This is a genomic window from Trinickia sp. LjRoot230 (assembly GCF_964253315.1).
In the GTDB taxonomy this organism is placed as follows: Bacteria; Pseudomonadota; Gammaproteobacteria; order Burkholderiales; family Burkholderiaceae; genus Trinickia.
Genome location: NZ_CAXUQX020000001.1, coordinates 2107859 through 2221317, shown reverse-complemented (window position 1 = coordinate 2221317; position 113459 = coordinate 2107859). Strand labels below are relative to the sequence as shown.

Annotated in this window: 108 protein-coding genes, 1 tRNA gene, 1 other RNA gene and 2 pseudogenes (2 of these 112 running past the window's edge); 71 read left to right on the top strand and 41 right to left on the bottom strand. The window is 61.9% G+C overall.

What is annotated here, in order from left to right:
* On the top strand, positions 1–680 hold the 3' portion of the coding sequence (dusA, locus tag ACSQ20_RS10390; RefSeq protein ID WP_436019582.1) for a tRNA dihydrouridine(20/20a) synthase DusA. Its footprint begins 322 nt before the window's first position; 680 of the gene's 1002 nt are visible here — the last part of the coding sequence; the start codon falls outside the window, past its left edge; the stop codon is at positions 678–680.
* Between the two features lie 89 nt (positions 681–769).
* Positions 770–845: transfer RNA gene (locus tag ACSQ20_RS10385), tRNA-His, on the top strand.
* A gap of 213 nt (positions 846–1058) precedes the next feature.
* On the opposite strand, the gene ACSQ20_RS10380 is transcribed toward ACSQ20_RS10385, so the two are convergent.
* Positions 1059–1490: a helix-turn-helix domain-containing protein gene (locus tag ACSQ20_RS10380; RefSeq protein ID WP_436019580.1), complete on the bottom strand. Its 432-nt coding sequence runs from the start codon at positions 1488–1490 to the stop codon at positions 1059–1061.
* On the bottom strand, positions 1478–1759 hold the full coding sequence (locus ACSQ20_RS10375; RefSeq protein ID WP_436019578.1) for a type II toxin-antitoxin system HigB family toxin: 282 nt from the start codon (positions 1757–1759) through the stop codon (positions 1478–1480). The genes ACSQ20_RS10380 and ACSQ20_RS10375 overlap by 13 nt, the downstream gene beginning before the upstream one ends.
* Positions 1760–1894: 135 nt before the next feature.
* Between ACSQ20_RS10375 and ACSQ20_RS10370 the strand changes: the two are divergent.
* From ACSQ20_RS10370 to ACSQ20_RS10360, 3 genes and pseudogenes are all read left to right on the top strand, one after another.
* A pseudogene (locus ACSQ20_RS10370) lies at positions 1895–2464 on the top strand (DDE-type integrase/transposase/recombinase); the annotation flags it as partial.
* A gap of 237 nt (positions 2465–2701) precedes the next feature.
* The gene (locus ACSQ20_RS10365; RefSeq protein WP_436019576.1) at positions 2702–3637 is read left to right on the top strand and encodes a hypothetical protein; all 936 of its coding nucleotides are present in this window, start codon (positions 2702–2704) and stop codon (positions 3635–3637) included.
* The gene (locus tag ACSQ20_RS10360) at positions 3634–5889 is read left to right on the top strand and encodes a hypothetical protein (RefSeq protein WP_436019574.1); all 2256 of its coding nucleotides are present in this window, start codon (positions 3634–3636) and stop codon (positions 5887–5889) included. Before ACSQ20_RS10365 ends, ACSQ20_RS10360 begins: the two co-directional genes overlap by 4 nt.
* Positions 5890–6087: 198 nt before the next feature.
* Here ACSQ20_RS10360 and ACSQ20_RS10355 read toward each other — a convergent pair whose 3' ends face one another.
* Positions 6088–6771, bottom strand: a complete 684-nt coding sequence (locus ACSQ20_RS10355) for an HAD family hydrolase (RefSeq protein ID WP_436019572.1) — start codon at positions 6769–6771, stop codon at positions 6088–6090.
* A 222-nt stretch (positions 6772–6993) separates the two neighbouring features.
* Between ACSQ20_RS10355 and ACSQ20_RS10350 the strand changes: the two genes are divergently transcribed.
* Positions 6994–8661, top strand: coding sequence for a Na/Pi cotransporter family protein (locus tag ACSQ20_RS10350; protein ID WP_436019570.1), 1668 nt, complete (start codon positions 6994–6996; stop codon positions 8659–8661).
* A 55-nt stretch (positions 8662–8716) separates the two neighbouring features.
* Here the strand turns inward: ACSQ20_RS10350 and ACSQ20_RS10345 are convergent, their stop codons facing one another.
* A complete protein-coding gene (locus tag ACSQ20_RS10345) occupies positions 8717–9487 on the bottom strand; it encodes a DeoR/GlpR family DNA-binding transcription regulator (protein WP_436019568.1) in 771 nt (256 codons plus the stop codon).
* A gap of 353 nt (positions 9488–9840) precedes the next feature.
* Here ACSQ20_RS10345 and ACSQ20_RS10340 point away from each other — a divergent pair, with 353 nt between their 5' ends.
* From ACSQ20_RS10340 to ACSQ20_RS10325, 4 genes are read left to right on the top strand one after another with little or no spacing between them, the layout of a single operon-like run.
* Positions 9841–10953, top strand: coding sequence for an ABC transporter substrate-binding protein (locus ACSQ20_RS10340; protein WP_436019566.1), 1113 nt, complete (start codon positions 9841–9843; stop codon positions 10951–10953).
* A 24-nt stretch (positions 10954–10977) separates the two neighbouring features.
* Positions 10978–11937, top strand: a complete 960-nt coding sequence (locus ACSQ20_RS10335; protein ID WP_436019564.1) for an ABC transporter permease — start codon at positions 10978–10980, stop codon at positions 11935–11937.
* Entirely contained in the window at positions 11934–12725 is a 792-nt protein-coding gene (locus tag ACSQ20_RS10330) for an ABC transporter permease (RefSeq protein ID WP_436019562.1), read from the top strand. Before ACSQ20_RS10335 ends, ACSQ20_RS10330 begins: the two co-directional genes overlap by 4 nt.
* A 23-nt stretch (positions 12726–12748) precedes the next feature.
* Positions 12749–13822, top strand: coding sequence for an ABC transporter ATP-binding protein (locus ACSQ20_RS10325; protein ID WP_436019560.1), 1074 nt, complete (start codon positions 12749–12751; stop codon positions 13820–13822).
* Between the two features lie 43 nt (positions 13823–13865).
* Here ACSQ20_RS10325 and ACSQ20_RS10320 read toward each other — a convergent pair whose 3' ends face one another.
* Complete coding sequence (locus ACSQ20_RS10320; RefSeq protein WP_436019558.1) at positions 13866–14576, bottom strand: thioesterase family protein; 711 nt, start codon at positions 14574–14576, stop codon at positions 13866–13868.
* A 471-nt stretch (positions 14577–15047) separates the two neighbouring features.
* Here ACSQ20_RS10320 and ACSQ20_RS10315 point away from each other — a divergent pair, with 471 nt between their 5' ends.
* A complete protein-coding gene (locus ACSQ20_RS10315) occupies positions 15048–15470 on the top strand; it encodes a hypothetical protein (protein ID WP_436019556.1) in 423 nt (140 codons plus the stop codon).
* Positions 15471–15530: 60 nt separating this feature from the next.
* On the opposite strand, the gene ACSQ20_RS10310 is transcribed toward ACSQ20_RS10315, so the two are convergent.
* Both ACSQ20_RS10310 and nodI read right to left on the bottom strand, forming a co-directional pair.
* Positions 15531–16382, bottom strand: a complete 852-nt coding sequence (locus ACSQ20_RS10310; protein WP_436023034.1) for an ABC transporter permease — start codon at positions 16380–16382, stop codon at positions 15531–15533.
* A gap of 31 nt (positions 16383–16413) precedes the next feature.
* Positions 16414–17331 (bottom strand): nodulation factor ABC transporter ATP-binding protein NodI, encoded by a 918-nt coding sequence (gene nodI / locus ACSQ20_RS10305; RefSeq protein WP_436019554.1) that lies wholly within the window; start codon positions 17329–17331, stop codon positions 16414–16416.
* A 217-nt stretch (positions 17332–17548) separates the two neighbouring features.
* On the opposite strand from nodI, the gene ACSQ20_RS10300 reads away from it, so the two are divergent.
* Entirely contained in the window at positions 17549–18052 is a 504-nt protein-coding gene (locus ACSQ20_RS10300) for a universal stress protein (RefSeq protein WP_436019552.1), read from the top strand.
* Between the two features lie 34 nt (positions 18053–18086).
* Here the strand turns inward: ACSQ20_RS10300 and ACSQ20_RS10295 are convergent, their stop codons facing one another.
* The 3 genes from ACSQ20_RS10295 to lexA are packed head-to-tail and all read right to left on the bottom strand — an operon-like array spanning position 18087 to position 19754.
* Positions 18087–18731: a DUF2939 domain-containing protein gene (locus tag ACSQ20_RS10295; protein ID WP_436019550.1), complete on the bottom strand. Its 645-nt coding sequence runs from the start codon at positions 18729–18731 to the stop codon at positions 18087–18089.
* A 40-nt stretch (positions 18732–18771) separates the two neighbouring features.
* On the bottom strand, positions 18772–19089 hold the full coding sequence (locus ACSQ20_RS10290; protein ID WP_436019548.1) for a hypothetical protein: 318 nt from the start codon (positions 19087–19089) through the stop codon (positions 18772–18774).
* 17 nt (positions 19090–19106) lie between these two features.
* Positions 19107–19754, bottom strand: a complete 648-nt coding sequence (gene lexA / locus ACSQ20_RS10285; RefSeq protein ID WP_436019546.1) for a transcriptional repressor LexA — start codon at positions 19752–19754, stop codon at positions 19107–19109.
* A gap of 263 nt (positions 19755–20017) precedes the next feature.
* On the opposite strand from lexA, the gene ACSQ20_RS10280 reads away from it, so the two are divergent.
* The 6 genes from ACSQ20_RS10280 (at position 20018) to ACSQ20_RS10255 (ending at position 26088) form a co-directional block, all read left to right on the top strand.
* Positions 20018–21007, top strand: a complete 990-nt coding sequence (locus ACSQ20_RS10280) for a sulfate ABC transporter substrate-binding protein (protein WP_436023032.1) — start codon at positions 20018–20020, stop codon at positions 21005–21007.
* Positions 21008–21057: 50 nt separating this feature from the next.
* On the top strand, positions 21058–21963 hold the full coding sequence (cysT, locus tag ACSQ20_RS10275; protein ID WP_436019544.1) for a sulfate ABC transporter permease subunit CysT: 906 nt from the start codon (positions 21058–21060) through the stop codon (positions 21961–21963).
* Positions 21960–22901, top strand: coding sequence for a sulfate ABC transporter permease subunit CysW (gene cysW / locus ACSQ20_RS10270; RefSeq protein ID WP_436019542.1), 942 nt, complete (start codon positions 21960–21962; stop codon positions 22899–22901). Before cysT ends, cysW begins: the two co-directional genes overlap by 4 nt.
* Positions 22902–22913: 12 nt before the next feature.
* Positions 22914–24002: a sulfate/molybdate ABC transporter ATP-binding protein gene (locus ACSQ20_RS10265; protein ID WP_436019540.1), complete on the top strand. Its 1089-nt coding sequence runs from the start codon at positions 22914–22916 to the stop codon at positions 24000–24002.
* A 44-nt stretch (positions 24003–24046) separates the two neighbouring features.
* Positions 24047–24973: a CysB family HTH-type transcriptional regulator gene (locus ACSQ20_RS10260; protein WP_436019538.1), complete on the top strand. Its 927-nt coding sequence runs from the start codon at positions 24047–24049 to the stop codon at positions 24971–24973.
* Between the two features lie 80 nt (positions 24974–25053).
* Positions 25054–26088, top strand: a complete 1035-nt coding sequence (locus tag ACSQ20_RS10255; protein ID WP_436019536.1) for an asparaginase — start codon at positions 25054–25056, stop codon at positions 26086–26088.
* A 181-nt stretch (positions 26089–26269) separates the two neighbouring features.
* On the opposite strand, the gene ACSQ20_RS10250 is transcribed toward ACSQ20_RS10255, so the two are convergent.
* The 3 genes from ACSQ20_RS10250 to gcl all read right to left on the bottom strand — a co-directional run bounded on the left by ACSQ20_RS10250 (position 26270) and on the right by gcl (position 29885).
* Positions 26270–27178 carry a 2-hydroxy-3-oxopropionate reductase gene (locus tag ACSQ20_RS10250; protein WP_436019534.1) on the bottom strand — a complete coding sequence of 303 codons (909 nt, stop codon included), beginning with the start codon at positions 27176–27178 and terminating at the stop codon, positions 26270–26272.
* Positions 27179–27251: 73 nt separating this feature from the next.
* The gene (hyi, locus tag ACSQ20_RS10245; protein ID WP_436019532.1) at positions 27252–28043 is read right to left on the bottom strand and encodes a hydroxypyruvate isomerase; all 792 of its coding nucleotides are present in this window, start codon (positions 28041–28043) and stop codon (positions 27252–27254) included.
* Positions 28044–28109: 66 nt separating this feature from the next.
* On the bottom strand, positions 28110–29885 hold the full coding sequence (gene gcl / locus ACSQ20_RS10240) for a glyoxylate carboligase (protein WP_436019530.1): 1776 nt from the start codon (positions 29883–29885) through the stop codon (positions 28110–28112).
* A 148-nt stretch (positions 29886–30033) separates the two neighbouring features.
* Between gcl and ACSQ20_RS10235 the strand changes: the two genes are divergently transcribed.
* The 8 genes from ACSQ20_RS10235 to ACSQ20_RS10200 all read left to right on the top strand — a co-directional run bounded on the left by ACSQ20_RS10235 (position 30034) and on the right by ACSQ20_RS10200 (position 36889).
* A complete protein-coding gene (locus ACSQ20_RS10235; protein ID WP_436019528.1) occupies positions 30034–30945 on the top strand; it encodes a LysR substrate-binding domain-containing protein in 912 nt (303 codons plus the stop codon).
* Between the two features lie 150 nt (positions 30946–31095).
* Positions 31096–31473: a 30S ribosomal protein S6 gene (rpsF, locus tag ACSQ20_RS10230; RefSeq protein ID WP_436019526.1), complete on the top strand. Its 378-nt coding sequence runs from the start codon at positions 31096–31098 to the stop codon at positions 31471–31473.
* Between the two features lie 50 nt (positions 31474–31523).
* On the top strand, positions 31524–31823 hold the full coding sequence (gene priB / locus ACSQ20_RS10225; protein WP_436019524.1) for a primosomal replication protein N: 300 nt from the start codon (positions 31524–31526) through the stop codon (positions 31821–31823).
* 2 nt (positions 31824–31825) lie between these two features.
* Positions 31826–32101 (top strand): 30S ribosomal protein S18, encoded by a 276-nt coding sequence (rpsR, locus tag ACSQ20_RS10220; protein ID WP_436019522.1) that lies wholly within the window; start codon positions 31826–31828, stop codon positions 32099–32101.
* Positions 32102–32128: 27 nt separating this feature from the next.
* Positions 32129–32581, top strand: a complete 453-nt coding sequence (gene rplI / locus ACSQ20_RS10215; RefSeq protein WP_436019520.1) for a 50S ribosomal protein L9 — start codon at positions 32129–32131, stop codon at positions 32579–32581.
* A 159-nt stretch (positions 32582–32740) separates the two neighbouring features.
* Complete coding sequence (gene dnaB, locus ACSQ20_RS10210) at positions 32741–35092, top strand: replicative DNA helicase (protein WP_436019518.1); 2352 nt, start codon at positions 32741–32743, stop codon at positions 35090–35092.
* 138 nt (positions 35093–35230) lie between these two features.
* Positions 35231–35857 carry a DUF47 domain-containing protein gene (locus ACSQ20_RS10205; protein WP_436019516.1) on the top strand — a complete coding sequence of 209 codons (627 nt, stop codon included), beginning with the start codon at positions 35231–35233 and terminating at the stop codon, positions 35855–35857.
* A 21-nt stretch (positions 35858–35878) separates the two neighbouring features.
* Positions 35879–36889 (top strand): anion permease, encoded by a 1011-nt coding sequence (locus ACSQ20_RS10200; RefSeq protein ID WP_436019514.1) that lies wholly within the window; start codon positions 35879–35881, stop codon positions 36887–36889.
* Between the two features lie 85 nt (positions 36890–36974).
* Here ACSQ20_RS10200 and ACSQ20_RS10195 read toward each other — a convergent pair.
* From ACSQ20_RS10195 to ACSQ20_RS10145, 11 genes and pseudogenes are all read right to left on the bottom strand, one after another.
* A pseudogene (locus tag ACSQ20_RS10195) lies at positions 36975–37736 on the bottom strand (C40 family peptidase); the annotation flags it as partial.
* A gap of 285 nt (positions 37737–38021) precedes the next feature.
* Positions 38022–39845: a PhoH family protein gene (locus ACSQ20_RS10190; RefSeq protein WP_436019512.1), complete on the bottom strand. Its 1824-nt coding sequence runs from the start codon at positions 39843–39845 to the stop codon at positions 38022–38024.
* Between the two features lie 320 nt (positions 39846–40165).
* Positions 40166–40627 carry a peroxiredoxin gene (locus ACSQ20_RS10185; protein ID WP_436019510.1) on the bottom strand — a complete coding sequence of 154 codons (462 nt, stop codon included), beginning with the start codon at positions 40625–40627 and terminating at the stop codon, positions 40166–40168.
* A gap of 77 nt (positions 40628–40704) precedes the next feature.
* The gene (locus ACSQ20_RS10180; RefSeq protein ID WP_436019505.1) at positions 40705–41601 is read right to left on the bottom strand and encodes a polysaccharide deacetylase family protein; all 897 of its coding nucleotides are present in this window, start codon (positions 41599–41601) and stop codon (positions 40705–40707) included.
* A 16-nt stretch (positions 41602–41617) separates the two neighbouring features.
* A complete protein-coding gene (locus ACSQ20_RS10175) occupies positions 41618–42688 on the bottom strand; it encodes a bifunctional UDP-4-keto-pentose/UDP-xylose synthase (RefSeq protein ID WP_436019503.1) in 1071 nt (356 codons plus the stop codon).
* A complete protein-coding gene (locus tag ACSQ20_RS10170) occupies positions 42685–43632 on the bottom strand; it encodes a formyltransferase (protein ID WP_436019501.1) in 948 nt (315 codons plus the stop codon). Before ACSQ20_RS10170 ends, ACSQ20_RS10175 begins: the two co-directional genes overlap by 4 nt.
* Complete coding sequence (locus ACSQ20_RS10165; RefSeq protein WP_436019499.1) at positions 43629–44669, bottom strand: glycosyltransferase; 1041 nt, start codon at positions 44667–44669, stop codon at positions 43629–43631. Before ACSQ20_RS10165 ends, ACSQ20_RS10170 begins: the two co-directional genes overlap by 4 nt.
* A gap of 6 nt (positions 44670–44675) precedes the next feature.
* Positions 44676–45830: a DegT/DnrJ/EryC1/StrS family aminotransferase gene (locus tag ACSQ20_RS10160; RefSeq protein ID WP_436019497.1), complete on the bottom strand. Its 1155-nt coding sequence runs from the start codon at positions 45828–45830 to the stop codon at positions 44676–44678.
* Between the two features lie 48 nt (positions 45831–45878).
* Complete coding sequence (locus tag ACSQ20_RS10155; protein ID WP_436019495.1) at positions 45879–46250, bottom strand: DMT family transporter; 372 nt, start codon at positions 46248–46250, stop codon at positions 45879–45881.
* A gap of 71 nt (positions 46251–46321) precedes the next feature.
* Complete coding sequence (locus tag ACSQ20_RS10150; RefSeq protein WP_436019493.1) at positions 46322–48058, bottom strand: glycosyltransferase family 39 protein; 1737 nt, start codon at positions 48056–48058, stop codon at positions 46322–46324.
* Between the two features lie 88 nt (positions 48059–48146).
* Positions 48147–48521: an Mth938-like domain-containing protein gene (locus tag ACSQ20_RS10145; protein WP_436019491.1), complete on the bottom strand. Its 375-nt coding sequence runs from the start codon at positions 48519–48521 to the stop codon at positions 48147–48149.
* A 344-nt stretch (positions 48522–48865) separates the two neighbouring features.
* On the opposite strand from ACSQ20_RS10145, the gene ACSQ20_RS10140 reads away from it, so the two are divergent.
* The 6 genes from ACSQ20_RS10140 (at position 48866) to ACSQ20_RS10115 (ending at position 55207) form a co-directional block, all read left to right on the top strand.
* The gene (locus ACSQ20_RS10140) at positions 48866–50113 is read left to right on the top strand and encodes a pyridoxal phosphate-dependent aminotransferase (RefSeq protein ID WP_436019489.1); all 1248 of its coding nucleotides are present in this window, start codon (positions 48866–48868) and stop codon (positions 50111–50113) included.
* Between the two features lie 76 nt (positions 50114–50189).
* Positions 50190–51515, top strand: coding sequence for a homoserine dehydrogenase (locus ACSQ20_RS10135; protein WP_436019487.1), 1326 nt, complete (start codon positions 50190–50192; stop codon positions 51513–51515).
* A 10-nt stretch (positions 51516–51525) separates the two neighbouring features.
* Complete coding sequence (gene thrC / locus ACSQ20_RS10130) at positions 51526–52977, top strand: threonine synthase (RefSeq protein WP_436019485.1); 1452 nt, start codon at positions 51526–51528, stop codon at positions 52975–52977.
* A 179-nt stretch (positions 52978–53156) separates the two neighbouring features.
* Complete coding sequence (locus ACSQ20_RS10125; RefSeq protein ID WP_436023030.1) at positions 53157–54395, top strand: molybdopterin molybdotransferase MoeA; 1239 nt, start codon at positions 53157–53159, stop codon at positions 54393–54395.
* 31 nt (positions 54396–54426) lie between these two features.
* Positions 54427–54684: a molybdopterin converting factor subunit 1 gene (moaD, locus tag ACSQ20_RS10120; RefSeq protein WP_436019483.1), complete on the top strand. Its 258-nt coding sequence runs from the start codon at positions 54427–54429 to the stop codon at positions 54682–54684.
* A 34-nt stretch (positions 54685–54718) separates the two neighbouring features.
* Positions 54719–55207: a molybdenum cofactor biosynthesis protein MoaE gene (locus ACSQ20_RS10115; RefSeq protein WP_436019481.1), complete on the top strand. Its 489-nt coding sequence runs from the start codon at positions 54719–54721 to the stop codon at positions 55205–55207.
* Positions 55208–55231: 24 nt separating this feature from the next.
* Here ACSQ20_RS10115 and ACSQ20_RS10110 read toward each other — a convergent pair whose 3' ends face one another.
* The 6 genes from ACSQ20_RS10110 to ACSQ20_RS10085 form a co-directional block, all read right to left on the bottom strand.
* Positions 55232–55729 carry a group III truncated hemoglobin gene (locus tag ACSQ20_RS10110; protein ID WP_436019479.1) on the bottom strand — a complete coding sequence of 166 codons (498 nt, stop codon included), beginning with the start codon at positions 55727–55729 and terminating at the stop codon, positions 55232–55234.
* Between the two features lie 174 nt (positions 55730–55903).
* Positions 55904–56353, bottom strand: a complete 450-nt coding sequence (locus tag ACSQ20_RS10105) for an SRPBCC domain-containing protein (RefSeq protein WP_436019477.1) — start codon at positions 56351–56353, stop codon at positions 55904–55906.
* A gap of 128 nt (positions 56354–56481) precedes the next feature.
* Entirely contained in the window at positions 56482–56946 is a 465-nt protein-coding gene (locus ACSQ20_RS10100; protein WP_436019475.1) for a TetR/AcrR family transcriptional regulator C-terminal domain-containing protein, read from the bottom strand.
* On the bottom strand, positions 56922–57695 hold the full coding sequence (locus ACSQ20_RS10095; protein ID WP_436019473.1) for a TetR/AcrR family transcriptional regulator: 774 nt from the start codon (positions 57693–57695) through the stop codon (positions 56922–56924). The genes ACSQ20_RS10100 and ACSQ20_RS10095 overlap by 25 nt, the downstream gene beginning before the upstream one ends.
* A gap of 91 nt (positions 57696–57786) precedes the next feature.
* On the bottom strand, positions 57787–58017 hold the full coding sequence (locus ACSQ20_RS10090; protein WP_436019471.1) for a hypothetical protein: 231 nt from the start codon (positions 58015–58017) through the stop codon (positions 57787–57789).
* 47 nt (positions 58018–58064) lie between these two features.
* Entirely contained in the window at positions 58065–58652 is a 588-nt protein-coding gene (locus ACSQ20_RS10085; RefSeq protein WP_436019469.1) for a dihydrofolate reductase family protein, read from the bottom strand.
* A gap of 98 nt (positions 58653–58750) precedes the next feature.
* On the opposite strand from ACSQ20_RS10085, the gene ACSQ20_RS10080 reads away from it, so the two are divergent.
* The 5 genes from ACSQ20_RS10080 (at position 58751) to ACSQ20_RS10060 (ending at position 63735) form a co-directional block, all read left to right on the top strand.
* Positions 58751–59353 (top strand): hypothetical protein, encoded by a 603-nt coding sequence (locus tag ACSQ20_RS10080; protein WP_436019467.1) that lies wholly within the window; start codon positions 58751–58753, stop codon positions 59351–59353.
* 231 nt (positions 59354–59584) lie between these two features.
* Positions 59585–60103 (top strand): RrF2 family transcriptional regulator, encoded by a 519-nt coding sequence (locus tag ACSQ20_RS10075; RefSeq protein WP_436019465.1) that lies wholly within the window; start codon positions 59585–59587, stop codon positions 60101–60103.
* A 66-nt stretch (positions 60104–60169) separates the two neighbouring features.
* Positions 60170–62767, top strand: coding sequence for an ATP-dependent chaperone ClpB (clpB, locus tag ACSQ20_RS10070; protein WP_436019463.1), 2598 nt, complete (start codon positions 60170–60172; stop codon positions 62765–62767).
* Positions 62768–62872: 105 nt separating this feature from the next.
* Positions 62873–63358 (top strand): MerR family transcriptional regulator, encoded by a 486-nt coding sequence (locus ACSQ20_RS10065; protein ID WP_436019461.1) that lies wholly within the window; start codon positions 62873–62875, stop codon positions 63356–63358.
* On the top strand, positions 63295–63735 hold the full coding sequence (locus tag ACSQ20_RS10060; RefSeq protein WP_436019459.1) for a carboxymuconolactone decarboxylase family protein: 441 nt from the start codon (positions 63295–63297) through the stop codon (positions 63733–63735). The genes ACSQ20_RS10065 and ACSQ20_RS10060 overlap by 64 nt, the downstream gene beginning before the upstream one ends.
* Here ACSQ20_RS10060 and ACSQ20_RS10055 read toward each other — a convergent pair.
* From ACSQ20_RS10055 to trxA, 6 genes are all read right to left on the bottom strand, one after another.
* A complete protein-coding gene (locus ACSQ20_RS10055) occupies positions 63699–65084 on the bottom strand; it encodes an MATE family efflux transporter (protein WP_436019457.1) in 1386 nt (461 codons plus the stop codon). The two genes, ACSQ20_RS10060 and ACSQ20_RS10055, sit on opposite strands and share 37 nt — an antisense overlap.
* 6 nt (positions 65085–65090) lie before the next feature.
* Positions 65091–66848, bottom strand: a complete 1758-nt coding sequence (locus ACSQ20_RS10050; RefSeq protein ID WP_436019455.1) for an ArnT family glycosyltransferase — start codon at positions 66846–66848, stop codon at positions 65091–65093.
* Between the two features lie 203 nt (positions 66849–67051).
* Positions 67052–67321, bottom strand: coding sequence for a type B 50S ribosomal protein L31 (locus tag ACSQ20_RS10045; RefSeq protein ID WP_436019453.1), 270 nt, complete (start codon positions 67319–67321; stop codon positions 67052–67054).
* Positions 67322–67415: 94 nt separating this feature from the next.
* The gene (locus ACSQ20_RS10040; RefSeq protein ID WP_436019451.1) at positions 67416–68270 is read right to left on the bottom strand and encodes a zinc-dependent peptidase; all 855 of its coding nucleotides are present in this window, start codon (positions 68268–68270) and stop codon (positions 67416–67418) included.
* Between the two features lie 61 nt (positions 68271–68331).
* Positions 68332–69594: a transcription termination factor Rho gene (gene rho / locus ACSQ20_RS10035; protein WP_436019449.1), complete on the bottom strand. Its 1263-nt coding sequence runs from the start codon at positions 69592–69594 to the stop codon at positions 68332–68334.
* 189 nt (positions 69595–69783) lie between these two features.
* Entirely contained in the window at positions 69784–70110 is a 327-nt protein-coding gene (gene trxA / locus ACSQ20_RS10030; RefSeq protein WP_436019447.1) for a thioredoxin TrxA, read from the bottom strand.
* A 345-nt stretch (positions 70111–70455) separates the two neighbouring features.
* Between trxA and ffs the strand changes: the two genes are divergently transcribed.
* The 5 genes from ffs to ACSQ20_RS10005 all read left to right on the top strand — a co-directional run bounded on the left by ffs (position 70456) and on the right by ACSQ20_RS10005 (position 75423).
* An RNA gene (gene ffs / locus ACSQ20_RS10025) (signal recognition particle sRNA small type) lies at positions 70456–70554 on the top strand.
* A 137-nt stretch (positions 70555–70691) separates the two neighbouring features.
* A complete protein-coding gene (gene dnaX / locus ACSQ20_RS10020) occupies positions 70692–73076 on the top strand; it encodes a DNA polymerase III subunit gamma/tau (protein WP_436019445.1) in 2385 nt (794 codons plus the stop codon).
* A gap of 106 nt (positions 73077–73182) precedes the next feature.
* A complete protein-coding gene (locus ACSQ20_RS10015) occupies positions 73183–73509 on the top strand; it encodes a YbaB/EbfC family nucleoid-associated protein (protein WP_436019443.1) in 327 nt (108 codons plus the stop codon).
* A 73-nt stretch (positions 73510–73582) separates the two neighbouring features.
* Positions 73583–74179, top strand: coding sequence for a recombination mediator RecR (gene recR / locus ACSQ20_RS10010; RefSeq protein WP_436019441.1), 597 nt, complete (start codon positions 73583–73585; stop codon positions 74177–74179).
* 38 nt (positions 74180–74217) lie between these two features.
* Positions 74218–75423 (top strand): CaiB/BaiF CoA transferase family protein, encoded by a 1206-nt coding sequence (locus ACSQ20_RS10005; RefSeq protein WP_436019439.1) that lies wholly within the window; start codon positions 74218–74220, stop codon positions 75421–75423.
* A 46-nt stretch (positions 75424–75469) separates the two neighbouring features.
* Here ACSQ20_RS10005 and ACSQ20_RS10000 read toward each other — a convergent pair whose 3' ends face one another.
* On the bottom strand, positions 75470–76444 hold the full coding sequence (locus ACSQ20_RS10000; RefSeq protein ID WP_436019437.1) for an NADPH:quinone oxidoreductase family protein: 975 nt from the start codon (positions 76442–76444) through the stop codon (positions 75470–75472).
* 160 nt (positions 76445–76604) lie between these two features.
* Here ACSQ20_RS10000 and surE point away from each other — a divergent pair, with 160 nt between their 5' ends.
* From surE to ACSQ20_RS09975, 5 genes are read left to right on the top strand one after another with little or no spacing between them, the layout of a single operon-like run.
* A complete protein-coding gene (gene surE / locus ACSQ20_RS09995; RefSeq protein ID WP_436019435.1) occupies positions 76605–77363 on the top strand; it encodes a 5'/3'-nucleotidase SurE in 759 nt (252 codons plus the stop codon).
* The gene (locus tag ACSQ20_RS09990) at positions 77360–78190 is read left to right on the top strand and encodes a protein-L-isoaspartate(D-aspartate) O-methyltransferase (RefSeq protein ID WP_436023028.1); all 831 of its coding nucleotides are present in this window, start codon (positions 77360–77362) and stop codon (positions 78188–78190) included. The genes surE and ACSQ20_RS09990 overlap by 4 nt, the downstream gene beginning before the upstream one ends.
* A 5-nt stretch (positions 78191–78195) precedes the next feature.
* Positions 78196–79164: a peptidoglycan DD-metalloendopeptidase family protein gene (locus tag ACSQ20_RS09985; protein WP_436019433.1), complete on the top strand. Its 969-nt coding sequence runs from the start codon at positions 78196–78198 to the stop codon at positions 79162–79164.
* A gap of 11 nt (positions 79165–79175) precedes the next feature.
* A complete protein-coding gene (gene rpoS / locus ACSQ20_RS09980) occupies positions 79176–80273 on the top strand; it encodes an RNA polymerase sigma factor RpoS (RefSeq protein ID WP_436019431.1) in 1098 nt (365 codons plus the stop codon).
* 38 nt (positions 80274–80311) lie between these two features.
* Positions 80312–81088, top strand: coding sequence for a 3'-5' exonuclease (locus ACSQ20_RS09975; protein ID WP_436019429.1), 777 nt, complete (start codon positions 80312–80314; stop codon positions 81086–81088).
* A gap of 28 nt (positions 81089–81116) precedes the next feature.
* On the opposite strand, the gene ACSQ20_RS09970 is transcribed toward ACSQ20_RS09975, so the two are convergent.
* Complete coding sequence (locus ACSQ20_RS09970; RefSeq protein WP_436019427.1) at positions 81117–81971, bottom strand: endonuclease/exonuclease/phosphatase family protein; 855 nt, start codon at positions 81969–81971, stop codon at positions 81117–81119.
* A 107-nt stretch (positions 81972–82078) separates the two neighbouring features.
* On the opposite strand from ACSQ20_RS09970, the gene rlmD reads away from it, so the two are divergent.
* Complete coding sequence (gene rlmD, locus ACSQ20_RS09965) at positions 82079–83470, top strand: 23S rRNA (uracil(1939)-C(5))-methyltransferase RlmD (RefSeq protein ID WP_436023026.1); 1392 nt, start codon at positions 82079–82081, stop codon at positions 83468–83470.
* Positions 83471–83563: 93 nt separating this feature from the next.
* On the opposite strand, the gene ACSQ20_RS09960 is transcribed toward rlmD, so the two are convergent.
* Positions 83564–84262, bottom strand: a complete 699-nt coding sequence (locus ACSQ20_RS09960; RefSeq protein ID WP_436019425.1) for a Bax inhibitor-1/YccA family protein — start codon at positions 84260–84262, stop codon at positions 83564–83566.
* A gap of 257 nt (positions 84263–84519) precedes the next feature.
* Between ACSQ20_RS09960 and ndk the strand changes: the two genes are divergently transcribed.
* The 17 genes from ndk (at position 84520) to ACSQ20_RS09875 (ending at position 103374) form a co-directional block, all read left to right on the top strand.
* Positions 84520–84945, top strand: a complete 426-nt coding sequence (gene ndk / locus ACSQ20_RS09955) for a nucleoside-diphosphate kinase (RefSeq protein WP_436019423.1) — start codon at positions 84520–84522, stop codon at positions 84943–84945.
* 114 nt (positions 84946–85059) lie between these two features.
* On the top strand, positions 85060–86211 hold the full coding sequence (gene rlmN, locus ACSQ20_RS09950; protein WP_436019421.1) for a 23S rRNA (adenine(2503)-C(2))-methyltransferase RlmN: 1152 nt from the start codon (positions 85060–85062) through the stop codon (positions 86209–86211).
* A gap of 147 nt (positions 86212–86358) precedes the next feature.
* Positions 86359–87483 (top strand): helix-turn-helix domain-containing protein, encoded by a 1125-nt coding sequence (locus ACSQ20_RS09945; RefSeq protein WP_436019419.1) that lies wholly within the window; start codon positions 86359–86361, stop codon positions 87481–87483.
* An 85-nt stretch (positions 87484–87568) separates the two neighbouring features.
* Positions 87569–88861, top strand: coding sequence for a flavodoxin-dependent (E)-4-hydroxy-3-methylbut-2-enyl-diphosphate synthase (gene ispG, locus ACSQ20_RS09940; RefSeq protein WP_436019417.1), 1293 nt, complete (start codon positions 87569–87571; stop codon positions 88859–88861).
* A gap of 31 nt (positions 88862–88892) precedes the next feature.
* Positions 88893–90251, top strand: a complete 1359-nt coding sequence (gene hisS, locus ACSQ20_RS09935; protein WP_436019415.1) for a histidine--tRNA ligase — start codon at positions 88893–88895, stop codon at positions 90249–90251.
* A 91-nt stretch (positions 90252–90342) separates the two neighbouring features.
* Positions 90343–90972: a tetratricopeptide repeat protein gene (locus ACSQ20_RS09930; RefSeq protein WP_436019413.1), complete on the top strand. Its 630-nt coding sequence runs from the start codon at positions 90343–90345 to the stop codon at positions 90970–90972.
* A 66-nt stretch (positions 90973–91038) separates the two neighbouring features.
* The gene (gene bamB, locus ACSQ20_RS09925; RefSeq protein WP_436019411.1) at positions 91039–92184 is read left to right on the top strand and encodes an outer membrane protein assembly factor BamB; all 1146 of its coding nucleotides are present in this window, start codon (positions 91039–91041) and stop codon (positions 92182–92184) included.
* A gap of 216 nt (positions 92185–92400) precedes the next feature.
* Positions 92401–93738 carry a ribosome biogenesis GTPase Der gene (gene der, locus ACSQ20_RS09920; protein WP_436019409.1) on the top strand — a complete coding sequence of 446 codons (1338 nt, stop codon included), beginning with the start codon at positions 92401–92403 and terminating at the stop codon, positions 93736–93738.
* A gap of 142 nt (positions 93739–93880) precedes the next feature.
* Positions 93881–94117: an RNA chaperone Hfq gene (hfq, locus tag ACSQ20_RS09915; RefSeq protein WP_035930711.1), complete on the top strand. Its 237-nt coding sequence runs from the start codon at positions 93881–93883 to the stop codon at positions 94115–94117.
* 73 nt (positions 94118–94190) lie between these two features.
* Positions 94191–95402: a GTPase HflX gene (gene hflX, locus ACSQ20_RS09910; protein ID WP_436023024.1), complete on the top strand. Its 1212-nt coding sequence runs from the start codon at positions 94191–94193 to the stop codon at positions 95400–95402.
* Between the two features lie 32 nt (positions 95403–95434).
* Positions 95435–96844 (top strand): FtsH protease activity modulator HflK, encoded by a 1410-nt coding sequence (gene hflK / locus ACSQ20_RS09905; RefSeq protein ID WP_436019406.1) that lies wholly within the window; start codon positions 95435–95437, stop codon positions 96842–96844.
* Between the two features lie 13 nt (positions 96845–96857).
* On the top strand, positions 96858–97766 hold the full coding sequence (hflC, locus tag ACSQ20_RS09900) for a protease modulator HflC (protein ID WP_436019404.1): 909 nt from the start codon (positions 96858–96860) through the stop codon (positions 97764–97766).
* 42 nt (positions 97767–97808) lie between these two features.
* Positions 97809–98000, top strand: a complete 192-nt coding sequence (locus ACSQ20_RS09895; protein WP_436019402.1) for a DUF2065 domain-containing protein — start codon at positions 97809–97811, stop codon at positions 97998–98000.
* A gap of 87 nt (positions 98001–98087) precedes the next feature.
* Positions 98088–99248, top strand: coding sequence for an ATP phosphoribosyltransferase regulatory subunit (locus tag ACSQ20_RS09890; protein ID WP_436019400.1), 1161 nt, complete (start codon positions 98088–98090; stop codon positions 99246–99248).
* Between the two features lie 132 nt (positions 99249–99380).
* On the top strand, positions 99381–100727 hold the full coding sequence (locus tag ACSQ20_RS09885; protein ID WP_436019398.1) for an adenylosuccinate synthase: 1347 nt from the start codon (positions 99381–99383) through the stop codon (positions 100725–100727).
* 38 nt (positions 100728–100765) lie between these two features.
* Positions 100766–101335 carry a phosphoribosyltransferase gene (locus tag ACSQ20_RS09880; protein ID WP_436023022.1) on the top strand — a complete coding sequence of 190 codons (570 nt, stop codon included), beginning with the start codon at positions 100766–100768 and terminating at the stop codon, positions 101333–101335.
* A gap of 146 nt (positions 101336–101481) precedes the next feature.
* Entirely contained in the window at positions 101482–103374 is a 1893-nt protein-coding gene (locus tag ACSQ20_RS09875; protein ID WP_436019396.1) for a potassium transporter Kup, read from the top strand.
* Positions 103375–103484: 110 nt separating this feature from the next.
* Here the strand turns inward: ACSQ20_RS09875 and ACSQ20_RS09870 are convergent, their stop codons facing one another.
* Positions 103485–105833, bottom strand: coding sequence for a Tex family protein (locus ACSQ20_RS09870; RefSeq protein ID WP_436019394.1), 2349 nt, complete (start codon positions 105831–105833; stop codon positions 103485–103487).
* Between the two features lie 157 nt (positions 105834–105990).
* Here ACSQ20_RS09870 and ACSQ20_RS09865 point away from each other — a divergent pair, with 157 nt between their 5' ends.
* The 3 genes from ACSQ20_RS09865 to ACSQ20_RS09855 all read left to right on the top strand — a co-directional run bounded on the left by ACSQ20_RS09865 (position 105991) and on the right by ACSQ20_RS09855 (position 109439).
* Positions 105991–106812, top strand: coding sequence for a colicin transporter (locus ACSQ20_RS09865; protein ID WP_436019392.1), 822 nt, complete (start codon positions 105991–105993; stop codon positions 106810–106812).
* Positions 106813–106894: 82 nt separating this feature from the next.
* Entirely contained in the window at positions 106895–107110 is a 216-nt protein-coding gene (locus tag ACSQ20_RS09860; protein WP_436019390.1) for a DUF465 domain-containing protein, read from the top strand.
* Between the two features lie 64 nt (positions 107111–107174).
* On the top strand, positions 107175–109439 hold the full coding sequence (locus ACSQ20_RS09855; protein ID WP_436019388.1) for an ATP-dependent DNA helicase: 2265 nt from the start codon (positions 107175–107177) through the stop codon (positions 109437–109439).
* Between the two features lie 109 nt (positions 109440–109548).
* Here ACSQ20_RS09855 and ACSQ20_RS09850 read toward each other — a convergent pair whose 3' ends face one another.
* Positions 109549–110406 (bottom strand): outer membrane protein assembly factor BamD, encoded by an 858-nt coding sequence (locus tag ACSQ20_RS09850; RefSeq protein WP_436023020.1) that lies wholly within the window; start codon positions 110404–110406, stop codon positions 109549–109551.
* Between the two features lie 71 nt (positions 110407–110477).
* On the opposite strand from ACSQ20_RS09850, the gene ACSQ20_RS09845 reads away from it, so the two are divergent.
* The 3 genes from ACSQ20_RS09845 to phaC form a co-directional block, all read left to right on the top strand.
* The gene (locus ACSQ20_RS09845; RefSeq protein WP_436019386.1) at positions 110478–111707 is read left to right on the top strand and encodes an RluA family pseudouridine synthase; all 1230 of its coding nucleotides are present in this window, start codon (positions 110478–110480) and stop codon (positions 111705–111707) included.
* A gap of 63 nt (positions 111708–111770) precedes the next feature.
* A complete protein-coding gene (gene pgeF / locus ACSQ20_RS09840; RefSeq protein ID WP_436019384.1) occupies positions 111771–112595 on the top strand; it encodes a peptidoglycan editing factor PgeF in 825 nt (274 codons plus the stop codon).
* Positions 112596–113068: 473 nt separating this feature from the next.
* Positions 113069–113459, top strand: the 5' end (the start) of a protein-coding gene (phaC, locus tag ACSQ20_RS09835; RefSeq protein WP_436023018.1) for a class I poly(R)-hydroxyalkanoic acid synthase. The gene runs 1361 nt beyond the window's last position; the window shows 391 of its 1752 coding nt (coding positions 1–391); its start codon is at positions 113069–113071; its stop codon lies off the right edge, out of view.

The window sequence follows — 113459 nt, the reverse complement described above, 5'->3', positions numbered from 1 at the left end:
CTTTCGGGGCGTGCCTGATGAACGAACCGGCGCTCGTCGCCGATTGCGTGAAGGCCATGCGCGACGCGGTGACGGTGCCCGTGACAGTCAAGCATCGGATCGGCGTCGATGCGGTGGAAGACTACGCGTTCGTACGCGATTTTGTCGGTACGGTGGCGGACGCGGGCTGCAGCGTGTTCATCGTTCATGCGCGCAATGCGATTCTGAAAGGGCTCTCGCCGAAGGAAAATCGCGAGATTCCGCCGCTTAAATACGAGTATGCGTATCGATTGAAGCGCGAATTTCCGGCGCTCGAGTTCATCATCAACGGCGGGATCAAGACGCTTGACGAAGTTCAAACGCACCTTGCACATGTCGATGGCGTGATGCTCGGGCGGGAGGCTTATCACAACCCGTATGTCCTGGCCGACGTCGATGCGCGCTTTTACGGCGCGACCGCCGCGGCGCCTTCGCGCGAAGAAATCGAAGCCGCGCTTGTCGGCTATTGCGCGACGGAACTGGCGCGCGGCACGTTCCTCGGTGCGATCACGCGCCATTTGCTCGGGCTTTATCGCGGTGTGGCGGGCGCGCGGGGCTGGCGGCGCGTGCTGTCGGACAATAAACGGCTGGCGGCCGCCGACCTCTCGATTTTCGACGAGGCACGCACGCATTTACGCGAGCCGGTCGAATTTATCGGATGAGGGGCTAGGCAAGCTGCTTCCAGGTTTGTATAATCTCGCTTCTTCGTCGGTGGGCCAGTTCTTGGCGCACCAGGCAGCAAGTCTCAGTGGTGGCTGTAGCTCAGTTGGTAGAGTCCAGGATTGTGATTCCTGTCGTCGTGGGTTCGAGTCCCATCAGCCACCCCAATCAAGTCAAGCAGCTACAGCAGTAAGATCCCATTTTTTGGAAGATCATCAACGCGTCGCGCGGCTTCGTTCACAGTAGTCTCAATCGGGCCCTGATCGTATTCCAGCCGCTGTGCGTCTTGGCCAGCCGTATTGCCAAAAACATATACACTCTCGCTCCAAAGAAAAAGCCGCCGAGCTTTCGCTGGGCGGCTTAGACAATGGCGTGGGACTTTAGGCTGGAAAGAACACCGCCGGACTCACATTGAAGCGCTTCGACAATGCGGCGATTTGACGTGTGTTCAGTTCGCGCTTGCCATTGAGGATTTCCGACACGACACCTTGGCTTCCGATCTCGGGAAGATCGGATTGCTTTACGTCGTTCTCCATCATGAGGTACTTGAGAACATCCGCCGGGGCCGCGTCCGGTAGGCGATAGTGCGCTTCGTCGTAGTCACCAACGAACTCGCCAAGCGCATCAGCGAGAGGGGCGAGCTTATGCCCTTCGTCTGCGGCGCCCGCATCAAGCAAGGCGTTCAGCGCTCGCACTGCGAAGTCGTAATCGCGATTCGTCATGATCGGATGCAGCGGAACCTTCTGGGAGATGGCCTCGAAGTGCCCGGCCAACTCATCGATGTCATTCCGCGAAAATTTCAGGGCTTCCATTTGTCGTACTCCCTGTGCGTGAGCACATGACGCACATATAGCTTCTGCACATTGAAGTGCACAGCGGCGATCACGCGAAACTTGTTGCCACCGATATCAAACACACAAAACGCTCCAACTTTGTCTACCGCATTGAAGGCCCGCTTCAGCTCCGAGAAGTTCGCGAAAAAGCCGGCCTCGATTGTCTTGCGCCAATTCAGTAGAGGGATACCCGCATCCTGATGCTTGGCGGTGAACTCTACTAGGGCTCTATTGGAGATGACTCGCATGGAAGCAAACGTTATCTCAGGTTGAGATATACAACAACCGTTGTTACAAATTTGCAAACTGGCCGCGAAGGGGCCTTTGATTTCCCGGAGATTGAATGGACTACGCCGCCGCCGTCAAGGTTGCGTGTGCGGGATTGGCTACTGTCCCCCCTGTACTTGCGCTATCGCGAGCTGGAATTGAATCTGCGCATCAGGCCGCGCAAACGGCTAGTACGTGAGCAACCGGAACCGCTAGCCGTGCCGCTGGCGCTGAACAAATGCTGGTCAATGGACTTCATGCATGATCAGCTCGCCGACGGCCGTAGCATCAGGCTGTTTAACGTCATCGACGACACTAACCGCGAGGGCCTGTGCATCGAAGTGGATTTCGCGTTGCCGGCGCTACGCGTTATTCGGTCACTGGAACAGGTAATCGAATGGCGCGGCAAGCCGCTGAAGATCCCCTGTGACAACGGGCCCGAATATGTCAGCGATGCGCTCAGGGACTGGGCGATCCGACGCGGCATCGTTCTGCAGTTTATCCAGCTTGGCAAGCCGCAACAGAATGCCTACATCGAGCGCTACAACAAATCCGTTCGGTACGACTGGTTCGCCCATTACTCCTTCGAGACGGTATCTGAAGTTCAGGCGTATGCGACCAAGTGGCTCTGGTCATACAATCACGAACGGCCCAACACAGCCATCGGCGGTGTGCCACCAAAATAGAAGTTGCCCATCGCGGCCTGACCTCTACTTCTGACCGCCGTTAAAAGCGGGGGATTACCGTGCGCCAATGAGCCAAATCAACGCAGTTCAAGCCCCCGTCATCAACTCGCCTAACGACGAGCCGGCGCACCAGGGGTATTCCCTTGTGTCACGCGGAGATGCGGATGTGTTTGGCAAGCGTCGATTGAAGCCGCGCCCCCGAACCGGTGCCGCAGTTGACCCAAACAGGGGCGAGCGATGAGTGAGGCTCAGCTTTACATGCCTGACCAGCTAATCAAAGATGCGGCGAAGCACGGTGAACTTGTCGTTTTCGTCGGCGCGGGTGCGTCCATGCTTTGCGGCAGTCCTGACTGGCGAGAGTTCGCAAACCAAGTCGTGAGCGCCCTCGAGAAGAGTGGCGCACTCGGCTTCTTGGAGGCCGAACAACTGCGTGGTCTCGGCGACTCCCGACGCACTCTCTCAATCGCGATGGCTCTTGCCAAGGAGAAGGACGTCGCAATCGACTTCGACAGAATCCTTCACCCTACCAAGCCTGCGGCGATTGGTGCAGAGCTATACCAGCTGCTTTCGAGCTTGCGACCCGTATTCGTGACGACAAACTACGACAAGTGGCTCGACAATGCTGGCCAGGAAGGACTTTCGGCGGAGGTGAAGGCTGGTGGCGAATCGGAGCCCGTCAAGGGGCCCAGCAAAAGGCCGAAGCACTACCTGCGAAAGCACTTTGACCGCGCCGGCTTCTTCAACGTGGAACACAGCCCCAAGGTGAAGGTCGTCGAGAGTGAACGTGGCACCATGTACCAAGCTGAGGGGTGGCCCGCCCTGCGCTACCTTGAGCAAATCGCCGCGTCTGCGCGGGGCGACCAGGCTACTCGAATTGCCGGCATTGTTAGGGCGATTAGTTCGGATGCTCAGCAGCGCGGTTTGGACAATTGGAGGACTTGGTGGTCCCTTGCCACAATCCTGTCGCAGTTGCCACTCGACGTAGTGACGGACCAGGACGTTGACATGATTCGCTCTTGGCTGGCGGGCCGGTTCGAGTCAAACATGGTCGGTCAAGAGTTAGGCGAGAAGTTGCTGCCGCGACTCCTCGACAGCTCAGAGCCGGAGAATTGGCATAGGGCAATGATGCTGGTCGATGCACTGTCGATGGCGCGTCGCACTGGGGAGTCATGATGAGCGACAAAGTTGGCGTGTTGGACAGCTACCATCTGGGTGAAGTGCTGAAGACGTCAGCTAGGAAGCTCGGCGAACGCTGTGACGCCGCTGCTGTTGACATGTTGGCTCGCCGCTTGGCCGAGTATATTGGCTCTGCCGAAGACGACAAGTATTCGTACATCTGGCGCTCGGCGATTGAAGACCACGAACAGGACGCTCACAAAGAGGACACGCGCGCTGTACTCGTTGATGCCGTCCGTGATGCTGCCCTAGGTGCTACGAGCACCAGTTCTCGTGCAGCGCTGGCAGTTGTGAAGTTGCTTCTACAATCTCCCTATCCGACGCTTGCTCGCGTGGGAATCTATGTATGTGGCGAGCACTACGGCACCGTCGGAGCAGTCTTTTGGGAATGTGCCAAGGAGAGCTGGTTTCTCGACGTTCTCTACTGGCATGAACTCTATTGGCTCATCAACAAGGCCTTCCCCAGATTCTCCGCGGCCCAAAGAGCTCAGTTTCTGCGCCTCGTGGAGCAACTCAAGGGGGATTGGGCAGATGAGTCGCAGCAGGAGGAGTGGGACGAAACCCACAAGCGCGACCTCTTGCATCCGGCATTCGGGCTGGGCGACGTAGAGGTAGATGAGAAGTATCAAGCCCTGGTGCGGCGTTGGGGACCAGCGCGAGATCACCCCGATTTCCATACGTATTCAACCAGCGGGTGGGTCGGGGACCGAAGCCCCGTCGCACCCGATGCGCTAGTTGGCATGTCTGACGCCGAGCTGGTGGCTTATCTCAAGAGCTTTGTGCCAGATGCCAGAAATTGGGATGGCCCGACATACCGTGGACTTGCCTCCTCAATCTCTGAAGCAGTGCGGGCCAGCGAGGATGGCTTTGCGCAACGAATCAGCTTCTTCGCTGACTTGGCGCGCCCATACCAACATGGCCTGCTTCGGGGTCTCAAGGAACGGTGGTCTGACGACAAGCGAGACATCAGTTGGCCAGCGACGTTGTCGCTTGTACAGACAATCGTTTCTTCACGGGCCTTCAGAGCCGATTTGGCTGCAGACCCGCCAGAAGGGTGGGAGCCATCCGTGCATTGGGTTGTAAGGGATATTGCCGACCTCTTCAAGGAGGCATCAGGAATGGCGCGCCACATGCCGTCGGAGCTCTATAAGCCGTGCCTTCAAGTTCTGCGTCTTGTTCTCGACGCGACACCTACGGAGGCCGGGCAGACGAACGATGCCGTTTCGCATGCAATCAATTCCCCAAGGGGCCGGGCTCTAGAATCTTTCATTAACCTTGCGCTAGCAATGCGGCGCGAGGAGGCTGCAGCAAAGTTGCGTTCAGGTGAGACCTGGGCCGCCGTCGGGCCGGTGTTCGATGCTGAACTGGCGACTAGCGAGTCCGGGCTAAATGCTGACTTCTCGGCGATGGTTGGGATGTACTGCGCGAACTTTCACTATCTAAACGCGGAGTGGACGGAAGCCAACTTTGACAGGCTCTTCTCGTCCACCAGCGAAGCAGCTTGGAAGTGTGCGGCACAGGGTTTCGCGTATCAACGCCACCTATACGACTGGCTATTCGAGCGCCTTGTCACAGGCGGGCACCTGAGGAGGATGGTTTACTCGGAAGGGCTCCCTGGCCAGGTGGCGGAAAGAGCTCTGCAGTTCCTGGGGCTTGCCTATCTTGAAGACATGGAGAGCCTCGATGGAAGTGGGCTGCTCAGCGAACTCGTTGCGGAGCTGCGGGTCAAGGAGCTATCGCAGTTGTGCTGGTTTTTTTGGACGCTTCGAGGGAAGGACGAACTTTCCGCCCGCCCGTCCAAAATACTCACGTTCTGGATGAGGGTGGCAGAGCATGTTCGGACAAACCGAGCCGACGTGCCTGAACTGCAGTCGGCCCTCAGCCAGCTAGCGGTCTTCGTTCACGACCTTACGCCGGCCGCCGTCGAGGCATTGGTCGAGGCGGCGCCTCACGCGCAGGTTAGGCATCATGGCTACATGCTGGTCGAGAACCTTGCACGTCTTGCGAATCAATATCCAAAAGAGGTGGCCGCTATCTTCCGCGCGGCGATTTCAGGCTTCTTGCCTGACTACCGCAAGGAGGACGTGATTGGATGCGTCAATCGGTTGGCGGAGGCGGGTGAGGTCGAAGAAGCCGAGCTGATATGCAACGCCTACGCGGAACGAGGTTCGACGTTGCTGAAGGAGACCTATGAGACTCTGCGCGCTAAACAGCGGTCGTCGTCCGAGGCCGGAAAGGGCGGTGGCTAATGGGGCGGCTCGCGAGCTCTGCACGACCCGGCGGCCGTTGGCATGCGCGCGTCTCGGGCGTTGCAGACGCCTGCGGTCTGCTACACAATCTGCGACACAGAATCGTGTCGGATCGGCTGTAATGCATTGAAAACGCTGGGGTTTCAGGTAACCAATGGTCTTTCATCAGCCACCCCAAATTCCTTCCGTTTCAAAACCTCATCTAAACAAATCGACAATCGGCCACGCGCGTTCGCGAGCAAGCTCGCGTAACCGCTCATCGGGATTCGTCGCGACCGGATGCGTGACATATTCCAGCAACGGCACATCATTAATCGAATCGCTGTAGAAATAGCGCTTGTCGAAGTCCTGCCAACGCATGCCGAGTGACGCGAGCCATTCCTCGGTCCGCACGATCTTGCCTTCGCGAAAGGTCGGCGTGCCAACCGCCGTTCCGGTATAGCGGGCCAGTGGGTCGCCCCCCTCGGTGCCCAGTTCGATGCCAAGCAGATGATCGAATCCGAGCGCCTTTCCGATCGGTGCAGTGACGAAAACGTTGGTTGCGGTGACAATGCAGCATAGATCGCCCGCTTCGCGATGCTGCCGCACCAGCGCCTGCGCCGCCGGAAGGATTGCCGGAACAATCACTTCCTTCATGAACAGCTGATGCCACGCGTCGAGTTGCTCACGCGAATGCTGTGCAAGCGGGGCGAGCGTGTGGCGCAGATACTCGGTCATGTCGAGCGTGCCCGCCACGTACTGCCGGTAATAAAGGTCGATGTTCCGTGCATGCGTTAGCGCACCCTGCACGCCAAGCTTGGCAATGAAATGCGCCCACGCCTGATCGCTATCGAGCGGCAGCAGCGTATGGTCCAAATCGAATAACGCGAGGTTGATACTCATCAGCGGTTTCCCCAGCACTCGCCCATCGCTCTGAGTCCGGCCGACGTGGCTTCGACCCATGGTGACGTGTGTTGGCCGATCGTATATTTAAATCCACAAAATTACAATAATGCAAATTTGTGCAACACTAACGGACAGATGTACCGAACGCCCAGCGAAAAGGCCGGCCGTTCGAGCGCAAACGAATCACTGAACTGAACTCGACTGGAAGGAGCGTGCCGCATGCTCGTTTTGCTCAATCTCCTGTCAGGGGTCGCGCTCCTCGTCTGGGGCTCTCACATTGTGCGTACCGGTATCCTGCGGGTGCTGGGCGCTGATTTACGCAATATCCTGAGCCGCAGCACGGGCAGCCGGCTCAAGGCGTTCGCCGCCGGAATCGGCGTGACGAGCCTCGTTCAAAGCAGCAATGCGACAGCGGTCATCGTCACGTCCTTCGCCGCGCAAGGATTGCTGCTGCTCACGAGCGGGCTCGCGATGATGCTCGGCGCGGACGTCGGCACGGCGCTGATGGCGCGCATTCTGACGCTCGATCTGTCCTGGGTTTCGCCGATTCTGATTGCAACCGGCGTGCCGCTTTTCCTGTCGCGCAAGCAGACCCGTGGCGGGCAGATCGGGCGCACCATCATCGGTCTCGGGTTGATTCTGCTTGCGTTGCATTTGATCGTCGAGGCCGCGCAGCCGATGATGCGGGCCGCGGGTGTACGCGTGATGTTCGGCGCGCTGACCGGCGACACGGTGCTCGATGCGTTGGTCGGCGCAGCCTTCGCGATCATTTCCTATTCGAGCCTGGCGTCCGTATTGCTGACCGCGACGCTCGCGTCCTCCGGTGTGATTTCGCTGAAAGTGGCGTTGTGCCTGGTGATCGGCGCGAATCTCGGTAGCGGAACACTGGCGTTTTTTGGGACGCTGGCGCAAAACGCGGCCGCTCGGCGGCTGGCGCTCGGTAGCCTTGCGTTCAAGCTGGCCGGCGCGTTGCTGATCCTGCCATTCGCGCCGCTGCTCGCGCAGTGGCTGCCGGCGTTGATTGCCAACCCTCGCGAGGCGGTGGTGACGTTTCATGTGCTCTACAACACGCTGCGCTGCTGCGCATGTCTTGCGCTGATCGACCCGATGGCGCGCATTTGCACCCGCCTGTTGCGCGAGCGTCCGGTGTCGACCGAAGAACTGCGGCCGCTGCATTTGGATGAGGCCGCGTTGGCCACGCCGACGCTTGCGCTCGCGAACGCGGCGCGCGAAGTACTGCGTATTGGCGATATCATTCGCCGCATGCTCGACAACATCGGTGGACTAATCCACCACAACGATGTGGCAAAGGCGCGCGAAACGATCCGTATGGACGACGACGTCGATCAGCTCTACACCGCACTCAAGACCTACCTGGCGCATATCTCGCGCGAGCAGCTCGACGATGTGGACAGCCGGCGCTGGACCGACATCATCGCGCTCACGATTAATCTCGAACACGCGGGCGACATCATCGAGCGCATTGCCAGCGATATCGAAGAAAAAAAGATCGTTCACCGTCTGGAATTTTCCGCAGAGGGATTGGGCGAACTCGATGACCTCCAAGCGCGCCTGGCCGCCAACCTGCAACTGGGGCTCTCGGTGTTTCTCAACAACGACCTGCATTGCGCGGAACAGCTACTGGCCGAGAAGGAACGTTTCCGCGATCTCGAGCGCGCCTACTCGTACGCTCATTTAGACCGTCTGGCCGGACAAACCCTGCGCAGCATCGAAACGAGCGCGCTGCATCTGGATATGTTGAGCGATATGAAGCGGCTCAATTCGCTCTTTTGCTCGACCGCGTACCCGGTGCTCGATGCGGCCGGCGCACTGCACGACACGCGATTGCGCAAGCGCACACTCGATGCGCTTCACGCTCAGCAGTAGCACGGCAGGTAACAACGCGGGTACCGAAGCAGGTACCGCGGGCGGCGCATTCCTTTCACGCGAGGATGATCTTCGGCAGCTTCTTTTTCAGCGCCGCGAACTCGGCAGACTCCGTTGCTTTTCGATTGGTGATCAGCACGTCGATGCGCTCGGGCGGGCAATACGACATCCGGCTGCGTTGGCCAAGCTTGCTGTGATCGGCCAGAATGACGACGCGGCTCGCATTCTCGACCATCGCACGGGCCACATCCGTCTCGTCGCGATCGAAATTGGTCGCCCCGTGACGATGATCGACGCCGACAGGCGAGAGCAGCGCGACGTCGGCGCGATATCGCTGGATCTCGAGCACCGTCGCGCCGCCCGCCGTGGCCATCGCCCGGTCGCTGATCGAGCCGCCGAGCAAGATCACTTCGTTGGCTGCCTCGGCAGGCCGTTCCGCACCGCGCATCTTGAGCGCGACATCGATCGAATTCGTCACCACGGTGAGGTTGGCCAACTTGGCGAGTTCTTCCGCGAGTGCCGCGGTAGTCGTGCCGGCGTCGATAAAGAGCGTCTGTCCGCTCGCGATGACGCCGGTGGCCGCTTTTGCAATCGCTACCTTGGCCTTCACGCGGGTCTGCGCGCGCTCGGCGATCGGTGCTTCGTCGTCCGGCTTGATCGCGCCCCCGTGCACGCGCCGCAACGCGCCGAGCGCTTCGAGGTCGAGCAGGTCGCGCCGTACGGTTTCGCGCGACACGCCGAGATCAGCCATGATCCGTTCGGTCGACACGCGGTTCAGCGTCGATAGCAGGGCGCGAATCCTCTGATGACGATCTTTCTGCCACATAGGGGCGTTTCCTCTCAATCTCTCGATGTTGATGGGCTCGGCGCTCGGGCCATCTGACGCCGGCAGTCACATGTTTGCGTCGGCAGTATGTCCGTCGGCTTATTTTAGTCCAGCGCTGTTGTATTTTTGAGGCGACTTGCAAATTTGTGTATTTGATCTTAGCCTTCGCAGATCAGACGCGCTGTCCTTTTCGAACATCGAATTTTCACAAACGAATTCTAATGTCCGATTTCGCACATTCCATGTCGCTTTTGTCATTTTGACGTCCAGGCACCGCCAGCATACTCGGCGGTGCGTTGTAGGCGGATGCCGTTTTTCTCAACGCAGCGTTTTTCGAAGAACGAGGAAGCACTATGAACCGCACCGGGTTGAGCCGTTTTGTGTCGACGTTCGCAATGGCAGGCGCAAGTGCAGTGGGCGTGGGCAGCGTGCATGCCGCCGCGCCGGACGCGCTCGTGGCAGCCGCCAAGCAGGAAGGGCAGTTGAGCGTGATTGCGCTGCCACACGATTGGTGCGGCTATGGCGCACAGATCAGCGCCTTCCAAAAGAAATATGGCATCAAGATCAATGAACTCAATCCGGATGCCGGCTCGGGCGACGAGGTCGAGGCGATCAAGGCGAACAAGGGCAACAAAGGGCCACAGGCGCCCGATGTGATCGACGTCGGCCTGTCGTTTGGTCCTACCGCGAAGGCGCAGGGCCTGCTGCAGCCGTACAAGGTGTCGACCTGGGCAGATATTCCCGATGCATCGAAGGACCCCGACGGGTATTGGTACGGCGATTACTACGGCGTGTTGGCCTTCGAAGTCAACGAGGACATGATCGACAAGGCGCCTGCCGACTGGAGCGATTTGCTCAAGCCGCAATACAAGAATGCGGTGTCGCTGGCAGGAGATCCGCGCTCGGCGAATCAGGCCATCCAAGGCGTGTTCGCCGCGGGCCTGTCGACGAACCACGGCGACGTGGCAACGGCCGACAAAGCCGGCCTCAAGTTCTTTGCCGAGCTGAACAAGAGCGGCAACTTCGTGCCTGTGATCGGCAAGGCCGCGTCGCTGGCACAGGGCACCACACCGATTATCGTCCGCTGGGATTACAACGCGCTGGCTGATCGCGACACGCTCAAGGGCAACCCGAAGCTGAAGGTCGTCGTGCCGAAGACGGGCGTCGTGGCGGGCGTCTATGCCCAAGCGATCAGCGCCTACGCACCCCATCCGAACGCGGCCAAGCTCTGGATGGAATTCCTCTATTCCGATGAAGGACAGCTCGGCTGGCTGGCCGGCTATTGCCACCCGATTCGCTATCACGCGCTGAGCGCGGCGAACAAAGTGCCGCCCGCGCTGCTCGCCAAGTTGCCGCCGAGCGATGCCTACAAGGGCGTCGTGTTCCCCACGCTGTCTCAGCAAGACGCGTACAAGAACACGATTACGAAGCAATGGGATCAGTCGGTTGGTGCAAACGTGAAGTAGTGGCGCAGTTCAAATGGGTGGCCTATGAGCGCTTCATCGGAAATCAGTCAGGCCGAGCCGGATGTTCAGGCTCCGCCGGTTTTGGGGCCGACTCACCATGGTTTGGCCGGCGCGCCTGGCCTGCCTCGCGCGCGCCGCGCCACGTCGTTTCTCACGTGGCTAGGCGTTGCGCCGTTTCTGATCTTTGCCCTGCTGTTTCTGTTTCTCCCGACCGCCTTTCTGATTATCGGTGCGTTCCAAGACGCTCAAGGTCATTTCACGCTAGCGAACTTTCATCAGTTGCTCGAGCCGAGCGTGCTCGAAGCCTATTGGATCAGCTTCAAAGTCAGCGCGGCGTCGGCGATTGGCGGCGCGGCGATTGGCTCGTTGCTGGCCTGGGCGGCCGTCAAGGGGCATCTGCCAAGCTGGATTCGCCCGACGCTGATGACGTTCTCCGGCGTGGCTTCGAATTTCGCCGGCGTGCCGCTGGCATTCGCGTTCATCTGTACGTTGGGACGCGTTGGCCTCGTCACCGTGCTGCTCAAGAAGTATTTCGACGTCAATCTCTATTCGACGGGCTTTAGCGTTCTGAGCTTCACGGGGCTGACGCTGACCTACCTCTACTTCCAGGTGCCGCTGATGGTGCTGATCGTCACGCCCGCGCTCGACGGATTGAAGCGCGAATGGCGCGAAGCCTGCGAGTGCCTCGGCGGCACACCCTCGCAGTACTGGCGCTACGTGGCGCTGCCGGTGCTTTGGCCGAGCGTGCTTGGGGCGGCCTTGCTGCTGTTTGCCAATTCGTTCGGCGCTGTCGCGACGGCATACGCGCTGACGGGCAGCTCGCTCAACATGGTGACGATCCTGCTTTATGCGCAGATTCGCGGCGATGTTTTGCATAACCAGAATCTGGGCTACGCGTTGGCTCTCGGCATGATCGTGGTGACGGGGCTTTCGAATGGCGGCTACATTTGGCTGCGCGCACGTGCTGAAAGAGGGCGTCGATGAAAAAACAAAGCCGCGCGGGCGCATGGACCGCGATGATCGTCGGCTCGCTGTACTTCCTGATTCCGCTGCTTGCGACATTCGAATTCAGCTTGCGGATGAGGCGCGGTGAGTACAGCTTCGATGCCTACAAGGTGGTGCTCGTCGACTCGCATTTTCAGGCATCGTTCAGCTATTCGATTTTGATGGCGGTGCTGACGATCGTGGTCGGCATTTTGTTGGTTGTGCCGACCGCTTATTGGGTCCAACTGCGCTTGCCGAAGCTGCGCCCGGTCATCGAATTCGTGACGCTGCTGCCGCTTGTCATTCCGGCCATCGTCATTGTGTTCGGTTATCTGCGCATCTATAACAGCAGCAGCATTCTCCCGTTTACGGCCAACGAACGCACGACCGATTTGCTGCTCGTATTCGGCTATGTGACGCTTGCGCTTCCCTACATGTATCGCGCGGTAGACACAGGGCTGCGCGCGGTCGACATCCGCTCGCTGACCGAGGCCGCCGAGTGCCTCGGCGCGCGCTGGCCAACCATTCTGTTCAAAGTGATTTTCCCGAACATCCGCTCGGCCATCCTATCGGGCGCGTTCCTGACTTTTGCTGTGGTGATCGGCGAATTCACGTTGGCGAGTTTGCTCGACAGGCCCGCGTTCGGTCCTTATTTGCAACTGATTGGAGCGAACCGCGCGTATGAGCCGTCGGCGCTCGCGATCATCGCATTCGTCATCACGTGGGCGTCGATGGGGCTGATTCAAGTATTCGGCTCGGCTCGCACGCTTGCTGCCCCCAACCCTTGAGGACCGAAGCGAGGCGTCACATCATGGCATTCCTTGAGATCGAGAATCTGCATAAGTCGTTCGGGGCAAACATTGCTTTGCATCAGTTCGACATGCAAATCGAGCGCGGCGAGTTCATCACGTTCCTCGGGCCATCGGGCTGCGGCAAGACGACATTGCTGCGCATGATTGCAGGCTTCGAAACGCCGACGCGCGGCACCATTCGCATCGATGGCCGCGACGTCACGCATCTGCAGGTGCGCCAGCGTAAAGTCGGCATGGTGTTCCAATCGTACGCGTTGTTTCCCAATATGACCGTGGCCGAGAACATCGGCTTCGGCCTGCGCGTGGCCAACCAGCCGCAAGCGGACATCCGACGACGTGTCGGCGAAATGCTGGAACTGATCAAGCTGCCGCAGCTCAGCGGGCGCTACCCGTGGCAACTGTCGGGCGGGCAGCAGCAGCGTGTCGCGCTTGCGCGGGCACTGGCCGGCAAGCCAGAAGTATTGTTGCTGGACGAACCGTTGTCGGCACTCGATGCGAAAACCCGAGTATCACTGCGCGACGAAATTCGCGCGTTGCAGCGCGAACTGCGGATCACGTCGATTTTTGTGACGCACGATCAAGAAGAAGCGCTATCCATTTCGGATCGCATTGTGGTCATGAACGAAGGTCGGGTCGAGCAAATCGGCGGCGCGGCGCAGATTTACAACTATCCGCGCACGCGCTTTGTCGCATCGTTTGTGGGCACGCTGAACTTGTTGTCGGGGCACGTCGTCGATCCGGCGAGCGGCACGATGGCCGTCGACGGGCAACAGATCGTCACATCGCAGCCGTTGGCAGCGGAAGACGCCGGTAAAAAACGTCTGCTGGCGCTGCGCCCCGAGGCCATCGTGCTGGAGCCGCCGGCACCCGGGCGCAACACGCTATCGGCGATAGTCGAAGAGGTCAGCTTTCTTGGCGCGGTGGTGCGGATCAAGACAAGGGTGAAGGATGCGGTGATTTCGCTTGATGTCTTCAACGATCCGAACCGCGACATGCCGGCGCGTGGGCAACCCGTCGTGTTGGGCTTTTCGCACGAGAACTTGCTGGTGCTCGACGAAGGCGCAGCTTCGTAGTCGCGCCTTCGCGCCTTCGTAATGGCAGCGAGCTGAACAAGTGCTACGTCGACGCCGTTCCTTCGAGCGGGCTCAATGGCGTTTGCAACTCGTCGATCGCGCCGTGCGGCCCGGCTGCCTCCTCGGGTAGCGGCATGCGTTCGTTCGACCGTGGATGCAAACCCCACCTGCGCCAATCGAGATCGCCCGTATCCGCTGCCGCGCGGGCATAACGTTCGTTCGCTTCCGATTCCTTGCGCATTTGGCTGTCGGACTCATTCCAACTCCGCACAAAAAACGGCAGCGGCGGAGACTTCGCATAACCATGATCGGCCGCCACATGGTCAGCGGAGACAATCGCCCGGCGCGCTTTATCCGCGATCGCAGCCCGCACGACGCCAAGCGCAACGAGCTTCTCCTTGCTGTTTTCGAAACGATGTTCGAGGTAGAAAAACCGTCGATCCCACCCGAGGATGCGCGTGCGCAGTGTATATCGCTCGAACGGCCGTAATTCGTGAACGTACCGGATCATCACGCCGCTCAAAAGCAATCGCCAACCCTTCGAAAGCGCATTTTGCAACACGCCATTGCGAAGCAGAAGGTCGATTCGGCCCAGATCCATGATCTGGAGAAACCGACCGTTATTCATATGCAATTGAACGTCGAGATCGGTCGGCAGAACTCGGAAATGACATTCCGAAACATCGAGCGCCGGCAGATTGGGACGAAGCATTGCGCGAACCGAAACGAATGCGAGGCGGGCGAGCAGTTTCAATTTAATCCCTCGGTGTCAGAGGCTTTCCCGTTTCTGGCCGATGTTCAAATATTGTTGTTATCCGCGATTAACGCTTTGAATCAGTTGTTACTTGCTGTAACTCCAGTATAGAAGCGCCGTTTTCCAGCTGGCTCGCCGAAACCTGTAGATGCGGTATCGAACAAAACCGCAAACTTACGGGATTGTCCCTAGCCGCGTCATTCGGTGCATCCCGGTGCGATACCGTTCTGTTTTTCAAACGCTTGTCATGTATTTGCGAATGAAAAGCGCACAGGGAATGTGCATTGCTGATTCTTATAAGAGTCGATGGGGCGCCGCGCTGCGCCGGATAACGCGTGATCGGTGTACGCTGCGCGCGGCGCGGGGCCGGATGACCGGGCGCCGGTGGTACGATGGCGATGCGTCGGACTGCCGGGCGCGCGGGCCGATGGCACCGCCGGCTGTCGTGGACAAATCTATTGGAAAAATGAAATGAGCAAGCAAAAGACCAATCCGAAACTCGAACAGGCGTTGACCCGTGGCGACCTCGCCATCCGGCAGGCAAACTCCGCGCGTGCCACCGCGCTGCTTCGCGCACTGTCGAAAATGGTCGTCGAAGCGTGTGCGACGATCGGCGTCGAAGCCTCGACGTCCATTCCTGACGGCGACCGCGTCTATGACCCGCACAACGGCGTCTGGCCACAAGTGTTGCTCGTCTCGCTCGACGGACCCGTCGAAACCTCCGACCCCGACGAACTGCGCAAAGTCTGGCTGCTCGCCGACCGGCCCGAAGTGGTATTTCGCGTCGAATGGCAACGCGCCGACGGCAGGGTCGGTCGGCATGAAGCGCGTCCGCTTGCGACGGTTGCCTTTCTCAGCGACGTCGAAATTCCATGGGGCGACGACGAGCAATAACGCGTACGCCGGGAGCCGGACGTCGCACCTTGCACTTGCTCCGATGCACAACGCCGGTGCTTAACGCATCATCCTGCGGCGAAAGAGCGCGGCACAGAGCAGAAACGGCGCAATGGCGTAGACCGCCAGCACGGCAAGATGAAGCACGATATTCGAAGGCGGCTGCCCCAGCATCACGGGGCGGATGAGTTCGACGGCATGGGCCAGCGGCAGCGCGAGCGCCGCATGGCGGACCGGGGCCGGCAGTTGCGTGAGCGGAAAAAAGACGCCCGAGAGCAGCAGCATCGGCGTAATAACAAGCGTTTGATAGAACATAAAGAAGTCGTACGACGGTGCGAGCGCTGTCACCACCATCGCGAGGCTCGCGAACGCAACGCCCGCCAGCGCGATGACGGGCAGCGCCCACAACATCGATGGAAACCTTGCGTAACCAAGCACGCCCGCCACAAGCATGATGGCGGCGCCGGACAGCACGGCCTTGCTGCCCGCCCATGCGACTTCACCGACGACGATGTCGCCAAGCGTCAACGGCGTGTGCATGATGGCCTCCCAAGTACGCTGAACATGCATGCGCGAGAAGCTCGAATACATGGCTTCGAAGCTGGCCGACATCATCACGCTCGAGGCCACGGTGCCCGCTGCCAGAAAAGCGATATAAGGCACACCACCGACTTCTCCGACCATCAGGCCGAGCCCAAAGCCAAGGCCGAACAGGTAGATCATCGGGTCGGCGAGATTGCCGAACATCGATGCCAGCGCCAGTTTGCGCCAGACAAGATAATTGCGGCGCCACACGGCCATCCAATTCGTTGCGTTCGCCGGCAATGCAACGCGCAAGCGGCGGCCCGTGCGCTGCGGCGGGTTTGCCTGGGCTGCCGTGGCGGTGGTGCGGCCGGTGGAAGCACTGCTCATCGTCAGGCTGTCTCTTCGCTGCGCGTGCTTTTCAGTCATCTTGCATCTCGCGGCCGGTTAAACGGAGGAACACGTCTTCAAGGTTGGCGGGGCGGTGCAAATAGCGCAACCCGGGCCGCCCAGCGATGCGCGTGTTGACTGCGCCTGGCTCGCGCACGTAGCAAAAGAGCGTTTCACCGCTGATTTCGGTACGTTCCGCGAAAGGCGCAAGTTCCTCGCGCAGCGCCTCGGGGGACGGCCCGTATATCTCGATCACGTCGCAGCCGATCTCGGCTGAAATGAGCGCATCCGGCGCACCTTCCGCAATCTTGCGCCCTTCTTCGATAATGCACAGGCGATCGCAAAGACGTTCGGCCTCTTCCATGAAGTGGGTCGTCAGCAAAATGGTTTTGCCGCGCGACAGCAGTGAACGTAGCCGTTCCCAGATCAAATGCCGCGCCTGCGGGTCGAGGCCAGTGGTCGGCTCATCCATGATCAATACATCGGGATCGTTGATCAGCGCACGCGCGAGTGTCAGACGCCGCTTCATGCCGCCCGACAACTCCGCAACGCGTGCGTCAGCCTTGCTCTCGAGTCGGGCGAATTCGAGCAGATCGGGAACAATGGCCCGCGTCTTGCTGGTCGATAAGCCGAAGTAGCGGCCAAACACGAGCAGATTCTCGCGCACGGTGAAATCGGGATCGAGATTATCGAACTGCGGGACCACGCCCACCCGCAATCGGGCAAAGCGAGCGCGGGCCGGTATTGCTTCGCCGCACAGCACGATAGCGCCCGTGTCCGGCTCGGTGATGCCGAGCAGCATCTTGAGCGTCGTGGTTTTACCTGCGCCATTTGGCCCGAGCAAGCCGTAGCATTCGCCGGTGCGCACGTGAAACGTCAAGCCATCGACCACGGTTTTGTCACCGTAATGCTTTTTGACTTCGGAAAATTCGATAGCGTTATTCGACATGGGAGCGACAACGATGGACAAGCGATGGACGAAAGGGCCATGCCAAACGCGCGGCACCTCATTCTATGGTATCGAAGCGGTGCATCTCGTTCCGCCATGCCATTTGTGAGTGCGTTCGCGCGACCGCACTAGGCGTTTTCCATCTCTTGCAAGTCGAATCGCGGCGCACCATGATTCAAACGAATGTCTGCGGTTGACGCGGAAAAGGGAGGCCACCATGGCAAGTTACAACAAGATTCTGCTCTGTTATGACGGCACGCGCGAAGGCCGCAAGGCACTGCGCTGCGGTGCCGATCTCGCCCTCGATCTCAAGGCCGAGACGCATTTACTGTCAGTCGTCGATATGCGAACGAGCATTGCGCAAAGCGCCGGGCTGCTGACCGACGTGGCCTGCGGCCGCTTTGAAGATGCGGCGCGTGAAATACTGCAAGAAGGCGTGGATTGGCTCGCCGAACGCGGTGTGAGTGCCCACGGGCATTTCGCGTTCGGACATCCGATCGATGAGATCGCTCGGCTGGCAGCCGACTTGAAAGTCGATCTTGTCGTGGTGGGGCACCGTACGCGTAGCGGCTTGTCGCGGTGGTGGATGGGGTCAGGCAATACGCTGTTGCTCGACCGTGTGTCATGCAGCATTTTGGTCGCTGTATCGGCGGCGCACGAGCAGGAACCGGTAGCGGCAGTGCCCGCTCAAGCTGGGGCAGGGGCCGGCACAGAGAGCTGACCGCGCGTTTTGCCGACGATGCCTTGCTTTCGGCTCACTGGTTCAAATTGACGCCAACGAGCTTCCATGAGAACCAGCCGTCGCGGTGCAGGATCACGCTATACGGGCGGCTTGCAGCGTCACGGCGGTAGGTCACGACAAACTCGTCGATTGCGCGATAACCCGCGGCAGCGCGCGGAGGCTGTGCCGGTGCTTGGGATTCGGCTTGCGCAGGCGGGGCGCCTTCCGAGCTAGACTGTGCTGTATCAGCCGGCGCCTGCTGTGCAGATGGCGGCGCCGGGGGTGTCTCGCCAGGTTCTCCGCGAGGCGGCATGCCGTCGAGCAGTGCCGCTACGCCGTCGGGTGTCGCATATGCGTCGACGAGCGGCCCGATCAGCGCCATGCCGACGAGCGCACCTAATGCAGCGAACGGATGGTCCCGCTTTTGGGCATCGATGCGCCGGGCCAACAGTTCGGTCACTTGTTGTTTTAAGCTGATCTGCAACGCAGGGTAATCGACATATCGATTGACCGTATCGGCATCGCGCGCATCGGCCGCACGCTTGAGCCGATCGAGCACAAGATAGGGCGACGCATAGGCGTACGCCACGATGGCAAAAATGACGACGGCCACCAACACCCCTGCCACGAGGGCGAAGGGATGGCGGCGTCCGGCACGTGGGTTGTCGTTTTTTATCATGGACCAGAGGCTTATTCCGATAGGGGCTAGCACCCCGGCTTTAGCCAAGGGTGGCGGGCCGCAAACCCGCTTTTTCCTCGTCGATACAGCGATCTATCATCCTGCATACCGCATCGATGGTTCCGACCAAAATGACGCGCGAAGCGCCATGGTACACGCGTACCGGTGCACGGCGTGCCGCCTCGGCATGCAAGGCGCTGTTGAGTGATACGCGCGCAAACGCGGGCATCGTCGCCGGTTGTGCAGGCAGCGCGGGTTCCGACGGGAATGCATCGATTGGCGGGCAAGCGATGAGGCTGCGCAGATGCCGCAGCCGGCCGAAGCGACGAAAAGGCATGAGGCGGGCAAGGCGATCCATGACGACTCCCGTGATATTCAAAATTCGGTTGGGCGAATGAGGCCGACGGCAATGCCTTCGAGCGCGAAATCCGCAGTGCCGGCCTTCACAAAGATGTTCTCGTAATCAGGGTTTTCGGCGATCAACTCGATGCCGTCGGACCGACGCTTCAGACGCTTGACGGTGACGTCGTCCCCGATGCGCGCGACGATGATTTGCCCGTCCTTCGCCTCGCTACGCTTTTGCACCGCGAGCAGATCGCCATCGAAGATGCCTGCGTCACGCATCGACAGCCCGCGCACCTTCAGCAGGTAGTCCGGTTTGCTCGAAAAAAGCGCCGGGTCGCACGCGTAGTGCTGCGAGATATGCTCCTGAGCCAGGATCGGGCTACCCGCTGCGACGCGCCCGACCAGCGGCAGCGACAACTGCATCAGCGCCGCGTGCGGCAATGTCAATTGTCGTGGCGCGTCCTCACCCGCCAGAAGCCGAATGCCGCGCGATGCGCCGGCCGCAAGCTCAATCGCCCCTTTACGCGCCAGCGCGCGCAGGTGTTCCTCCGCTGAATTGGCCGAGCTGAAGCCAAGCGCGGCCGCGATCTCCGCGCGGGTAGGCGGAAAGCCGCTGTGCTCGATCGATTGCCGGATCAAGTCGAAAACCTGCTGCTGTCGTGCTGTCAGTTTGATCATGGGCTCACTGTATGAATGAACAGGTGGCTGTATTTTTATACAGTATCGCCGCGATTTCAAGTAAACGTTGCGACCCTAGCCGTCTAGTTGCTCTTAGCAGTTTTTCGTATAAAAAAATGAATAATCATTCGTTTCAGATATAAGGCCTATTGGCTAGACTCGCCCGATCTTGGATAGAAACGCCGAACGGCGAAGGGGCTCGAATGAGCAAATGGGGAACGGGTTGGTCCGGCGCGCGTCGCTGGGCATTGCGCGTGTGGGAGATGAGCGCCGCAGCGGTGCTGGTGCTGGGGGCGACTGTGGCTGTGCCGGCGCTCGCGCAGACGACGCTTCTAAATGTCTCGTACGACCCGACGCGCGAGCTCTACCAGGAAATAGACAAAGCGTTTGCCGCGCAGTGGAAGGCGCAGACAGGCGAGTCGGTCGCAATCCGGCAATCGCACGGTGGCTCGGGCGCACAGGCGCGCTCGGTGCTCGATGGTCTGCAAGCCGATGTGGTGACCCTCGGGCTCGCCTACGACATCGACGTGCTCGCCGCGCGCGGCCTTATTGCGCCCGATTGGCAAAAACGTCTGCCCGATAACGCGACGCCTTATACGTCGACAATCGTATTCCTCGTGCGCCATGGCAACCCGAAGCACATCAAGGACTGGGACGATCTGGTCAAGCCTGGCGTGTCGATCGTCACGCCGAACCCCAAGACCTCGGGTGGCGCGCGCTGGAACTACCTGGCGGCTTGGGCCTTTGCGCTCAATCGGCCCGGCGGCGACGCGGCGCAGGCCAAGGCATTCGTCACCCAGCTTTATCGCAACGCCGGAGTGCTCGATTCAGGCGCGCGCGGCGCGACAACCAGCTTTGTCCAGCGAGGTTTGGGCGATGTGCTGATCGCATGGGAAAACGAGGCGTTCCTCGTGCAAAAAGAGTTCGGCGCCGACAAGTTCGACATCGTCGTGCCGTCGGCCAGCATTCTCGCCGAGCCGCCGGTTGCCGTCGTCGACCAAGTGGTTGCCAAACGCGGCACGCGCAAGCTGTCCGAAGCCTATTTGCGGTTCCTTTATAGCGATGAGGGGCAACGGATTGCCGCTCGCAACTTCTATCGCCCGCGTTCGACGAAGGTACCCGCTGAACTGACGGCGCGGTTTCCAAAGCTCAAGCTCTATACCGTCGATGCAACCTTCGGCGGGTGGACGCAAGCGCAAAAGACGCATTTTGCCGATGGCGGCGTTTTCGATTCGATCTATCAGCCGCATTGAACTAGCGGTTTGACATTCGCGCCGTAGCGCCACCCAACCCGGACTGAATCATGACGACGTTCGCTTTTCGCAAGCCCGGCGCGTTGCCAGGCTTCGGCATGACGCTGGGCCTCACGCTGACTTATCTGAGCCTGATCGTGCTGATCCCGCTTGCCGCCGTTTTTTTCAAGGCGGCCACGCTCGATAGCGCACGGTTTTTCGCGGCCGTCGCGTCACCGCGCGTGGTGGCCTCGTATCGGCTGACGTTCGGCGCCGCCGGCCTCGCTGCGCTGATCAACGGCGGGTTCGGCATGCTCGTGGCGTGGGTGCTCGTGCGTTATCGGTTTCCCGGCAAGCAGATCGTCGATGCGATCGTCGATCTGCCGTTCGCGCTGCCGACAGCCGTGGCGGGCATAGCGCTCGCCGCTGTCTACGCCGAAAACGGCTGGATCGGGCAGTGGCTCGTACCTCTCGGCATGAAGGTGGCATTCACGCCGCTCGGCGTGTTGGTTGCGATGACGTTCATCAGCTTGCCCTTCGTCGTGCGAACCGTTCAGCCGGTGCTCGCGGAGTTCGAAGCCGCTCAGGAAGAGGCCGCCGCTTGCCTGGGCGCCTCGCGCGTGCAGACGTTCGTGCGCGTGGTGCTCCCGGCGCTCGTGCCGGCACTGCTGACCGGCATCGCGCTGGCGTTTGCGCGCGCGCTTGGCGAATACGGTTCCATCATTTTCATCGCCGGCAATATCCCGATGAAGTCCGAAGTCACTTCGCTGATCATCATCACCAAGCTCGAGCAATACGACTATGCCGGTGCAACCGCGCTTGCTGTCGCGATGCTCGTTGCGTCGTTTGCGATCCTCTTGGCCATCAACGTGCTGCAGTGGCATTGGCAGCGTCGAACGAGTGGTTCGGGGCGCGGCCGCGCGAGGCCGGCCGCTGCGTCGGTGTCGCATGTAATCGCGCCAGGAGCGTCGCGATGAACCGACTCGCTGCCGTTGTCGAGCCGCTCCGTGTGCGGCGCCATCACACTCGAGCTACGCCTGATACGCGCGCGCTTGCGCTCGAACGGCGCCGCACCGGCATCCCGGCGCTCGCCGTGCGCTGGACGCTGATCGCCATCGCGCTGCTGTTTCTTGGGCTCTTTCTGGTGGTGCCGCTCGTCGCGGTGTTTGCGCAAGCGCTGAGCAAGGGCGTCGACTTTTACTTCGATGCGCTCGCGCAACCCGATGCCCGGGCCGCGATGGCACTCACGCTCGGCGTGGCGGCCATCGCGGTGCCGCTCAATCTCGTTTTTGGCCTCGCGGCGTCCTGGGCCATCGCAAAGTTCGAATTTCGAGGCCGTGCGTTGCTCACGACATTGATCGATCTGCCGTTTTCTGTTTCGCCGGTGATTTCCGGCGTGATCTACGTGCTGCTCTTTGGCGCGCAGGGCTGGCTCGGTCCCTGGCTTGCGCAACACGACGTGCAGATTGTGTTCGCGGTGCCCGGCATCGTGCTCGCCACTCTCTTCGTCACATTCCCATTCGTGGCGCGCGAGTTGATCCCGCTGATGCAGGCGCAAGGCAAGGAGGAAGAAGAGGCCGCGCGCGTGCTCGGCGCCTCCGGCTGGCAGATCTGGCGTCGCGTGACGCTGCCGAACATCAAATGGGGCGTGCTCTACGGCGTGATTCTTTGCAACGCGCGGGCCATGGGCGAGTTCGGTGCGGTGTCGGTTGTCTCGGGCCACATCCGGGGCATGACGGACACGATGCCGCTACACGTCGAAATTCTGTACAACGACTACAACTTCGCTGCCGCGTTCGCCGTGGCATCGCTGCTGGCGCTCATCGCGTTGGCGACGCTCGCCGTGAAATTTTTCGCCGAGCGCCGTCTGGCCTCGGCCACCGCTGCCGCCGCCGCAAGCGATGTGCTTCGATAACAAGGGACGCTCATGGGTATCACCGTTCGCAATCTGCAAAAACGCTTTGGCGCCTTCACCGCCCTCGACGGCATATCGTTGCAATTCGAGCGCGGCGAACTGGCCGCGCTGATCGGCCCGTCCGGTTGCGGCAAGACCACTTTGCTGCGTGTCATCGCCGGGCTGGAGGCCGCAGACGCGGGCGATATCGTGCTGAACGGCCGCAATGTGGCCGCGCTCGACGCACGCGAGCGGCAAGTCGGCTTCGTGTTCCAGCACTACGCGCTGTTTCGGCACATGACGGTGTTCGAGAACATTGCCTTCGGGCTGCGCGTGAAGTCGCGTCGCGAACGTCCGTCGGCAACCGCCATTCGCGCGAAGGTGCACGAGTTGCTCGAACTCATCCAGCTTCCGCAGTTGGGCGGGCGCTATCCGGTCGAACTGTCGGGCGGGCAACGGCAGCGCGTGGCGCTGGCGCGTGCGCTGGCGGTGGAGCCTTCCGTGCTGCTGCTCGACGAGCCGTTCGGCGCACTCGATGCGAAGGTGCGCAAAGAACTGCGCGATTGGCTCAGACGTCTTCACGACGAACTCGCGATCACCACGATCTTCGTCACGCACGATCAGGACGAGGCGTTGGATGTGGCCGATCGGATCGTCGTGCTGAATCACGGACGCATCGAGCAGGAGGGCAGCGCCGAGGAAGTCTACGAGCACCCGGCCACGCCGTTCGTCTACGCGTTTCTCGGCGGCGCGAACCGGGTACCGGGCAGCATCGAACCGCACGGCTTCGTGGCCAACGGCGACACGCTGCCGTTCGTGGCACCGGGGGCGCTGGCGGGTGCGTCGCCGGCTCAGGGCGCGGCGCTCGCTTATATTCGGCCGCATGATCTGCGCCTCTATCCGGGGGTGGCCCAGGCCCAGCGCGGCGACGGCGCGCAGGCCGACGTGCGCCGTGTCACTGTGCGCGGTGCATCGGTGCGCGTGGAGCTCGCGCTCGCCTGGGGACCGCTCGAGGCGGAATTGACTCGCAACGATTGGCGCGCGCTGGCACTCGCCGAAGGCGATCGCGTGACAGTCGTGCCCCGCACCGCCCGCGTATTTGGCGCACAATCGTCACGCTGACCACCGAGCACGCGCGTAGCGCTTATCGAACCCAAGAGGTGTCCATGAACTTCCAGCAACTGCGTTACGTGCGCGAAGCGGTCCGCCGCAATTTGAATCTGACCGAGGTGGCGAATGTTCTGTTCGCGTCGCAGTCGGGCGTGTCGAAGCAAATCAAAGACCTCGAAGACGAACTCGGCGTCGATATTTTCGTGCGCCGCGGCAAGCGCCTCACCGGTCTGACGGAACCGGGCAAGGCCGTTCATCGGTTGATTGAACGCATGCTGCTCGATGCGGAAAACCTTCGGCGGGTCGCGCGCCAATATGCGGATGAAGACACCGGGCACCTCGTCGTCGCCACGACGCATACGCAGGCGCGCTACGCATTGCCGCCCGTCATTCGTCAGTTCAAGGAAGCGTTTCCGAAGGTCCACCTGGCATTGCGCCAGGGCAGCCCGCGGCAGATCGGACAAATGCTGGCCGAAGGCGAGGCCGATATCGCGATCGCAACAGAGGGCCTCGACCGCTATACCGACATCGTGACGTTTCCATGCTACACGTGGCATCACGTGGTCGTGGTGCCGAAAGGGCACCCGCTCGTCGAGCGCGCAAATGTCACGCTCGAGGATGTCGCTGAATTTCCGATCATTACTTACGAGCGCGATATCACCGGCCGTTCGCATATCGATGAAGCTTTCGAGAAGACCGGCAGGCTGCCCGACGTCGTGCTGACCGCCATCGACGCCGATGTGATCAAAACCTACGTCGAGCTTGGCATGGGTATCGGGATCGTCGCGGCGATGGCCTACGATCCGAAGCGCGACAGCGAACTCGTCGCGCTCGATACGGCGCATCTGTTCGAGGCCAGCACGACGCGCGTCGGACTGCGCAAGGGCGCGATCTTGCGGGCGTACGCCTATCGGCTGATCGAGATGCTTGCGCCGCAACTGGCGGGAACCGACATCACGGGCCGTCTGCGCGAGGCGGCTTGAAGTAACCGGCTCGTGCGCATCAGGTCGGCGCGCCGCACGCGAGCGCCAATGGGGCTCGCGCCGCGTATAGAATGGCGGCCATGAACCCCATCGCTACCGCTCCTTCCCATTCCATTTCCGCTGGCATGCTGCCGCGCGTCGCTGTACTGGCGACGGGCGGCACCATTGCCGGATCGGCCCCCGACGCGGCGCAAACGGCTGGCTACCAAGCCGGTGTCGTCGGCGTCGACGCGTTGCTGGCCGCCGTGCCGGCCCTGGCATCGGTCGCGTCCATTCATGCCGAGCAAGTCGCGAGCATCGACAGCAAGGATCTCGATCTCGCCTTATGGCATGCGCTAGCCGCGCGCATCGATGCACTGGCCGCGCGCGACGACATCGACGGCATCGTCGTCACGCATGGCACCGATACACTCGAGGAGACGGCCTATTTGCTGCATCTCGTCGTCAAGACAGCCAAGCCTGTCGTGCTGACCGCGGCGATGCGCCCCGCGTCCGCGTTATCGGCCGACGGGCCGCTGAATCTGCTTGGTGCTGTCACGGTCGCGAGCGCGCACGCAGCGCATGGCCAAGGCGTACTCGTGGTGTTCAACAACCGCATCCACTGTGCGCGCGACATCGCCAAGACGAGCACTTATGCGGTCGATGCGTTCCAGTCGCACGAGGTCGGCGCGCTCGGCTGGGTGCAGGACGGACGTGTCGAATTCCAGCGCACCATCGTGCGGCCGCACACGGCCGCGACGCCGTTCAGCGCGGGCAGCGCGTGGCCCGTTGTCGAGATCGTGTCGAGCTATGCGGGGGTGTCGCGAATTGCGATCGATGCGCTCGTCGCGGCCGGCGTGCGCGGCATTGTCGTGGCCGGCACCGGCAACGGATCTTTGCACGCGGCCGTGCAAGTCGCGCTGGCCGAGGCCGTGCAGCATGGCGTCGCCGTGGTGCGCGCGTCGCGCGTGGGCTCGGGCCATGTCATGCACAACGGTGCGGCGCCCGATGATGCGCTCGGCTTCGTCAGCGCCGGCTCGCTTAATCCATACAAGGCGCGTGTGCTGTTGATGCTCGCGCTTGCCGCTGGCATGACCGAGCGAGCCGTATTGCAACTCGCGTTCGATACGTACTGAGCGAGCGGTTTTTTACCAACCGCCACGCATAGATCCGACAGCCGGACACCCGACCGCAACGTCTGACCGACCAAGGCTTCCCCGTCGTGGCCGGGTGCCGCTGGCGGATCTCGCTTGACGCGGCGCTCAGCTCCAAAGCCTGATAGCGGCGCCTTTGACTGTTTTGCTGCGTGTGTGGTACTCAGGCCGCCAGTGCCGGACTGTCTTGCGCTTGCGCGATTTCGAAGCCGGCCATGATCTCGAGTGCCCGCAGCATCGCCGAATGATCCCAGCCATTGCCACCGTGCGCCGCACAGACGCTAAAGAGCTGCTGCGCGCTGGCCGTATGAGGCAAGGAGATGCCGAGCTTGCGCGCCCCATCGAGCGCGAGGTTCAGATCTTTGCGATGGAGTTCGATGCGAAATCCGGGCTTGAACGTGCGCTTCGTCATCCGTTCGCCATGCACTTCGAGGATGCGCGAGGACGCGAAACCGCCCATCAGCGCGCGTCGCACGCGCTCCGGGTCCGCGCCCGAGCGCGCGGCGAACAGCAACGCCTCGGCGACAGCTTCGATGTTGAGCGCGACGATGATCTGATTGGCCACCTTGCAGGTTTGTCCAGCGCCGTTGTCGCCGATCAACGAGACGTTCTTGCCCATCAGATCGAACAGCGGGTGAGCGCGCTCGAATGCGCTTTGCGGGCCGCCTACCATGATGGTCAGCGTGGCGTCGCGCGCGCCCACTTCGCCGCCCGAGACGGGCGCATCGAGATAGTCGCAGCTGAGCGCGTTGATACGCTTCGCGAAGGCTTGCGTGTCGAGCGGCGAGATGGAACTCATGTCGATGACGAGCTTGCCGGCGCTGAGGCCCGCGGCCACGCCATCGTCGGCGAACAGCACGTTCTCGACGTCAGGCGTGTCGGGCACCATCGAGATGATGATGTCCGCTTCGCGCGCCACCGCGGTGGAATCCGCAGCCACGCTCGTGCGCTCGCGCAGGTCGTCGGGCACCGGGAATTTGCCGTTGACGACGAGTGTATGACCGCCTTTCAACAGATTGCGGGCCATGTGCGAGCCCATGATGCCAAGGCCGATAAAGCCGATCTTTGTCATGTCGATATTTCCGTTCGTCTGGGGTTGCAGGGACGTCACGCAGTGATGATCAGTAGGGGCTTGCGATGCGGCGCTAGGCGGCAGGCGCGCGGCTCACGCGCGCGAGCCAGCCAAGTCCGTCGAGTGTCGTCGTGCGTGGTTTGTATTCGCAGCCGATATGGCCTTCGTAGCCGAGCCGGTCAAGCAGCGCGAACAGGAACGCGTAGTTGATCTCTCCGGTGCCGGGCTCATGACGCCCGGGGTTGTCAGCCAGCTGGATATGCGCGATGCGCGGCAAGTTGCGCTCGATCGTCGCCGCGAGCTCGCCTTCCATCCGTTGCATGTGGTAGATGTCGTACTGCAGGAAGAGATTGTCCGAATCCACGGCGGCAATGACGTCGAGCGCTTCTTTTGAGCGGTTCAGCGCGAAGCCGGGAATGTCGTAGGCGTTGCACGGCTCGACGAGCAGCTTGATGCCCTCACGCTTGAGCGCCGTCGCGGCGAAGCGCAGGTTGTCGACGATCGTGCCGCGCGCGCGCTCGATATCGACGGGTTTGGGGCGTATGCCCACCAGGCAGTTCAGTTGCGGCACGCCGAGCGCCTTCGCGTATTCGATTGCCTGGCCGACGCCTTCCTGAAACTCGCCGACACGATCGGGCAGACAGGCAATGCCGCGCTCGCCGGCTGCCCAGTCGCCGGCGGGCAGGTTATGCAGGACGAGGCGCAGCCCATGCGCGTCAAGCTGCTCGGCCAGCTCGGCTGCGGAGTACGGGTAGGGGAACAGGAATTCGACGGCTTCGAAGCCCGCTTGTGCCGCCGCCGCGAAGCGCTCGACAAACGGCACTTCGTTGAACAGCATGGTCAGGTTGGCTGCAAATTTCGGCATGATCAGGTGTCTCGTTGGTCGGTCAAGGTCAAACAAAGCGAAAAAGAAAGCCGGAAACAAGCTGCATCAATCGAAGGCGGGGATCGCCGTGGGCGCATCCTCGATCGTCTCGGCGAGCGGCTCGAATTCGTTGACTGCATCAATTTCGGCGCCCATGGCGATATTCGTCACGCGCTCGAGAATCACTTCCACGACAACCGGCACGTTGAACTCGGTGAGCATCGATTGCGCTTTTTTCAGGGCCGGCTGAATGTCTTCCGGACGGAACACGCGCAGTGCCTTGCAGCCGAGCCCTTCGGCCACCGCGACGTGATCGACGCCGTAGCCGTTCAACTCCGGCGCGTTGATGTTTTCGAAGGCCAGCTGCACGCAATAATCCATGTCGAAGGCGCGCTGCGCCTGCCGGATGAGCCCGAGATACGAATTGTTCACGACGACATGCACATACGGCAGGTTGAACTGCGCACCCACCGCGAGTTCTTCGATCATGAACTGGAAATCATAGTCACCCGAGAGCGCCACGATCGGGCGCTGCGGGTCGGCCGCCCGCACGCCGAGCGCAGCCGAAATGGTCCAGCCGAGCGGGCCGGCCTGGCCGCAGTTGATCCAATTGCGCGCCTTGTAGACATGGAGGAACTGCGCAGCGGCGATCTGCGAAAGGCCGATCGTGCTGACATAGCACGTATCGCGGCCGAATACCTTGTTCATCTCTTCGTAGACGCGCTGCGGCTTCACGGGCACGTCGTCGAAGTGCGTCTTGCGATGCAGTGTGCGTTTGCGCTCGCGGCACGCTTCGGCCCAGGCAGTACGGTCTTTCAGGCGGCCCTGCGCACGCCACTCGCGCGCGATCTCGACGAACAGTTCGAGCGCCGCTTTCGCATCCGAGACGATCCCGAGGTCCGGCCCGAAGACGCGGCCGATCTGCGTGGGCTCGATGTCGATATGCACGAACTTGCGGCCCTTGGTATAGACCTCGACGCTTCCCGTATGCCGGTTCGCCCAGCGATTGCCGATACCGAGCACGAAGTCCGACGCCAGCAGCGTGGCGTTGCCGTAGCGGTGCGACGTCTGCAGTCCGACCATGCCCGCCATCAGCGGATGATCGTCGGCGATGGCGCCCCACGACATCAGCGTTGGAATGACGGGCACGCCCACCGTTTGCGCGAATTCGACGAGCAAGTCCTCGGCCGCGGCGTTGATCACGCCGCCACCCGAGACGATGAGTGGGCGCTCGGCCTCGTTGAGCATCGCGAGCGCGGCTTCGATCTGAGCGCGGGTGGCGCGCGGCTTATAGATGGGCAGCGGCTCATAGGTATCGATGTCGAATTCGATCTCGGCGAGCTGCACGTCGATCGGCAGATCGACCAAAACCGGGCCGGGCCGACCGGAGCGCATCAAATGAAATGCCTGTTGGAACACGCGCGGCACGAGTGCCGGCTCGCGCACGGTGACGGCCCATTTTGTCACCGGTTTGGCGATCGATTCGATGTCGACGGCCTGGAAATCTTCCTTGTAAAGCCGCGCACGCGCCGCCTGCCCCGTGATGGCGAGAATCGGAATCGAATCGGCTGAGGCGGAATAGAGCCCCGTGATCATGTCTGTGCCAGCCGGGCCCGATGTGCCGATGCATACGCCGATATTGCCTGGTGCCGCACGCGTGTAGCCCTCGGCCATATGCGAGGCGCCTTCGACATGACGCGCGAGCACGTGGCTGATGCCGCCGGCCTTCTTCAATGCCGAGTAAAGCGGATTGATAGCAGCGCCGGGCACGCCGAACGCCGTATCGATGCCCTCTTTCTCTAAAACGAGCACGGCGGCGTCGATGGCTCTCATTTTCGGCATGACTGTCTCCTGATTCCTGATAGCGATGTGTTTTACGTTGACGATCACTTTAGGAGCACCGCAAAGGTTTGATAAGATCGCTTCGGGTTGGTTGATACGATACAAAAAGTATCGAATTGCGGCGCCATCGGCAGCGCCGGGAGGAACGATGGACCGCTTCAAGCAGATCGAAACGTTTGTCCGGGTGGCGGACGCCGGGAGCCTGGCTGCAGCGGCGCTCGAAGAGGGCGTCTCGCCGGTGATCCTCGGGCGGCGCATCGATGCGCTCGAAAAGCGGCTTGGCGTGAAGCTGATGTACCGATCCACGCGCCGGCTCGTGATCAGCGAGGAGGGCGCCGCGTTTCTCGAGCGGTGTCGCGGCTTGCTCACCGAATGGGAGCAGGCCGAAAACGAGATGGCCGCGGGCCGCCGTTCGGTTGGCGGGCATCTGATCGTTTCGGCACCTGCCGCATTCGGGCGCAAGCACGTGGCGCCGCTTGCGCCGGCCTTCATGGCCGACAAGCCCGATCTGCGGATGTCGTTCAACCTGACCGACCGCGTCGTCGATCTCGTGCGCGAGGGCTACGACTTGTCGATCCGGATTGGCGGCGTGGTCGATCCGAGCTTCGTCGCCGTGAAGCTGGCGGCGAACCGGCGTGTGGTGTGCGGCACGCCGGCCTATTTTGCCCGGCACGGTCGGCCCAAATCGCTTGACGACCTTCCCCGGCACAACTGCCTCGCTTTCAACCTGCAAGGCGGACAGAACCGCGGCTGGTACTTTCGCCGCAACGGCAAGCTTGCGACCGTGCGCGTGGCCGGCTCGCTCGATTGTAACGACGGCGAGCTGCTGCACCGCTGGGCCAGCGAGGGGCTCGGCCTCGGCTGGCGCTCGACCTGGGAAATCGCGGAGCAGCTGGCGCGTGGGGAACTCGAAACGGTGCTCGACGAATTTGCGCTGCCCGACTACGACATCCTCGCGGTCTACCCGCAGCAGCGCTACGTGCCGGCGAAGGTCAGGTACTTCATCGATTACCTGAAGGCGGTCTACGCCCGGCCCGGCTATTGGACCGGAGCGGCCTAAGCGCCACGGCGGCACACTGAGGGCTTTAAGCTGGCGATTGCGCGCCAAGCCTGAATCGGTTACACTTTCGGGCTTCTCACTTGCCACACCGGTTGGTTTTTACGAAAACCAAACTGACGCCCGGGTGGCTTTAATCCACAAGGAGTGTGTATGCGTCATTATGAAATCGTCTTTGTCGTGCACCCCGACCAGAGCGAGCAGGTGCCCGCGATGATCGAGCGGTACAAATCCACGATTACCGCGCGCGCGGGCCAAATCCACCGCATCGAAGACTGGGGCCGTCGTCAACTGGCCTACATGATCGAGAAACTCGCGAAGGCTCACTACGTCTGCATGAACATCGAATGCGATCAAGCCACGCTCGAAGAACTCGAGCACGCGTTCAAGTTCAACGACGCTGTGTTGCGTCACCTGATCGTCAAGATGAAAAAGGCCGAAACCGGCCCGTCGCCGATGATGAAGGAAGTGCAGCGCGAAGAAGCCAAGAAGGCGGCCGCCTCGTCGCAGCCGTCCGAAGCGCAGGCTTAACGATACCCCGTTAAAAGCCACCGAGGTCTCACAGGTTTGTCGCCGCTCTCGTGAACAGGCTGCAACTCACGGCCAGCGTGATCGAGCGCGATGCGCTGCGTTACACGCCAGCCGGCGTGCCGATCGCGAGCTGCACGTTGCATCACCGCACGGAAGTCGTCGAAGCAGGCATTGCCCGCCAAGTCGAATTGACGATACCCGCGGTTGCCGCGGGCGCGGCGAGCGGTAAGCTGGAAAGTTGCGAGATGGGCGTAGAGACGCTCTTCACCGGCTTTTTGGCGAAAAAGAGCCGTAATGCGAGAACCTTGGTGTTTCACATCACAGAATTGCAGGACATTGGAAAGGACTGAACATGGCCCGCCCCACTGGTAAGAAATTCGACAAGCGCCGTCAGCAACAAAACCCGCTGTTCAAGCGCAAGAAGTTCTGCCGTTTCACGGCAGCTAACGTCGAGTACATCGATTACAAAGACATCGACACGCTGAAGGATTTCATCGGCGAAAACGGCAAGATCACGCCGGCTCGTCTGACGGGAACGAAGGCCCACTATCAACGCCAGCTCGACTCGGCAATCAAGCGCGCACGCTTTCTCGCGCTGCTGCCGTACACCGATCTGCACAAGGCCTAATCAGACGACGCTACAAGGAGAATCCGAATGCAAATTATTCTTTTGGAAAAAGTCGTCAACGTCGGCAATCTCGGCGATATCGTCAAGGTCAAAGACGGCTACGCGCGCAACTTCCTGATTCCGCAAAAGCTTGCGCGCCGTGCCACGAAGGACGCCATCGCCGAATTCGAAGTGCGTCGTGCCGAGCTTGAGAAGATCGCCGCCGAAAAGCTCTCCACCGCGCAAGCGCTGGGCGAGAAAATGTCGGGTCTGACGGTCCAGATCGCGCAGAAGGCCGGCGTCGACGGCCGTCTGTTCGGTTCCGTCACCAACGCGGATGTCGCCGAAACGCTGTCGAAGCAAGGTTTCTCGGTCGAGAAGTCGCAAGTGCGCATGCCGACGGGGCCGCTCAAGATGGTCGGCGACCATCCGGTTCAGGTGTCGTTGCACACGGACGTCCTCGTTGACGTTACGGTATCGGTGCTCGGCGAACACGCGTAATACGTCAGCGCACCCGTGCCAGCCGTGCAGGGCCGTGTTGCCCCGCCGGTCGCGGTCGCGGGACTAAGCTGAACAAGGGCAGGAGCCGGGGCACCGGTTTCTGCCTTTTTTGCTTGGGTCTCTGGCGGACGGCCAGCCATTTCGCGATAATTCCTCCCCATGAACGCACCGTCCAAAGACCCTCAGCTCGAGTCGCTGAAAGTTCCGCCGCATTCGATCGAGGCCGAGCAATCGGTGCTGGGTGGTTTGCTGCTCGATAACGCCGCCTGGGACCGCATTGCGGATTTCCTCTCCCAGGGCGATTTTTACCGGTACGACCACCGCGTCATTTACGAGCACATCGGCCGGCTGATCTCGACGACGCGCCCGGCCGACGTCGTGACCGTTTACGAAGCGCTGACGAGTTCGGGCAAAGCCGAGGACGTCGGCGGGCTGGCCTATCTGAACGCGCTCGCGCAAAACACGCCGAGCGCGGCCAATATTCGCCGCTATGCGGAAATCGTGCGCGATCGCGCGGTGCTGCGCCGGTTGGTTTCGGTGGCCGACGAGATTTCGGCCGATGCTTTCAATCCACAGGGCAAGGAAGTCCGGCAACTGTTGGACGAGGCGGAGTCGAAAGTTTTTTCGATCGCCGAAGATGGCGCGCGCGGCACGCAAGGGTTCCTCGAAATCGGCCCGCTGCTCACGCAGGTCGTCGAGCGCATCGACACGCTTTATCACACCGCCAATCCGAGCGACGTTACCGGTACGCCGACCGGGTTCGCCGACCTCGACCGCATGACCTCAGGCATGCACGGCGGCGAACTCATCATCGTGGCGGGACGGCCGTCGATGGGCAAGGCCCAGCCGCTCGACGCCCGTGTGAAAACGCTCGGTGGCTGGAAGCCGATGGGCGAGCTGGAGGTTGGCGACGCGTTGGCATCCGTCGACGGCGCACCGTCGATCGTCACCGGCATTTATCCGCAGGGCGAACGACAGGTCTATCGCGTTCGGTTCTCGGACGGCAGATCGGCCGAATGCTGCGACGAACACTTGTGGCGCGTGCATGCTCCCGAGTGGCCGCAGCCGCGCGTGATCAGCACGGGTGAGATTCGCGCGTTGCTGGCGCAGCAGCGTTATCAGGGGCGTTTGTGGATCGATATGCCCAGTGGCGATTTCGGTCGCAGCGAGGCGCTTCCGATCGATCCATGGATGCTCGGTGCGTTGGTGGGCGGCGACGGCGGTGCGGCCGTCAACCGCCACGAGACGCCGGCGCGGATACGCGCGCGCGTCACTCGAACAGTCGAACTCGAGCATGTTGCCGCCACCGGGCAACCGGAGTCGCTCATCAAGCCGCTCGAACCATCGCTGACGCAGCTCATCGCGCTGACGGGAGCCGGTTGCGATGCGTTTATTCCGCGAATCTATCTCGATGCCGAAAAGTCGGTGCGGCTCGATGTGCTGCGCGGGCTGCTCGATGCCGGTGGACGAATCGATGCGGATGGCCGCGTGCGTTTTTCCACCCCCAGTGCGAAACTCGCACGCGACGTTTGCGAGTTGGTGCGCTCGTTGGGTGGCTGGTGTTCGGTCGCAGAAAACGGAACCGCAGCCGAATCAGCCTACCAGTGCGCCATCAGTCATCCAAATCCGCAAAGCCTCTTTCTGTTCAAAGGCAAAACGGCGTGTTCGCCGCAAGCGCTAACGCACAAGCAAAGTCTGACCATCGCGGCGATCGAACCGACCCGGCGCGCGCCCACGCAGTGCATCTCGGTGTCCCATCCATTGCGGCTCTACATTACCGACGACTACGTGGTGACGCACAACACGGCCTTCTCGATGAACATCGGCGAATATGTCGCCGTGGAATATGGGCTGCCCGTTGCCGTCTTTTCGATGGAAATGCCGGGCACCCAACTCGTGATGCGGATGCTGGGCTCGGTCGGCCGGCTCGACCAGCACCGCATGCGCACCGGGCGCCTGACCGATGAAGATTGGCCGAAGCTCACGCACGCGGTGCAGAAAATGAGCGAGGCGCAGCTTTTCATCGACGAAACGGGCGGTCTCAACCCGATGGAACTGCGTTCGCGCGCACGGCGGCTCGCCCGTCAATGCGGCAAGCTGGGCCTGATCATCGTTGACTATCTGCAATTGATGTCGGGCAGCTCGACGGGCGAGAACCGCGCCACCGAAATTTCGGAAATCTCGCGCTCGCTCAAGGGTCTTGCAAAGGAACTCGACGTACCGGTGATTGCGCTATCGCAGTTGAACCGGAGTCTCGAGCAGCGCCCGAACAAGCGGCCCGTGATGTCGGACTTGCGCGAATCGGGCGCCATCGAGCAGGACGCCGACGTGATTCTCTTCATTTACCGCGACGAAGTGTACAACCCCGATAGCCAAGACAAAGGCACCGCCGAAATCATTATCGGCAAGCAGCGTAATGGCCCGATCGGTCCTATTCGGCTTACTTTCCACGGGCAATACACGAAATTTGATAACTTCGCGGGTGCGCAGACTTTTTACGGCGGCGAATAGGGCTCGCGCCTCACGTCAAGTTCGTCCGTTGCGGATTGGCAAGCGACGTGTTGCAAACATTGGGCGCAGCGGCGCGACCCGGTACAATGTTGCGGTTTTGTGTCAGCCAGTCACAGACGTCTCTCCATCGGGATACCCATGTTCGGTCGCTTCATGCCCACCGAGGGCAAATTCTTTGAAATCTTCGACGCGCACGCCAAATGCATCGTTACCGCAAGCCAAGAGCTCGAGCTCTTGATCGACAATCTCGCCGACGCAGAAGTGCATAAGCAGCGCGTGCAGGCAAACGAAAAAGCCGCGGACAAACTGACGCACGAAACGATCGATCTGTTGCATAAAACGTTCATTACACCGCTCGATCGCGACGAAATCCACAAGCTGATCACGACGATGGACGACATCCTCGATCTGATGGAGGACGTCGCCACGGCAATCTCGCTTTACGACGTGCAGTCGCTTACGGACGAGGCTCGCCAGCTTGCGCATATCTGCACCAGCACGGCCGAGCAGGTCCAGCGTGCGGTTAACATGCTCTCGGACATGAGCCAGGCGCGCGCGATCCTCAACGCCTGCGAAGAAATTGACCGGCTCGAATCGGAAGCGGACCGCGTGCTGCGCTCCGCGCTGTCGAAACTCTTTCGTGAAGAAGACGACGTGAAGACCCTGATCAAGCTCAAGGCGGTCTATGAGTTGCTCGAAACGGTGACCGACAAGTGCGAGGATGTCGCGAACATCATCGAAGGCATTGTGCTCGAAAACGCCTGAGCCACGACCGGACTTCGACTGATGCATTCGATACAGATCGCCCTATGGGTGCTCGCGACGCTGATCGGCGTCGCGCTTATCTTCGACTTCATGAACGGCTTTCACGACGCGGCGAATTCAATCGCTACCGTCGTGTCGACCGGCGTGCTCAAGCCGCAGCAGGCGGTGGCGTTTGCCGCGGCCTGCAACGTCATTGCTTATTTCATTTTCCATCTGAAGGTCGCGCAGACCGTCGGCAAAGGCACGATCGACCCTGACATCGTCGATCACTATGTCGTGTTCGGTGCGCTGGCGGGCGCCATCGTCTGGAACGTGCTGACGTGGCGGTTCGGTATTCCGTCGAGTTCGTCGCACGCACTGATCGGCGGCTTGGTGGGCGCTGCGCTCGCGAAGTCGGGATGGTGGGCGCTCAATCTCGACGGGCTGCTCAAGACGGTGGCCTTTATTTTTATCTCGCCGCTGCTGGGCTTCGTACTCGGATCGTTCTTCATGCTGAGCGTGTCGTGGATCTACTTTCGAACGGCGCCCAGTAAGGTCGATCGCCGCTTCCGGCGCTTGCAGCTGCTGTCGGCGGGCCTTTATAGCCTCGGCCACGGTGGCAACGATGCGCAAAAAACCATCGGCATCATTTGGATGTTGCTGATTGCCACAGGTTTTGCGTCAGCAACAGCCGACGCGCCACCGATCTGGGTAATTGGTCTCTGCTATTTATCGATGGGGTTGGGCACGCTCTTCGGCGGTTGGCGCATCGTGCGTACGATGGGCCAGAAAATCACGAAGCTCAAGCCGGTCGGCGGTTTTTGTGCGGAGGCGGGCGGGGCGATCACGCTTTTCGTCGCTTCGGCGATGGGCGTGCCGGTGTCCACCACCCACACGATCACCGGTGCAATCGTCGGTGTGGGCGCCACACGCAAGCTTTCCGCGGTGCGGTGGGGCGTTGCCGGCAATATCGTGTGGGCGTGGATACTGACCATTCCAGCCTCGGCGCTGCTTGCCGCCGTTGGCTGGTGGGTGGGGCGCAGGTTGTTCTGAGCTGATAGCCTAATTACCTACTAACCTACTTGTCGCTGGTCGCAAAGTGGCCGATCGGGTCGTCGTCGTTCGCAGAAGCGGATGCGGGCTGAGCACTCGTCCCCGCACGTGTGCTTGTATCGATGTCAGCCCACGGGTCGCTCCGCTCCGATAGCGGTTGATAACGTTCGGCCCGTGCCAAGGCTTGAGCCGCCGATTCGGCGATCGGCCCACGGGCTGTCTCCGCGCGTGCGGCGTTTGTCTGCGCGGTGGCGGGCGCAGGAACTGGCACTTCACGCGGCGCCGCGAGATAAGTCGGCGAATCGAAAGGCGTGGGTTGCAACGGCGGCGCCACGCGCCGAATGCCGTCGAACCGCTTCGCCCAGTACGGATTGGTCAGATAGTCGACCCGCACGATGCCGCCCGTCGATGGCGCATTCACGAATCGGAGCTTGCCCACGTAGATACCGACGTGAGAATGCGGTCTGCCCATCGTGTTGAAGAAAACCAGGTCGCCCGGCGCGATTTGACCGGGATCGACCGGCGAACCGCGCTGGCTGATCTCGGCGGTCGTGCGGGGCAATTTGACGTCGGCTGCGCGTGCGACCACATACTGGACGAGCCCGCTGCAATCGAAACCCGTCGTGGGCGTATTGCCGGCCCATCGGTACGGAACACCCACCAGGCTCATTGCCTGAACTGAAATCTCTTCCCGCCCAACGCTGTGATCGACGAAATTCGGCAGCCCGCGCGGCTTCGTCCGAAACGCGTCCGACGTAGACGCGTTCGAGCGTGCCGTGTTCGGTGGAGCGCTCGAACAAGCGGCTAGCGACAGCACGATCAATGCGAGAAGCGGAAATTGGCGCATCACATCAAAGAATGAACGGGAAAGCACTGCTCGCCTGCTTTGCTCGTTGCGCAGACAAATGCATGGGTGCGACCGATAGTAGCCTTACGGACGGGGCGTTCGCAAGGGATTGCTCAGAAAGTACTTGAACTTGTCGAGTAAAACTGTGGCGCTCCGTCGACGATCGAGCCTATGCGCATCGATGGTCTACGGAATCTCGTGGCGCTATCGATGCACGCGCGGTGCAGCGAAAAAAAGCGCCTGGTGCAGACAGACACCAGGCGCTCGGTGGCGACGTTAAGAGACTTAGAGAATATCGGACGCGTAATCGGCAAGCCGCGAGCGTTCTCCGCGCGCGAGCGTCACATGCCCGCTGTGCGCCCAGCCTTTGAAGCGGTCGACGACGTAGGTAAGCCCCGAACTGCCCTCGGTGAGATAGGGCGTGTCGATCTGCGCGATATTACCGAGACAGACGATTTTCGTACCCGGGCCCGCGCGCGTGACGAGCGTCTTCATCTGCTTGGGCGTCAGATTTTGTGCTTCGTCGATGATCAGATATTTATCGACGAAGGTTCGCCCGCGCATGAAACTCATGCTCTTGATCTTGAGGCGCGAACGGATTAGCTCTTGCGTGGCCGCGCGCCCCCATTCACCGGTGTTGTCATCGGTCTTTTGCAGCACTTCGAGGTTATCGTCGAATGCGCCCATCCATGGCTGCATCTTCTCTTCCTCGGTGCCGGGCAAGAAGCCGATATCTTCGCCGACAGGTACGGTGGCACGCGTCACGATGATCTCGTTGTAGCGCTTTTCGTCGAGCACTTGCGCCAAGCCGGCCGCCAGCGCCACGAGCGTCTTGCCGGTGCCTGCTTGCCCGAGCAGCGTCACGAAATCGATATCGGGGTTCATCAGCAAGTTAAGCGCGAAGTTTTGCTCGCGGTTGCGTGCCGTGATGCCCCAGACGTTGTTTTTGTGATGACTGTAATCACGCAGCGTCTGCAACAAGGCCGTTTTGCCGTTCAGCTCGCGCACGATCGCGTGGAATGTCGGCTCGCCATTGGTCGGCTCGAGATGCACGAATTCGTTCACGAGCAATGCGGCGCAAAGCGGGCCAGTCACACGATAGTAGGTCGTCCCCGTTTTCGTTTCCTGCCAGCTTTCCATGCCTTTGGCGTGCTTCGTCCAAAAGTCTTGCGGCAGTGCCCGGACGCCCGAAAACAGCAGATCCTTGTCTTCGAGAACCTGGTCGTTGAAGTAGTCTTCGGCAGGCAGGCCCAGTGCATGGGCCTTGATGCGCATGTTGATGTCTTTCGACACCAGGACGACCTGGCGATCCTCCCGATCGCGCTGCAACGCACGCACAACGCCGAGAATCTGATTGTCGGCCTTCCCCTGCGGCAGCCCTTCGACGGGCGCGATTTCGGCGAGCGTCGTCTGGAAATAGAGCTGACCGAGCGCCTCGCGGCTGCCCAACCGTGAAAGCGGCAGACCGTCGCCAATGGCGCCTGCATTGGCCACCAGCGCATCGAGCGTGCGGCTGACCTGGCGCGCGTTACGCGCCACCTCCGACATCCCCTTTTTATGGTTATCGAGTTCCTCGAGCGTCATCATCGGCAGATAGACGTCGTGTTCCTCGAAACGGAAGAGGCAGGTCGGATCGTGCATCAGCACGTTTGTGTCGAGCACGAAGAGCTTGCGCGTTTCGGTCTCGGCTGTCCGTTTGCGCGTGCTGCGCGGGCCTTCCTTGGCGGCGGCGCGCGGCGTAGCAGCGGTCTGGGCAATCGGCGTGGGTTCTTCGCGGCGGCCCACGGGAGCCGGAACCGCCACTGGCTGCAGCAAGGCTGCTGTCTGCTTCGGTTTTTTGCCGCGTGCAGGCGGCGTTGTGTCGTCGGCGGTAGGCGTAAAAGCTGAGGGCGAATGGACGGACCGCAGCGTCGGCGCGGTGTGGGCTGCGCGCGCCGAGGGCTCGGCAGCGACGTTTGCCGGAGCACTGGCGGCGCCGTACTCGGCCGTTTCCGCTTGCTCCCCGACGGTGCCCTGTTTCTTGGCGTTTCTTGCAGGCCGGGCTTTGGCCTTGAATTCATCCGGCGGCAACAGGTTGCCGAGTTTGCTGGGCGGGGTAGGCAAAGGCATGGTTTCCCTCAATGAATCGGGTCGCATATCGTACGCCGCGTGGGCCGGCTCGATGGCCGCCGCCGCGGCGCGCTGTCAGTTTCGAAACGCCAGTTCGCCTAGATTTCGATCGGCTCCTTCACGGGTAAGCGCGGCCGAGCGCAACATCCGGCCGAATCAAAATAAAAAAGCCGCCGCTCCGGTAGCAACGGAGCAAGCGGCTCGACTTCGAGCGCCGGGCAGCGCCTCGCGAGTGGAACGGCAACGACGTTCGACAGGCTGGCGCAGCAACGGCGAAAACGTGGTGAACGGGCACTCATTGCAACGCAATATAACGCGCGTCAAAGTCCTTGTACAGCTTCGAGGATGTCGTCGACGTGCCCTGGCACTTTTACGCCACGCCATTCGCGACGCAGCACGCCGTTGGCGTCAATGAGGAACGTCGAGCGCTCGATGCCGCGCACTTCCTTGCCATACATCTTTTTCATCTTGATGACGTTAAAGAGACTGCACAGCGCTTCGTCCGCGTCCGAGACGAGCGTGAACGGCAACTCCAGCTTCGCCTTGAAATTATCGTGCGAACGGACGCTGTCGCGCGACACGCCGACGATCTCGGCGCCCGCCTTCTTGAATTTGGGATAAAGGTCGCGAAACTGCAGGCCTTCCGTCGTGCAGCCCGGCGTGTTGTCCTTCGGATAGAAATAAAGGACGACCTTTTTGCCCGCCAAGCTGGACAACGTGAAATCGCCCCCGGTTGCGGGGGCGGTGAAATCGGGGACGCGTTGGTCGACTGCGACGGGCACGTGGTTTCTCCTTTTCGTTTGCTATTGTTATCGGTTATCGCGCAAGGCTTTCGAACATGTTCAAGCAGGCGGTCCGCTCAGTCAGGCTCGACGATCAACTCGCCCGAACGGCCTGGAATTTCTCCCCAAGTCACAGGGTACGATGGTAGCGAAACGTGGTCCAGCGTCGCATGGTAATCGCCCATCGTCGCAAATGTATGACCCTGTGCGTGCCAGCCCGCCAGCAATTGCTCGAACACCGGTGCGAGCTTCTGGCCTTCGAGTTCGGCATGCAGCGTAAAGACTTGGTCGTGCGGGTTGTGCGCCGTACCGCTCAGCAGGCGCGCCGCTACGTTCGATGCGTCGAGCCCGTCCACGCCGAGTAATTCGTCGAGGGTCGGCAGCGTGGTCGGCAGTTGCACATGTGCAAGCGTTCGGCCTGCCACGACCGGGCGGTAAGGCCCATGGCCCCGACCGTCCGAGGCGTAGCGCATGCCCCACGCGTCGATCTGCGCGAACGCGTGCGGGTTCATTTGCCAGCCTGCGGCGCCGTGCGTCGCAGGTGCGGTGCCGAATATCTGCACGAACCGCGCATGGCTCTTCGCCATCTCACGCTCGGTCCATTCGCGCGACTGGGCGCGCACATGGTCCTGCCAGTAGACGTGGTCCCACGTATGGATGCCGCATTCGAAGCCGGCCTCGTGCACCGCGCGCATTTCGCCGGCTGCCCGCACGCCGATGTCGGGGCCGGGCAGCACCACGCCGTACATGAGCTGCCGCACGCCGTAATGCTCGACGACGGACGTACGCGACACCTTCTTCAAGAACCCCGGCCGAAACACGCGGCGTAACGCCCAGCCCGTGTGGTCGGGGCCGAGGCTGAAAAGGAAGGTGGCGCGCGCTTTGTAGCGATCGAGCAGACGCGCGAGGTTTGGCACGCCCTCGCGCGTGCCGCGCAGCGTATCGACGTCGATTTTAAGAACGATGCGGGCCAATGCGGTCCTTCGTTCCTTAGTGCTGCTGTTCGACGAGCGCGCGCGCGTCGGCCACATGGCCGCGATACGCTTCGAAAATCTTGCGCAGCGCTTCGTCGAACGTTGCGCTCGGCGCCCAGCCCAGTTCGGCGACGGTGTTGTCGATCTTCGGCACGCGGTTTTGCACGTCCTGATAGCCGTTACCGTAGTAGGCTCCCGACGACGTTTCGACGAGCTGCACCGCCTTTGCCGATTCGGCGTACTCGGGGTACTCGGCCGCCAGCGCAAGCATCTTGTGCGCCAGTTCGCGCACTGAGAAGTTGTTCTTCGGATTGCCGATGTTGTAGATCTTGCCCGAGGCGACGCCGTCGACGTTATCGATGATCTTCATCAGCGCGCTGATGCCGTCATCCACATCGGTGAAGGCACGCTTTTGCGATCCGCCATCGACGAGACTGATGTTCTCACCGCGCACGATATGGCCGAGGAATTGCGTCACCACGCGCGAGCTGCCTTCTTTCGGCGTGTAGATCGAATCGAGGCCGGGCCCGATCCAGTTGAACGGGCGAAACAGCGTGAAGTTGAGCCCTTCTTGCATCCCGTAGCCCCAGATCACGCGGTCCATCAGTTGCTTCGAGCAGGCGTAGATCCAGCGCGGCTTGTTGATCGGGCCGTAGATCAGCTGCGATGCTTCGGGATCGAATGCTTCGTCGGCGCACATGCCGTAGACCTCGGAAGTCGACGGAAACACGAGGTGTTTGCGGTACTTCACGGCCGAGCGAACGATCGGGAGGTTCGCCTCGAAATCGAGCTCGAACACGCGCAGTGGCTGCTGCACGTACGTCGCGGGCGTGGCGATCGCCACGAGCGGCAGGATCACGTCGCATTTTTTCACGTGATACTCGACCCACTCCTTGTTGATCGTGATGTCGCCTTCGAAGAAGTGCATGCGCTCATGGTTCGCAAGCTCGCCGAGGCGATCTCTTTGCATATCCATGCCGAAGACTTCCCAATCGGTCGTCTCGAGGATTCGCTTGGACAAGTGATGGCCGATAAAACCATTCACGCCAAGAATCAGAACTTTTTTCGCGGAACCTTCGGTTTTCATGAATGACGGGGACAATGAGTGAGCTGGGCGAATTGGGCGGGTGCCACGGCGACGCTGTTGCCGTCGCGCACGTGCCACAATTCGGAGATGGCGATGGCGCGCGCGTCGCCGCACACGCCAAAAAACGCATTATCGCTTACGTGCAGACCTGGGGGCAAATTTGCCAAACCCGACGCCGCTTCCGAGCCGAGCGGCGCCAGGCGCGCTCGCGCGACGATGAACCGCTCGCCTTCCTGTTCCGTGAATGCGCCGGGGTAGGGGGGCGCTACGGCTCGCACGAGGTTATAGATGCGCTGGGCGGGCTGCGTCCAATCGATGCGGCCGTCCTCGGGCTTGCGTCCGCCGAAATAGCTGCCGTGCGCGAGATCGTTGGGCAAATGCGGCGCCTCGCCAGCGAGCAGCGCCGGCAGCACGCGCCACAGCGTTTGCTCGGCAGCGACGGTCACCTTGTCGAATACTTGCTGCGCCGTATCGTCGGGCAGGATCGGCACGCTCGTTTGGCCGACGATCGCGCCCGCATCGGGTTTGGCGCTCATCTCGTGCAGCGTCGCGCCCGTTTCGGTTTCGCCGTGCAGCACGGCCCAATTCGTCGGCACGCGGCCCCGGTACTTGGGCAGCAGCGAACCATGCATGTTGTAGGCTCCGCGCGGGGCCAGCGCGAGCACACCAACCGGCAGCATGTGCCGATAATAAAACGAGAAAATGAACTCGGGCTGCACACGGCGGACGGCTTCGCGCAACGCTTCGCTCGTCGGATCCGCAGGTGTGATCACCGGGATGCCGTGCTCGGCGGCTACGCTGGCTACGCTGCCAAACCAGATTGTTTCGCTCGGGTTGTCCTCGTGCGAGACGACTAGCGCGACATCGACGCCGCGTGCGAGCAGTACCTGCAGGCAGCGTACGCCGACATTGTGGTACGCGAAGACGACGGCACGTGGCTTCATGGTTGCGGGTTCCCTTGGGTGATGCGATCAGTGTGGACAGCGCTCGAAGACGGTGACTTGACTGGCTGCATCAGGTCGCCCTCGCGCGGCTCCAGCACGGCTTGCACGAGATATCGCGGCCGGGCGCGGACCTGCTGATAGATGCGGCCGATATATTCGCCGAGCAGACCGAGCGCGAAGATGATCACGCCGAGCATGAAGAACGTAATGGCGAAGAGCGTGAATACGCCTTGCACTTCCGCGCCGATCACGAAGCGGCGAATGACGAGCAGCAGGAACAGGCCAGCCGAACCCATCGACAAGATCACACCGATGAACGACAGCCACTGCAGCGGCACGACGGAGAAGCCGGTGACGAGATCGAAATTGAGGCGAATCAGGCTGTAAAGCGAGTATTTCGATTCCCCGGCGAAGCGCTCCTCGTGCGCCACTTCCACTTCGATCGGGTTTTGCGCGAACGTATAGGCGAGCGCCGGAATGAACGTGTTGACTTCGCCGCAGCGGTTGATGGTGTCGATGATCTGCCGGCTATAAGCACGCAGCATGCAGCCTTGATCGGTCATCTGGATATGCGTGATGCGCTCGCGCAGCCGGTTCATCGCACGCGACGCCTTGCGCCGCCAAAGCGTGTCCTGGCGCTCGCGCCGGACCGAGCCGACGTAGTCGTAGCCCTCGCGCATCTTGTGCACGAGTTTGCCGATTTCCTCGGGCGGGTTTTGCAGATCGGCGTCGAGCGTCAGCACGATTGCGCCGCGCGATTGCTCGAAGCCGGCGAGGATGGCCATGTGCTGGCCGTAGTTGCCGTTCAGCAGTACGACCCGGGTCGTGTCGGGGCGCGCGCGAAACTGTTGGGCCAAAATCGCCGCCGATTTGTCACGACTGCCGTCGTTGATGAAGATCACCTCGTAGGTCGCATCGAGCGCGTCGAGGGCCGGATAGAGGCGCGCGAAAAGCGCGTCGAGCCCGGCCTCTTCGTTATAGACCGGAACGATGACCGAGACTTCTGGAGATGTCGAGCGGTGTTGCGTGTAGCTCATATCCGCTTATTTCCCGTAGTGTTCGCAAATTTCGTTGACTGCCGCCGTGACGCGCGCCACATCGCGTTCGGTCATCAATGTGAAAAGCGGCAGCGTGAGCGTCGATGCGCCGAATCGTTCGGCGTGCGGAAACATGCCAGCCGCAAAGCCGCGTGCGCGATAAAGCGTGAACAAATGGATGGCAGGGTAATGCACGCCCGTCCCGATGTGGTAGGTGTCATGCAGTTTTTGCATGAACCCCGCTCGGTCGATTGCGAGCTTCTCGAGCGGCAGCACGATCTGGAACATGTGCCAGTTGCTGTTTTCGAAATCGGCCACAGGCAGCTCGACGCCGAGTTCGCGCGCGGCACTGGTGGCGAACCCTTCGAAATAGGCACGGGCCAGCGTTTTGCGCTTTTGCAGGAAGCGTTCCAATTGCGCGAGCTGCCCGAGCCCGACGCGTGCCGCGACGTCGGTCAGGTTGTACTTGCCGCCGAGCAGATCACAATCCATGCCGTCGTAGCCGGTGCGGGTGACGCCCTGCAGCCGATACTTGCGTGCCAGCTCCGCTTCGTCTTCGTTGTTCAGCACCAGCGCGCCGCCTTCGATCGTCGTCAAATTCTTGTTCGCATGAAAGCTGAATGAGACGATGTCGCCGAGCTTGCCGATGCGCTCGCCCCGCCAGCGTGAGCCCAGCGCTTGCGCCGCATCTTCAACGACGCGCAGCCGATGGGCGCGAGCGATATCGTAGAGCCGGTCCATGTCGACGGGCAGCCCGGCCAGATACACCGGAATGATTGCCTTCGTGCGCGGTGTGATGGCTTGCTCGAGCAAGTTCAGGTCGAGGTTGCGCGTGAGCGGGTCGATATCGACGAACACGGGTGTTGCACCGACTTCGAGGATGACATTGGCTGTGGCAACCCACGAAGCGGGCGATGTGATGACTTCGTCTCCAGGCCCGACGCCGGCGATCCGCAAGCCGATCTCGAGCGTTGCCGTGCCCGAGTTGAATGTGCGCACTGGGCGGCCTCCGCAGAATTCGGACAGGGCCTTTTCGAAGGCCTGGTTCTGCGGCCCGGTGGTGATCCAGCCCGAGCGCAGCACCTCGACGACGCCTTCTATCGTGGCTTCATCGATTTCGGGCCGCACGAACGGCAAGAAGGGAAGAGGTTCCTGGGTCATGAATGAACGCTTCGCATGAATAGAAATGAGAGGTGCGCGCTCGCCCGTTCAACTGCGCGCCAGCACGACGACGCCAACAAGGATGATGCCGATGCCCACGAGCCGCTGCACCGACAATACCTCGCCGAACAGATACCAGGCGGCAAAAGCGTTGACGACATAACCCAGAGACAGCATGGGGTAGGCAATCGAGACGTCGACACGCGACAATCCGACGACCCATACGCCGACGCTGATGACATAGCAGGCGAGCCCGCCGATGATCGGCATTTGAGTCGCGAGCTTTAAGCCAATGGGCAGAATATTCGCACGGGTGAATTCGAAGTGTCCAACGGCGTTCACACCGGCTTTGAGCAGCAGTTGCGCGCAGGCATTGAGGCTCACACCGGCGAGGATGCAAAAGAGGGAGATCGGGTTCATCTAATCGGATCAAATGATGTGATGTTCTTATGCGCTTTTGCGTATCTATGCATATTTCTGGTAGCGAGCAATCAAGGTTTTTCGACTACGACGCGACGCGTGTCGCGCGCGATCACGCGCATCGGCACATGCTCGCGAGCGAGATCCTCGTAGCGCGACGTTGTCATCAGGGCTAGGCCATAGCGCTCGGCATCCCAGCGTTTGATCCATTCGTCGACTGTCGGCACCCATTTTTGCGGTTCCCGTTGCACGCCGAACGTGAGCTCATTGGCGTCTTCGACCATGATCGTCGTATGGCCGACGTAAAAAGGAAGCGTGTGATCGAGCAGCGCAACCGAGTAGAACGGGGCATCGGCCGGCAGGCGCGCGAGTGCGGTTTTGATTGCGGGTGCGAGCAAAGCTCCCGAGCTTTGTTTACCGAATACGTCGTGGCCGGTGCCGGCAATCGTCCCCAGTAGCAGCCAGGCGGCACCGAAGGCGGTCGCGGACGGCCAGACGGATACGTTCGGGCGCCGGTTCAGCCACAGTGCAAGCCCCGTGAGCGCTGCCGCGACGCCGATTCCGACAAACACCCAGGTTCGAAATGCAACATAGAGCGCATTGGGCGTGCGGGCATCGCCGAAGCGGCCGATAAAGATCGCACCGATCGCTAGTACAGCCAAAAGCGCAAGATAGCCAAGCAGATGGCGATGCCACGCTGCGCGCGAAACGTATGGTAAATATGCGCCGAGCATCAAGGCGAGTGCCGGCGCGATCGGCAGCACGTACGAGATGAGCTTCGAGTGCGACACGCTGAAGAACAAAAAGATAAACACTGACCATACGATGAGCAGCATTGCAGGCCGAAAGCCGTTTGCTTCGCGCGGCATGCGGCTCACGTGGCGCAGGCTCTGAACCGCAACCGACAGCCACGGCAAGAAGCCGACCAGGATGACCCAAACGAAGTAATGAAACGGGCCCGGCCGGTGCTGGTCGGGTGTCAGATACCGTTCGAACTGCTGGACGATGAAAAAGAAATTGAGAAATTCAGGGTTGCGGGCCTGAACGAGCACGAACCAGGGCGTGGCAATCGCGAAGAAAATGACGAGCCCTGTCACCAGATGAAGGCGCTTCCAGAGCGCCCAATCACGTTCGATCAACGTATAGATCACGAGCGTGGCGCCCGGCAGCAGCAGCCCGATCAGCCCCTTGGAGAGCAGCGCGAGCGCCATCGATGCCCAGCTGGCCCACATCCAGGCCCGCGTTTCGCGCGGCGTAGCCGCGCCGCGTTGTGCGAGCAGCAACGCGCACAGCGAGCACTCCATCCAAAACGCCAGCCCCATGTCGAGCGTGTTGAAGTGGCCCATCAGGTTCCAGTAAGGCGCGCTGGCCAGCACAAGGGCGCTCGCGAAGCCGGCAGCCGGGCTGACGAGGCGCTTGGCCGTGTAGCCTGCGAGCAGCACGCCCGCGAAGCCCGCGAGCGCCGTGTAAAGCCGCGCTTGCCATTCGCCGATGCCGAACCACGCGAACGTCAGCGCGTTGGCCCAGGTTTCGAGCGGCGGCTTCTCAAAATATTTGTAGCCGTTGTAGCGCGGCGTGATCCAGTCACCGGTGAGCAGCATCTCGCGCGCCATTTCGGCGTAGCGGCCTTCATCGCTTGGCACGAGATGCCGCCATCCAAGCGGCAGGAACCAGATCAGCGCCAGCGCAATGATCAGCAGCACGATCGCGACGCGGCTGGCGAGCAACGGCGATGCCGGCGCATCCAAGGGAGGCAGGCGGTCGGCCGGCGCGGCGCTGGCGGCGCGGGAGTAACGTTGAAGCGACATGTGTCGGAATCCGTCTAGCGAAGCCGCGTGACGCGGCAAAAAGCGGCAAAAGCGCGTGCTTGGCGAGCGGCCAGCGCGCATGGTTCGCTCATTGTTCGATCAAGAGCGCTGCGACGACCCGGCGGCCTTCGGCCATCAGAATGTTGTAGGTACGGCACGCCGCCATAAAATCCATCGACTCGACGCCGATGCGTCGCGCGGTCAGCGCTGCCGTGAGCCGGGGGTGAGCAAAGCGCAGCCGCGCGCCGCTGCCGAATACGACGAGTTCCGGGGCAGTGGCGAGCACCAGTTCGAAATGCTCGGGTGCAAGCGCCTCGAACGACGCAACGGGCCAGTCGATGACCGGCGCATCGGGCACGACGACGATGCTGGTTTCGTGGCGTTCGAGATTGATATCGACATAATTTGCGCCGTAACCGGTAACCGTATTCAAGGCGCCGTTCGAATCCTGATGTAGTTTCAAATCGGTTGTTCCGTAGTTCTTCCGCGCCCATCGCGCGGCGGCGCAGCCCATTCGCGACGTGCCGAATCGAGGCCGTCGAGGCTAGGGCAGCGGTTGTGCATTGCGAAAGTTGGCCGAAATCCGCTAAATTATAACTTTTTAGCCGCTCAGCGGCGCCTTTGCGTCGTGACCGACGCGCAGCAAGTGCCGAAAGAGCGTCAAAAGCGCTTCCAAGTGCTGACCAGGTTCGCGCCTTTCCCACCCGGTGAAATTCGCCGCCGCGCCGGGGCACCCGCCGCGCGCCCGGTGTCTCGGCTGCCCGCGCCCATCATCCTTTTTTACTTTTCGGTTTTCCCCGAGGAATCGTGTCCGTCGTGAAACCCATTCTGAAATCGAACAAGCTGTTGAACGTCTGCTATGACATCCGCGGGCCGGTGCTCGAGCACGCCAAGCGTCTCGAGGACGAAGGCCATCGGATCATCAAGCTCAACATCGGCAATCTCGCCCCGTTCGGTTTCGACGCGCCGGAAGAAATCATCCAGGACATGATCCGCAATTTGCCGAGTTCGTCAGGCTATTCGGATTCGAAAGGCGTGTTCGCCGCGCGCAAGGCGATCATGCATTACACGCAGCAAAAGGGCGTGCTCGGGGTGGAGCTCGACGATATCTACCTTGGCAACGGCGCGTCCGAGCTGATCGTGATGGCCATGCAAGGCCTGCTGAACGACGGCGACGAAGTGTTGTTGCCGGCACCCGACTATCCGCTCTGGACGGCCGCGGTCAGCCTGTCGGGCGGCACGCCCGTGCATTATCTATGTGACGAATCGAATGGGTGGATGCCCGATCTCGACGACGTACGCGCAAAAATCACCCCGAACACGCGCGCGCTCGTCATCATCAACCCGAACAATCCGACCGGCGCGCTCTACTCGGACGAATTGCTGCTTGGCTTGATCGAACTCGCGCGCCAGCATGGTCTGGTCGTCTTCGCAGACGAGGTGTACGACAAGATCGTCTATGACGGCAAAAAGCATACGTCGGTTGCGGCGCTGTCAGAAGACGTGCTGACGGTCACGTTCAACAGCCTGTCGAAGAGCTACCGCTCGTGCGGCTATCGGGCAGGGTGGATGTTTCTGTCAGGCTTGAGCGGCGAGAACCGGCGCCGCGCGAAGGACTATTTCGAAGGCCTCGGGATTCTTTCGTCGATGCGGCTTTGCCCAAATGTGCCGGGGCAGTACGCGGTTCAGACGGCGCTTGGCGGCTATCAGAGCATCAACGATCTGATCGCGCCGGGCGGGCGGCTTCACAAGCAGCGCGAAATTGCCTATGAAATGCTCAATGCCATTCCGGGCGTCAGCTGCGTGAAGCCAGAAGCCGCGCTCTACATGTTCCCGCGGCTCGACCCGAAGATCTACCCGATCGAAGACGATCAGCAGTTCGTGCTCGACTTGCTGCTCGAGGAACGCGTGCTGCTCGTGCAGGGCACGGGTTTCAACTGGCCGCGCCCTGATCACCTGCGCATCGTATTTCTGCCGAACGCCGACGACCTGACCGATTCGCTGAACCGCATTGCGCGCTTTCTCGAGAACTACCGCAAGCAACACGGCACGTGAAACGCCTGACGCGCTCGGCGCGCTCGGCCAGAAGACGCACTCATCAACGCTTTATCAAAATCTAGAAAGACGCTGCATGGAACCGATCAAAGTTGGACTTTTGGGCTTCGGCACGGTGGGTAGCGGCACCTTCACGGTGCTGCGACGCAACCAGGAAGAAATCAAACGTCGTGCGGGCCGCGGTATCGAAATCGCCCGCATCGCCGTTCGCAGCCCGTCCAAAGCGCATGCTGCGTTGGGCGACGCTGCCAGCAGCGTGGACGTAGGCTCGGACTTCAATGACGTGGTGGACGATCCGGCGATCGGCATCGTGGCCGAGATGATCGGCGGCACGGGCATCGCCCGCGAGCTCGTGCTGCGCGCCATTGCGAACGGCAAGCATGTCGTGACGGCGAACAAGGCGCTGCTCGCCGTGCATGGCACTGAGATCTTCGCGGCCGCGCGCGACAAAGGCGTGATGGTGGCGTTCGAGGCGGCCGTGGCGGGCGGAATCCCGATCATCAAGGCGCTGCGAGAGGGGCTCACGGCCAACCGGATTCAAACTATCGCGGGCATCATCAACGGCACGACCAACTACATCTTGTCCGAGATGCGCGCGCGCGGGCTCGACTTCGCGACCGCGTTGGCGGCCGCGCAGGCGCTTGGCTACGCCGAAACGGACCCGACGTTCGACGTCGAGGGCATCGACGCGGCCCACAAACTCACGATCATGAGCGCGATCGCATTCGGCGTGCCGATGCAATTTGATCGGGCTTACATCGAAGGCATCTCCAAGCTCGATTCGACCGACATCAAATATGCGGAAGATCTCGGCTACCGCGTCAAACTGCTCGGCATTACGCGGCGTACCGAGCAGGGCATCGAATTGCGCGTGCACCCGACGCTCATTTCCGCCAAGCGGCTGCTCGCAAATGTCGAAGGGGCGATGAACGCGGTCGAAGTGCATGGCGATGCGGTGGGTGTGACCCTTTACTACGGCAAGGGCGCGGGCGCGGAGCCCACGGCATCGGCTGTAGTGGCGGATCTCGTCGACGTCACCCGGCTGCATACCGCCGACCCGGGGCACCGTGTGCCGCATCTCGCGTTCCAGCCGCAAAGTCTGTCCGATACGCCGATATTGCCGATCGACGAAGTAACGAGCGGCTATTACCTGCGCCTGCGCGTGGCCGATGTGACGGGCGTGCTGGCCGACATCACGCGCTTGCTGGCCGACGCCGGTATCTCGATCGACGCGATGCTGCAACTCGAATCGGAGCAGATCGACGCGAACGGACAGACCGACGTCGTCATCGTCACGCACGTGACGCGCGAAAAGCATGTCAATGCAGCGATTGCCCGTATCGAGGCGCTCTCGACCGTCGTCTCGGATGTCACCAAGCTTCGCATCGAAGCGCTGAACTGAGCGAAAGGCCATGAACTATATTTCCACCCGCGGCGCCGGCATCGGTGAGCGTCATACGTTCTCCGACATTCTGCTGGGCGGTCTCGCGAAAGACGGCGGCCTTTATTTGCCGGCCGAGTACCCACACGTGAGCGCCGCGGAACTCGCGCGCTGGCGCACGCTGCCTTACGCGGATCTCGCATTCGAGATTCTCTCGAAGTTCAGCGACGATATTCCGGCGGAGGATCTGCGCGGGCTGACGCGCCGCACATACCGCGCCGACGTCTACTGCAATGTGCGCGCGGGCGAAGACGCCGCGGCAATCACGCCGCTGCGCCCGCTCGGCGTGGAAAGCGGCGCACCGCTGGCGTTGCTGGAACTGTCGAACGGCCCGACGCTTGCATTCAAAGACATGGCGATGCAGTTGCTCGGCAATCTGTTCGAATACGCGCTTGGCAAGCATGGCGAAACGCTGAACATCCTCGGCGCGACGTCGGGCGACACCGGCAGCGCCGCGGAGTACGCGATGCGCGGCAAGGCGGGCGTTAGTGTGTTCATGCTCTCGCCGCATCGCAAGATGAGCGCGTTTCAAACCGCGCAGATGTTCAGCCTGCAAGAGCCGAACGTTTTCAATCTCGCCGTCGAAGGCGTGTTCGACGATTGCCAGGACATTGTCAAAGCGGTCTCGAACGATCACGCGTTCAAGGCCCGGCATCGCATCGGGACGGTCAACTCGATCAACTGGGCGCGCGTCGTCGCGCAGGTCGTCTACTACTTCAAGGGCTATTTCGCGGCAACGCGCTCGAACGACGAACGCGTGTCCTTCACCGTACCGTCGGGCAACTTCGGCAATGTCTGCGCGGGCCATATCGCGCGGATGATGGGGCTGCCGATCAACAAGCTCGTCGTGGCAACCAACGAAAACGACGTGCTCGACGAATTCTTTCGTACGGGGGCATATCGGGTGCGCGGTGCGGCTCAGACTTACCATACGAGCAGCCCAAGCATGGATATTTCGAAGGCGTCGAACTTCGAGCGGTTCGTCTTCGATTTGCTCGGCCGCGATCCGGCGCGCGTGCTCCAGCTTTTTCGGGATGTCGACGAAAAAGGCGGCTTCGATCTCGTGGCGAGCGGCGATTTCGCGCGTGTGCGTGAATTCGGCTTCGTCTCGGGACGCAGCACGCACGATGATCGGGTCGAGGCGATCCGCGATGTGTTCGCCCGCTACGGCACGATGATCGATACGCACACGGCGGACGGCGTGAAGGTGGCCCGGGAGCATCTCGAACCGGGTGTGCCGATGATCGTGCTCGAGACGGCGCAGCCGGTCAAATTCGGCGAAACGATACGCGAGGCGCTCGGCCGCGAGCCGGAGCGGCCGGCGGCGTTTGAAGGCTTGGAGGCGCTGCCGCAGCGCTTCGAAGTCCTGCCCGCCGACGTGCAGCGCGTGAAAGATTTCATCACTGCGCACATCGCGCAGTAACGCGGCAAAGGCGCGGCAGGATTCGATTCGCGAGAGGGCGGCGTGTCCAGACGTCGTGCCGCTGCTTCTCGCACGCGTTGCCGCCCAGCGTCGTTACAATGACAGTCTCGCCGCCAGAGATGTCAACCATCCCGATGTCGACCTCACACGCGTCACCCCCTTCACCCCCGCGCGCGCCGCTGCTGTCGACCGCGGATGCGCTTGCGCTGCTGCTTGCCGCCGCCCGGCCCGTAACGGGCAGCGAAACGGTGCCGACGGTCGAGGCGCTGAACCGCGTGCTTGCCGCCGACGTCGTCTCCGGTTTAGACGTTCCACCGATGAACACGAGCGCGATGGATGGCTATGCCGTTCGCAGTGCAGAGTTGCTGCATGGCGACCGGTGTTTGCCGGTTTCGCAGCGCATTGCGGCCGGGCATCCTTGTCTGCCGCTTACGCCGGGCACGGCGGCTCGCATTTTCACCGGCGCGGCGGTGCCGGAAGGTGCCGACGCGGTGGTGATGCAAGAGCAGACGCAAGCCGTCGGCGAAACGGTGCAGATTCTGCATACGCCGAAGCCCGGCGAATGGGTGACCGTGCAAGGGGCCGACATCCGACGCGGCTCGGTGATCCTGCCGGCGGGCACGCGCTTGATGCCGCAGGCGCTGGGCTTGGCTGCGTCCATCGGCTGCGCGCAGCTATCGGTAACGCGGCGCGTCAAGGTAGCGGTGTTTTTCACAGGCGACGAGCTGACGATGCCGGGCGAACCGCTGGCGCCGGGCGGCATTTACAATTCGAACCGCTTTACGTTGCGGGGACTGCTCGAACGCTTCGGCTGCGAGGTGACCGATTACGGCATCGTGCCGGACCGGTTCGACGCGACGCGCGCCGCGCTTGCCGACGCAGCCGGCGCTCATGATCTCATTTTGACGTCGGGCGGCGTGTCGGTGGGCGAGGAAGACCATGTTCGGCCGGCCGTCGAGGCACTGGGCCGGCTGGATTTGTGGCAGATCGCGATGAAACCGGGCAAGCCGCTCGCGTTCGGTGCAATACGCCGGCCGCGCCGGCCGGCCGGGGCAAAAGCGGAGTCTGCTGACGCGGAGGCGTTTTTCATCGGACTCCCGGGCAACCCGGTATCGAGCTTCGTGACGTTTTTGCTGTTTGTCCGGCCGTTCCTGCTGCGCTTGGCCGGTGTGCGCGATGTGGCGCCCCGGGCACTGTCGCTGCGTGCCGACTTTACGCAGTCCAAAGCCGACCGGCGCAACGAATTCCTGCGCGCCCGCGTGAACGCCGCGGGCGGCCTCGAACTGTTCCCGAACCAGAGCTCGGCCGTGTTGACTTCGACCGTATGGGGCGACGGCCTCATCGATAACCCACCGAACCACGCAATCAGCGCCGGCGAAACGGTGCGCTTTTTGCCTTTTCCCGAGTTGCTCGGTTGACGGGCACCGAACGACGAAGAGCCGCCATCGAATGAAGATCGAACTCAGATATTTCGCAAGCGTGCGCGAGTCGTTGGGGCTCGCGCAGGAATCGGTGGAGTTGCCGGCGGACGTGCGTACCGTCGGCGACGTCCGCGTCTGGCTGCGCGCCCGTGGCGGCGCGTGGAGCGACACGCTCGCCGAGGGGCGTGTGCTGCGCATGGCCTGCAACCACGCGATGACCGATGCCGCGACGCGCCTGACAGAAGGCTGCGAGGTCGCATTTTTCCCGCCCGTGACGGGCGGATGAACGCTATTGCCTCGGTAGATGACAGGAGCCGCAGATGATCGTCCGTGTCCAAACCGCCGATTTTGATTTGACCGCCGAGGTGTCGGCGTTACGGGCGCGCAACCCGAAGGTTGGCGCTGTTGCCTGTTTCGTCGGCACCGTGCGCGATCTGAATGAAGGCGACATGGTCGCCGCGATGGAGCTCGAGCATTATCCGGGGATGACCGAAAAATCGCTTGAAGCGATCGCGATGGAGGCGCAGCAGCGTTGGCCCGGCTCCGAGGTGCTCATTGTCCACCGCGTGGGCAAACTGTATCCGCTCGATCAGATCGTGCTGGCAGCGGCGAGCGCGTCGCACCGGCATGAAGCCTTCGCCGCCTGCGAGTTCGTGATGGACTATCTCAAGACGCAGGCACCATTCTGGAAAAAAGAAACCACGCCCACCGGCGCCCGCTGGGTTGACGCCCGCGTAGCCGACGACGAGGCGTTGGCGCGCTGGGGCATCGCAGCCGGTAACGCCGAGACGCATCAGACGCAGCGTTAGATCAAAGGGCGCTGGCGCCCCGATTCATGCAAAGCGCTTGCCGCGTATTACCGTTTGAGGCGTGTTGCGCGCTGGAACGATACTTTGGAGTAGGGCCTGCTGCTCGGGCGGCGCCGTGTAATCCCAGCCGAAACGGCTCAGTTGCAGGCTTTGGGCGATTCGCAGGGCCGGCTCCATGAAGCGGACGGCGGCGGCTGGCTCGAAACGCTCGCAGACGGTGTCGAGGAACAAGTGCAGCCAGCGGCTGAAGTGGCGCGGTTCGAGGCCTTCGATTGGCTGGTGCGCCTGCTGCACGTTACCACGGTAGCCCTTGTCGCCTAGCACCAGGCTGCACCAGAATAGACACATTTTCGGCATATGCTGATCCCAGCGCCCTGCGAGTACGGCGTCGAATACGGGGCCCAGCACTGCATCGCCGCGAATGCGGTCGTAAAAAGCGTAGACAAGTTCGCGAATGTTCGTTTCTGTCGGCTCGACGTAGGGAATGAACGCTCGAGCGTCAGAGGGCGGTGGGGTTTTCATCGTGAATCCAAATGAGGCGCGCTGCAAAATGGCGTCCCGCGCAGCGTAAATGTAACGTATACATTTCGTCTTTCGCACTACGGTCTGCGGGCGATCTGAAGACCGCCGGGGAGCACGCCGGCACGTGACGCCGGAGGAAGAGCGGTTGGCGGTCGAGCGCGTGCACGGCCAAACCTAAACGTCTGTCAGCCGCTTGTTCAGGCCGCTTCGCAGATTGATGCCGAATTGGACGTAGGCCTTTAGCCCGCACAGCGTGTAGGTCCAGCCCGCGTTCTGACCCAAAGCACGTTTGACGCCGTCCTCGGTCATCTCAAAGCTGGAATCCTTTATCGTGACGACGGTTGCATCGGCGCCGTCCGGTTCGAAAGTGATCGTCGTGCGCAGCTTGTGACCGAGGGCGGAAGACTCGTAGACGATCTCCTTTCCCGTCTTCACGCTGATCACGTCGATCTCCACCTTCGTGCCAACGTCGTCGAACGACCAGGTTATCCGGCGCCCCTCTTCGATCGGTCCGCTCGCGCTGCTGATGAAGTACTCGGACAATTTGGCGGGATCAACGACTGCATCGAAAACCTCGTCGACGGGGCGGAGAATTCTCTCGCGGACATTCACATCGAAAGACATGTCAGTTCCTCCTGGACAATTGCCATTGAACATTATTGCCGTGGGTCAGCTTCGCGGGTGAAGTTAGCTGGCCGGGGCGTTGATCGGCAATTACGCGGCGCCAGCCAGTCCACCCCTTTTCCACCATGCTAACCTCCTGTGCGATCAATGCGTGGCACTGCGATTTTTTGCGAAACGGTTGCCTCGACGCCGTTCAGGATCAACGAAACGCCGAAGGCGAAGCTCGCGTCGAAATCCCACGTCAAAGGCAGCTCAAGCCGCTCGGTGGTCGTATAGCCGCGGCCGGCGATGCGCTCCGTTCGGATCGTTTCCGAAGGTTCGAGATCTGGAATTGGACGGGTTTGATAGGCTGCCTGCGCAAGCGTGAACCCGGTCAAAAGGAAGTAAGTTCGCAGGCTATCAACGTCATCGAGCCCGGCCTCATGAAGCGCCCGCAACGTGACTTCCATGGGGGCGAAAACGCTTTCCGGCGCAGCGCCATCAAACTCGAGGAGGCGTGGCAGCCCCGGATGCTGGAGGCAAAGTCTTCGAAGCGCTTCGAAGCGCTTCGAAGCAATGCTGAACGCGATCACGCCAGTCTGCCTGTCCCCCATCGAATTTGACAGTGCTTATGACGGTGTCCGCAACGGCTAAAAGGAGGTCGCAGCTTGCTGCTGAAATGATTGTAAAGTGCCATTGGCGTGACGTGGAGGGCATCAGCCAAGCTCCACATGCTGATCGCATCTGCGCCGCTCTTGTCGATGAGCGCCAAGGCCGCGTCCACCACCTTCTGCCGCGTGAGATCGCGAGGCTTTCGTGGTGAGGGGGCCGCGTCACGATTTCCTGGTTTACGAGCGGATGGCACGTCCGTCCGCCTCCAACGAATCAGGACCAGAGTCATGGATAAAAATGCGAGGATATGGAGGCCCGCGCGCGCCACATGGGAATACTCCCATATGTTTCGCATGTGCTTCCAATCTGCATCTGGCGCAGAAAACATGCCGAAGAACATCTTGCTCATGCCGGTCAGATTCGTGTCTTTCAGCCAAGCGGCATTAATGGGGTGCGTGACCATCCAGTACGTAGCGTGACCGATCAGGACGAAGCCGAATGCCGCGGCGGACCACCAGAATCGCTCGATTGTCGTGGGCGTCATGGCGATCAGAGCGGCAAGCGCCACCATCCCGCCAAACTCGCCGATGAGGCCACCTGTTGTGAAGCCAGGATAGTAGATCGCCTGCACCGCCCGACATGTCGGCTCATCGAGCCGGAGCTTGCCTGGAAATTCCAACGCGTGCGCCAACGACAAACCCATTGTCACTGCCACGAGGAAGAGCGCTATCACGGAAAGGATTGTGAGCATCCAACTTGAGCCGATTTTCGAAGGGTCGACTATATATACACCGTAGACATACGCCGTAGAATTGCAAGCCTTGGCTTCGAGTTGATGGCGTTCAGCGTCGGCGCGGGCGCCGAGGTGCAAAGGCCGCTGGCGACGGTGCACTCGCGGCCACGATGCGGGTGCCGGTGCGCAGCGTCATCGCCCCGCAGCAGCGGGCGCAAAAGCAGATGCCGGTGACCAATGTCGGCCCGCCTACGGCCATTGGCGGCATCATCTTCGGACTGTGCGCCTTGCGCGAGCGCTGCACCGCCTCGAACTCCGCCTCCGAGACGATGGCGGGCACTTCGACCTCGGAGCTAGCCTCTTGCAGCAGGCGATTTTGAACCGCACCTAGGCAGCCGGAGCGTAACGGCTCACCACGATGCCGCATTCATAGGCCTTTGAGCCAAGCAGGCGGAGCTTGCGGAAGCCAGCTTGGTCGAAGATGCGGGTTCCGCCGCCAAGGACTGCCGGATTGATGTAGAACTGGAGCTCGTCCACCAGCCCGGCCGCAATCAATGCCGAGGCAAAACCCGCCCCACCGAAGACAGCGATGTTGCCGCCCTCCTTAGCCTTCAACGTGCCAACTTCACGCGGGAGGTCTCCGCTTGTGACCACTGTACGTTCCCATCGGGACTCTTCCAGCCTGTCGCTCGGCACCACCTTTTGCACATCGATGATACGCTGCGCGAAGGCATAGAACGGGTCCTGCGGATATCTCTTCGCCGCATTGCCCCAATGGGACAGATAGCCTTCCTCCGCCATCTTGCGGCTCAACAATATGGTGTCAATGGACTGGAAGTGAGCGTTGAAATCCCTCTTGAGCGCCTCGTCCCAACGGTTGTCATCACCCCAGCCCCAAACCTGCCAGTCGTGGTCGCCGTCGGCGCCAACAAAGCCGTCGACCGACATCTGCATCTGAAGAATGAGCTTTCTCATTTTCGGAATCCTTCCGCTCTATAGATGGTTGCCAATTCAGGCGGTGTGCCGTGATGCGATGCGATGCGGACCAACTCGGCCCTGCCAACGCTTTACAATTGGAGCCGTTGACGCCCGATTGTAATGATGTCAATAGTAAAGTGGTTTTAAAATGGCCCGAAGAAATCAGGCAGGTCAGCCTTATCAATCTGTCGCTCGAGGTGATCGGCGGCCGATGGGAGAGCAATCCGGCGCGCCTTGAAAAGCTGATGGATCAGCTTCTGAACCGGCGCGAAGAATGGGCGGCAGAACGCCGCTTGCATGCCACCGAGAAGGAGCGTCGCGCGACCGAGGCAGAGGCCAAGCCGGCGCGGCTTTACGAAGCGATCGAGATCGGCTCGGTGGATATGGGCGACGCATTGCTCAACACGCGGATCGCAGAACTGACCACCATCCGCGATCAGGCGCGCGGTGACGCCGAGCGGGCGGTGACGCATGTCGAGCGGATCGGTCCAGAGATCACGCCACAAACGCTCGGCACCTTCGCCCGAGCCGTTCGCCGCAAGCTGCGGCATGAGGATGGCACCTATGCCCGAAACCAGATTCGCGCGGTCGAGCAGCGGGTGGAAGTGGTCAGCAAAACGAATGTCTGTATCCGCAGCAGCCGCACGGAATTACTGCGAACCCTCACCGCTACCTCTGGCGTGAAGCGGCGGTGCTAGGGACTCGCGGTTTTGGACCGAAATGGCGCGCCATACCAACCAAATCAACCAATCGGCCATGCGGGAAACGTCGGGAAAAACGCCGGGCAACCGTAATGCAGCATTCATTGCATAATCACGCATTCTGAATGCACATTATGGTCAAGTCGCTGGATACACAACCCTTTGCAGGGCGGGGTTTTTCACACTGTATAAGATGGCCTTGCCGGGCAGGCCAACACGAGCACAGCCATGAGACTGACCGACTACACCGACTATGCACTGCGCGTCATGCTGTTTTTGGCCGTGCGCCGGGAAGGATTGGCGACGATCCAAGACATCTCCGAGGCCTACGGCATCTCGAAGAACCATCTGATGAAAGTGGTGCAGCAACTGGGTGAGCTCGGCTGGATCGACACCATTCGCGGACGACACGGCGGTTTGCGGCTCAACGACAAGTCGCTGCGGCTGACGATCGGCGAGGTCGTCCGTGCCACGGAGACCGACTTTGCGCTCGTCGGCTGTCTCGAACGCGAAGGCAGCCACGAACGCAAGTGCGTCATCGAGCCGCAATGTCAGCTGCGGCACGTGTTCGAAGCTGCGCGCGGCGCGTTCCTTGCGGAACTCGATCGGCACACGCTCGCTGAACTCGTCGAACCGGCCGCGCAACTGGCCGCGCTGCTGGCGCCGCCGGTTCAGCTTCGGCTACCACCCGGCGAGCGCAAAACGGGCACCATTCCGATTACTGCTGCGGCGGCCGACGATAGTTGATCTGGCACGCTTGAAACGAGCGGCTCGCCCCTCATGTTGGTGGTAGTCAAAATTGGAGGTCTCTTCATGAGAATCGACAAATTCACCACCAAATTTCAGGAAGCGCTGGCCGACGCACAGAGCATCGCTGTCGGCCGCGGCAATCAATACCTGGAGCCGGTGCACGTGCTGGGCGCGCTGATTGCGCAGGAGGACGGTTCGTCGCGTTCGCTGCTCTCGCGCGCCGGCGTGCATACTCAGGCGCTGCAGACGGCAGTCAACGAGGCGATTTCGCGTTTGCCACAAGTGCAGGGCACGGACGGCAACATTCAAGTGAGCCGCGAGCTCAACGGCCTGTTAAACCAGGCCGACAAGGAAGCGCAGCAGCTCAACGACACCTACATCGCGAGCGAAATGTTTCTGCTCGCGATAGCCGACGACAAGGGTGACGCCGGCAAGCTCGTGCGCCAACATGGCCTGACGCGGCGTGCGATCGAAGCCGCGGTGGCCGCGGTACGCGGCGGCGCGCAGGTGCATAGCGCCGAAGCCGAGAGCCAGCGCGAGGCGCTGAAGAAATATACGATCGATCTGACCGAACGCGCGCGTGCCGGCAAACTCGATCCGGTGATCGGCCGTGACGACGAAATTCGCCGTGCGATCCAAATCCTGCAGCGGCGCACAAAGAACAACCCAGTGTTGATCGGCGAGCCGGGCGTGGGCAAGACTGCCATCGTCGAAGGGCTTGCGCAGCGGATCGTGAACGGTGAGGTGCCCGAATCGCTCAAGAGCAAGCGTGTGCTGTCGCTCGATATGGCCGGCTTGCTCGCTGGCGCGAAATATCGCGGCGAATTTGAAGAGCGGCTCAAAGCCGTGTTGCACGATATTGCCCGCGATGAAGGGCAGACCATTGTTTTCATCGACGAAATTCATACGATGGTCGGTGCCGGCAAGGCGGAAGGCGCGATAGATGCGGGCAACATGCTCAAGCCCGCGCTCTCGCGGGGCGAGCTGCATTGCATCGGCGCGACGACGCTCGACGAATATCGCAAGTACATCGAAAAGGACGCGGCGCTCGAGCGGCGCTTTCAGAAGGTCCTCGTCGACGAACCTTCGGTCGAGGCGACCATTGCCATTCTGCGCGGGCTGCAGGAGCGCTATGAGCTTCACCACGGCGTCGAAATTACTGACCCGGCGATTGTCGCTGCGGCTGAGCTTTCACATCGCTACATTACCGACCGCTTTTTGCCGGACAAGGCAATCGATTTGATCGACGAGGCTGCGTCGAAGATCAAGATGGAAATCGATTCGAAGCCCGAGGAGATGGACCGTCTCGATCGGCGGCTGATTCAGCTCAAGATCGAACGCGAAGCGGTGAAAAAGGAAAAGGACGAAGCGTCGCAAAAGCGTTTGCAATTGATCGAAGAGGAAATTGAACGGCTCAATCGCGAGTACTCCGATCTCGACGAAATCTGGACTGCCGAAAAAGCGGCGGTGCAGGGCAGCGCGCAACTGAAGGAAGAGATCGAAAAGACGCGTGCCGAGATTGCCCGTCTGCAGCGCGAAGGCAAGCTCGAGAAGGTCGCGGAATTGCAATACGGCACGTTGCCGGGGCTCGAGGCGCGCCTCAAGCAGGTCACGCAAGCCGAGGCTTACGAACAGCACAATGTCGAACGCCCGCGGCTTTTGCGTACGCAAGTCGGCGCGGAGGAAATCGCGGAGGTCGTCTCGCGGGCAACCGGTATACCGGTTTCGCGGATGATGCAGGGCGAGCGCGAAAAACTATTGCAGATCGAAACCAAACTGCATGAGCGCGTCGTCGGTCAGGACGAAGCGATCAGTGCCGTCGCTGACGCCATTCGTCGTTCGCGCGCCGGGCTTGCCGATCCGAATCGCCCGTACGGCTCGTTCCTGTTCCTCGGCCCGACCGGGGTGGGCAAGACGGAACTCTGCAAGGCGCTGGCCTCGTTCCTGTTCGATTCGGAAGAGCATCTTATCCGCATCGACATGAGCGAATTTATGGAAAAGCACAGCGTGGCACGTTTGATTGGCGCGCCGCCGGGCTATATCGGCTATGAAGAAGGCGGCTATTTGACCGAGGCCGTGCGCCGCAAGCCGTATAGCGTGATTCTGCTGGACGAAGTCGAAAAAGCGCATCCGGACGTGTTCAACGTCTTGCTGCAGGTGCTCGACGACGGCCGTATGACCGACGGGCAGGGGCGCACCGTCGATTTCAAGAACACGGTGATCGTGATGACGTCGAATCTCGGCTCGCAGATGATTCAGGCCATGTCCGGCGACCCGCAAGAAATGATCAGGGATGCGGTCTGGACCGAGGTCAAGGAGCATTTCCGTCCCGAGTTCCTGAATCGAATCGATGAGGTGGTCGTGTTCCATTCGCTCGATCGGAAGAACATCGAATCGATTGCGAAGATCCAACTCGCGCGCTTGCAAGACAGGCTCGCGAAGCTCGAAATGCAACTGGTGATTTCGGACGAGGCGCTCGAGCGGATTGCGAAGGTCGGCTACGATCCGCTTTTCGGTGCGCGGCCGCTCAAGCGCGCGATTCAGCAGGAGATCGAAAATCCGGTCGCCAAGCTGATCCTGGCCGGCAAGTTCGGACCTAAAGATGTCATTCCTGTGGAAGTGGAGGATGGCGAATTAGTGTTTGAACGCGTCGTTCACTGATTGGAACGACACTCGACGGGCGGCCGATCCGGTCGCCTTTTTTTGCATCGCATGTACAAATTGCTTGACTTCGTGTGCACTCGAAGTCTTAACGTTGGGGGTGTCATGTCAGAAGCGCTCACGATTGGCCGCATGGCTACCGAGCTCGGCGTCACGACGCATACGTTGCGTTATTACGAGCAGGCGGGCTTGATTTTGCCCGTTGCGCGCACGGATGCCGGCCACCGGCTTTATGCGCGGGCGGACATCGAATGGCTGCGTTTCGTGATGCGTCTGAAGGCAACCGGGATGTCGATTGCGGGGATGCAGGCGTTCGCCGCCTTGCGGGCCCGAGGCAACGAGACGGTGGGCGAGCGGCTGGCGTTGCTTGTCGAGCATCGCAAAGGCGTGCTCGACGAACTCGCGCAATTGAAGGCGAATCTGAAGGTGATCGAAGACAAGATCGATCATTACGAGACGCTTGCCGCTGACATGACGAATCGAGTGGAAACAACCGAATCGAAACCGAACCCGACCAAGGACTTGCGATGGAACACACCGACACGAACGCTCTCGAAAACCAACGCTACGCGCGGGGATGGGACAAGCTGAAAGAGATCGACGGCGAGGCCGGCGAGCAAGTTATTGCGGCACTCGCGCCGATTGCACCGGATTTCGCTCGGCTTGTAGTCGAATTCCCGTTCGGCGATATTTACAGCCGCCCGGGGCTTGACCTCAAATCACGCGAGATTGCGACGATCGCCGCGCTCGCGGCCCTCGGCAATGCTCAGCCCCAATTGAAAGTGCACATCGTCGCGGCGCTGAACGTGGGGTGCACGCAAGAGGAGATTGTCGAAGTCTTCATTCAGATGGCCGTCTACGCGGGTTTCCCGGCCGCGCTCAATGCGCTTTTCGCGGCGCGGGAGGTTTTCGCCGCGCGTGAACAGGCACATCAGGCGGAATCGACCGCCGCTGCTTGCGAGGCCTGATACGCCCGCTCGCGGCGCACGCTGATCGTGCGCCAGTGCAGGAAGAGGCCCGCGCCGGCGGCCGCCAGGCTCGCCGCGTTCGCGGCCCAAAAGCCGCGTGCGCCGGTGAGCCACTGCGGAACACCGCCGCCGATGTTGAAACCGAGTAGGTAGCCGCCACCGAGCCCGACGCCCCACAGCGCGATCGCATAGATCACCGTCGGCACGACGGCGACTTTGTAGGCGCGCAGCACGAATGCGCTCGCCGTCTGGAACGTGTCGAAAATGTGATAGACGAGCATGATCGGCATCAGCGGCATCGCTGCTGCGATGACAGCCGCGTCGGTCGTGTAGCCGGCGAGGATGGCGGGGCGCAGCAACAGCGCCACCAACGCGTACACGCACCCTACAGCACAAGCCATCACGATGCCGTGCCGCGCGAGCGTGCGCGCCGCGTCGTGCTGATTGGCGCCAAGCGCGTGCGCGACCAGCGTCGACGTGGCGATCCCGATCGACATCGGCGTCATATAAAGTACCGCGCCGAAGTTACCGGTGATCTGATGTCCTGCCAGCGTCGTCGTGCCGAAGCGTGCGATGAAAAGCGCCATGAACGTGTAAGACGTGACTTCGATTAGATACGAGAGCCCCATTGGCACGCCGAGCTTGAGCAGCGCCGCCTGTCGCGACAGGTCGGGCCAGCAAAAACGCGCGAAGATGCCGAACGGCGCGAACTCTTCGAACCTTGCAAGCAGCAGCAAGCCAATCGCCGCAAGCCCGATGTTGATGATCGTGCTGGCGAGCGCGCAGCCCGGGCCGCCGGACGGTGGCAGGCCCAAGCCTCCGAAAATGAACCACAGATTCAGTGCGACTTTGACGAAGAGCGCGCCAATTTGTAGGATCATCACAAGGCGCGGTTTTCCGACGGCGTTCGCAAGCGCGGAATAGACGCGAAAGAGCAGGCTCGCAGGCAGGCCGAACGCCGCGATGCGCAAATAAAGCTCGGTGCGCTCGTAAAGCGCAGGCGGCACGTGCGCGATCGTTAGTAGCGGGCCGGGGAAGAACATCACGGCAAAGCCGAGCACCGAAAGCCCTGCGGCGAGCCACAGCGCTTGCCGCACTTCTTCGCCGATTTGCGCATGATGCCGCGAGCCGAAGAGCTGGCCGGCAATGGGCTGCAAAGCGAGCACGACGCCGGTGAGGCCGACATAGACTGACACATAGATCGACGAGCCGAGCCCCAGCGCGGCGAGATCGACCGCCGAATAGCGGCCCACCATCACAGTGTCGATCACGCCGAACGCGATGATGGCGAGTTGCCCGATCAGCACGGGCCAAGCGAGGCTGGCGATCCTGCGGATGTCAGCAAACATCGCGCGTCAACGCCGGTGCGGCAGCGGATGTTTCCGCCGTATCGCCGGCGGCTTCGGGCGATCGACCCGGACGTAAAGCCGGAAGCGTTCGTCACGGTCAGCCGCCCGGCGGCCTTCCCAGACGAGCTTCCAGATGTAGCTCGGCATCGGGCTCGGCGCAATGAAGTCCTGCGGGTCTTGACGCAGCAATACATCGCAATCGTTCCTGAACGAAAACTGCATGTCGGCGAAGTAGGCGAACGAGGCCAACTGCGCATCCCCCAGGCGCACCGGAGAGATGCAGGTATAGTCGTCGGGCAGATGTTCGGCGATCTGCATGGCGACATCGCGATAGGTCCGGCTGTAGTTGACGATCGGCAGCCACAGCGTCATCAACAGGACCCACATCAACGTCGTGCCGGCACTCGAGAGCACGACGCTGCGCCAGAGCACCTTCGGATGGCGCGCCAGCCGCCAGCGCGCGAGCACGAGCCAGCACGCCGTGACGCAGATCGCGCAGACGAACGAAAGCGGGTCGAAGTGCGGGGTATAACCGGGCACGAGCCGCGCCAGATTGCGGGCGAGGGCGTGCGGAAACCCGGTTTGCGACGCCAGCCAAACCAGCCAAACGAATGTGCTCAGGATGGTGAAGCTGAGCAGGGCGAACCAGTCGATGGCGTTGATGGCCCCGCGCTTGAGCGTTGGCAATGCGAACGTGGCCAACACGGCAAGCGGCGGCAACAGCAACATGTAAAGCCGGTTCGTTTGATGGCTTTGCAGCACGGCCAGTATCAGCACCGGTGCAATCACGGCCAACGGCACGGCGATGTGCGGCTTACGGCGCAACCCGCCCCAACTGAACCAGGCCCACATCGCCAGCGGCCAAGCCGGCCAGGTGAACAGCGGCAGGTTTTTGAGTGCGTAGCGCACGACGTGTCCCGGCGGCGCCGAGAATCGATTGATACTGCCGTTGATCCACTGTTCGATGAACCATCGGGCGTCGTCGCTATACAGCTTCAGTATGGTGACCGGCCACACGAGCGAGAGCACGAGCGCAAGCGGTACACCGATGACAAAAAGCCAGACTGAACGCGCCTCGGGCACGAACGCCGTCATGGCGAGCGTACCGACGAACAACACCGCGGCAAGCAGCGGGTTAGCCGAAAGCGCGACGAGCCCGAGCGCGAGCCCCCAATAGAGCGCACCTTGCACTGGCTTGTCGAGACCACGCACGAGACCATAGCCGGCCAGCGCAATGCTCATGAATTGAGCGAGCTGCGGCGTCGTTTCGTGGCCGCGTTCGGCCAGGCCGAACGCGGCGAGCAGGATCAGCAGCGCACCGTCGCCGAGTACCCGGCCATAGTCGCGCGGCTGCGGCTCGCCGCCGAACGCGTATTTGAACGGTTGCACTTCGGGACGGCGCCCGAGCAGATAAGCCGTATACCAGACGAGCGCGCAGGTCGCGCAAAAAAGGATGCCTGTCGACACCCGTGAAGCGTTAGCGGCGTCGACCCACGGCGCCAGCAGGCGGATGCAAATGGCACCGAGCCAGTACCCGAGCGGACCGTTATCGGTGATGAACTTGCCGACGAGGTTCGGCAGCAGCCAGTCGTGGCCTCCGCCGTTCGCCATGGTCCACATGACGCCGAACCCCGCGGCGTCTTCGTTCTTCCACGGGTCGCGGCCGAACAGGCCGAACGCCGCATAAACGATGCAGATTGTCAGCAAGAGCCAGCGCGGCAGGGCGCGCGTGGCAGAGGCAGTGAGACGGACGACTGGTTTCATGCAGATGGACAGCGGTCGTTGTAGTTGTTTGGCGCGTGCCGTGCGGCGTACGATCGGCGCGAGCGAATCGGCATTGTAGACGGGCCTGCAACGGGCCGTCAGCGCTTCATATTGGGCAAATGCGTTGGGACAAAAAAAGGGCAGCCCCGGCTGCCCTTTTTTTGCTACGGCGCGTTGCCGCTCGCCCGCGCGGGCGTGCTGCCTTATTGGCCGGTTGTTGCCTTGCCGGCGGCGCGCGCGCCGAACTTCTTGTTGAACTTCTCGACACGGCCTGCCGTGTCCATGATCTTTTGCTGACCCGTGTAGAACGGATGCGATTCCGACGATACTTCGATCTTCGCCAGCGGGTACGTCTTGCCTTCGAATTCGATCGTTTCGCGTGTGTTGATCGTCGAGCGCGTCATGAACGTGAAGCCGTTCGACATGTCTTGGAAAACGACTTCGCGATAATTGGGGTGCGTATTCTCTTTCATGGTGTTTCCTTTAGTCTGCCGGTAGCCAACCCGCGTCTGCTTTTCACCGCGAGCCACTTGCCCAAGGTCGAAAAACGGCGATTATGCCAGAAAATCAGTCTGTTGGCGAAAGCTTTGCTTCGCCGGCGCCGAGCACGCCCGTGCGGGCCGGATCTTGACGATAGTAACGGGCGAGCAAGCGGTAAAGCTCCGGGTACGCCGCTTCGAACGCGTGCGGCTGTACGAAGAGCGCCTCGCTACAGACCGCGAAGAACTCCGACGGATGGTCGGCGGCGTAGGGGTCAATGAGCGATTCGCGCTCAAAACGCGTCCAGCGTCTTTTCGGCACGGCGTCGACCTGATCGCAAAAGCGATCGTAAGCATGATCGAAGACATCCGACCATTGCTGCGCGTCGAGCGGCGCATGCCAGCGCCGGAAAAGCGGAGGATGGCCATCCGCTTCGCCCGTTCGCATATCGATCTTGTGGGCGAACTCGTGAATGACGACGTTGTAGGCGTCGTGCTCGTCGGTCATTTGCGCGTCTTCCCACGACAGAATGACGGGGCCGCCCTCCCATGCCTCTCCGCTCGCGTCGTGCTCGATCTCGTGCACGACGCCGTCTTCGTCTTCGACGGTCTTGCGAATGACGAACTCGCCCGGATAGACGACGATGCCCACCCAGCCGCGATAGAGATCGAGACCAAGATTGAGCACCGGCAGGCTGGCTTGAACCGCGATGGCGACGATCATTTCGTCGGTCAACTCGAGCCCGTGCGCGGTCGAAAACGATTTTTGAGCGACAAAAAGACTCGTCATCTCTCGCAGCCGACCGAGATCGGCTGTATCGAGATGCGATAGGAACGGCAGGCCGGCGAGGGTGGCTTGCCAGACATCATCGGCGATCGGGTGCTCGCGCAACGCGCGCTCGCGGCGGCGCGTGCCGAGCCAGCGCGTGATCTTGGAAAGCATGGAGCGATGAGGATCGGTCAGCGGCCGGCATCAACCGCCGGCCTCTTTTGCGCCGTTGGTGTTAGCCGCCGCGGCGCATCATGTCGAAGAACTCGGAATTGCTCTTCGTCTGGCGAACCTTGTCGAGCAGGAATTCCATCGCTTCGACTTCGTCCATGTCGTGGATGAACTTGCGCAGCACCCAGACCTTCTGAAGGATCTCGGGCTTGATCAGCAACTCTTCGCGGCGCGTACCCGACTTATTGAGATTGAGCGAAGGGTAGACACGCTTTTCCGCCAGACGCCGCTCGAGGTGCACTTCCATGTTGCCGGTGCCCTTGAACTCTTCGTAGATCACGTCGTCCATCCGGCTGCCTGTTTCGATCAGCGCCGTGCCGATGATGGTCAGCGAACCGCCTTCCTCGATATTGCGCGCGGCGCCAAAAAAGCGCTTCGGACGTTGCAGCGCGTTGGCATCGACACCGCCCGTCAGCACTTTGCCCGAGGCGGGAATGACCGTGTTGTAGGCGCGAGCGAGACGCGTGATCGAGTCGAGCAGAATCACGACATCGTGCTTCATTTCGACGAGCCGCTTGGCCTTCTCGATCACCATTTCGGCGACCTGTACGTGGCGCGTGGCCGGTTCGTCGAACGTGGAGGCGATTACTTCACCCGTCACCGAGCGCTGCATTTCCGTCACTTCTTCCGGGCGCTCGTCGATCAGCAGCACGAACAGGACGACGTCGGGGTGGTTCTGCTTGATTGCATGCGCGATGTGCTGAAGCATGACCGTCTTGCCCGACTTCGGCGAAGCGACGAGCAAGCCGCGCTGGCCTTTGCCGATAGGCGCGATCATGTCGATGATGCGCCCGGTCACATTTTCTTCGCCGCGCATTTCGCGCTCGAGCAAAAGCGGCTTGTTCGGATGCAGCGGCGTGAGGTTCTCGAACATGATCTTGTGTTTCGAGGCCTCGGGCGGCTGCCCGTTGACTTTGTCGACCTTCACGAGTGCGAAGTAGCGCTCGCCGTCTTTCGGTGTGCGGACTTCGCCTTCGATCGTGTCGCCCGTGTGCAGATTGAAGCGGCGGATCTGCGACGGGCTGATATAGATGTCGTCGGTGCTTGCGAGATACGACATTTCCGGGGAGCGCAGGAAGCCGAACCCGTCGGGCAGCACTTCGAGCGTGCCGTCGCCGAAAATCGTCTCGCCGGTCTTGGCGCGTTTTTTGAGAATCGCGAACATCAATTCCTGCTTGCGCAGTCGGTTCGCGCTTTCGATCTCGAGGCCATTCGCCATCTCGATCAATTGAGACACGTGCTGAGACTTAAGCTCGGATAAATGCATACGGAGATCCCGCCGGGGAGAGAAGGTGCGACGAAAGGATTGGGAAGAGAATGAGCGGAACCGCTCAAGGACTTATACGTTTTCTGGAAGTCTTATGATTCTAGCATAGCATACGCCAAGTGCCGTTTATTCGGCCGATCAGGCGTTGCACGGGCTTGTTGCATGGGGACAACAAGCCCGCCGGTTCGGTTACAGGTGGCTGTCGAGGAACGCGGTCAATTGCGACTTCGACAACGCGCCGACCTTCTGCGCCGACACTGCGCCGTTCTTGAACAGGATCAGCGTCGGAATGCCGCGCACGCCGAATTTCGCCGGCGTCGATTGGTTCTCGTCGACGTTGATCTTGGCAATCTGCAGGCGTTCGCCGTAATCCTTGGCCACTTCGTCGAGGATGGGGGCAATCATTTTGCAGGGGCCGCACCATTCGGCCCAGAAGTCGAGCAATACGGGCTTGTCGGATTTGACGACGTCCTGCTCGAACGATGCATCGCTGATGTGCTTGATTTGTTCGCTCATGTAAATGTACCTCTTGGGGTTTCGCGCCCGAGACTGAATTGCCCGCCAAGATACACCAAAACGGGAAAACGTTCCGGCGGTGCTGCCCCGGGGTGGTGCGCTGAAACGCAACGGCAGCGGGGAGGCGGCGCGAGCCTGCTGCGTTTTTGCCGCGGCTCGCCGGTTAGAAATCGGCTGGCTGCCATCTTAGCCCAATTTGCTATGCGTCGTACGAAGCCGATAGCGGCGCGGGTGAGTGGCTGCGTCGCGGAGTGTTCCAACGTTGGGACGTTGCGCACGCGCACGCATTCGACGGCGATAAAAAGGGAATCGCGTAACGCGTGTGGCGGTGATAGAATGCGAAGTGACGGGCCTCCTCGCATGGAGGTGCGGTCAACCTGGTCAGGTCGGGAACGAAGCAGCCACAGCCGTTTTCCGCCAGTGCCGAGGGTCAGGCTCGTCACCTTCGCTTCTGTTTTTCTCCGCTCCTTTTCTTCCGTTTTCCTCTTCCTGTTTTCCGCCGTTTTTCCATCGGTTGCGCTCGGGTTTTCGGCTCCGCGTTCGGGGGTCGTGCGCCGCATCGTTGCTGATACAATTGCCCGATGACCTATCAAGTTCTCGCACGCAAGTGGCGGCCGAAGGATTTCGCTTCCCTCGTAGGCCAGGAACATGTCGTGCGTGCGCTCACGCACGCACTCGACGGCGCACGCCTGCACCACGCCTATCTCTTTACCGGCACCCGCGGTGTCGGCAAGACGACGCTGTCGCGCATCTTTTCGAAAGCGCTCAACTGCGAAAAGGGCATTACGTCGACGCCTTGCGGTGTGTGTCGCGCCTGCCGCGAAATCGATGAGGGGCGCTTTATCGACTACGTCGAGATGGATGCGGCCAGCAATCGCGGCGTGGACGAAATGGCGGCACTGCTCGAACGTGCGGTCTATGCGCCGGTCGACGCGCGCTTCAAGGTCTACATGATCGACGAAGTGCACATGCTCTCGAACCACGCGTTTAACGCGATGTTGAAGACGCTGGAAGAGCCGCCGCCGCACGTCAAATTCATTCTCGCGACGACGGACCCGCAAAAGATTCCGGTGACGGTGCTGTCGCGCTGTCTGCAATTCAATTTGAAACAGATGCCGGCCGGACATATCGTCGGGCATCTCGAACATATCCTCGGCGCCGAAGGGATCGCGTTCGAACCACAGGCGCTGCGTTTGCTGGCGCGTGCCGCAGAAGGCAGCATGCGCGACGCGCTTTCGCTGACCGATCAGGCCATCGCCTATTCGGCCAACCAAGTGAGCGAAGAGGCGGTGCGCGGCATGCTGGGCGCACTCGACCAAAGTTATCTGATTAGGCTCGTCGAAGTGCTCGTCGAAGGCGACGGCCCGCGCGTACTCGATATCGCCGACGAAATGGCCTTGCGCAGCCTGTCGTTTTCGACCGCGCTGCAAGATCTTGCCAGCCTGTTTCACCGTATCGGCTGGGCGCAATTCGCGCAGTCGTCGGTGCTCGACGACTGGCCGGAGGCGAACGACGTGCGCCGCTTCGCGCAGATGCTGACACCCGAGCAGGTCCAGCTTTACTACCAAATTGCAACGATCGGCCGAAACGAGTTGGCACTGGCGCCCGACGAGTACGCCGGCTTTACGATGACACTGCTGCGCATGCTGGCATTCGAGCCGGCGGCGCCAGGCGCAGGCGGCCCGGCCGGGCCGGCCCCACGCGCCACGGCGCCGGTTGCCGGCGCGGCCAGCCGGCGTAGTTCGAGCCCGGTGTCGGCGCAATCGAGCGAAGGTGGTGTAGCGCAAGACGCTTCGGCCGGCGTGTCGCCCGTCCCCGCGCGCGAGGTCGCGCAGACGGTTGCGCCTCGCGCCGAGCAGCCAATGCCTGCGCCGCGAGCCGAAGTTCCCGCACTGCCGCGTCGAGCTTCCAACGCAGGTCCCGAGTTCACAGCCACGCCGCGTGTATCCGATTCGACGCCAGTATCGAGCGATCGCGTCGGCGCGTCCGATGCTGATGCTCCCGCAAGTGTCGGGTTGACCGAACATTCTCAGCCGCATGCAATGGACAACCCGGCCCCCGTGCCGCCCGTGCGCAGTGGCGAGCAAGCAGTCAAGCCCCAGGACGAACGGCCGGTGCCGCAGTCGGCCGAGCCATTGCCCGCCGCGGGGCGCAACGCCGGCGCCAGCGCCGCGCTCGAAGTGCTGCGCAGCGCCGGCATGCGCGTGTCGACGGACCGCAACCGGGTCGCAAGCGCGGCCAAGCCGGCTGCCGCGCCTGCTCGCAAAGAAGCGGTGCCGCGCAAACCGGTGGTCGTTCCGGCGCCGCGTGCGCGGCAAGCTGGCGGCGCCGCCGCAGCACCCGCTGCCGCACCGCAATCGCCGCCGCCGTGGGACGACGCACAAGCTTTCGACAGCGCGTTCGACGATGGCCCATCTTCGTTTGCGGAAGACGCTTACTTCTCCACCTCGAATGCCGACAATGCGGACGACACCGCGCGGCGCGGCGCGGTGTCGATGACGGGTTCACAAGCGGCGCCCGTGATCGATCTGAGCACGCTGCCTCCCGCCGTCATGCTCGATGCGATCGGGTTCGCGGGCGATTGGCCGGCGCTCGCCGAAGGGCTTTCGCTCAAGGGCGTTGCGCATCAACTCGCCTTCAACAGTGAATTGATCGCACTCGACCGCAAGAAGCTGACGCTGAGCGTGCCTGTGCCGCAATATGCGGAAGCCGCACAGGTGGCGAAGTTGCGAGACGCGCTCGAGGAGCGGCTCGGTAAGGGCTTGGAGGTATCCGTCGAAGTCGGGCCGGCGCGCCGCACGGCCGCAGCATTGGCCGCCGCCGCTCGGGCTCAAAGGCAGCACGAGGCGGAACGCGAAATTGGCGCAGATCCGTTCGTCCAGTCGCTGATTCGGGAATTCGGGGCGAGCATCGTGCCGAACTCGATCAAGCCAGTGACGCCCGACGCCGGGGCCGCGGCGTCCTGAGCGAACCGGCTTGTCCGCAATCGCGGCTGCCTGATGCCTGGCATCCGGCAAGACCGGGTGCCGCACGCTACGTATTCACTATTCACATCGATCAAGGAGCACGTCCATGATGAAAGGCCAACTTGCCGGGCTGATGAAGCAGGCGCAGCAGATGCAGGAAAACATGAAGAAGATGCAAGAGCAACTTGCGCAGATCGAGGTCGAAGGGCAATCCGGCGCAGGACTCGTCAAGGTGACGATGACCTGCAAGAACGAGGTGCGGCGCATCACGATCGATCCGAGCCTGCTGGCCGACGACAAAGACATGCTCGAGGATCTCCTTGTCGCGGCATTCAACGATGCCTCACGCAAGGCCGAAGCAACGGCTCAGGAAAAGATGGGCGGCATGACGGCAGGTTTGCCGTTGCCGCCGGGCTTCAAGCTGCCGTTCTGAGCGCGCGCCCCCTCACCAATCGTTGGCGCGCTGTGCCTGCCCAGGCGCGGCGCCGCCTTTCGTCGCCATCTCCATGAAACAGCCGTCCGCTCTTGCTGCACTCGTCGAAGCGCTGCGTGCGCTGCCCGGCGTCGGTCCGAAATCCGCGCAGCGTATGGCGTATCACCTGATGCAGCATGATCGCGAGGGCGCTGAGCGGCTTGGCCGCTCGTTGCTTTTTGCGACGACCCATCTGCATCACTGCGAAAAGTGCAATACCTTCACGGAGGCGCACATTTGCGACGTGTGCAGCGACGAGTCGCGCGATGCATCGTTGTTGTGTGTCGTCGAAACGCCCGCCGATCAAATCATGCTCGAGCAGACGATGACTTATCGCGGGCTCTATTTCGTGCTGATGGGCCGCTTGAGTCCGCTTGACGGCATCGGGCCGAAGGAAATCCATTTCGACCGCCTCGTCAAGCGCGCCTGCGACGGAATCGTCAAAGAAGTTGTGCTGGCAACGAATTTCACGAACGAAGGGGAGGCGACTGCGCACTACCTCGCGCAGACGCTCAAGGCGCGGGCGCTTTCGGTGACGCGGCTCGCGCGCGGCGTTCCGGTGGGTGGCGAGCTTGAATACGTCGACGCGGGGACGATCGCCCGTGCGATGCTGGACAGACGATCACTCTAAGCCGTTTGGGTACGCCATTTGTTGATGAAAGGAAAAACATGACCGCAACTGCCGGCCCGTTAGCGGGTATCAAAGTGCTCGAACTCGGCACGTTGATCGCAGGGCCATTTGCCGCGCGTTTTCTCGGCGAATTCGGTGCCGAAGTCATCAAAATCGAAGATCCGAATGGCGGGGACCCGCTGCGCAAATGGCGCCTGCTGCATCCGCGGGAGGGCGGCACATCGCTCTGGTGGGCGGTGCAGGCGCGCAACAAGAAATCCGTCACGATCAATTTGAAGGCGCCCGAGGGCAAGGAAATCGTGCGCCGGCTCGTACGCGAAGCCGACATCGTGGTCGAGAATTTTCGCCCAGGCCTACTCGAAAAGCTGGGCCTCGGCTACGACGTGCTGAGCGCGGAGAACCCGGGGCTCGTGCTCGTGCGTCTGTCGGGTTACGGCCAAACCGGGCCTTATCGCGATCGACCGGGCTTCGGTTCGACGGCCGAGGCGATGGGCGGGCTGCGACATATCACCGGTTATCCGGACTTGCCGCCTCCGCGCATCGGCATTTCAATCGGCGATTCGATTGCAGCGCTGCACGCTGTAATCGGGGCGATGATGGCGCTGCATCACCGGCAGGTGAACGGCGGCAAAGGCCAGGTCGTCGATGTTGCGCTTTACGAAGCCGTGTTCAACATGATGGAAGCGATCGTTCCGGAATATGGCGTCTATGGCGCGGTGCGCGAACGCACGGGCGCGGCGCTGCCCGGCATCGTGCCGTCGAATACCTATTCCTGCAAGGACGGCCAAATTGTCATCGGGGGCAATAGCGATCCGATCTTCAAGCGTTTGATGACCGCGATCGGCCGCAGGGATCTGGCGGACGACCCTACGCTCGCGCACAACGATGGCCGCGTGCCGCGCACGCAGGAAATCGACGATGCAATCGGAGCGTGGCTGGCCGAGCGCACGATCGACGAAGCGCTCGAATGGCTCAATGCCGTCGACGTGCCGGTCGGGCGCATCTATAGCGTCGCCGATATGTTCGACGATCCGCAATACGCGGCGCGAGAAATGATTCAGCGGTTCAAATGGCAGGGCGAGGTGGACGTGCCGCTGCCGAACGTGACGCCGAAGCTCTCCGACACGCCCGGCGGCACACGCTGGCTCGGCCCAGCGTTGGGCGAGCATACCAACGAGGTCCTGCGCACGCTGGGCTACGCTGACGAAGCGATTGCCGCGCTGCGCGAGCGCAAGATCGTCTGAGTCGGAGCGGAGCGGAGCACTGCAACGGCGTTGTGCTGGCTGCGTGTCACGGCGTGATGATCACTTTGCCCGTCACGCGCCGGCTTGCCATCGCTTCAAGCGCTTGCGGCGTTTCGTCGAGCGTATAGCGCGCGCTGATATGCGGGCGCAGCTTGCCCTCGCGCAGCCAGCGCATGAGCGTCTCGAACGCCGCATGATTGCGTTGCGGCTCGCGTTGGGCAAACTCGCCCCAGAACACGCCAACGAGACTGGCGCCTTTCAGAAGCGCGAGGTTGAGCGGCAAGCGCGGAATGTCGCCGGCCGCAAAGCCGACCACCAGATAGCGTCCCCGCCAAGCAATGCTGCGGAACGCGGGCTCTGCATAGGCCCCGCCGACCGGATCATAGACGACATCGGGCCCGCGCCCGTCGGTCAACGCGGCAATGCGTTCGCGCAGGTTCTCACGGTCGTACTGGATTGTCGCGTCGGCACCGTGCGCGCGGCAGACAGCGAGCTTCTGATCGCTCGACGCAGCCGCGATGACATGCGCGCCGAGCGCCTTGGCGATCTCGATTGCGGCAAGACCTACGCCGCCTGCCGCGCCCAGCACCAGCACGGTTTCTCCGGGCCGCAGCGCTGCGCGATCGGCCAGCGCGTGATGAGAGGTTCCATACGCGAGCGTGAATGCCGCGGCCACGGCAAGATCGGCGTCTTCGGGTAGCGGCGCGCAGGCGTCGACCGGTGCCGCCACCTGCTCGGCGAATCCGCCTATTCGTACGAACGCGGCAACTGGCATGCCGACCTGCAAACGGGTTACGCCTTCGCCGATGGCGCGCACGATACCTGCGATCTCCGAGCCGGGCGTAAACGGTAGCGCCGGCTTGAATTGATATTTGTTTTCGATGACGAGCACGTCGGGGTAATTGACGCCCGCAGCTTTCACGTCGATCACGACCTCTCCGGGCCCGGGCACGAGATCGGGCAATGTTTCAACGACGAGCGTGGCGGGCGGCCCATATCGATGGCAGCGAATGGCGCGCATGGTTTCTCCTCTTAGGGTGAGACGGATTGCGACGGATGGTGACCGATGCGAGGCAGTGTAATCCGGCGCGAACGACCGTGCATTTCGTGCGGCCCTCTGCCGATCAGAATGGGCTGGCGTAAGCGATCAGCGGCGCGACGTCCTCGGTTACAATCGCCGAATGCGAATCTTACTGAGTAACGACGACGGTTATCTGGCGCCTGGCTTGGCCGCGCTTTATCACGCCTTGAAGCCGCTTGGCGACGTCACGGTGATGGCGCCAGAACAAAATTGCAGCGGGGCTTCGAACTCTCTGACGCTGTCGCGGCCGCTGTCGGTGCTGCGTTCGGCCGATGGTTTTTATTATGTGAACGGCACGCCGACGGATTCGGTGCACATTGCGCTGACGGGCATGCTCGATCACAAACCCGATCTCGTCGTCTCGGGGATCAACAACGGCCAGAACGTCGGCGAGGACACGCTTTACTCGGGTACCGTTGCGGCGGCCACCGAGGGCGTGATGTTCGGTGTGCCAGCAATCGCTTTGTCGCTGGTCGAAAAGGATTGGGCGCATCTCGAGGATGCAGCGCGCGTTGCGCGCGAAATCGTCGAGCATTTTCTGTCGCATCCGTTACCTGGTCATCCGCTCTTGAACGTCAACATTCCGAACCTGCCGTATGACGAGATGCAGGGCTGGGAAGTGACGCGGCTCGGCAAACGCCACCCGTCGCAGCCCGTGATTCGCCAAACGAATCCGCGCGGCGAGCCGATCTACTGGATCGGCCCGTCCGGTGCGGCGCTCGATGCAAGCGAGGGCACCGATTTTCATGCGCTTGCAGCGGGCCGCGTGTCGATTACGCCGTTGCAACTCGACCTTACCCACACGCAAATGCTTGCCGCGACACGCGAATGGACGCGCACTGGGCGCCGCGCTTCATGACGAGCGAGCGCGCCAGGCGTTTCCCGCTCGGGCTCGCCGACCTCGAGCGTAAGCCGCGCGCGCGCGCGGGCAACGACGCCCGCATGGGTGCGCGCGACGCGGCCGGGCGTCGGTCTGACATGCTCGCGTCGCAAGCGGCCGACAAAATGGCCGCACCGGCTGTACCGCTAGCGGCGTCGCACGCGCTGACATCGGAACGGGTTCGCGAGCGAATGGTCGAACGGCTTCGGGCAAATGGAATCCGCGACACGCGGGTGCTGAATGCGATGGCTGTGATGCCGCGTCACATGTTTGTCGACCCCGGCCTCGCAACCCAGGCCTATGAAGACTCGGCGCTGCCGATCGGCCACCAGCAGACGATTTCGAAGCCATCGGTGGTTGCCCGCATGCTCGAGCTGGCTGCAACCGGGCGCACGCTGGATCGCGTGCTCGAGATCGGTACCGGCTGTGGCTATCAGGCGGCTGTGTTGAGTCAGATTGCGCGCGATGTTTATTCGATTGAACGAATCAAACCGCTTTACGAGCGCGCCAAGCTCAACTTGCGGCCGCTGCGCGTGCCCAATATTCGACTGCATTACGGTGATGGGCGCATTGGCTTGCCGGCAGCAGCACCGTTCGACGCAGTGGTGATCGCCGCGGCGGGTTTCGATGTACCGCAAGCGTTGCTGGAGCAACTCGCCGTGGGCGGGCGGCTCATTGCGCCCGTTGCGGCGCTCGGCGGCCAGGCTCAGGTGCTGACGCTGGTCGAGCGTGTGGGGCCGAACCAGTGGCGGGAGTCGCAGCTTGATCGCGTTTTTTTTGTCCCCTTAAAATCCGGAGTGATTTGACACCGATGTTTACGTTGCGCGCGATGCGAAGAAATAACATGAACGGCCGGCTCGCCGCCGCCCAACGCGTCATCTGTGCGGTAGCCCTATCGGCACTTGCGGCTTGCGCGACGCGCCTCGATCAGGCGCCTGTCGTCGATCGCACGGGCGTGCTGGCTACGCCGTCGGCCTCGGGCACACCGCCGGCTGCGCCGCTCGGTCCGCCTCCGCCTGGCTACTACCGCGTCAAGCCTGGCGACACGCTTTACCGCATAGCGCTCGAAAACGGGCAGAACTATCGCGATATCGCGGCGTGGAACAATCTCACGAATCCCAATCAGATCGAAGTCGATCAGCTCCTGCGCGTCGTGCCGCCGGGTGCCAATGCCGCCGCGACGGTGCCGGGTGTTGCCACGGCGCCCGTCGTCAACGGGGGCGCTGGGCAAAGCGCGCCGCTTGCGGGCAACGCGGCATCCGCGCCGACACCGACACCGGCGCCTGCACCTGCACCTGCACCGGCCACGAACGGTTCGATGCCGCCCATGGTGGGCGGCTCGACGGCCACGACCATTGCACCGCAGCCGCCTGTCGCGGCCAACGGCGCGAGCGCGCCGGCACAGGCAGGCGGAGCGATCAAGTTCTCGTGGCCTGCGAGCGGTCCGATCATCGAGACGTTCAACGATTCGACGAACAAAGGCATCAATATTGGCGGCTCGGTTGGCGATCCGATCAAGGCCGGAGCTGATGGGCGCGTCGTCTACGCAGGAAATGGGCTGCGCGGATACGGCAATCTCATTATCATCAAACACGACGCAACGTATCTGACCGCATATGCACACAACAGCGCTTTGATGGTAAAAGAGGGGGACTCGGTGACGAGAGGTCAAAAGATCGCCGAGATGGGGAAAAGCGATGCGAGTCGCGTGATGTTGCACTTTGAAGTTCGCCTGCAAGGCAAACCCGTGGACCCGATGAAATACTTGCCGTCGCACTAAGCGATACGATCATGCCGAAATCGAAGCGCCCCAAGCAGCAAGCCGATACGGAAACGCTAACGAGTGTTGCGCAGGAAGAGCCGGCGCAGGACGCGGGCGCTTCGACGACCGAGCGTGACGACGACTCAGCCGACGCGGACACCGAATTCGAGGCGCGGGAGCCGGCGGACGCCGGCGAGGACGCGGAGCCGCGGGAAGCCGCGGCCGAGGCCGCACCCGATCCCGACGATTTTCGTGCGTTGCTGCAAGCTGAGCTGACGGCCGACACGATCCAGCATTACCTCAATCGCATCAGCGTGAAGCCGCTTTTGACGGTCGAGGAGGAGCAACGCTACTCGCGGCTTGCGAAGGCCGGCGAATTCGAGGCGCGGCAGGTGATGATCGAGCGGAATCTGCGGCTCGTCGTCAGCATCGCCAAGGGTTATCTGAACCGCGGCGTGCCGTTGCTCGACTTGATTGAAGAAGGCAATCTCGGGTTGATGCACGCAATCGAAAAATTCGATCCGACGCGCGGCTTCCGGTTTTCAACATACGCTACATGGTGGATTCGGCAAAGCATAGAACGGGCGATCATGAATCAGGCGCGCACGGTGCGGCTGCCTGTGCACGTGATCCGCGAGTTGAATCAAGTGCTCCGCGCGAAGCGTCATCTCGAGAAAAATTCGATGAACTCGGGCGAAGCGAACGAGCGCCGCGACGCTAGCATCGATGATATCGCCTACCTCACCGGCAAAACGACCGATGAGGTCACCGATATTCTGGCGCTCAACGAGCACACAGCGTCGCTCGACGCGCCGCTCGATCTCGATCCGGCCAGCAGTTTGCTCGATCTGCTTTCGGACGAACAAAGCCAATCGCCCGACGCCGAAGTGCAGCACCGCGAACTCGAGACGTTGACGCGCGCGTGGCTGTCGCGGTTGTCGGACAAGCATCGGCACGTAATCGAACGTCGTTTCGGCCTGAACCACATCGAGCCAGCCACGCTTGAAGAGTTGGCGGACGAAATGGGGCTCACGCGTGAGCGCGTGCGGCAGATTCAACAAGAAGCGCTTGTCCGGTTAAAGCGTTTTTTCGCCTCCAACGGCGTGCGCAAAGACGCTGTGCTCTAGCCGATTAGCCTTTTTAGTCCCACGTCCGCAGGTCCTGGATGACACCCATTCTCGTTTTCGACATCGAGACGATTCCCGATGTCGACGGCATTCGCCGGCTCGATGCGCTGCCTGCGTCGATGACTGACGCACAGGTTGCGGATCACGCATTCGCTGCGCGCCGCGAAAAGACGGGCAGTGAATTTCTGCCGCACTATTTGCAGCGCGTCGCTGCGATCTCCTGCGTTTTTCGCGATCGCAGCGGTCTGCGCGTGCGTTCGCTCGGCACGCCGGAGGATGGCGAGGCCGCGCTGGTTCAATCCTTTTACCGCGTGATCGAAAAGTACACGCCGCAACTCGTCTCGTGGAACGGCGGCGGTTTCGACCTGCCGGTCCTGCACTATCGGGCGCTCGTACACGGCATTGCCGCGTCGCGTTACTGGGACTTGGGTGGCGACGATCGTGAATTCAAATGGAATAACTACATTAGTCGTTACCATGCCCGCCACACCGATTTGATGGACGTCCTTGCGATGTACCAATCACGCGCGAATGCGCCACTCGATGCGCTGGCGAAGCTTTGCGGCTTTCCGGGCAAACTAGGGATGGACGGTGCGCGCGTCTGGGCGGCGTTTCAGGAAGGGCGCATCGAGGAAATTCGCAATTATTGCGAAACTGACGTGCTCAATACCTATTTGCTTTACTGCCGGTTTCAGCTGATGCGCGGCGGGTTTTCGTCCGCCGAATACGACGATGAAATCGCTTTCGTGAAGCAATCGCTGGCGCAGGAGCCCGCCACGCATTGGGCCGAGTACCTGGCGGCCTTCGACGTCTGAGCACTGCGCTTAACGCCTACGCATACCCCTACGCCAACTCCAACAGAACAGGTTGGTGATCGGAGGCACGGGTGGCACCATTGATCTCGCATCGGCGCAACCGTGCACGCAAATCGTCCGTCACGAAGACGAAATCGCATGCGATGGGGCCCGTCGACCACTGCACCTTGTCGTAGACGCCTGCTGTCGGCGGCGGTTTCCGGCCAGGGTGTAGCGCCACCCACGCGTCGATGAACGACGGTGCATCGTCGAACGGCGCCAGGAACCGCTGATAGGCCTGCGACCCGAATTCGCTATTGAAATCGCCGCACACGATCGCACTGGCGGGCCGATCGGTTGCGGCAAACGGGCCAATCGCGTTTTCCGCGGGCGCGGGGTGTGCCGCGTGATCAGCGGCTTCCCGATGCATCTGCCGCAATGCTTCGACCTGCGCGAGCCGCTGGGCGAGCGAATAAAATTCCAGATGCGTGACGATGACGCGAAGTGGCCCGCTCGGTGCCTGCAATACCGCTTCGAGCGCGACGCGTTGCATGGACGGCGATCCCGCGTCCGCGGGCCAGGGCAGCGTATGGCGAATGACGCGCTCAACCGGCAGCCGCGTCGCCAGCGCGTTGCCGAACTGCCGACGCGGGCGGCCGTGTTCGAGCGGGGGCAGATCCACGCCGATCGCATCGAGCACGGTGAAGCCGGGAAGGGCGGTGGCGAGCTGTTCGAACTGGTCGTCGGCGGGGCCGCCTGGCAGCGCATGAAACCCGCGGGTCACTTCTTGTAGCGCGAGCACGTCGAAATCGACGAGCCGTTGCGCTTCGTCGACAGTGCGCGCGAGATCGACGCTCCCTTGCGCATCGCGCCCCCATTGGATATTCCAGTTGAGTAACCGCATCGTCGCGTCCTCCATCGCGCTGCCACAGCGCTCCGTTCGTCTACAATCTCGCCTGTCGTTTTATGCTCGTCAGGAAAAAGCCGGTGTCCGAATCTTCCCGCCATACTATTTTGCCAATCAAACACGTCACGCACACTACGCCGGCTACCTCAACCGCTCCCGCCCCGATTCTCGAAATCGATTCGCTCGATATGGAGGCGCGCGGTGTCGGCCGGCTCGTCGATGAAAATGGCGAGCCGGGCAAAGTCATCTTCGTCGAAGGGGCGTTGCCGGGCGAGCGCGTGACGTATTCGAGTTACCGAAAGAAGGCGAGTTTCGAGCAGGCTCAAGTCGTCGACGTGTTGCGCGAAAGCGTCATGCGCACGCAGCCAAAATGCGCGTTTTTCGGAACTTGCGGAGGGTGCTCGATGCAGCACCTCGACGCCCGCGCGCAAGTTGCGGTAAAGCAGCGCGTGCTGGAAGACAATTTGTGGCATTTGGCCAAGCTTCGACCCGAAACGGTGTTTCGCCCGATTCACGGCCCGTCGTGGGGATACCGCTACCGCGCCAGGCTCACAGTGCGGCACGTCGCGAAAAAGGGGGGCGTGCTCGTCGGTTTCCACGAAAAAAAGAGCAGCTACGTGGCCGACATGACGAGTTGCGAAGTGCTGCCGCCGCATGTCTCGGCGTTGCTTGTGCCGCTTCGGCGGTTGGTCGAGCGCTTGTCGATTCGCGACCGGCTACCGCAGATCGAAGTGGCCGTGGGTGCGAGTGTCACGGCCCTTGTGCTGCGTGTGCTCGAGCCGCTGACTGCCGATGACGAAAATGAGGTGCGCGCATTTGCCGACCAGCACGCAGGCATACAGTTCTGGCTTCAGCCCAAAGGGCCGGATACCGCGGTGCCATTTTATCCGCTGGACGTTGCGCTCGATTACACGTTGCCCGAGTTCGGCATACGTATGCCGTTCAAGCCGACCGATTTCACTCAGGTCAACCACGCGATCAACCGTGTTCTCGTGGCGCGTGCTATTCGACTCCTTGCGCCTGCACGAAGCGACCGCGTGCTCGATCTATTTTGCGGCCTGGGCAACTTCACGTTGCCGCTGGCGAAACTGGCGGGTGAGGTGATGGGCATCGAGGGCAGCGAGGTGTTGACCGCGCGCGCGCTGGGCAATGCGAAGGAAAACGGCGTGGACGCGCATACGTCGTTCGCATGCCGCAACTTGTTCGAAGTCACGGCGGACGACTTGCGCGCGCTGGGCGCGTTTGACAAGTTTCTCGTCGATCCGCCGCGCGAGGGCGCACTCGCCGTCGCCAAAGCGCTGGCGGAAATCGCTCAAAGCGGCGCAGGGCCGTTACCGCAGCGCATTGTCTACGTCTCGTGCAATCCCGCGACGCTTGCGCGGGACGCCGGCTTGCTGGTACACGAAGCGGGATATCGGTTAAAGGGTGCTGGTGTCGTCAACATGTTCCCGCACACGTCGCACGTGGAGTCGATCGCGCTGTTCGAGCGCGGTTGATTTGCCACCGGGGTTGCGGCAATAAAAAACCGGCCGAGTGGCCGGTTTTTTTCTCACGCGATGCTGCATGCGGCCGCTTGCAACCTGTTGCGATCAGTTGCGGTTGCCGCCAAAAATGCCGAGCAGCGACAGCAGATTGACGAACACGTTGTACAGGTCGAGGTAGATGGCTAGCGTGGCCGTGATGTAGTTGGTTTCGCCGCCGTTGACCACGCGCTGCACGTCAAAGAGCATGTAGGCCGAAAAAATCACGATGGCGAGAACGGAAACCGTCAGCATCAGTGCCGGCAGGTGCAGGAACATGTTCGCGACCATGGCCAGCAGCAGCACGATCACGCCGACGAACAGCCATTTGCCGAGGCCCGAGAAGTCGCGCTTGCTGATGGTGGCGATCGTCGCCATGGCCGCGAAGATAACCCCGGTGCCGCCGAACGCGAGCATGATGAGCGAGGGCCCGTTCGAGAACCCGAGGATGAAGCTCAACAGCCGCGAGAGCATCAGCCCCATGAAGAACGTGAAGCCGAGCAGGACGACAATGCCGATGCTGCTGTTCTTGGTGCGCTCTATTGCAAACATGAAGCCGAACGCGATGGCGAAGAACGCGAGCATGCTCATGGCCGGGCTTGTTGCGGCAAAGAGCGAGAAACCGGTGACGACGCCGATCCACGCGCCGAGCACCGTGGGCACCATTGACAGCGCGAGCAGCCAGTAAGTGTTCCTCAGCACGCGGTTGCGGGTCTCCGCCGTGGTGAGCGCCCCGCCGCGGCCGAAGTTGTACGGGTAGTCGTTCATGCTTTCTCCTTGCGTAAAACGCAGTGACATTGGGGTGCCATCATCGGAATTGCCGTCAGTATGAGCGGCTCCGTTTCGACACGTCCCGACACTAAGATAGGTACCGGCGGCTGGAGTTTCAACGCATGCCGGCGCGGCACTTCCAATCGCTTTTGAACCTTTCACCCTCGTAAGGGTTCCATCGCAATCATACACTGGAACGTGCTACAATTGCAGATTCGTTAGAAATCCTAACCCCTTAATTCTTTGGAGTTTTTATGGCGATTGAGCGCACCCTGTCGATTATCAAGCCTGATGCAGTGGCGAAAAACGTGATTGGCCAGATTTATAGCCGGTTCGAGAACGCCGGCTTGAAGATCATTGCGGCGCGTATGGCGCAATTGTCGCGCGCCGACGCAGAGAAATTCTACGCCGTGCATGCCGCGCGCCCTTTTTTCAATGATCTTGTTGAATTCATGATCTCGGGCCCGGTGATGGTGCAAGCGCTCGAAGGCGAAAACGCCATTCTGAAGCACCGCGACCTGATGGGCGCGACGGATCCGAAAAAGGCGGAAAAGGGCACGATCCGCGCAGATTTCGCGGACAGCATCGATGCCAACGCCGTGCACGGTTCGGATGGCGCGGAAACGGCGCGCGTCGAAATCGCCTTTTTCTTCCCGGAAATCAACGTTTATTCGCGCTGATCGCCGAGCCGGGCGCAAGGCCCGGGATGGTGCGAACGGCACGGGGCCGGCCATCGCCTCGCAATACGGGCGCGGTGGCACGAACGGTGCTGCAGTGAAACAGCAGGATTCGATATGACGAGCAGTTCAACCGTCAACCTTCTCGACCTCGACGCCGCTGGCCTCGTCGCCTATTGCGACAGCCTCGGTGAGAAGCCGTTTCGCGCCAAGCAACTACAGCGCTGGATCCATCAATACAATGCCGCCGATTTCGACGGCATGACCGATCTCGCGAAATCGCTGCGCGAAAAGCTGAAAGGCCGCGCGGCGATCGTGATGCCTGGTGTCGTCAGCGATCACGTGTCCACTGACGGCACGCGCAAATGGCTCGTCGATGTTGGCAACGGCAACGCGGTAGAAACCGTTTTCATCCCGGAAGAAACACGCGGAACCTTATGCGTATCGTCGCAGGCCGGCTGCGCGGTGAACTGCCGGTTTTGCTCCACCGGCAAGCAGGGTTTTTCGCGGAATCTGAGCACGGCGGAAATTATCAGCCAGTTGCGCATGGCGGAGTTCGCTTTGCGCGCCGCACGTGCCCCGGCCGGTGCCGATGCGCGGCCGGACGCAAAGGGCGAGCGTGTGATCACGAACGTCGTCATGATGGGGATGGGCGAGCCGCTACTGAACTACGACGCGTTGGTGCCCGCGCTGCGGCTGATGCTGGACGATAACGCTTACGGCCTGTCGCGTCGCCGCGTGACCGTATCGACCTCCGGCGTCGTGCCGATGATGGACCGGCTCGGGGCCGATTTGCCGGTGGCGCTCGCGGTATCGTTGCACGCGCCCAACGATGCGCTGCGCGACGAACTTGTGCCGCTGAATCGAAAATATCCGCTCGCCGAACTGATGGCGGCCTGCCAGCGCTACTTGCGCGTGGCACCGCGCGATTTCATCACGTTCGAATATTGCATGCTGGATGGCAGGAACGACACCGATGCGCACGCGCGCGAATTGCTCGCGCTCACCGCGGACGTGCCGTGTAAATTCAACTTGATTCCGTTCAATCCGTTTCCGGAGTCGGGGCTCGTGCGATCGAAACCGGAGCGCATCAAGCGGTTTGCCCAGATTCTGATGGACGCAGGCATTATCACCACCGTACGCAAGACGCGCGGAGACGACATCGACGCCGCCTGCGGGCAGTTGGCGGGCGCGGTCCAGGATCGCACGCGCATCGCGCAGCGCATGGAGCGGGCGGAAAGAATCATCGAATTGCGGCGCGCCGATTGAGCGCGACGCTTGGCGGCACCCGGCGGCACGCAAAGCGAAAAGAAGCACAAAAGCGGTACGCGTTGCCGCGCATTTTGTTATAAACGGTCTGCGAATCCGGCTACGGCTGGAGCGCACAGTGAAAAAGAATCGACGCGAGGATCAGGGATGAGTGAGCCGCAGCATCCGGACACAGAGGGCACTCAGACGAACATCGGGCAATCGGGGCCCCCTTCTGCCGCGCGCAACGCCGCGCCGCAGCCGGGTGGGCCGGCGCGTCCGGCTTCGTTCGAATCGCTGGCCGCCGCAGGGGCGCGGCTGGCGCAGCTGCGCGAAGCAAAAGGGTGGTCGGTCGACGATGTCTCCGCTCGTCTCAAGGTGCCGCCCCCGAAGATGCGTGCGCTTGAAGCGGGCGACATCAGCCACCTGCCGGGAACGACCTTCGCACTCGGCGTCGTGCGCAGTTACGCGAAGATGCTCGGGGTGGATGCGGCGCCATTCGTGAGCGCGCTGCGTCGCGAGAAGGGTGAGCCTGAGCCCGATCTGTCCATGCCGGCTTCGACGGGCACCGACCTGCCGCGCGGGCGGGTGTCCGTGTCGCTCGGCGGCGCGCCGCGGCATCGATCGTGGTGGTGGGGCGCCGCAGCGGTCGTCGTCGGCTTGATCGCGCTGGTCATGTGGCACAGCGGGGGCGGGGAATCGCCCGCTTGGCTCGCGCGCCTGAAAGCGAGCGCAAATGGCGCGGCCGCCAATTCGAGCGGGACATCGACGACGGTGTCCGGTCAGGCTGGCGCGTCAGGTGCGGCGGCTGGCGTCGAGGAAGGTGCGGTGACGGCAAATCCGCCCGCTCTGGCGGCTTCCGGCGAGCAAGGGGCGGCAGCGATGGCATCATCCTCGGTTCTGGCCAATGCGCCCGCGTCTGCGGTTCAGCAACCGGTGCAGCCGGCGCAGACCGGACCTGCGGCAATCGAACCGCTCGCTGCGGCCAACACGCCGGCGCCGGCTGCCGTGGCAAGCAGTGCGGCGCCAGCCGCAGTTGCGGCCGGCTCGGCAACAATTGGACTGAAGGTGATGCAGGACAGCTGGTTCAGCGTGCGCGACAAGAGCGGCAAGGAAGTGTTCTCCGGCATCGTGCATCCCGGGGAAACGAAGGAAATAGCGGGCGAGCAGCCGTTCAAGGTCGTTGCGGGCAATCGGGCCGGGCTGCAATCGGTCACGCTCGACGGCAAAGCGGTGGACGTGGCGAAGTACAGCGCGGCTAAAGGCAACGTGTCGCGTTTCTCGTTGCCATGACGCCTCGCGCCGCACCGGTGTGGCCGCAATGGTTTTAGCGGTGCTTTGAGCACAAACAGGACTAACAGGACTAACAGGCCTTTCGATGCAATCCGACAGCAGCAGCCAGATTTGTTCTTCTGTGCCGATTTCCGGCGGACCGCTTCTACGCAGAGCGTCGCACGCCGTCGACGTTCGCTGGGGCGGTCAGCTCGTCACGATCGGCGGGGATGCGCCTGTGCGCATTCAGTCGATGACGAATACGGATACGGCCGATGCGATCGGCACGGCTATCCAGGTCAAAGAGCTCGCGCAAGCGGGCTCCGAGCTCGTGCGCATAACGGTGAATACACCCGAGGCCGCGCAGGCCGTTCCCGCCATTCGCGAGCAGCTCGACCGCATGGGGGTATTCGTCCCGCTCGTGGGGGACTTCCATTACAACGGACACCTGTTGCTGCGCGACCATCCCGCCTGCGCAGAGGCGCTGTCGAAATACCGTATCAACCCGGGCAATGTCGGGCAAGGCGCCAAACGCGACACGCAGTTCGCACAGATGATCGAAGCGGCGATCCGCTACGACAAGCCCGTGCGCATTGGCGTGAACTGGGGCAGCCTCGATCAGGATCTGCTCGCGAAGATGATGGACGAGAACGGTGCTCGCCCGGTGCCATGGGAGGCGCAAAGCGTGATGTACGAGGCGCTGATTCAATCGGCTATCGGCTCGGCTGAGCGCGCTGTTGAACTCGGGCTCCCACGCGAGAAGATCATCCTTTCGTGCAAGGTGAGCGGCGTACAAGATCTGATTGCCGTTTATCGCGAGCTCGCGCGCCGTTGCCGCTTCGCGCTGCACCTCGGCCTTACCGAGGCGGGCATGGGCTCCAAAGGCATCGTCGCCTCGACGGCGGCACTCGGCGTCTTGCTGCAAGAGGGCATCGGCGACACGATCCGCATTTCGCTGACGCCCGAGCCGGGCGCGTCGCGTACCGGTGAAGTGATCGTCGGCCAGGAGATTTTGCAGACCATGGGTCTGCGCTCGTTCACGCCGATGGTGATTGCGTGCCCCGGATGTGGCCGAACCACGAGCACGCTGTTCCAGGAACTGGCGTCGCAGATTCAATCGTATCTGCGCGGGCAGATGCCGGTATGGCGGGAGCAATACCCGGGCGTGGAGAAAATGCACGTCGCGGTGATGGGCTGCATCGTCAACGGTCCAGGCGAATCGAAGCAAGCGAACATCGGCATCAGCTTGCCGGGCTCTGGCGAAAATCCGGCCGCACCGGTTTTTGTCGATGGCGAAAAGGTCAAGACGTTGCGCGGCGAGCGCATCGCCGAAGAGTTTCAGCAAATCGTGAGCGAGTATGTCGAGCGCCGCTATGGCCGCGAGCGTGTCGCGAACTGAGCGCCAACCGCCAACCGCCAACCGAATACAGATGACAGAATCAAAAAGAAAGCTCGAGAAGCTCACGGGCGTCAAAGGCATGAACGACGTGCTGCCGCAAGAGGCGGCGCTGTGGGAGTTTTTCGAGTCCACCGTGAAGTCGATGCTGCGTGCTTACGGCTATCAAAACATCCGGACGCCGATCGTCGAGCACACGCAGTTGTTCACACGCGGCATTGGCGAGGTTACCGACATCGTCGAGAAAGAGATGTATAGCTTCGTCGATGCGCTCAACGGCGAGAATCTGACGCTTCGCCCCGAAAGTACCGCGTCGGTCGTGCGCGCGGCTATCGAGCACAATTTGCTTTACGACGGCCCGAAGCGGCTTTGGTATGTCGGCCCGATGTTCCGCCATGAGCGGCCGCAGCGCGGGCGTTACCGGCAGTTCCACCAGGTCGGAGTGGAGGCGCTCGGTTTCGCGGGCCCCGATGCCGACGCCGAAATCATTCTGATGTGCCAGCGGCTGTGGGATGACCTTGGGCTCACCGGTATTCGCCTCGAGATCAACTCGCTCGGACGGGTGGAAGAGCGCGCGGCGCACCGTGTGGAGCTGATTCAATATTTGGAGAAGCACGTCGACGTACTCGACGACGACGCGAAGCGGCGCCTCTATACGAATCCGCTGCGCGTGCTCGATACGAAGAACCCGGCGCTGCAAGAGATCGCGGAGCAGGCCCCCAAGCTGATCGATTTTCTCGGCGATGCGTCACGCGCGCATTTCGATGGCCTGCAGCGGCTTTTGAAGGCCAATAACCTGCCGTTCAAGATCAATCCGCGGCTGGTGCGCGGGCTCGATTATTACAACCTCACCGTGTTCGAGTGGGTAACGGACAAGCTCGGCGCGCAAGGCACCGTTGCAGCGGGCGGCCGCTACGACCCGCTCATCGAGCAATTGGGTGGCAAGGCAACGGCGGCGTGCGGTTGGGCGATCGGCGTCGAACGTATCTTGGAACTGCTGAAAGAGGACGATCTCGTGCCGCAGCCTGAGGGGTGCGACGTCTACGTCGTTCATCAGGGCGAGCCCGCGCGCGAGCAGGCCTTCATCATTGCGGAACGGCTGCGCGATACCGGCCTCGACGTCGTCTTGCATTGCAGCGCCGACGGAGCAGCCGCGAGCTTCAAGTCGCAGATGAAACGTGCCGACGCGAGCGGCGCGGCTTTCGCCGTCATCCTCGGGGAAGACGAAATGGCGAACGGTACGGTAGGCGTCAAACCGTTACGTCAGGCGGGCGGGCCCGACGGATCGAGCGGATCAGCCGACAAGAACGAACAACGCAGTGTGCCGGTCGAGAACTTGACCGAATTTCTAATCAATGCGATGGTTGCAACCGCCGAAGAGGGCGACGACTGACGTACCGGTGCGCCAACCGGCCCTGGGCGCTGGTGCCGCGCGGCAATGGTTCGACAATCACAAGACGCAGGAACGAAGGAATCGCTTGCCGATGAGTTATCACGACGAACAAGAATCGATAGAGAGCTTCAAAGCCTGGTGGGCACAGTGGGGCAACGCGGCGACCTGGGTCGTACTCGTGGCGCTCCTCGCCGCGGCAGCATGGAACGGCTGGAATTTCTGGCAACGTCGCGAGGCCGCGCAGGCCGCCGTATTGTACGAACAGGTGCAGCAGGCGGTCTCGTCGAAGAACAAGGCAGTCGTCGCGCGTGACGCAGCGGAAATGGAATCGCGCTATGGCAGTACGGCCTACGCGCAGATGAGCGCGCTCGCCGCGGCCAAGACGCTTTACGAAGCCGGCGATGTGGCTGCTGCGAAAGCCCAGTTGCAATGGGCAATCGATCATGCGAAGGACGACGAATACAAGGAGCTCGCTAAGGTGCGGCTCGCGGCCGTCTTGCTCGATGAGAAATCGTACGATGCGGGCCTTGCGCTGCTTGCCGGCACGCCACCCGATGGGTTCAAGGGCGTCGTCGCCGATCGCCGGGGCGATCTTCTAGCGGCGGCGGGTAAGCGTGACGACGCGCGTGCGGCTTATCAACTCGCACTTGACACGTTGGCGAAAAACGATACATCCGGGCGTCAGCTGATTCAATTCAAGCTCGATGCACTTGGCAGCTGAGCGGCCGCGCAAGCGTTGCCCGGTTTGCCTCATTTGATCAACTTTTTGACGATGCTTCGCCCACCGATGAATTTGCTGAAACGTTTCGTGGTGCCCGTTGTTTGTGCAGTGGCTGTTCTGACGGTGGCGGCTTGCTCGTCCTCCAAGGACGCCCGCCGCGTGCCAACGCCGCTTACCGAGTTCAAGTCCAGTCTCAATGTCGAGCGGGTCTGGAAGACGAGCGTCGGCAAGGCCGGCCGTTATCTCTTCTCCCCGATCGCTGTTGGAGACGCCGTCTACGCAGCCGGCGAGAGTGGCACCGTTGCGAAGATCGATGCCAAAACCGGCAAGGAAATCTGGCGGACCAAAGTGCATACCGACCTCTCGGCCGGCGTGGGCAGTGACGGTACGCTGACGGCGGTGGGTGCCGTACGCGGTGGCGTGATCGTGCTGGATGCAAACGGCAAACTGCTGTGGAAGGGCGACGTGGCGGGCGCCATCGTGTCGCCGCCGCTCGTAGGCAACGGTCTGGTAGTCGTGCGGACGATCGACGGGCAGATCAACGCCTTCAACGCGCAAACCGGCGAACTCCAGTGGGTCTACCATAATCGCGCTGTGCCGCTGAACCTGCGTGTGTCGGCCGGCATGATCTTCGCCGGTGACGCGGCCGTGCTCGCCGGTTTTCCCGGTGGCGGGCTTGCTGCGATCAACGTGAAGACGGGCGACGACTACTGGCAAGCGCCGGTGTCTTTCCCGAAGGGTGTCACCGAGGTGGAGCGCATCAACGATGTCACGGGTGCGCCGACGCTCATCGGGTCGCAGGCATGCGCGGTGACGTTCCAGGGACGCATCGGTTGCTTTGACGCAAATTCGGGGCGTGCAGTCTGGGAAAAGCCGTTTTCGAGCGCCAGCGGCGTCGCGCAAGACAACAACACCGTCGTGTCGAGCGACGACTGGTCGGTTGCCATCGCATTCAGCGCCGACGATGGCCGGCAGCTTTGGCGCAACGACAAGCTGAAAAACCGCGACTTGAGCGTGCCGCTGCTGCTCGGGCCGTCGGTCGTGTTCGGCGACTACAAAGGTTTCGTGCATTTCCTTTCGCGCGATGACGGTTCGTTCGTCGCGCGCGTTCCCACCGATGGTAGCCGGATCACGGCGGCGCCCGTGGTCGCTGGCGACACGCTGATCGTGCAAACGCGCGATGGCGAATTGTTCGGCTTCCGCCCACGCTGACAGCTAGCGGCAGACCGCTTTCGCACGCACTTCGGCCGGGCGGCCGCGCTGTCGCCAAGCATGCGCCGGTGCGGCATGATCGTGATAACGTGCAGCAAGGCCGCGTGCCTTTCGCAGCCTCATTGCGCTGTCATGCGCCGGTCTTGCTTGGCCGGTGTGCCCGACGTTGCGCCCGGCAGCGGCACCAGCACCAGCGCTTTACTTAGACGACATTAGATGAAACCCGTAATTGCCCTTGTTGGGCGCCCCAATGTGGGGAAATCCACGCTGTTTAACCGGTTGACGCGCTCGCGTGACGCGCTCGTCGCCGACTTGCCGGGCCTCACGCGCGATCGCCACTATGGCGAGGGGCGCGTGGGTGAGCGGCCCTATCTCGTCGTGGATACGGGTGGCTTCGAACCCGTGGCGAAAGACGGCATCCTGCACGAAATGGCGCGGCAAACACGCCAAGCCGTCGAAGAGTCCGATGTCGTCGTTTTCATCGTCGACGGGCGCAACGGCCTCGCGCCGCAAGACAAGGCGATTGCCGACTATCTGCGCAAGACCGGCCGGCCGATCATGCTGGTTGTCAACAAAGCCGAAGGCATGAAGTACACGGCCGTTGCCGCCGATTTTTACGAGCTCGGGCTCGGCGACCCCCGTGCGATTTCGTCGGCACATGGCGACGGCGTGACCGAGATGATCAACGACGCCCTCGAGATCGCATATGCGGGCCAGCCGGAAGAGAGCGAGGAAGAAAAGGCGTCCCGCGGGACCAAGATTGCAATCGTGGGCCGGCCGAACGTCGGCAAATCGACGCTCGTCAATACGCTCATCGGTGAAGAACGCGTGATCGCGTTCGACATGCCGGGCACCACGCGCGACTCCATCTACGTCGATTTCGAGCGGCAGGGCCGCAAATACACGCTAATCGATACAGCCGGACTGCGGCGACGTGGAAAAGTGTTCGAAGCAATCGAGAAATTTTCGGTCGTCAAGACTTTGCAGTCCATTGCCGACGCTAACGTTGTCATTTTGCTGCTCGACGCACGCCAGGATATTTCCGAGCAGGACGCGCATATCGCGGGGTTCGTGGTGGAGCAGGGGCGCGCGCTGGTGGTCGGCGTGAACAAATGGGATGGGCTGGACGAGCACGTTCGCGAGCGCACCAAAGCGGACCTGATGCGCAAGCTCAAGTTTCTCGAATTCGCCAAATTCCATTTCGTTTCCGCCACGCAAAAGACGGGCATCGGCCCGCTGATGCGCTCTGTCGACGACGCTTATGCCGCCGCAATGGCAAAGTTGCCGACACCGAAACTCACGCGCGCGCTGATCGAAGCCGTCGAATTCCAGCAGCCCAGGCGCCGAGGCCCGGTTCGTCCGAAGCTTCGCTACGCCCACCAGGGCGGTCAGAATCCGCCGATTATCGTCATTCACGGCAACGCGCTCGATGCCGTTACCGAGACCTATAAGCGCTATCTCGAAAACCGCTTTCGAGAAACTTTCTCGCTCACCGGCACTCCATTGCGCATTGAGTTTCGCTCGTCGGCGAACCCCTATGCGGACAAAGGCTGAGCCCGGTACGCGAGGGGTCGGCCGCTTGGCCAGGCGGCGCGTACCACAACCAAAATCGGCTATAGTGTAGCGATTGGCGTCGGATTTCTTTTTCCTCGGCGTCAGTCTGGACCCAACCTGCAAAAAAACGACGGAGTTTGCTATGAGCAACAAAGGGCAATTGTTACAAGACCCGTTTTTGAACGCACTGCGTAAAGAGCATGTGCCAGTCTCGATCTATTTGGTCAACGGCATCAAGCTCCAAGGAAACATCGAATCGTTCGACCAGTACGTCGTGTTGCTCCGGAACACCGTTACTCAGATGGTTTATAAGCACGCAATCTCGACGGTCGTGCCAGCTCGCCCGGTCAATTTCCATCCCGACGCTGAAACGTCCTGACCCATTATCGCGGCCGGCATGACGGCGCTTGGCTCGCCGTCATGCCGGCCGCTTCAATTTGACACTCACCAATTTGATCAACGCAGCGCTTGTCGGCATCGACTTCGGCAAAATCGACTTCGAAGCCAGTCTCGAAGAACTCAGTCTGCTCGCACAAAGTGCGGGCGCTCATCCCGCCGTGACCCTCACTGGGCGCCGCTCGAGCCCCGACGCCGCGCTGTTTGTCGGCAGCGGCAAGGCTGAGGAATTGCGTCTAGCCTGTGAAGCGAATGACGTCGACATCGTCATCTTCAATCACGCGCTGGCGCCCGCGCAGCAGCGCAATCTGGAGCGAACGCTTAACCGGCGCGTCGTCGACCGCACCAGCCTCATCCTCGACATTTTCGCGCAGCGCGCCCGTAGCCATGAAGGCAAGCTTCAGGTGGAACTCGCGCAGCTGCAATACATTGCCACGCGGCTCGTGCGCGCGTGGACTCACCTCGAGCGTCAAAAAGGCGGTATCGGGCTGCGCGGTCCTGGTGAAACGCAGCTCGAAACGGACCGCCGCCTCATCGGCGAGCGCATCAAGATGCTCAAGGTGCGGCTCGAGAAACTCAAACGGCAGCACGGCACGCAGCGGCGGCAGCGCCAGCGCAATCGGGCCCTGTCGGTGTCGCTCGTCGGTTATACCAATGCCGGGAAATCGACACTCTTCAATGCGTTGACGAAGGCACAAGCGTATGCGGCAAACCAGCTCTTCGCCACGCTCGATACGACCTCGCGCCGTGTTTTTCTCGGCGACGAAGCGGGGCAGGTCGTGATCTCCGATACGGTCGGGTTTATTCGGGAGCTGCCACACCAACTCGTGGCGGCCTTCCGCGCAACGCTTGAAGAGACGATCCATGCGGACGTGCTGCTGCATGTCGTCGATGCTTCGAGCGCGGTGCGCCTCGACCAAATCGATCAAGTGAACGAGGTCCTGCGGGAAATCGGTGCCGATACCGTGCGGCAGGTGCTCGTCTTCAACAAGATCGACTCCGTTCCTGAATTGGCCGCCCGCAAGGAGGCCGTCGAGCGGGACGAGTATGGTAATATTTCGCGCGTCTTTTTGAGCGCGCGCACGGGTCAGGGGCTTGATTCTCTGCGCGCTGCCATCGCGGAAATCGCCACCTCAGAACATCTTCCAGACACCGGGCGGGCCATGCCGGAGCATTCGCCGGCGGCAGACGAGCGCAAAGACTTCGACGTATCCGACGTATCGCGGATTGCCGACACATGGCCGTTGCCCCGTTCGGATCTGCATTGACCGGCTCTCCCAACTCGAGCGAACGAACACAGGTGAACGAATACAACGAGCGGAGTTTCTGGGCGCGCGCGCGCGCTGTCCTTTCGATCAGCGATCCCCGCTGGGGGCGCGGCGACAGCAATGGCAACCAGCAGCGTCCCAATGAACCCAAGCAGCCAAAGGGAGACGTCGACGGTCCGCCCGATCTCGACCAAATGTGGCGCGATTTCAATCAGCGGCTCGGGCGTCTGTTCGGCACGAAAGGGCGCGGCTCGGGCCCCGGCGAGCGCCGCCCAGATAATGGGCGAGCCGCCCGCGTCGGGGTCGGCATCGTCATCGGCGTGCTGATCGCGATCTACGTCGGCAGCGGTGTGTTCGTGGTGCAGGAAGGACAAAAGGGCGTCGTGCTTCAGTTTGGCAAATATCTGCGCACGGTTGATCCCGGCATCCATCTGCGCTCGCCCTACCCGTTCGAAACAAACGAAATCGTCAACGTCTCGGAAACGCGTTCGGTCGAGATCGGTCGGCGCAATGCAGTCGCGGACGCCAATGTGGCGGATGCATCGATGCTCACGCACGATGGCGATATCGTCGACGTGCGGTTTGTCGTGCAATACAGGATCAAATCGGCTACCGACTACCTTTTTCACGCGGTCGACCCGGATCGCAGCGTGACACAAGCGGCACAGACGGCTGTGCGGGCAATCGTCGGCGCGCAAAGCACCGATGCGGTGTTCGCCGAAAACCGCGATGCGTTGAGCCAAAAACTCGTAGCGGCGATTCAAACATCGCTCGAGCGCTACCGCACCGGGTTGGCTGTCGCCGGTGTGGCGATTCAAAGCATCGATCCCCCGCAGCAGGTGCAATCCGCTTTCGACGCTGTGGCGCGCGCCAAGCAAGATCGCGAGCGCATGAAACGCGATGCCCAGGCGTATGCCAACGATTTGCTGCCGAGAGCGCAGGGTGAAGCGTCCCGCACGATCGACGATGCGAAGACCTACGCGGAGCGTGTCGTGGCGCAGGCGCAAGGCGACGCGCAGCGTTTCGACCAGGTCTACGCGCAATATCAGAAGGCCCCGGCCGTAGTGCGCGAGCGGCTCTATCTCGACACCATGCGCGACATTTATTCGAATGCCACCAAGATATTCGTCGGTGGGAAGACGGCGTCGAGCGTGATCAACGTCTCACTCGACAAGCTGCTTGAAACGAACCGCCGCGCGGCCGGGCAAGCTGCCGCCGCCCCACAGCCGGCTTCCGGAGCGTCTGCACCAGAAGCCGCTTCTGCTCCTGCTTCGACGCCTGCGCCTGCCGCGACAGCCACAGCCGCGTCCGCGTCCGCAGCGAGCCAGGCGAGCCAGGCGAGCCAGGCGAGCCAGGCGAGCGCCGCCGCCGGTGCAAGCGACCCATTGCGCTCGCGCGATTCCCTGCGCAGCCGCTCGCGCGAATACGACCAGCCACAGTGAGGGGCGCCCGGATATGAATCGCATCATTGCGCTCGTTATTGCTGTTGTCGTTGTTCTGTTTGCGGGGGCGTCGATGCTTGTCGTCGTCGATCAGCGTCACGTCGCCGTCGTTTCTTCGCGCGGCGGGGCGGATCCGCGCGTGGTCGGCCCCGGTTTGCATTTCAAGCTTCCCACGCCGGTTCAGAGCGCGGCGCGGATCGATACGCGCATTCAGGCGGTCGAGCCTTCCGCGGCCGATCGCTACGCCACGTCGAACCAGAGCGATTTGCTGGTGAGCCCGCTGGTGAAATACCGCGTTGCCGACCCACTCAAGCTCTTCGAAGCAACCAGCGGTGATCTGCCAAGTGCGCCCGATCGGCTCGCCGCATTGATGCGCAGCGCCCTCGGCGATGCTTTGAAGCAGCGCACGCTGACGGATGCGCTTGCGCAGCAAGCCGAGATTGCGTCGGCAGCGCGTGCGGCAATGGAGGCGAAAGCGCAGGCGTTGGGAATCGAGGTGGTCGATGTGCAGCTTGTGCGCGTCGATTTGCCGGCCAATCTGGCGGACGCAACCTACAAGCGGATGGCGGCAGCGCGAGAACAGATCGCCAGCGAGACGCGCGCCCAAGGCGGCGCCGATGTGGAGCAAATCAAGGGTGACGCCGAGCGCCAACGTCAGGCCGTACTCGGCGATGCCTACAAGCAAGCGCAGACAATCAAGGGCCAGGGCGATGCGAAAGCGGCCGAGATTGCCGCCGATGCATTCGGCCGCGACCCGGGCTTCTATCAGTTCTACCAGAGCCTGCAGGCGTACCGTGCCGTATTTAAGCCGAATGACGTAATCGTCGTCGATCCGGACAGCGACTTTTTCCGTTTCATGCGTGGGCCCGAAGGCAATGGCGATCCGGCGTCGCGTGCCGCCGCGGCGCCAAAAAAACACTGACAACAGGGGACACCGCGCCCGTGCGGGTGCGGCAGGATGCGTATGGATATAGCCGGCTCACTACTGCTCGCGGTTGCGTTGATGCTTATCATCGAGGGCATGTTTCCGTTCGTGTTTCCGACGGCTTGGCGCGAAACGTTTCGTAAAATGGCGGCGCGTCCGACGCATCATATCCGCGTCGGAGGGCTGATTGTCATGGCGCTGGGCCTGATTCTGCTGCTCGTCGCCACGTAGGCGACGGCCCGATGCGGGGGCCCCGCTCAAGCATTTCATTTCGGCCGCGCCAACGCGCGCCGCTCACCACGTTGTAGGACTGTACCGATGTCGACCTGGCTGCTGCCTGAGAATATCGCCGACGTGTTGCCCTCGGAGGCGCGCAAGATCGAGGAGCTGCGCCGCGCGCTGCTCGATCGCTTTCGTGCCTATGGGTACGAAATGGTGATGCCGCCGCTGCTCGAGTATCTCGAGTCGCTGCTTACCAGCGGGGGCAGTGATCTGAACCTGCGCACCTTCAAGCTCGTTGACCAGCTATCGGGCCGTACGCTGGGGCTGCGGGCCGATACCACGCCGCAGGTCGCGCGCATCGATGCGCACTTGCTCAACCGGCAGGGTGTCACGCGTCTTTGCTACGCGGGCAGCGTGTTGCATACGCGCCCCCGCGGGCTGCATGCGACGCGCGAACAGATCCAGGTCGGCGCGGAAATCTACGGCCATGCAGGCCTCGAGGCCGACGTCGAGATCCAGCAACTGCTGCTCGATTCTCTGCGCCTTGCGCGCTTGGACAAGGTGCGGCTCGATCTTTGCCACGCGGGGGTGCTTTCCGCGCTCTTCGCGCGCGACGCGGCGGCCGCGAAAATGGGCGAGACGCTTTACGAGGCGCTGGCGGGTAAGGATGTGGCGCACTTGAGCGAGCTGACGCGCGAGCTTAGTGCGCCCGTGGCCGATGCACTGCGCACGCTGCCTTCGCTATACGGCGACGCGTCTGTAATCGTCGAAGCGCGTGCGCGCCTGCCGCAATGGCCGGAGATCACGCAAGCGCTAGACGATCTAGCATTTCTCGCGTCACAGGTCGACACGGCTGAAGTGACGATCGATCTCGCCGATCTTCGCGGCTACGCCTATCACAGCGGCGCGATGTTTTCGGCTTATGTCGATGGGGTGCCGAGTGCGGTGGCGCGCGGCGGTCGTTACGATCACGTGGGGCAGGCGTACGGACGCGCGCGCGCGGCTACCGGGTTTTCGCTCGACTTGCGGGAAATCGGGCGAATCTCGTCTATCGAAGTGCGCAGCAACGCAATTCTCGCGCCGTGGAAGCACGACGACGCGTTGCGTGCGAGCGTCGCCGCGTTGAGGAATGCCGGCGAAGTCGTCATTCAGGCGCTGCCGGGTCACGATCACGATCTCGACGAGTTCGCGTGCGACCGGGTGCTAGTCGAACGCGACGGCGCCTGGGTGGTGCAAACACGCACGCACTCGGGATAAGGCCAAGGCGAATCTTTTATACCGCTTGCCGGCCGCGATCCAATGAGCCCATGCCGTTGAAACGAAATGGAAAAATTCGGAACGCGCGGCGAAGATGGGTAGAATACGTTTTTAACCAGCTCAAGAATCAACATGTCTGCCAGTGCAGTGAACGTAGCCCAGGGGCGCAACGTTGTCGTCGTCGGGACTCAGTGGGGTGATGAAGGCAAAGGCAAGATCGTCGACTGGCTGACGGACCACGCGCAAGGCGTCGTGCGTTTCCAGGGCGGCCATAACGCCGGCCATACGCTCATCATCGGTGGCAAGAAAACCATCTTGCGCTTGATCCCGTCCGGCATCATGCGCGCAGACGTGGCGTGCTATATCGGTAACGGTGTCGTTTTATCGCCCGAGGCCCTCTTCAAGGAAATCGCGGAACTCGAAACGGCCGGTCTCGACGTTTGCCGGCGCCTGTTTATTTCCGAAGCAGCCACGTTGATCCTGCCACAGCATATTGCCATCGACCAAGCGCGTGAAGCGCGCCGCGGCGCGGGCAAGATCGGTACCACGGGCCGTGGTATCGGCCCCGCGTACGAAGATAAAGTGGGCAGGCGCGCGCTACGCGTACAGGACTTGTTCGCGCCGTCCGCATTCGCGGAGCGCCTGCGAGAGAACCTCGATTTCGATAATTTCGTGCTGACCCAATATCTTGGGGCAGCCGCTGTCGACTTCCAGCAGACGCTCGACACAATGCTCAGCTACGCCGAGCGCCTCGCACCGATGGTGGCCGACGTGTCGCGTCGTCTGTACGACGAAAACGCCGCGGGCCGCAATCTGTTGTTCGAAGGCGCGCAGGGCACGCTGCTCGACATCGATCACGGCACCTATCCGTTCGTCACATCGAGCAATTGCGTCGCCGGCGCGGCAGCAGCGGGTGCTGGCGTGGGGCCGCAGAAACTTCATTACATCCTCGGCATCACGAAGGCCTATTGCACGCGCGTCGGTGCGGGGCCGTTCCCGAGCGAGCTATACGATGCGGACAATCCGAAACGGCAAGAAGCGATTGGCGTGACGTTGGCCAACGTCGGCAAGGAGTTCGGCTCCGTCACGGGGCGTCCCCGTCGCACGGGTTGGCTGGATGCCGCCGCGCTGCGTCGTTCGATCCAAATCAACGGCATTTCGGGCCTGTGTATCACGAAGCTCGACGTGCTTGACGGCCTCGATGAGGTCAAGCTGTGCGTTGGCTACAAGATAGACGGCAAAGACGTAGACTTGCTGCCGCGCGGTGCACCGGAAGTGGCGCGCTGCGAGCCCGTCTACGAGTGCTTCGGCGGCTGGCAGGAAAGCACGATCGGCATCACGCAATGGGACCGGCTGCCGGCCAACGCGCAAGCCTACCTCACGCGGGTGCAAGAAGTGGCCGGCGTGCCGATCGATATGGTGTCGACCGGCCCCGATCGCGACGAAACCATCTTGTTGCGTCATCCGTTCAAGGTGTAAGAGGGCAAAAGCGTAAGAGGGCGATGTAAAACATGACGATGATCGCGATGACCGATCCGCGTAACGACGACAAGAACCTCTGGATCAACTGGGACGAATACCACCGGCTGATCGAATTGCTCGCGCTCGCGGTACACGATTCCGGTTGGAAGTTTGAGAAGATTCTGTGTCTCGCACGCGGCGGCTTGCGCGTGGGGGACCAGCTCTCACGCATCTACGATCTTCCGCTCGCCATTCTTGCCACGAGCTCGTACCGCGAAGCAGCGGGAACGCAGCAGGGCGAACTCGATATCGCGCAGTACATCACGATGACGCGCGGGGAACTCTCCGGCAACGTGCTGCTCGTCGACGATCTCGTCGATTCGGGTGTGACGCTCGCGCGCGTGCAGCAGCATATGAAAGAGCGTTACCCGGCGGTGACGGCGGTGCGCTCTGCCGTGCTTTGGTATAAGGGCTGCTCGAAGGTCAAACCTGACTATTTTGTCGAGCATCTGCCGACCAACCCGTGGATTCACCAACCCTTCGAAGAGTGGGATACCGTGCGCCCGCATAATCTTGGGGCATGGATCAAGCGTGGCGTTGCGCAAGACACGTGTTCCGGCGCATAAGTTGCCCGCGTGGCGCAGCTCGGCCATATGAGGACCCTGTGCAAGAGGCGGAGTCGGCTGGCTCCGCTTTTTCTTTTGTGCGGAGCATGCGAGCACCGCTAGAATAGCGCTCGCTCTCCGCTTATCCGGACCGGATTTTTTCCTTTATGACAAACAATGGCCACGAGAATCCTCGCCAGCAGCCCCTGTCTTCGCTCGCGCTGGCCGCAATTGGCGTGGTGTTCGGTGACATCGGCACGAGCCCGCTTTATGCATTGAAGGAAGCGTTCAGCGAATCGCATGGCATTCCATTGACAGAGGCGTCGATTCTCGGCGTCATTTCCTTGCTGTTCTGGGCGATCATCGTTGTGGTGTCGGTCAAGTATGTGCTGTTCGTCATGCGGGCCGACAACAACGGCGAGGGCGGCGTGCTTGCATTGATGGCGCTCTCGCTACGGCCGTTCGCCAATAGGGGGCGTTTGTCCGGAACATTGATGATGCTCGGCATCTTCGGCGCCTGTATGTTTTATGGCGATGCCGTGATTACGCCGGCGATCTCCGTGATGTCTGCCGTCGAAGGCCTACAAGTGGCCACACCGGAACTGTCCCACCTCGTTATCCCGATCACGATCGTCATTCTGATAGTGCTTTTCTGGATTCAGCGGCACGGCACCTCGCTGGTCGGCAAGCTGTTCGGCCCGATCATGATCGTCTGGTTCGCGACGCTCGCTGTTCTTGGCGCCCTTCATGTCGTTCGCGAGCCGGGGATCATCGCAGCGCTCAATCCGTACTATGCGATCTCGTTCCTGAGCCGCCACATGTTGCAGGCTTATGTGGTGCTCGGTTCTGTTTTTCTCGTGCTGACCGGCGCCGAAGCGCTTTACGCCGATATGGGCCATTTCGGTGCGAAGCCGATTCGTGCGGGTTGGTACTGCGTGGTGATGCCCGCGCTTGTGATCAACTATTTCGGTCAGGGCGCGCTGTTGATGCATAACCCCAAAGCGCTTGCGAACCCGTTTTTCCTGATGGCGCCCGAGTGGGCGACGCTGCCGCTCGTCGTGTTATCGACGGTCGCAACGGTGATCGCCTCGCAAGCAGTGATCTCGGGGGCCTACTCGTTGACGAGCCAGGCGATTCAACTCGGCTATGTGCCGCGCATGAAGATCCTGCATACGTCGGATCTTGCCATCGGCCAGATCTATGTGCCCGTTGTGAACTGGTTGCTGCTCTTCATTATTTTGTTGGTCGTGATCGGCTTCAAAAGCTCTGATAATCTGGCGGCCGCTTACGGCATTGCGGTTACGACGACAATGGTCATTACGACCATCCTGGCATGCGTCGTGATGGTCAAGGTCTGGAATTGGAACAAGCTGCTCGTTGCATGCATCATTGCGGCATTCATCATCGTGGATCTTGCATTTTTTGGCGCGAATCTGTTGAAGGTGGCGGAGGGTGGTTGGCTGCCGCTCGGCATCGGTGCACTGCTGTTTTTCCTGCTGATGACATGGCACAAGGGGCGCCTGCTGGTAAAGGAGCGAACCGCGGCCGATGGCATACCGCTCGCTCCGTTCCTGCAAAGTTTGCTTGCGCATCCGCCGCACCGCGTTTCGGGAACCGCGATCTACTTGACTGGTAGCGATACGCTCGTGCCGGTGAGCTTGCTCCATAACCTGAAGCACAACAAAGTGCTGCACGAGCGGACGCTGTTTCTGACGTTCATCACGCGCGATATTCCCTACGTCAATGAAAGCGAGCGCGTGACGATCAAGGACGTCGCCGGCGGGCTGTTTATCGTGAAGGCGGCCTATGGCTTTAACGAAACGCCCGATGTCAAGGCCGTGCTGGCGGAAATCAGCCGCACTTACGGCATGACGTTCGAATTGATGGATACGTCGTTTTTCCTCGCACGCGAAACGGTGGTGCCGACTCAGTTGCCAGGCATGTCGATACTGCGCGAGCGCGTGTTCGCCTGGATGCACCAGAACGCTGCCAAGCCAACCGATTTTTTCAGCATTCCGGCAAACCGCGTCGTAGAGCTCGGCACGAAGATAGAGATTTAATCGCCGCTGCGCTGCCGGAGCCAACCGAGGGCAGCGCGAAAAAAACCCGTGTGCGGTTCAGTTCAGACCGCCACGGGTTTTTTTCTGCGTGTAGCGAATGGCTACGTGCGTCAGCGTTGCTTTAGTTTGGCGAACGCCGCAGCCATCGCGCCGCCCGGCTGATCGTCATGCGAGCGCTGGCCGCCGCGCGTACCGCCTGCGCGATTGCCATGATTGCCATTGCCGTTGCTGCGTTCGGATGATTGAGCGCCGGTGCGTGCAGCCGGTGCGGCGTCGTCCGCCAGGCGCATCGTCAATGCGATGCGCTGGCGTTTCACGTCGACGTCGACTACCTTCACCTTGACGACTTGCCCCGCCTTGACGACTTCGTGTGGGTCTTTGATGAACTTCGTCGACATCGCGGAAACGTGGACGAGACCGTCCTGATGCACGCCGATGTCGACGAATGCGCCGAATGCGGCGACGTTGGTCACGACACCTTCGAGCACCATGCCCGGCATCAGGTCGGAAATCTTCTCGACGCCTTCGCGGAACGTCGCCGTTTTGAATTCGGGGCGTGGATCGCGGCCGGGCTTCTCGAGTTCGGTCAGGATGTCGCGGACCGTCGGCAGGCCGAAGCGTTCGTCGACGAAGGCGGTCGGGGAGATGCCGGCCAGCGCGTCGCGGTTGCCCAGCACCGCGCCGATATCCTTGCGAATCGCCGCAAGAATGCGCTCGACCACCGGATACGCCTCGGGGTGCACCGATGAGCGATCGAGCGGATTTTCGCCGCCATTGATCCGCAAAAAGCCGGCGGCTTGCTCGAAGGTCTTGTCTCCGAGGCGCGGCACTTTGCGCAGGTATTCGCGCGACCGGAAGGGGCCGTTGGCGTCGCGGTATTCGACGATGTTGCGTGCGAGCGTCGCGTTCAGACCCGAAACGCGGGCGAGCAACGCAACGGACGCGGTGTTCGCATCGACACCCACTGCATTCACGCAATCTTCGACGACGGCATCGAGTGAACGTGCCAACTCGCGTTGGTTCACATCATGCTGGTACTGGCCGACGCCGATCGCTTTCGGTTCGATCTTGACGAGCTCGGCGAGCGGATCTTGCAGCCGCCGTGCGATCGATACGGCGCCGCGCAGCGAGACGTCGAGATCGGGAAATTCCTTCGCAGCGAGTTCGGACGCCGAATACACCGACGCACCCGCTTCGGAGACAACGATTTTCTGCAATTTGAGCTCGGGATGGCGCGCGATGAGTTCGCTCGCGAGCTTGTCGGTCTCGCGCGATGCGGTGCCGTTGCCGATGCTGATGAGCTCGGCCTTGGTCTGCGCCGCGATGCGGGCGAGCTTGGCAAGCGAGCCGTCCCAGTCGCGCCGCGGCTCGTGCGGGTAGATGGTGTCGGTGGCGAGCACCTTCCCGGTACGGTCGACGACTGCGACTTTCACGCCCGTGCGCAGCCCCGGATCCAGACCGATCACGGCCTTCGGGCCGGCCGGCGCCGCCAGCAGCAAGTCTTTCAGATTGCGCGCAAAGACGCGGATGGCTTCGTGTTCAGCGGTTTCGCGTAGTTGCGTCAACAGTTCGTTTTCGAGATGTGGCTGCACCTTGACGCGCCAGCACCAACGGCAGACGTCGCCGAGCCATTTGTCCGCAGGGCGGCCCTGGTTCGCGATGCCGACGTGGCGGGCGATCATCGCTTCGCAGGGGTGCGGGACTTCGGCGTCGAGTTCGGCGCCCAGGCCGAGCTTGATCATCAGCACGCCAGCATTACGCGCGCGAAAAAGCGCCAGCGCGCGATGCGATGGCACAGTCTTCAAGGTTTCGGCGTAATCGTAGTAATCGCGGAATTTCTCGCCCTCTTCGTGCTCCTTGCCCTCGATGACCGTCGACGAAACGACGCCTCGCTCGTACAGGTACTCGCGCAGTCTGCCCAGCAGGTCGGCCGTTTCGCCGAACTGCTCCGAAAGGATATCGCGCGCGCCGTCGAGCGCGGCCTTTATATCGGCCACGCCTTTTTCCGCGTCGACATACCGTAGCGCTTCCGTTTGCGGATCCAGGCTTGGGTCGGCGAGCAGCGTGTGCGCCAGCGGCTCGAGCCCGGCTTCGCGAGCGATCTGCGCGCGCGTGCGGCGCTTGGGCTTATATGGCAGGTAGAGGTCTTCGAGAACCTGTTTGCTGTCGGCCGCGATGATCGCCGTGCGCAGTTCCTCGGTGAGCTTGCCTTGTTCCTCAATGCTGGCGAGAATCGTGGCGCGGCGCTCTTCCATCTCGCGCAGGTAAAGCAGGCGCTCTTCGAGGTGGCGTAACTGCGTGTCGTCGAGGTTGCCGGTGACTTCCTTGCGATAGCGCGCGATGAACGGAACGGTCGCGCCTTCGTCGAGGAGTTGCACGGCTGCTGCCACCTGGCGCGGCGCTACGGTCAATTCGGCGGCAATGCGCTGTACGATCTTGAGTGCTACGGTTTCCGTCATAGAGAAGGCATTTGACTGCGGGGCTGCGCGGGCCGCACCAAGCCGTAGCGAAATGGGGCGCGAAAAGGGCGAGACGCGGGCGCGAAGCCGGGTTGCTGGAGCGGCGCATTTTGCCATAAATGCTCGGCGCTCAGCCCCCGGTGTTAGAATTTCGCGCATGTTCCGATCCCCGCTCATGACGTTGCCGATCTCCCGTTTTTCGATGATTTGGTGCGCGACCCGACTCGCTGCGGCGGCGCTTTTTGCGTGCCCGTTGGCGGCCGCGGCGCAAGGTTTGCCCGCAGCAGCGTCCGGTGCCGCGCAGACGCGGCAGATGCCGCAAAGCGTGCGTTCCGATGAGGTCGCGGATGATTTCGACGTGCGTCAGAAAGCGCTGAACCAACGCTCGGCCGAGAATAACTACGAATACGGCGTGGCGGCGCACAACTGCTACGCGAAGTTTTTCGTCAACGCGTGCATTGGCCGAGCGCAAAATAAGATGCGTAAGGCGCAGGCGAAGATTCGTGCCGAGCAACTGGCGCTCGATGATGAGAAGCGGGCCGCCCGCGCCCAGCAGCGCGACGAGCGGCAGGCCATCAAGGCGGCGAGCGAGGCGTCGGAGGCCCCCGAGCGGGCGGCTGCCGATGCACGTAACGCCGAATCGTTCGAACAAAAGCAGCGCCAACATGCGCTCGACGAAGCGCGGCGCGGCGCCGAAGCACCACAGCGCGCGGCGAATCAAGCGGCTTACGACAGAAAGCAGGCCGATTTCCAACGCAAGCTCGACGACGCGCGCCGTCAGGCTGCCCAAGATGCGCAAGAGCGGGCCCAGCGCGCTCAGCGGTTCTCCGAGAAGCAGGCGGGCGCCGCGCAGCACAAGGCCGATGTCGAAGCCCGCCAAAAGCAGGCGGCGCAAAAGGCACAGGAAAAGCAACAAGAGCAGCTTCAGCAGGACGAGCAGCAAAAACAGTTGCAAAAGGAGCAGCAAGAAAGCGACTGACGCACCGATTTTTGCTGGACGGTAACCTCAGGCGAATACCGTCACCCAGGCGGGAAAGCGCTTATCGAACCGAGGAGCGACCATGCGCGGCCATGACACGATCGACCCGAACGTTTTGCGCGACCGTATCGTGCAGTTGGAGTCGGAGCATAGCGAGCTCGATCGCATGATCGACCGATTGTCGGACTCGTCGGATATCTCCGATCTCGAGTTGCGGCGCTTGAAAAAGCGCAAGCTCAAGGTCAAAGACAACATCATCTTGCTGCAACTGCAGCTGGAACCGGACAAGCACGCATGAGCGGCGCACAGGCAGGCGCCGGCGCAGCGGGCTGGCGCCGGTCTTTGCTTAGGAACCGCTTGCCGTGAATACATCGCCAGACGCATCCTCCATCGAAGCGCGCGCAGGTCCGCGCGAAACGGGTGCTGCGTTCGCCCTCAGTGCGAAGCACGGTGCCGAGCTCGACGCCATTTTTGCGTCCGGCGGCTTGCTCGCGCGAGCGATCGACGGATACCGGGCGCGCGCGTCGCAAATCGAGATGGCGCGAGCCGTTGCTGCGACGATGGAGGCCTCGGCACGCGGGCTGCCCGAGCCCTCGATGTTCGAACTGCAGCAGCGTCCCGCAAGACGCCTGCGTTCTGCCGATGCGCCGTCGCAGCAGGGCGCGGCGCACGCCCAGCCCCCGGCAGCTGCGCCAGAAGCAAGCGACGGCGGCGAAAATACGCTCATCGTCGAGGCCGGCACCGGCACGGGCAAGACCTATGCGTATCTCGTCCCGGCAATGCTATGGGGCGGGAAAGTCATTATCTCGACCGGCACCAAGCACCTCCAGGATCAGCTCTTTCAGCGCGATATCCCCACGGTGCGCGATGCGCTCGCGGTGCCCGTCAGCGTGGCGATGCTCAAGGGCCGTGCGAATTATCTTTGCCATTACTACCTGCAACGGACGGCGGACAACGGGCGGTTGCCGTCCCGGCAGGATTCGGCTTATCTGCAAGACATCGTGCGATTCGCGAAGCTGACGCGCACGGGCGACAAAGCGGAACTCGCGAGTGTGCCGGAAACGGCGCCCGTCTGGTCAATGGTGACGTCGACGCGCGAGAACTGCCTCGGTCAGGAGTGTCCGCACTACAAGGACTGCTTTGTGATGCACGCGCGTCGCGAAGCGCAGCAGGCCGACATCGTCGTCGTCAATCACCATCTCTTTTTCGCCGATATCATGCTGCGCGATACAGGGATGGCCGAGTTGTTGCCGACAGCCAATACGATTGTGTTCGACGAGGCGCATCAGTTGCCGGAAACGGCGACGCTCTTTTTTGGCGAAACGCTTTCGACGACGCAACTGCTCGAATTGGCGCGCGACGCAGTAGCGGAAGGGTTGGGAAATGCGCGCGAGGCGGTGGAGTGGGTCAAGCTCGGCGCCGGGCTCGAGCGCGCGGCGCGCGATATCCGGCTCGTATTCCGTGAAGATTCGTTGCGCTTATCGGCTGCGCAGCTTGCCGATGACCATCCGCTTTTTCCTGCACTCGATGCGCTCGAGGCCGCACTGGATCTGCTTGCGAGTGCGCTCGCGGGCCAGGCCGAACGTGCGGAATCGTTGGCTGCCTGTTTGCGGCGTGCACGCGAGCTTCAAGATCAGCTCGCCCGCTGGACGGCGGCGCCCGCCCACCCGGAGCCCACAGCGAGCGATGCGGCCGCAACGGCTGCCGCAGCAACGGCTGCCGCAGCGTTGACCGATGCAAACGAGCGCATTCGCTGGATCGAGGTTTTCTCGCATACCGTGCAACTGCATGAAACGCCGTTGTCGGTCGCGCCGATTTTTGCGAAGCAGCGCGCGGGGGTGCCGCGGGCATGGATCTTCACGTCGGCGACGCTTTCCGTGCGCGGCGATTTCACGCACTATGCCGCGCAGATGGGCCTTGATGCGCGCCGTTCGATGGCGCTGCCAAGCCCGTTCGACTACGCGATGCAGGGGCTTCTTTACGTGCCGCGCAACTTGCCGCAGCCGTCGTCGCCGGCCTTTACCGATGCGGTCTTCGACGCGGCACTGCCGGCAATCGAAGCCGCGGGTGGCGGCGTCTTCGTGTTGTGCACGACGTTACGCGCGGTCGAGCGCATCGCGACGAAGCTACGCGATGTAATCGAAGCGCGCGGCTGGCAGATGCCGTTACTCACGCAAGGCGATGCGAGCCGCACCGAGTTGCTCGACCGGTTTCGCGCTTATGGCAATGCGATCCTCGTGGGCAGCCAGAGTTTTTGGGAGGGCGTCGACGTCCGGGGCGATGCGCTTTCACTCGTCGTCATCGATAAGCTGCCGTTCGCGCCGCCCGACGACCCGGTGCTGTCAGCCCGACTCGACGTGCTGGCGAAAAAAGGCTTGAGTCCTTTCGCGGTGCATCAGGTGCCGCAGGCTGTCATTGCATTGAAACAAGGGGCGGGGCGGCTGATTCGCGCCGAGACGGACCGCGGCGTGCTGATGATTTGCGATACGCGTCTGGTCGATAAGCCGTATGGTCGCCGTATCTGGCAAAGCTTGCCGCCGTTCAAACGCACGCGCGAAATCGAGGTGGTGCGCGAATTTTTTGCGAGCGAGCGGGAAGACGGGACGGGCGCCGCGCAAACGGTCTAGCCTGTCCGACTCCGACTGACGAACTCGGGGGGGCAGCCCTACAGGCAAAGAAAAACCCGGCTGCAAATCTCGCGGAACCGGGTTTTTTTTGACGCTGATCGTGGTCGACTCAGAATTGCCACCACGACTTGCGAGCACCCGGGCGCGGATGGCCGGTAACGTAGGGGCTGTCCGGGAACGTTGCGGCAAGCACGCGCCGGGCGTCGTCGGCAAGCTTCTGCTCGTTGAGCTTGGTGTACGACAGTATCATCAAGTGCAGCGCATCTTCGATGGCCGGCGCGTTCTTGTATTCCTTGATCGCGCGTTGCGCCCGATTGATCGAAGCCACGTAGGCCCCGCGCCGATAGTAATAATCGGCCGCATGCACCTCGTATGAGGCGAGGGCGTTCACGATATAACGCATACGGGCCGCGGCGTCCGGCGCGTATTTGCTGTTCGGGTATTTATCGACGACTACCTTGAACGCGTCATACGACTCCCGCAGCGATTTAGGATCGCGCTCGCTCATATCCTGGCCGGAGAATCGTCCGAACAGGCCGAGGTCGTCGTTGAAGTGGATCATCCCCTTCAAGTAGTAGGCGTAGGCGATATCGGGATGGTCCGGATGCAGCTTGATGAAACGGTCGATGGCCTGGTCGGCCGCGGCCGGTTCGCTGTCTTTCCAGTTGCAGTAGGCCACGTTGATCTGCGCTTGCTGCGCAAAGTGGCCGAACGGGTCGCGTCCTTGCAGTGCCTCAAAGTATTTCGCGCATTTGCCCCAGTCTCCACCGGAGAGGGCGTCCTGAGCCTCCGAGTATAATTTGCTGTTCGGCCAGGTTACTGTCTCATCGGTCTTTTGCGGCAGGCCGTGACAGCCCGTCACGATCAACGCGGCAGCCGCCAGCGACAGGCTCGCCGCCACGGGGCGGGCAGCGCATCTGGCTGCGCGCCGAAGTGCGGACGCGGCCGCGCGAAAGGCCGATCGCATCACGGTATTCCAGGCTTGCCGCATTTCTCCATGCTTCTTAGCTTTCAGTCTCACTCGATGACCCTGTTTTGATGACCCGCAAAAGTCCTTCAAGCGCCGTTCCCAGCCCCAAAGATCGAAGCGCCGATTATAGCCGAACCAATACGCGCGCCGATGCGTCAGCAAGCCTTGAATGCATCGGCGAAGCAAGCGCTGCCATGCCCGTCGGAGAAGCGGGCGTCCGTACCTCGCTCGATCCGCAGGCTGCGCGCAGCGCCCGCGCGCCGGCGGAACTCGCGGGTGAACGGCTCGACAAGGTGCTCGCCAAGCTCTTTCCGGAGTTCTCGCGCAGCCGCTTGCAAAGCTGGGTGGAGGCAGGGCGCGTGCGCGTCAACGGCATGCCGTCGAAGGTGCGTCAGGCGGTGCCGCTCGATGCGCACATCGAACTCGTCCCGGATCTGCTGCCCGAGCAACTGGCGTTTACGCCCGAACCGGTGCCGCTCGACGTCGTCTATGAAGATGCGGCACTCGTCGTCATCAACAAGCCGGCTGGCCTCGTCGTGCATCCGGCAGCCGGCAATTGGAGCGGTACGATTCTCAACGGCTTGCTTTATCGCTATGGCGAAGCGGCAGCCGGGTTGCCGCGAGCGGGCATCGTCCATCGGCTCGACAAGGACACCTCGGGGCTCATGGTGGTGGCGCGCACGCTCGAAGCGCAGACGGATCTCGTGCGCCAACTGCAGGCGCGTACGGTCAAGCGGCGCTACGTCGCGCTCGTCTGGGGCGCCACGCCCGCTGATGGCACGATCGACGCGCCGCTCGGGCGCGATCCGCGCGAGCGCATGCGCATGGCGGTCGTGGCCGGCGCCTCGGGCAAACCGGCTCGGACGCACTTTCGCACGGTCGACGAAACGCTCTGGCAGCGGCAGCCGATTTCGGCGATTCACTGCGATCTGGAGACCGGGCGGACGCACCAGATTCGCGTGCATTGCGCGCATATCGGACACCCGCTGCTTGGCGATCCGTTATACGGTGGGCTGCGCGGCAGGCGCTCAAGTATCCCGTTGCCGGGCGGCTTTGCGCGCCAGGCGTTGCACGCGTGGCGCCTCGGCCTGGTTCACCCCGAGTCTGGGCGCTCGATGCGCTGGCGGGCCGACCTGCCCGACGATATGGCAGAACTGGCCGCGGCGCTGGGCTTCGGCGCCGCGTCCGGGCTGCACGAGGACGACGAGGCCGCGCTCGAGGACACGTTCGAGGGACTGGAGGCTGGAGACGAGGCCGAAGACGAGGCCGGCTATGACGCCGATGACGATCTCGAGTGAAACAACGTCCGGCACGGCTTGCGGCAACGCTGACTATCGCGAATCAGAAAGGAAACCTGGCCAATGAATCATCGTGACCTGACGCTGGCCGATTGCCTGCAGCCGTCGTGGCGGGTCTCCCCGCGTGTGCGCGCGCTCGTCACGACGCGTGCGGGCGGCGTCAGCCTGCCGCCTTACGGCCGCTTTGGCGACGGCACCGAATTGCCCGGCGGGCTGAACCTGGGCCCGCATACCGGGGACGACGCCAGTCGGGTTGAACAGAACCGTGCGCGTGTCGCAGCGCTGACGGCCGCCCACGCAGCATGGCTCGAGCAAATTCACGGCGACACGATTGTGGACGCCGAGCAGGCGCTTGCTTGCGACGCTGTACCGCAAGCTGACGCGAGCGTCACGTCGGCGCCGGGTGTTGCTTGCGTCGTGATGGTCGCCGATTGCCTGCCGGTTTTGCTGTGCGATCCGGCCGGCCGCGCGGTCGGCGCGGCCCATGCGGGCTGGCGGGGGTTGGCGGCTGGCATCGTGGAAAAGGCGGCGTTGCGGGTGGCGGCCGCGGCCGGCGTGCCCGCTCATTCGCTGCATGCCTATCTGGGCCCGGCGATCGGTCCGCGTGCGTTCGAAGTCGGCCCGGAAGTACGCGAGACGTTTCTCGGACAGGCCGATGGACCCAAGGAGCGCGAGCGGACCGCGTCCGCGTTCGTTGCTAGCGCGGCAACGCCGGGCAAATACTTCGCCGATCTTTATGCGCTGGCTCGGTTACGACTGGGCCGCCACGAGATTACGCAGGTGACGGGCGGCCAGGCTTGCACGTTCACCGAGCGCGAACGCTTCTACTCGTATCGCCGCGATGGCGTAACGGGCCGGATGGCGGCTTTGATCTGGCTCGCGGGCTGAGAGCCGGGGCGCCATGCACCGCACAAGAACGTACCGCTCAGACGTTGCGGCCAGTCGGCGCGCCGGGCCGCGCGCGCCACGCCCCCGGTGTGGCGGATCAAGCCGGCTAAGGGCGCAAGCGGGCGTGCGCCATCCGATCGACATCGGGAAAACGATAATAAAAAAGCTATCGCGGTGCGGCAAAATCGGTTCAAGCATTGACATGTTTTGCGCCCGGGAGCAAGAATGGCCGCTCTCAAGGGTGAGCGCATGAAAGTCATGAGGGTTCGCCCGAGTGCGCTCGACACCCGCCTTTTAACCAGTCTTCCGAGACTTACCGGTAACAAGCGGGTATGACTGCATCAAAACGTCCATCGACTTCCTCTCAAACCGATCGTTCCTCGAGCAACGAGCAGCAAGCCAGTATGGGCATCCCCGACGCCCGTCAGATGTTCGATGCCTGGACGCAGGCCTGGCGAGCGTTCGCCGAACAGATGCCGGGCCTGCCGACAGGCGCGTCGGCGGCCGCTGCGCCATTTCCGTTTCCATTCGCGATGTCGGCGATGCCTTCGATGCCCCCAATGCCAGGCGAGTCCGATGGTGCGCAAGCGGCGGCACAGGCGTTTCAATCGCTGAAGATGCCGATTGCATCGGTGCCACCGGCCCGCTTGCAGCAGTTGCAGGCCGACTACTCGCGTGAATGCATGGAACTCGTCAAGCAGTTTGGCGCGGCAGGTACGGCCGCCCCCGAGTTGCCTGACCGGCGCTTTTCGTCAGACGCCTGGACATCTGCCCCTGCCTTCGGGTACATGGCGGCGTGGTATCTGCTCAACACGCGCTACCTGCAGGAATTGGCCGATGCGCTGGACACCGACGCCAAGACCC

Coding starts and splice junctions, on each gene's coding strand:
- ACSQ20_RS10380 (WP_436019580.1), bottom strand. CDS start 1,490: ATGGAAGCCCTGAAATTTTCGCGGAATGACATCGATGAGTTGGCCGGG.
- ACSQ20_RS10375 (WP_436019578.1), bottom strand. CDS start 1,759: ATGCGAGTCATCTCCAATAGAGCCCTAGTAGAGTTCACCGCCAAGCAT.
- ACSQ20_RS10365 (WP_436019576.1), top strand. CDS start 2,702: ATGAGTGAGGCTCAGCTTTACATGCCTGACCAGCTAATCAAAGATGCG.
- ACSQ20_RS10360 (WP_436019574.1), top strand. CDS start 3,634: ATGATGAGCGACAAAGTTGGCGTGTTGGACAGCTACCATCTGGGTGAA.
- ACSQ20_RS10355 (WP_436019572.1), bottom strand. CDS start 6,771: ATGAGTATCAACCTCGCGTTATTCGATTTGGACCATACGCTGCTGCCG.
- ACSQ20_RS10350 (WP_436019570.1), top strand. CDS start 6,994: ATGCTCGTTTTGCTCAATCTCCTGTCAGGGGTCGCGCTCCTCGTCTGG.
- ACSQ20_RS10345 (WP_436019568.1), bottom strand. CDS start 9,487: ATGTGGCAGAAAGATCGTCATCAGAGGATTCGCGCCCTGCTATCGACG.
- ACSQ20_RS10340 (WP_436019566.1), top strand. CDS start 9,841: ATGAACCGCACCGGGTTGAGCCGTTTTGTGTCGACGTTCGCAATGGCA.
- ACSQ20_RS10335 (WP_436019564.1), top strand. CDS start 10,978: ATGAGCGCTTCATCGGAAATCAGTCAGGCCGAGCCGGATGTTCAGGCT.
- ACSQ20_RS10330 (WP_436019562.1), top strand. CDS start 11,934: ATGAAAAAACAAAGCCGCGCGGGCGCATGGACCGCGATGATCGTCGGC.
- ACSQ20_RS10325 (WP_436019560.1), top strand. CDS start 12,749: ATGGCATTCCTTGAGATCGAGAATCTGCATAAGTCGTTCGGGGCAAAC.
- ACSQ20_RS10315 (WP_436019556.1), top strand. CDS start 15,048: ATGAGCAAGCAAAAGACCAATCCGAAACTCGAACAGGCGTTGACCCGT.
- ACSQ20_RS10310 (WP_436023034.1), bottom strand. CDS start 16,382: ATGAGCAGTGCTTCCACCGGCCGCACCACCGCCACGGCAGCCCAGGCA.
- nodI (WP_436019554.1), bottom strand. CDS start 17,331: ATGTCGAATAACGCTATCGAATTTTCCGAAGTCAAAAAGCATTACGGT.
- ACSQ20_RS10300 (WP_436019552.1), top strand. CDS start 17,549: ATGGCAAGTTACAACAAGATTCTGCTCTGTTATGACGGCACGCGCGAA.
- ACSQ20_RS10295 (WP_436019550.1), bottom strand. CDS start 18,731: ATGATAAAAAACGACAACCCACGTGCCGGACGCCGCCATCCCTTCGCC.
- ACSQ20_RS10290 (WP_436019548.1), bottom strand. CDS start 19,089: ATGGATCGCCTTGCCCGCCTCATGCCTTTTCGTCGCTTCGGCCGGCTG.
- lexA (WP_436019546.1), bottom strand. CDS start 19,754: ATGATCAAACTGACAGCACGACAGCAGCAGGTTTTCGACTTGATCCGG.
- ACSQ20_RS10280 (WP_436023032.1), top strand. CDS start 20,018: ATGAGCGCCGCAGCGGTGCTGGTGCTGGGGGCGACTGTGGCTGTGCCG.
- cysT (WP_436019544.1), top strand. CDS start 21,058: ATGACGACGTTCGCTTTTCGCAAGCCCGGCGCGTTGCCAGGCTTCGGC.
- cysW (WP_436019542.1), top strand. CDS start 21,960: ATGAACCGACTCGCTGCCGTTGTCGAGCCGCTCCGTGTGCGGCGCCAT.
- ACSQ20_RS10265 (WP_436019540.1), top strand. CDS start 22,914: ATGGGTATCACCGTTCGCAATCTGCAAAAACGCTTTGGCGCCTTCACC.
- ACSQ20_RS10260 (WP_436019538.1), top strand. CDS start 24,047: ATGAACTTCCAGCAACTGCGTTACGTGCGCGAAGCGGTCCGCCGCAAT.
- ACSQ20_RS10255 (WP_436019536.1), top strand. CDS start 25,054: ATGAACCCCATCGCTACCGCTCCTTCCCATTCCATTTCCGCTGGCATG.
- ACSQ20_RS10250 (WP_436019534.1), bottom strand. CDS start 27,178: ATGACAAAGATCGGCTTTATCGGCCTTGGCATCATGGGCTCGCACATG.
- hyi (WP_436019532.1), bottom strand. CDS start 28,043: ATGCCGAAATTTGCAGCCAACCTGACCATGCTGTTCAACGAAGTGCCG.
- gcl (WP_436019530.1), bottom strand. CDS start 29,885: ATGCCGAAAATGAGAGCCATCGACGCCGCCGTGCTCGTTTTAGAGAAA.
- ACSQ20_RS10235 (WP_436019528.1), top strand. CDS start 30,034: ATGGACCGCTTCAAGCAGATCGAAACGTTTGTCCGGGTGGCGGACGCC.
- rpsF (WP_436019526.1), top strand. CDS start 31,096: ATGCGTCATTATGAAATCGTCTTTGTCGTGCACCCCGACCAGAGCGAG.
- rpsR (WP_436019522.1), top strand. CDS start 31,826: ATGGCCCGCCCCACTGGTAAGAAATTCGACAAGCGCCGTCAGCAACAA.
- rplI (WP_436019520.1), top strand. CDS start 32,129: ATGCAAATTATTCTTTTGGAAAAAGTCGTCAACGTCGGCAATCTCGGC.
- dnaB (WP_436019518.1), top strand. CDS start 32,741: ATGAACGCACCGTCCAAAGACCCTCAGCTCGAGTCGCTGAAAGTTCCG.
- ACSQ20_RS10205 (WP_436019516.1), top strand. CDS start 35,231: ATGTTCGGTCGCTTCATGCCCACCGAGGGCAAATTCTTTGAAATCTTC.
- ACSQ20_RS10200 (WP_436019514.1), top strand. CDS start 35,879: ATGCATTCGATACAGATCGCCCTATGGGTGCTCGCGACGCTGATCGGC.
- ACSQ20_RS10190 (WP_436019512.1), bottom strand. CDS start 39,845: ATGCCTTTGCCTACCCCGCCCAGCAAACTCGGCAACCTGTTGCCGCCG.
- ACSQ20_RS10175 (WP_436019503.1), bottom strand. CDS start 42,688: ATGAAAACCGAAGGTTCCGCGAAAAAAGTTCTGATTCTTGGCGTGAAT.
- ACSQ20_RS10170 (WP_436019501.1), bottom strand. CDS start 43,632: ATGAAGCCACGTGCCGTCGTCTTCGCGTACCACAATGTCGGCGTACGC.
- ACSQ20_RS10165 (WP_436019499.1), bottom strand. CDS start 44,669: ATGAGCTACACGCAACACCGCTCGACATCTCCAGAAGTCTCGGTCATC.
- ACSQ20_RS10160 (WP_436019497.1), bottom strand. CDS start 45,830: ATGACCCAGGAACCTCTTCCCTTCTTGCCGTTCGTGCGGCCCGAAATC.
- ACSQ20_RS10155 (WP_436019495.1), bottom strand. CDS start 46,250: ATGAACCCGATCTCCCTCTTTTGCATCCTCGCCGGTGTGAGCCTCAAT.
- ACSQ20_RS10150 (WP_436019493.1), bottom strand. CDS start 48,058: ATGTCGCTTCAACGTTACTCCCGCGCCGCCAGCGCCGCGCCGGCCGAC.
- ACSQ20_RS10135 (WP_436019487.1), top strand. CDS start 50,190: ATGGAACCGATCAAAGTTGGACTTTTGGGCTTCGGCACGGTGGGTAGC.
- thrC (WP_436019485.1), top strand. CDS start 51,526: ATGAACTATATTTCCACCCGCGGCGCCGGCATCGGTGAGCGTCATACG.
- moaD (WP_436019483.1), top strand. CDS start 54,427: ATGAAGATCGAACTCAGATATTTCGCAAGCGTGCGCGAGTCGTTGGGG.
- ACSQ20_RS10115 (WP_436019481.1), top strand. CDS start 54,719: ATGATCGTCCGTGTCCAAACCGCCGATTTTGATTTGACCGCCGAGGTG.
- ACSQ20_RS10110 (WP_436019479.1), bottom strand. CDS start 55,729: ATGAAAACCCCACCGCCCTCTGACGCTCGAGCGTTCATTCCCTACGTC.
- ACSQ20_RS10105 (WP_436019477.1), bottom strand. CDS start 56,353: ATGTCTTTCGATGTGAATGTCCGCGAGAGAATTCTCCGCCCCGTCGAC.
- ACSQ20_RS10100 (WP_436019475.1), bottom strand. CDS start 56,946: ATGGGGGACAGGCAGACTGGCGTGATCGCGTTCAGCATTGCTTCGAAG.
- ACSQ20_RS10095 (WP_436019473.1), bottom strand. CDS start 57,695: ATGCTCACAATCCTTTCCGTGATAGCGCTCTTCCTCGTGGCAGTGACA.
- ACSQ20_RS10085 (WP_436019469.1), bottom strand. CDS start 58,652: ATGAGAAAGCTCATTCTTCAGATGCAGATGTCGGTCGACGGCTTTGTT.
- ACSQ20_RS10075 (WP_436019465.1), top strand. CDS start 59,585: ATGAGACTGACCGACTACACCGACTATGCACTGCGCGTCATGCTGTTT.
- clpB (WP_436019463.1), top strand. CDS start 60,170: ATGAGAATCGACAAATTCACCACCAAATTTCAGGAAGCGCTGGCCGAC.
- ACSQ20_RS10065 (WP_436019461.1), top strand. CDS start 62,873: ATGTCAGAAGCGCTCACGATTGGCCGCATGGCTACCGAGCTCGGCGTC.
- ACSQ20_RS10060 (WP_436019459.1), top strand. CDS start 63,295: ATGGAACACACCGACACGAACGCTCTCGAAAACCAACGCTACGCGCGG.
- ACSQ20_RS10055 (WP_436019457.1), bottom strand. CDS start 65,084: ATGTTTGCTGACATCCGCAGGATCGCCAGCCTCGCTTGGCCCGTGCTG.
- ACSQ20_RS10050 (WP_436019455.1), bottom strand. CDS start 66,848: ATGAAACCAGTCGTCCGTCTCACTGCCTCTGCCACGCGCGCCCTGCCG.
- ACSQ20_RS10045 (WP_436019453.1), bottom strand. CDS start 67,321: ATGAAAGAGAATACGCACCCCAATTATCGCGAAGTCGTTTTCCAAGAC.
- ACSQ20_RS10040 (WP_436019451.1), bottom strand. CDS start 68,270: ATGCTTTCCAAGATCACGCGCTGGCTCGGCACGCGCCGCCGCGAGCGC.
- rho (WP_436019449.1), bottom strand. CDS start 69,594: ATGCATTTATCCGAGCTTAAGTCTCAGCACGTGTCTCAATTGATCGAG.
- trxA (WP_436019447.1), bottom strand. CDS start 70,110: ATGAGCGAACAAATCAAGCACATCAGCGATGCATCGTTCGAGCAGGAC.
- dnaX (WP_436019445.1), top strand. CDS start 70,692: ATGACCTATCAAGTTCTCGCACGCAAGTGGCGGCCGAAGGATTTCGCT.
- ACSQ20_RS10015 (WP_436019443.1), top strand. CDS start 73,183: ATGATGAAAGGCCAACTTGCCGGGCTGATGAAGCAGGCGCAGCAGATG.
- recR (WP_436019441.1), top strand. CDS start 73,583: ATGAAACAGCCGTCCGCTCTTGCTGCACTCGTCGAAGCGCTGCGTGCG.
- ACSQ20_RS10005 (WP_436019439.1), top strand. CDS start 74,218: ATGACCGCAACTGCCGGCCCGTTAGCGGGTATCAAAGTGCTCGAACTC.
- ACSQ20_RS10000 (WP_436019437.1), bottom strand. CDS start 76,444: ATGCGCGCCATTCGCTGCCATCGATATGGGCCGCCCGCCACGCTCGTC.
- surE (WP_436019435.1), top strand. CDS start 76,605: ATGCGAATCTTACTGAGTAACGACGACGGTTATCTGGCGCCTGGCTTG.
- ACSQ20_RS09990 (WP_436023028.1), top strand. CDS start 77,360: ATGACGAGCGAGCGCGCCAGGCGTTTCCCGCTCGGGCTCGCCGACCTC.
- ACSQ20_RS09985 (WP_436019433.1), top strand. CDS start 78,196: ATGTTTACGTTGCGCGCGATGCGAAGAAATAACATGAACGGCCGGCTC.
- rpoS (WP_436019431.1), top strand. CDS start 79,176: ATGCCGAAATCGAAGCGCCCCAAGCAGCAAGCCGATACGGAAACGCTA.
- ACSQ20_RS09975 (WP_436019429.1), top strand. CDS start 80,312: ATGACACCCATTCTCGTTTTCGACATCGAGACGATTCCCGATGTCGAC.
- ACSQ20_RS09970 (WP_436019427.1), bottom strand. CDS start 81,971: ATGCGGTTACTCAACTGGAATATCCAATGGGGGCGCGATGCGCAAGGG.
- ACSQ20_RS09960 (WP_436019425.1), bottom strand. CDS start 84,262: ATGAACGACTACCCGTACAACTTCGGCCGCGGCGGGGCGCTCACCACG.
- ndk (WP_436019423.1), top strand. CDS start 84,520: ATGGCGATTGAGCGCACCCTGTCGATTATCAAGCCTGATGCAGTGGCG.
- rlmN (WP_436019421.1), top strand. CDS start 85,060: ATGACGAGCAGTTCAACCGTCAACCTTCTCGACCTCGACGCCGCTGGC.
- ACSQ20_RS09945 (WP_436019419.1), top strand. CDS start 86,359: ATGAGTGAGCCGCAGCATCCGGACACAGAGGGCACTCAGACGAACATC.
- ispG (WP_436019417.1), top strand. CDS start 87,569: ATGCAATCCGACAGCAGCAGCCAGATTTGTTCTTCTGTGCCGATTTCC.
- hisS (WP_436019415.1), top strand. CDS start 88,893: ATGACAGAATCAAAAAGAAAGCTCGAGAAGCTCACGGGCGTCAAAGGC.
- ACSQ20_RS09930 (WP_436019413.1), top strand. CDS start 90,343: ATGAGTTATCACGACGAACAAGAATCGATAGAGAGCTTCAAAGCCTGG.
- bamB (WP_436019411.1), top strand. CDS start 91,039: ATGAATTTGCTGAAACGTTTCGTGGTGCCCGTTGTTTGTGCAGTGGCT.
- der (WP_436019409.1), top strand. CDS start 92,401: ATGAAACCCGTAATTGCCCTTGTTGGGCGCCCCAATGTGGGGAAATCC.
- hfq (WP_035930711.1), top strand. CDS start 93,881: ATGAGCAACAAAGGGCAATTGTTACAAGACCCGTTTTTGAACGCACTG.
- hflC (WP_436019404.1), top strand. CDS start 96,858: ATGAATCGCATCATTGCGCTCGTTATTGCTGTTGTCGTTGTTCTGTTT.
- ACSQ20_RS09895 (WP_436019402.1), top strand. CDS start 97,809: ATGGATATAGCCGGCTCACTACTGCTCGCGGTTGCGTTGATGCTTATC.
- ACSQ20_RS09890 (WP_436019400.1), top strand. CDS start 98,088: ATGTCGACCTGGCTGCTGCCTGAGAATATCGCCGACGTGTTGCCCTCG.
- ACSQ20_RS09885 (WP_436019398.1), top strand. CDS start 99,381: ATGTCTGCCAGTGCAGTGAACGTAGCCCAGGGGCGCAACGTTGTCGTC.
- ACSQ20_RS09880 (WP_436023022.1), top strand. CDS start 100,766: ATGATCGCGATGACCGATCCGCGTAACGACGACAAGAACCTCTGGATC.
- ACSQ20_RS09875 (WP_436019396.1), top strand. CDS start 101,482: ATGACAAACAATGGCCACGAGAATCCTCGCCAGCAGCCCCTGTCTTCG.
- ACSQ20_RS09870 (WP_436019394.1), bottom strand. CDS start 105,833: ATGACGGAAACCGTAGCACTCAAGATCGTACAGCGCATTGCCGCCGAA.
- ACSQ20_RS09865 (WP_436019392.1), top strand. CDS start 105,991: ATGTTCCGATCCCCGCTCATGACGTTGCCGATCTCCCGTTTTTCGATG.
- ACSQ20_RS09860 (WP_436019390.1), top strand. CDS start 106,895: ATGCGCGGCCATGACACGATCGACCCGAACGTTTTGCGCGACCGTATC.
- ACSQ20_RS09850 (WP_436023020.1), bottom strand. CDS start 110,406: ATGCGATCGGCCTTTCGCGCGGCCGCGTCCGCACTTCGGCGCGCAGCC.
- ACSQ20_RS09845 (WP_436019386.1), top strand. CDS start 110,478: ATGACCCGCAAAAGTCCTTCAAGCGCCGTTCCCAGCCCCAAAGATCGA.
- pgeF (WP_436019384.1), top strand. CDS start 111,771: ATGAATCATCGTGACCTGACGCTGGCCGATTGCCTGCAGCCGTCGTGG.